This window comes from Candidatus Pelagibacter sp. PS_10_02 (genome assembly GCF_059418005.1).
Genome location: NZ_CM182076.1, coordinates 115,344 through 230,686, shown reverse-complemented (window position 1 = coordinate 230,686; position 115,343 = coordinate 115,344). Strand labels below are relative to the sequence as shown.

The following is a 115,343-nucleotide window of genomic DNA, read 5'->3' as shown; positions in this document are numbered from 1 at the left end:
TTACTAGTTTAATTAATATTGAAAATATTGACCCTATTTTAGAAAAAATAGATATTAATGATGTATGGGGTGTTGGTAGACAACTTACAAAATTTTATAATAAAAATGGAATTTATAATGCTAAGCAGCTTAAAAACAAATCTAACAGCTGGATTAAAAAATCTTCTAATGTTTTAAGTTCAAGAACTGCAATGGAACTTAAAGGTATTCCTTGTATTAATTTAGAAACAACTACTACAAAAAGAAAAAGTTGTGTTGTTTCAAGATCATTTGGGAAAAGAGTAGAAAGATTTCAAGAATTAAAAGAAGCAGTTGCAAACTATTGTTTAAATGCATCTGAAAAAATTAGATCAGAGTCGTTAGTTGCAAAAGCAATCACAGTATTTGTTAGAACTAGTCCCTTTCAAAGAAACTATGGATATTACTCAAATGCAAAGAAAGTTGATTTTCCAATTGCAACAAACAATAGTATTGAAATAGTTAAAGCTGCAGTAACAATTCTAGAAACAATTTTCAAAAATGGTTACCAGTACCAAAAAGCAGGTGTGATGCTTACGGGATTATCTAACGCCAGTGAAAAAACAAATCTATTTTCATCTGAAAAAGATGAAAAAATAAACAGTTTAATGAAATCTATTGACAACACCAATCATCGATACGGAAGATCTACCTTAAGTGTTGCAAGTGCTGGGGTTCAAAAAAAGTGGAATATGAAAAGAGAATACTCTTCTAAAATAGATACGGCTGATTTTTATTCTCTACCAATGATTAGAGCTTAATTTTTTTTATTCACTTTATCTTATCAATTTTATGAATATTTTTTAAAGAATTATTAAATTCTTCCATGTTTTCTCTTAGAGCTAAATTGGAAATTGAATAAATCATTATTAATAATAGAACTAAAGGTAATGAAGTAATAATTGATGCATTGCTTTTAATTAAAAGAATATAAAAAACGATAAATAAAGCTGAACGAATTAAAACTGTTTTTCTAAATACACTAATAATTGAAAGTGAGTGTTTTAATAAATTAAAAAAACTCATTTTAGATGGTCCAAAATATCTAGTCCCTCTAATAGAAGGAATAGTTAATAAATCTTTTTCTATTTTTTTTAATGAACCAGAAAAACTATTCCAGGTTGCTTTTTCTTTAAGCATTTTTTCAATTGTAGTCTTAGAGAGACATGTAAAATTTCCAAATTTAATAGATTGACCTGTAAATGATAATGTTAAGAATTTATGAAACTGATAACAAGATTTAAAAAATGAACTTTCAGATCTTTTAACTCTTTCACCTATTATAGGTTTACCATCTGTTTGTTCAGCAAGCTCTATAAAATTTTTAATCTCTTCTGGTCGATCTTCACCATCTCCATCCATCGGTATTACATAGTCAAATTCTTTTTTTTCATAAATATACTTTAATCCTGAGGCAATGCATCTTGCATGACCTCTGTTTTCTTTCATGTTTATAATTTCAATTGAATTAATATTTTCAGTATTTCGATAATCATCAATTATTTGTTGAGAAGATGCATCGTTAATAACAACAATTGAAATCTCAGAATTGATACCTTCTATTTCAGAATTTATATTTTCAATTAGCTTGGTTAAGCTCTCTCGATCGTTATAAATTGGAATTAAAATTACATATTTTTTCATAGCTATTTTGATCCAACACAAACATTATCAAAGCACATATAATCTTTCAATTGATCAAGCTTTTCTTTTTCAACAAAACCCTCCCATACCGGTCTTGATTTTAGATGATATGATAAATTACCTGCATTCCACTCATTTCCATAAACTACATTTATCTTAGAATTGAACTGTTGATCCCAAGCATATTGAGTTTTAATAGCAATTTCCTTCCCTGGGTAATCAGTTCTTTTGTCTTCTTTTGATATTGAGACATAAGCGTAAAGCACTGGTGACAAAAAAAATAAAAAGATAAAGCCAATCATAAATGGTTTTAACTTTTTAATATTGATTTGAGCTTGAAATAAATAGACAAATAAAGTTCCAAAAAATAAATAAAACGGTGTCATCCACATTGTTCTAATCTTAGAACCTGTAATAGCTGAGGTTAAAAACATTAACATGATGGGTAAAATGTTAATCACTAACAAAAAAAATAATTTTTTATCTTTAAAATCTATTCTAAATTTTATTTTTTTTACTAACAACCAAACTAAAATTAAAAATGGGATTAGTAATCCAATTTGTTTTATTAAAAAAATTAATGGAAAATTTATATGATTAATCAAACTAGATTGTTCCAATCCAGCTCTTGCAAGTCCATAAGTTATAGTAATAAAATCATTGTTGTTTAGCCAAATTAGATGGGGAACTAAAACAATCAAAAATACCTCTAGAGTTATAAGGTACTTAAAATCAAATTTTCTATCCTTCTTAATAAATATTAAATATATAAATAAAAGATCAATTGAGACTAAAAGATAAACAAATAAATATTTAGATAAAAAACCAAATGCTGCAAATAATCCAACTAAAAAACAATCGGTAAATTTTATTTCTTTACTAGTGTAAATTTTCCATGAAAAATAAACTGTTAAAGACCAAAATGGGAGCTGGCAAACATTTACGTTAAATTCAGGAGTGGTAAAATTATAAAAATAAATTGCTTCAATAAGTAAAACTGAAATTATACCTAATAAATCACTATTAAAAAATTCTTTAGAAAATTTAAATACATAATAAAAAGAAATAACTACAAATATTTGACTAAGCAAATAATATATCCAATCTTGAGATCCAAAAATTTGAAAAAAAACCTCTGGAAAAAAAGCACTCATTGGAGGATGTTTGTTAAAACCCCATTCTAAATTACTGCCCCATGCTAAGGCTTCAATTGTATCAAGAGGTAGATTGTTATTTGTTAACGAAGGAATTAATGTCCATAAAAATAAATGTGCTGTGAGAAAGACATAAAAGAACTTATTAATATTATTTTTATTAAGTAACATTTTATATAGATTTTATATGAATTAAGCTTGCTTGACACCTATTAATTGCTGAATATACTCCGGCCACTAAATTTATACATATGCCCAAAACTTCAAAAAAAACTGCTAAAAAAAAAGTTGCTAAATCTAAAAAATCTACTTCTATAAAAACAAAACCTGCTAAAGAAGTTAAAAAAGTTATTGTTGAAGAAAAAAAAACTAAAGCACCAGTTAAAATTTCAAAAAATTATCTCCCAAAAGAAACTGAAAAATATATGTGTGAAAAGCACTTAGTTTTTTTTAAAATAAAATTAACTGAATGGAAAAAAGAGTTAGTCAAAGCAAATAATGAAGCCCTTTATCATGGATCAATGGATGACAATAGTATTTCGGCAGATATTGTGGACCAAGCAAGCTCATACACAGATAAAGCTGTTGAAATGAAAGCGATCAACCGTCAAATAAAATTAATTTCTAAAATTGATCAAGCTCTATTGAGAATAAAAAATAGAACATATGGATTTTGTGAAGAAACAGCTGAGCCAATAGGATTAAAGAGATTAATGGCAAGACCTGTTGCTGACTTATGTATAGCTGCTCAAGAAAAACACGAAAAAGAAGAAAAAGTATACGCTGACGATTAAGGCTTTGGTATTATTGAGCCATTTTTTAATAAATCATATCCTTTTATAACAGCCTCTCTTTTTGAAATATCTAAATACCATCTTGTCAGGCTTTTATAATTATTAAGTCCAATATCATGCCATTCATGTCTTGCTATCCAGGGCCAAGTTGCAATATCAGCAATGGTATATTCATTTCCAGCTAAGTATTTTGATGAAGATAATCTTTCATCTAGCTCACCATAAATTCTTTTAGCGATTTTAAAATATCTTTCTTCTCCAAATTCACTTTTTCCAGGATTATAATGATGAAACTGATGATGTTGACCAATCATTGGTCCAATAATTCCCATCTGCGCCATCAACCATTGATTAATAATATAGCGATCTTTTAAATCATAAAACTTGTTATATTTTTCACCCAAATAAATAAGAATTGCCCCAGACTCAAATAAAGATTGTCCATTTTCATGATCAATGATTACTGGAATTTTTCCAAAAGGACTTATTTTTATGAAATCTTTTTTTAATTGCTCACCTTTAGATAAATCAATTTTAGTAACTTTAAAATCACAGCCTAACTCTTCTAACATTATTGTGATTTTTTTCCCGTTTGGAGTGTCGGCAGTAAAAAGCTCTATCACTCTTTAATACCCAGTCTACTTTTTACTATTTTGGAAGAAGTCGTAAATTCAAATCTGTATTTTTCATCCGGTTTTGCATACTTAAAACAGCCTCTAGCAGCTAATGCCCCTTCATGAAAACCTGAAAGAATTAGTTTTAGTTTTCCAGGATAGGAACAGATATCTCCAATTGCAAAAATGCCTTTTTTATTAGTTTCAAAATTTTCTGTGTTAACAGGAATAGTTTTTTTATCTAAATTTAATCCCCACTCAGCAATAGGTCCTAATTTCATAATCAATCCAAATAAACCCAAAACATAATCTGTTTTAATTTCTTTTATACTTTCATCATCATGTTTAATGTTAATACTTTCAATCTTATTATCACCTTCAACTGAGTCTAGTTGGTACTTAGTATAAATCTCTATTTTACCTTCTTCTTTCAATTGATTAACTTTATCAATACTTGCTTGCATTCCTCTAAAATCATCTCTTCGGTGAACTAATATTACCTTTGAGGTATTTGATAATTCAATTGCCCAATCTAATGCTGAATCTCCTCCACCAAAAATAGTAACAGTTTTATCTTTAAAAATTTTTTTATCTTTTACTGAATATAATATTTTTTTACCTTCGTATTTTTCTATTTCTTTTGTTGAAAATTTTCTTGGTTCAAATGAACCTACTCCAGCTGCAATAATTATGCTTGAAGTTTCAAATTGAGTTCCTTTATTTGTTTTTATTAACCATTTTTTTTCATCTTGCTTAATTTCTTCTACTCTTTCATTTAAATGAAAATTTGTTTTAAATGTTTTTATTTGCTCAAGTAAATTATTAGTTAATTCTTCCCCAGTACATTCTGGAATAGCTGGGATGTCATATATAGGTTTATCCGGATAGAGCTCAATACATTGTCCACCAATTTTATCTAAATTATCTACAACTTCACAAGTTAATCCAATTATTCCCAGTTGATGAACACAAAACAAACCAACTGGTCCAGCACCAATTATCAATGTATCTGTTTTAATCATTTAACCTTGCTTTGATGGAATGCTTACTATTAAGCCATCTAATTCATCTGAAACTATTAACTGGCAGCTTAATCTGCTATTTTTTTTTGGCTCAAATGCCATATCCAACATATCTTCTTCACCATCTTCTTTTTTAGGGAGTTTGTCAAACCACTCTTCATTTACATAAACGTGACAAGTAGCACAAGCCATACCACCTCCACAATCTGCATCAATACCTTGAATATCATTCTGTACAGCGCCTTCCATTACAGTTAGCCCATTGGACACATCTATAGTTTTGCTGTTACCATTGTTTTCTAAATAAGTAATTTTAGGCATATATTCTAAATATAATTACATAAGAAAAAAGGGCAAGTATGCAAAAACATACCTGCCCTTTTTTTTAATTATTTGACGAGTAAAACTACTTCTTAGCTCTACCAGGTTGTTGCATTGCTGCTGCCCAAATGATTAGACCAAAAGCGATCTTGTTCAAAAAGTCAGCTGCATTGTAAATCACGTTTAGCGAGTTTGCATCTACACCACCTGTTAGGTAACCAAATACATAACCTAATGGGTAAATAGCCCAACCAACTGTAACGATCATTCTCATAGCACCAAATGCAGTAACAAGAGCTTTGTTTCCACTCTTCGCTGCATTTTTACCTGCTTCACCTGAAAATACTTCATAAAGAATGTAGAACCATCCAGCCATACCGATTACAAAACCAAGTGTAGCATTAATGTATCCTGCTTCTCCTAAGTATCCACCGATTAACATTACTAAAGTACCAATCATCAATCTCCAAAATATTCCAGAGTTTGCTTTATTTACTGCTGCAAGAACAAAATAGAATTCTAACATCAATAATGGAACTGTAATTAACCAGTCAATATATCTGTATACTGTTGGTGACTCACCAGTCATGATCCACACATCTCTCATGTACATGTAATGTATGAACGCAATACCAGTTACTAGTCCTGCAACAGTTATTGAAACTCTCCAGCCAGCTGGAACTGATGCTCTTTCAATAAAAAAGAATGCCGTTGACGCTAATAACGCCATTGACACAAGCCAGAATGAAATTCCGACAAAGTCATCAGAAGCTAACAGTGCAGTTTCTGCGTTTGCTACACCTGTAACACCCATTAGGGCTACAGCTGTAAGAGCAAACAATTTTAGTTTTTTCATAAAAAACTCCCTCTTTGTTAGTTTTTAACTTTTAGTTTATATAAACTAGACACAAATATTAGTTTGTATCTATAATGAGGATTAACTATCAAAATAAGCAGGTTTTTAGAAGTTTTAAATTCGTCTATTTTGTATTGATTTTACTGACTTTTTAAATTTAAATACAATTTTTAATTTAAAAACCCAAAAATAATAACAAATAGAATCAAAAACAATGAATAATAAATTTCACCAAATATATGAAAATTCTATTAAAAAACCTGAAGAATTTTGGCAAGAAGTCTCAAAGGATATATTTTGGTTTAAAAAACCTACAAAGATTCTAAATAAATCAAATCCTCCTTTTTATAAATGGTTTGAGGATGGGGTAACAAATACTTGCTATAATGCTTTAGACCTTCATATCGATGAGGGCAGAGGTGAAAAGATAGCATTAATTTATGACAGTCCCATCACAGGAAATAAAGATCAATTTACCTATAGTGAATTAAAAAAAAGAGTTTCAAAATTTGCAGGAGCGCTTAAAAAACAAGGGGTCAATAAAGGTGACCGGGTTATCATTTATATGCCCATGATCCCAGAGGCAATTGTTGCTATGTTAGCTTGTGGAAGAATTGGTGCAATTCATTCAGTTGTATTTGGAGGATTTGCCTCAAATGAACTGGCTAGTAGAATTGATGATAGTAAAGCAAAGATATTGGTAACAGCTTCATGTGGTTTTGAACCAGGAAGAACGGTTGAGTATAAACCTTTAGTAGAGGAAGCTATAAAAATGGCTTCTCACAAAATAGAACGATTAATTCTTTTTCAAAGATCTGGTCATGAAGCAAAAATAAACGCGCCGCAAGAAATAACATGGGCAGAGGCCTTATCTAATGCTGAAGATGTAGATTGTGTAGAGATGAATTCAAATGATCTTGCTTATATTTTGTATACTTCAGGAACTACCGGTGTACCAAAAGGAATAGTCAGAGATATTGGCGGCCATATAGTAGCTTTAAAATGGACCATGAAAAATATTTATAATATTGATGTAGACGATGTTTGGTGGTCAGCAAGTGATATAGGTTGGATTGTTGGGCACTCTTATATTGTATATGCTCCATTATTCAAAGGATGTACAACAGTGCTATTTGAAGGCAAACCTGTAGGTACTCCTGATGCTGGAACTTTTTGGAAAATAATTTCTGATTATAATGTTAAATCTCTTTTTACAGCGCCAACTGCTTTTAGAGCTATTAAAAAAGAGGACCCTGAAGGAAAGTTTTTTTCCAAGTATGATTTAAGTAAATTTAAGTCTTTGTTTTTAGCTGGAGAACGAGCAGATCCTGACACAATTAAGTGGGCTGAAAATTTATTAAAAGTTCCTGTAATAGATCATTGGTGGCAGACTGAAACAAGTTGGGCAATTAGTGCAAATTGTACTGGAATAGAAATGATGAAAACGAAATATGGTTCAGCAGGTAAAGCTGTTCCAGGTTATGATGTTAGGATTATTAAACCTGACCAAACAATAGCAGCAACAAATCAGATGGGTGATATAGTTGTAAAATTACCTTTGCCCCCTGGTACTTTTCCAACATTATGGAATGCAGATAAGAGATATAAAGATAACTATATGACTAACTATGATGGCTACTATGAAACTTATGATGCGGGTCATATTGATGAGGATGGATATATTTGGATTATGTCTCGAACCGATGATGTAATTAATGTAGCTGGTCATAGATTGTCAACTGGGTCTATAGAAGAGGTTTTATCTGAGCATCAATCTGTTGCTGAGTGCGCAGTGCTTGGGATTATAGATAAATTAAAAGGGCAGTTACCCATTGGGTTAGTAGTTCTAAAAACTGGTGTTGAAAAAACCAATGAAACAATTTCAAAAGAATGCATTCAGATGGTTAGAAGTAAAATTGGCCCTGTTGCTGCATTTAAAAATGTAATTGTTGTTAAAAGATTACCAAAAACAAGATCTGGAAAAATATTAAGAGGAACAATAAGAAAAATTGCAGATGGAGAAGATTATAAAATACCAGCTACTATTGATGATCCTGCAATTTTAACTGAAATCAAAGAAGAGCTGATTAAAAATAAAATTGGCAAAAAATGATAAAAACCTATTTTTTTTTAATTATTGCAATTTTTTGTGAGGTTGGAGGAACAATGCTATTGCCTCTTTCACAAAATTTTACCAAACTTATTCCAACTACTTCTCTTGCAATTCTATATCTATCCTCATTTTATCTTTTAACATTTGTTGTTGATAAAATTCCAATTGCTATTGTGTATGCAACATGGAGTGGTCTTGGAATATTTACAATTGCTATATTGGCATATATTTTTTTTAAACAGGCTCTTTCATGGCAGGCTGTAGTCGGATTATTTTTAATTGTGTGTGGAGTTGTTTTGGTTAATAGCTTTTCTACAAAAGTTATTTAAAACTTATTGGTTTTCCCTCTGGTTTACCAAGAATTTTTCCATCTTTCATTTTAATTTTTCCAGCAATAATTGTTGAAACGGGGAATCCCTTAAACTCAGTACCATCAAATGGGGACCAGCCACACTTACTTTCAATATTTTCATTTTTAATCAAAATTTTTTTATTCATATCTACAACTGTGAAATCAGCATCAAAACCTTCTTTAATAAAACCTTTGTTTTCAATTCCAAAAATTTTAACTGGATTTTCACACACAAAGTTCATTAATTGCTCAAGTGTTAGTTTTCCATCATTTATATGATTTAACATTACTGGCATTAAGGTTTGAACACCTGGCATTCCTGATGGAGAGTTAGGATAAGTTTTATCTTTATTTACCTTTAAATGAGGAGCATGATCAGAACCAATAGTATCATTAAGATTATTTTTTACTCCATACCATAATCTATCGTAGTGAGATTTATCTCTGATTGGAGGATTCATTTGGGCGTAGGTGCCTAATTTATTATAGCAATCAGGAGCATAAATAGTTAAATGCTGCGGTGTAATCTCAAATGTAATATTTCCTTTATGTTGAGATAAAAAATCAATTTCTTCTTTTGTCGTTACATGAAGAATGTGCGCTTTTTTTTTATATCTTTCAGCAATCTTAACAATTCTTCTTGTCGAGGATATTGCACACTCAGCACTTCTCCATATAGAATGAGAATGAACGTCTCCATCTTTAATCAATTTTTTATTCATGTTTAAAATCTCTTCATCTTCTGAATGAACAGCAACTACTTTTGAACTATTTTTAAAAACTATTTCTATATCTTTTTCATGTTGAACTAATAAATTTCCTGTAGAAGATCCTGCAAAAAGTTTTATTCCACAACAGCCTTCTAGATCTTTTAAATCAGCTAATTCATTAGCATTATCAGGAGTTGCACCAAAATAAAAACCGTAGTTGCAATACATTCTATTTTTTGCAAGATCTAATTTTCTCTGAAATTCTTTCTTATTAGCGGTTGGTGGATTTGTATTGGGCATTTCAAAAACACTAGTTATACCCCCTACGATTGCTGCTCTACTTCCAGAATGTAAATCTTCAGTATCAGTTGAGCCCGGTTCTCTAAAATGAGTTTGAGTATCCATGCAACCTGGTAAAACTAATAAATCTTTAGCATCCAAAATCTCTTTCGCCTCTTTGTTTATTTTTCCAATTTCAATAATTTTTCCTTCTTTAATGGCTATATCCTGATCTTTTAGATCTTTATCTATATAGCACTTACCATTTTTAATTATTAAATCTAACATTTATGGAAAAAGTACTTATATTATAATCAGCAATCAATCAATTATGAATAAAGATAAAGTATACATTTTAGAAGATCGAGGAATTCTTTACATTAATGGCTCTGATGCAAAAGATTTTTTACAAAACATTATAACCAATGATATAAATAAAGTTAATGAAACCAATAGCTGTTTTGCTTCATTATTAACACCTCAAGGAAAATTTCTTTTTGCATTCATCATCACCAAACATAAATCAGGATATTTTTTAGATTGTGAAAATTCTCAAGCTGACAGTCTTTTAAAACAACTTAATATTTATAAATTAAGATCTAAAGTTGAAATTATGAATTTAAGTAATGAATTTGTAATTGCGATTTTTGAAAAAGAAAAGTTTTTAAATTTGGAAGGAGCAAAAGAGGTTCCTGGAAATACAATTAAATATAGAGAAGACTCCATATTATTAGATCCTAGAAATAAAAATTTAGGAGCAAGACTTATTATCAATTTAGAGAAGCTTTATCTTTCGTTAAAAAAATTAGAACTAAAAGATTCTCCAGCAGATGAATATTATAAACTAAGTCATAATTTGGGAATTCCACAAAAAGATATGAATGATTTACAAAATAAATTATTTGGTATTGAGTGTAATTTTGAGGAGTTAAATGGAATAGATTTTAAAAAAGGTTGTTATGTAGGGCAAGAAAATACTGCAAGGATAAAATTAAAAAATAAACTTTCAAAAAGACTTTTACCTATTGATTTGATTGAAGGAGAATTAAACAAAGATGATGTAATTTATAATAAAAATTATGAAATAGGAAAAGTCTTGTTGCGCAATAAATACCCTTTTGCTTTAATAAAATACTTAGATGATAATTTTAATCAAAAAAATGAGCTACAAACTAAAAATGCAAAATTTAAAATTAGGATTCCAAGTTGGCTTAACTAAGTGCGTCAGAATAAAAGAATGACAATTAAGTATCAAATTGATAGGTTTTAATATGGAATTTACAGAAGAAGTAAGAAAAGCAACAGAGCCCATTTATCAAAAAATATCAAAGGTTTTACCTGAAATTGAATGGTCGGTTCATGCTCCATATGTTCATAGAATTAATCAATTAAAAAAAGAAAAAAACGCAGTAATTCTAGCTCATAACTATCAGACACCTGAAATCTATCACGGTGTTGCAGACTTTGCAGCTGACTCTTTGGCGCTAGCAGTTGAAGCCTCGAAAACTTCAGCTGATATAATTGTAATGGCTGGAGTACACTTTATGGCAGAGACAGCAAAATTAATGAGTCCCAAAAAAAAAGTTTTATTACCAGACATGCTAGCTGGATGCTCTTTGTCATCCTCTATTACAGGTAAAGATGTAAGATTACTAAAAGAAAAGTATCCGGGCGTTCCTGTTGTATCTTATGTTAATACATCAGCAGATGTTAAAGCTGAAACTGATATATGCTGTACATCAGCTAATGCAGTTAAGATTGTAAATTCTTTAGGTGTCAAAAAAGTTATATTTTTGCCAGATGACTACCTAGCTAAGTATGTTTCATCTCAGACTGATGTTGAAATAATTGCTTGGAAAGGTATTTGCGTTGTGCATGATCAGTTTAATGAAAAAGAGATAAACGAGATAAGAAATAATAATCCTGGAATAAAAATAATTGCCCATCCAGAATGTCCTCCAGATGTTATTAGGGCTAGTGATTTTGCAGGATCAACTTCTGGAATGATAAAATATGTTGAGGATAATCAGCCTAAAAAAGTAATGATGGTTACTGAGTGTTCTATGAGTGATAATATTCAAGTAGAGAATCCTAAAGTTGAGTTTATTAAACCATGCAATTTATGTCCTCATATGAAAAGAATTACACTTCCAAAGATTTTAGCTTGTTTAGAAAATGAAACAGGTGAAATAATTATGGACAAAGAAACTATCAATAAAGCTCGCATACCTGTTGAAAGAATGACTGCTATTGGTAGATAACAAAAGTGTCTAAATTTAAACTAAGTACCTATTATATAAAAAATAAAGTCAAGCTTGCCTTAAATGAAGACCTTTATCCAGATGGAGACATTACATCAAATTTAATCAAAAATGATAAATCTATTAAAGTTAAACTAATTTCCAATCAACCAGCAATAATTGCAGGATTAGAATTTGCAAAACACACATTTAAGCTAATAGATAATAAAATAAAATTTACTATTAGGAAAAAAGAAGGTTCAATTGTAAAAAAAAATGACGTTATTGCAACAATACAAGGTAAGGCTGAAAATATTTTAATTGGTGAGAGAGTTGCATTAAATTTTTTGAGTCATATCTCTGGTATAGCAACTAAAACCAATCAATTTGTTAAATTAGTTAATAAGAACTGTAAAATTTGTTGTACCAGAAAAACAATTCCAACTTTAAGAATAATACAAAAATACGCTGTAAAGTTAGGTGGTGGAACAAACCACAGATTCAATTTAAGTGATGAGTTTTTAATTAAAGATAATCATATAGCAAGTTCTGATATTAAAACTTTAGTTTTACTGGCTATAAAGAATAAAAAAGGAAGAAAAATTACGGTTGAAGTTGATAATCTTAATCAACTTAAAAAAATAATAGGTCTAAAGTTTGATACGGTCTTATTTGATAATATGAATTTAAAAACACTAAAAACTGGTGTTAAAATCGCAAAAAAATACTATGAAACTGAAGCATCAGGAAACGTCAATTTAAAATCCATAAAAAAAATTGCAGCAACAGGTGTAGATAGAGTTTCTATTGGTAGTATCACTCATAGCGTTTCAGCTGTTGACTTTAAATTAGAGATTTAATTTTTTTTGATATTTCTGCTTGAGCAGCGGCCAATCTTGCAACTGGTACCCTATAAGGTGAGCATGAAACATAATCCAAACCTACTTTTGAGCAAAAATGAATACTTTTTGGATCTCCCCCATGTTCTCCACAAATTCCAAGTTTAATTTTTTTATTTGTTTCTCTGCCTTTTTTTACTGCAATTTCGACAAGATCACCTACGCCATCATCTATGGAAACAAAAGGGTCTATTGAAAAAATCTTATTATCAAGGTAATCATTTAAAAATTTTCCACTATCGTCTCTACTCAAACCAAAAGTTGTCTGAGTTAAATCATTAGTGCCAAAGCTAAAAAACTCCGCATGTTTTGCTATGTCATTAGCTTTTATAGCTGCTCTAGGGAGCTCAATCATAGTTCCTACCAAATAATCAATTTTAACTTTTTTATCTTTTTGAACTTCTTGTGCAACTCTTATTACTAGATCTTTCATTATTTTAATTTCAGCTTCAGTCGATACAAGAGGAATCATTATTTCAGGAAATGCTGATTTGATCTTCTTAATCTTTAAATCAGATAAAGCTTCAAAAATTGCCTTACATTGCATTTCATAAATTTCTGGAAAGGAAATTCCCAATCTACAGCCTCTATGTCCTAACATTGGATTCTGTTCATGTAACTCATTAATTCTAGACTCTATTTCCTTCAATGGTAAGCCTACTACATTTGCTACATCATTTATTTCTTTTTCTGTTCTAGGAAGAAACTCATGTAAAGGAGGATCTAGCAATCTAACTGTTACTGGCAAATCACTCATAATTTTAAATATTTCAATAAAATCATTTCTCTGATGTGGTAATAGTTTTGATAAAGCTTTATTTCTATCATCAACTGTTTTTGACAGGATCATTTCTCTTACTGATAAAATTCTTTCTTCATCAAAGAACATATGCTCTGTTCTACAAAGACCAATACCTTCGGCACCAAAGTCTCTTGCAGTTTTTGTATCAAGTGGAGTTTCTGAATTAGTTCTAACCTTCAACTTTCTGAAACTATCTGCCCAACTCATTAATTTTGAAAAATCCCCAGAAATTTCTGGTTTAACTGTTGGAACTTCTCCAAGAATAATTCTACCAGTTGAACCATCAATTGTAATTATCTGTCCTTCTTTAACTTCAATTGAAGATGTTTTAAAAGTTTTTGCTTCATAGTTGATGTCAATTTCACTTGAACCAGAAACGCATGGTCTTCCCATACCTCTTGCCACAACTGCCGCATGACTAGTCATTCCTCCTCTAGCAGTTAAAATTCCTTTTGCAGCATGCATTCCATGAATATCTTCTGGAGAAGTTTCAACTCTCACTAAGATTGTATCTTGCATCATATCATTTAATCTTTCAGCCTCTTCTGATGAAAAAACAACTTTTCCACTTGCTGCACCTGGAGATGCAGGCAATCCATTTGCTATTACATTAACTAAACTTTTTTCATCAAGTGTAGGATGTAATAAGGTATCAAGTAAAGCAGGATCTATTCTCATTACAGCCTCTTTTTTTGACAGCAATCCTTCTTTAACCATATCTACGGCAATTTTAACTGAAGATTTTGAAGTTCTTTTTCCAGATCTTGTCTGTAACATCCAAAGTTTATTATTCTCCACTGTAAACTCTACATCTTGCATGTCTTTGTAGTGTTTTTCTAAAACCTTTAATATTTTATCTAGTTGCTTAAATACTTTTGGCATAGACTCTTCCATAGATGCTTCTTTAGCTTTAGCATCCTTACGAGCTTTTTTTGTGATATATTGTGGTGTTCTTGTTCCAGCTACCACATCTTCACCCTGTGCATTAATTAAGTATTCTCCGTAAACTTCATTAGAGCCATCAGATGGGTTTCTAGTAAAGACAACTCCTGTTGCACAATCATTACCCATATTACCAAAAACCATGGATTGTACATTAACAGCTGTACCCCACTCTGCTGGTATTTGATTTAATTTTCTATAAACCTTTGCTCTATTACTCTCCCAAGATAAAAAAACTGCATTTATTGCTCCAAGCAATTGCTCAAATACATTTTGTGGAAATTCTTTTTTTGTTTGATCTTTAACAACTTTTTTAAAATCATTAATTAACCCTTCCCAATCACTAGCATCTAAATCTGTATCTAAAAGCACACCTTTTGTTAATTTATAATTTTCAATTAACTCTTCAAAATGATAGCTCTCCACCCCCATTACAACATTTCCATACATTTGGATAAATCTTCTATAACTATCTTTTGCAAATCTTGTATTTGAAGTTTTATTGGCTAGAGCTATTGCAGTTTTGTCATTTAAGCCTAAATTCAAAATTGTATCCATCATACCTGGCATTGATACTCTAGCACCAGATCTAACAGACAATAATAATGGATTTTTTAAATCACCAAATTTTTTTCCTACTTCTTTTTCAATAATTCTTAATTCTTTTTTGATACTATTAATTATTTTGGAATTTAATTTTTTTTTATCTTTATAAAATAATTCACAAACTTTAGTTGAGATTGTAAAGCCTGGTGGGACAGGTAGCCCCATTCTTCCCATTTCTGAAAGATTAGCTCCCTTACCACCTAAAAAATTTTTAGGACTCTTTATCTTTTTAGACTCTTTAGATTTAAAATTTAATATCAGTTTATTCACTATTTAGTCTCTATGTTAGAAAAATTAATATAATTGTTAAATGTTCTACATAACATTTGTAAAAGTTCCAATCTGTTTTTTTTAATATTTTTATCCTCATCATTGACTTTTACGTTATCAAAAAAATCTGAAATTACTTTTTTTGCACTCGCTAAAACTATTAGTGTTTCCTTATAATTTTCATCTTTGTTAATGCTGCTAAAATATTTCCTTAATTCATTTATCTTTTTAAATAGGTTTTTTTCATAATCATTTTTAAAAATACCAGGGTCAGTTGTATTTGATAATTCAATGTATTTATCTTTTAACTCACTACTTAATATACTTGATGCTCTTTTATAATTTATGACAATATCCTCTCCAATTTCTTTAGAAATAACGCTATTTAATGTTGATGCCTTATTATATATTTTATTCATATTATCTAAATTGTGAGAACTAACGCTCGCTTCAATAATATCTCCTCTAATTTGTTTTTCTTTCATATAATATTTAAGCCTATCCATCAAAAATTCTGTTAATTCTTTTTGATGCGACTCATTAGTTAACTCAAAACCTTGGTCTCTATGCAGGGATGTTGAGTAACTGATTAAATCTTTAATTTTAAAATCTTTATTGTTATCAATTAAAAGCTTTACGACACCCAAAGCAGATCTCCTTAGTGCATATGGATCTTTTGAGCTTGTAGGTTTTTGATTAATACCAAAAAATCCAACTAGGGTATCAATTTTATCAGTAAGAGCTAAAGCTATACTAAATGGCTTTTTGGGTGTTTTGCTATCAAGACCGGATGGCAAATAATGTTCACGAACAGCGAGAGATATTTCCTTATCAAAGCCTTGTACTTCAGAAAAATAACCACCCATTATTCCTTGAAGCTCTGGAAACTCACCAACTAAATCTGAGATTAAATCTACCTTACAGATTGATGCTGATAACTCCACTTGATCTTTGCTAATTAATAATTGGTCTGAAATCATTCCTCCTAGTTTTCTCATTCTTTGGATTTTATCAAAATAAGAGCCCAATCCTTTAAAGTAATTCATGTTTTTCAATTTGGAAACTTGTTTAACAAGATTTTGGGATTTATTCTTTTCCCAAAAAAATTGAGCATCACTTAATCTTGCATCAACAACTCTCTCATTACCCGATTTTATAAAACCCAACGTATCCTTGTTATTTGCAACAACTAAAAATTCATTTGTGATCTTTCCGTTTTTATCGAAGGTTGGAAAATATTTTTGATGATATTGCATTGTAATTATCAAGATTTCTTTAGGTATATCTAAAAATTTTTCATCAAATTTACAAACTATAATATTTGGTTGTTCAACTAAATCGGTAACCTCATCTAAAAGTTTCTTATTAGCCGCAATAGTAAAATTTTTTTTTTGAGATATTTTTTCAAATTGCTTTATAATAAATTCTTTTCTTAAAGATTGATTAATAATAATTCCTGAATGGCTAAAAAACTTTTCATAATTTTTGAAATTTTTAAAATTTTTTTTCTTATCTTCAAATTCTTTATCTACAAAGGTTGTATTGGAAGAGCTTAAATGATGGAATTTAAAGTTTAAATTTTTACCATCGAAAATACCCAATATTGATTTTAAAGGTCTCGCCCAATTTAAACTATAATTCCCCCATTTCATTGATTTCTTCCATTGAAGATTTTCAAGTATTATTGGTGTTTGCTCTTGTAATAAATTAATTGTGTTAGTCTTTTTAGAAGATTTTATATAAAAATAAAATTCACCTTTTTCTATTTTTTTTTTAAATAAGTCTTTTTTTTCTATTTTATTTGATCTTATAAAGCCCTCTAATGCTTTTTCTGGTGCACTTATAATTGGTCCTCTTATTTCTTCTTCTTTTTGTATTACTTCTTTAGATAATCCCTCAAATAAAATTACAAGGCGATTTGGTGTTGAAAAAGATGTACTTTTTTTAAATACAATTTTCTTTTCTGAAAAAAGTTTGTGAAAACTCTCTAATAGTGTTTTACGAGCATTTTGTTGTAATCCTGCGGGTATTTCTTCACTAAATAATTCTAAAAAAAATTCAGACATTAATCTATTTGGCTACTCAACCACATTTCTGCAACTGCCTTGGTAATATCTCTAATACGTCCAATATATCCTGCTCTTTGAGCAACACTTATGGCTCCTCGTGCATCTAAAATATTAAATACATGACTAGCTTTTAGGCATTGATCGTATGCAGGTAATGAAATTTTTTTTTCTACTAATGCCTTTGCTTCAAATTCATGCATATCAAACATTTTAAATAGATTATCTGTATTGGCATGTTCAAAATTATATGCTGAGAATTCTTTTTCAGCTTGCAAAAATACTTCTCCATATTTAATACCTTCATCATTCCACAAAAGATCATAAACATTTTTTTTTTGCTGAGTAAACATACATATTCTTTCTAAGCCATATGTGATTTCCACTGATACAGGTTTACATTCTATGCCGCCCATTTGTTGAAAATAAGTGAATTGTGTAATTTCCATACCATCACACCAAACTTCCCATCCTAATCCTGCTGCTCCTAACGTTGGACTTTCCCAGTCATCTTCCACAAATCTAATATCATGTTCTTTATGATTAATGCCAATTACTGACAGGCTATTTAAGTAAAGTTTTTTAATATTATCTGGTGATGGTTTAATCAAAACTTGAAATTGATAATAATGCTGCAATCTATTTGGATTATTTCCATACCTACCATCTGTAGGTCTTCTTGATGGTTGCACATAGGCAGCCTTCCAAGGTTTTGGTCCTAATGATCTTAATGTCGTTGCAGGATGAAAAGTACCAGCTCCAACTTCTATATCATATGGCTGAAGGATTAAACAACCTTGCTTGCTCCAATACTTTTGAAGATTCAGAATTATATCTTGAAATGATTTTGTTTTTTTATTTTTGATTTTTTCTTTAGAAGCCATATCTTTGCCAGATAGATCTTTCCTCCAAAATAGTTGCCAACTGGTCAACTTGATTTACAGAAGAAGAAAATTTTTTGCTAAACCATCCTTTTGGTTTTTCAAATTTTTTGATAACAACATCCTCTCCAAATTTTTCTTTCAAAATTTGACTAGCATCACCTAATTCATCAATTAAACCTAGTTCTTTTGCTTTACTGCCAGCCCAGAACTCACCCGAAAAAAGTTCAATACCATCTTTTTTTAATTTAGATCCTCTGCTTTCTTCAACAACATCTATGAAATCTTTATGCAAGTCTAGTTGAATACTTTTAAGTCTATCTATATCCTCTTTTTTTTCATCTTGGAAAGGATCCAGCGAACTTTTATTTTTCCCAGCAGTATGCACTCTTCTTTCAACACCAATTTTTTTTATAAGTTCGGTGAAACCAAATGAAGAATATATAACTCCTATGGAGCCAATGATTGAGCTTGAGTTTGCGTATATTTCATCCCCCGCACATGCTATTAGATAGCCTCCTGATGCAGCAACATCTTCAGCAAAAACTATTACTTTAATATTATTCTTTTTTGCTTGAGCTCTTATGAATTTATATATTAAATGAGATTGAACTGGTGATCCTCCAGGGGAATTTATGGTAATTGCTACAGCTTTAGCTTTTTTTAGAGAAAATGCTTTTTTTATTATCTCTTCTTGACCTGCAAAATCAATACCCTGCTTAAATTTACCAGCATTTCCAATAACTCCATTTAATCTAATATGGGCTACTATTTTTTTCTTTTTAAAAAAAGAGAACATTGTTAATCCTTACAGAATTTTTGATTTAATATAAAGCCTACTTATAGTTGAAGATTAAGGTGCGTCAATTGATAAGTAATAAATATAACTGAATTATACTAACTTAATAATTATGGGCACTGTAGTTCAACTAAGAAATCAAATAAATAATTCTTACTTTCAACTGAAAGATTCTGTTGATGAAAAATTAGTTCTTGTTGAAGAAAAAATTAAATCAAAACTCATAAGTGATGTAGATTTAGTTCAAAAAATGACTGATTACCATATATTAACTGGAGGAAAAAGACTAAGAGCCTTGTTAACTCTTGGATCCGCTAAATTGTGTGGCTACACAAAAGGTAGCAGAGATATTAATTTGGCAGCTTGTGTTGAGATGATACATGGTGCTACTCTTATGCATGATGATGTAATTGATCTTGGAAATATAAGACGAGGAAAAAAAACTCTTAACTCAATTTGGGGAAATCACTCTTCTGTATTAATTGGAGATTACCTTCTTAGCAGATGTTTTGAAATGATGGTAGAGGATGGTAATTTAGAAGTTTTAAAACTTTTATCTTCAACATCGTCTAAAATAGCTCAGGGAGAAGTTTTACAACTTCAGTATAAAGGAGAAACAGACATGCTTGAGGAAACTTATCTTAAAATAATTACAGCTAAGACTGCAGAACTTTTTTCAGCGGCCACTAAAGTTGGTGCAATTTTATCAAATAGTGAAACTAAAGAAAAAGAAGCTTTGGAGTTTTATGGAAAAAATTTAGGATTAACTTTTCAAATTGCAGATGACACTTTAGATTATAATTCTAATCTTAAAAATTTTGGTAAAAAAATTGGTAAAGATTTTTTTGAAGGTAAAATTACCCTTCCAGTGATTTTATTATTTCAAAAAGTTAATTCTTTAGAAAAAGATAAGTTACAAAATATTTTTAAACAAGAAATTAGATCTAAAGAAGATTTAAGTTTTACACTAGATCTAATTAATAAATATAAGATTATTAAAGAATGCTATAAAAAAGCAGAACATTTTATAAACCTTGCATCTAACTCATTAAGTATTTTTAAAAATAATGAAGAGAAAAAAATTTTAGAAGATCTTACTTCGTTTAGTCTTGAAAGAAGTTTTTAAGGGCTTAATAGCGTTCTATTCCACTCATCATTATCATCTTTAGTAAATTTAAGCCTCTCATGGATTCTGCTACTTCCATCTAACCAAAATTCAATACTTGAAGGTTCTAAAATCCAGCCTGACCAATAATTTGGTCGTGGAACATTATTTTTATCTTTATATTTTTTTTTATAATCTTCTATCGATTTTATTAAATCATCTCTACTATCTAATACAGAGCTTTGTTTGGAGGCCCATGCACCTATCCTACTTTCATAGCTTCTAGAATTATAATATTGGTCAGCTGTCTCATCTGTAACTTTTTTAACTATACCATTTACTCTTACTTGTCTCAAAAGACTTTTCCAATGAAAACACATTGCTGCTTTAGGGTTTTTTTTTAATTCATTACCTTTTTGACTTTCTAAGTTAGTATAAAAAACAAATCCTTGCTTATTAAAATCTTTTAATAAAACCATTCTTACTGAAGGAAAATTATTGAGATCAGATGTGGCCAATGCAAGGGCATTGGGATCGTTAGACTCTGACCTTTTTGCCTCATTCATCCAAACTTCAAATAGCTTTATTGGGTCTTTAATATCTAAAAAGCAACTATTAAGTCCTAGTGAGTTTTTTTGATTCATAATTTTAACAAAATAATCTATATAATATAGATAATGTCATTTAATACTTTTGGAAAGCAATTTCGTTTCACAACATGGGGAGAATCTCACGGTCCTGCTCTAGGGTGTGTAGTTGATGGATGTCCACCAAATATTAGTTTAAAAGAACAAGATATACAAAAAGAATTGGATAGAAGAAAACCTGGACAATCAAAATTTACCACTCAAAGAAAAGAAGATGATAAAGTTCAAATTTTATCAGGTGTATTTGAAGGAAAAACAACAGGGACTCCAATATCTTTAATTATTTATAATAAAGATATGAGATCAAAAGATTACGGAAATATTAAAGATAAATTTAGACCTGGCCATGCAGATTTTACATACTTTAAAAAATATGGAATAAGAGATTACCGTGGAGGTGGAAGATCATCAGCTAGAGAAACAGCGGCTAGAGTTGCAGCTGGAGCAATTGCGAAAAAAGTTTTGGAAAATAAATTGGGTAAGAAATTCAAAGTTATTGGTGCTGTTACGCAGCTAGGTATACTTGGATGTGATACAGCTAAATGGTCAGATAAAATTATCAATCGAAACCCTTTCTTTTGTCCTGATAAGAATATAATAAAATTGTGGGAAAAATATTTATTGAATATAAGAAAATCAGGTTCTTCTTGTGGGGCAATTATTGAGATAAGAGCAAGAGGAGTTCCTGTTGGATTAGGTGCTCCCATATATTCTAAATTAGATATGGATATTGCTTCTGCTATGATGAGTATTAATGCTGTCAAAGGAGTTAATATTGGCTCAGGTATGAATTCAGCTCAATTAAGTGGAGAACAAAATTCTGATGAAATTTCTCAAAAAGGAAAAAAATTAAAATTTAATTCAAATAATGCAGGAGGCATATTAGGTGGAATTTCAACTGGTCAAGAAATTATTGCATCTTTTGCTGTAAAACCAACTTCTTCTATTTTATCAACTAGAAAAACGATTGATAAATTTGGAAAAAATACAACTATTTCTGTTAGAGGTAGACATGATCCATGCGTTGGAATTCGAGCGGTTCCTGTTGGGGAAGCTATGATGAATTGTGTTTTATTAGATCATTACCTGATGAATAAAGCTCAGTGTGGATAGATCTATTTTAATTTTTAACTACTTTAATTGACTCTTTATCAAAAAGAACATCGTGTATCTTTTTTGAAATTTGTGAAGCATTTAAACCAGCAACATCATACATTTTTTTTGGATCATCTTGTTCTATAAAAATATCTGGTAATGTCATTGATCTAAATTTCAAACCTTTATCAAATATTCCTTTCTCTGCTAATAAATTTTTAACATGAGAACCAAAACCACCAATTGAACCTTCTTCTATAGTTATCATCAAATCATGTTCTCTAGCACATTTTAAAATAAGTTCTTGATCTAAAGGTTTTGCAAATCTTGCATCAATGATTGTGGGGTTAATGCCTTTAATTTTAAGCTTCTCTGCTGCAATTTTACACTCCTCCAACCTAGTTCCTAAACTTAAAATACAAACTTGTTTTCCATTTTGAATAACTCTTCCCTTACCTATTTCTATAGTTTCATCTATAGTTGGAAGTTCCAAACCAACTCCAGTTCCTCTGGGGTATCTAATTGCACATGGCTTGTCATTAATGTGTACTGAAGTATTGATCATTTTTATAAATTCAGACTCATTACTAGGAGCCATTACTATAAAATTTGGTAAGGTTGATAAATAAGTAATATCAAAAGAACCTGCATGTGTAGATCCATCTGCTCCCACTAAACCAGCTCTATCTATAGCAAATCTTACTGGCAAACTTTGTATTGCTACATCATGAACAACTTGATCGTACGCTCTTTGTAAAAAAGTTGAATAAATTGCAACATAGGGTTTATAATTTTCTGTTGATAAACCAGCAGCAAAGGTAACCGCATGTTGTTCTGCTATTCCAACGTCAAACATTCTCTTTGGAAATTGTTTTGCAAAAATATCCATACCTGTGCCTCCTGGCATTGCTGCTGTAATACCAACTATCTTGCTATCCTTTTCAGCATGTTTGACTAGAGTATTTGCAAACACCTTTGTATAAGCTGGAAGATTTACACCACTTTTTACTTGTTCACCTGTAACTACATTAAATTTAGAAACACCATGATAATGATCACTTGCTTTTTCAGCAAATGAATATCCTTTTCCTTTTTGCGTTTTAACATGAATCATAATTGGTCCTTGATGCTTAGAGTCTCTTGCATTTTTTAAAATTGGAACAAGTGTATCCAGATCGTGTCCATCGATTGGTCCAACATAGTAAAATCCCAGTGAATTAAATAGTGTTCCTCCTGTAACAGCTGAACGTAAAAAATCCTCAGCTTTACCTGCATTTGCACTAAATCTTTTAGAAAAGGCTGAAGTAATTAATTTAAAAGTCTCTCTTAAGCTAAAATATATTTTACCAGAAAATAATTTTGCTAAATAAGTTCTCATTGCTCCTACAGGTTTAGCGATCGACATGTCATTATCATTTAAGACTACTATCATTTTAGTTTTTGAGGCCCCAGCATTATTCATTGCCTCATAAGCCATTCCTGCACTAATTGCACCATCACCAATAACTGCAATTACATTATTTGACTTGTTAGATAGCTTGTTTGCCTCAGCTATTCCTAGTGCTGATGAAATAGATGTTGAGCTGTGAGCTGCTCCAAATGGATCGTATTCACTCTCTGATCTTTTAGTAAAACCCGATAAACCATTTCCTTGTCTTAAAGTTTTAATCTTTGACTTTCTACCAGTTAAAATTTTATGAGGGTATGTTTGGTGACCTACATCCCATATTAATTTATCATTTGGTGTATCAAATACATAATGTAAGGCTACAGTTAGTTCTACAACACCTAGTCCAGCACCCAAATGTCCACCAGTTTGAGAAACTGCGTTTATCATCTCTGCTCTTAATTCATTAGATAAATCTTGAAGTTGACTCTCAGAAAGTTTCCTTAAATCTGCTGGAAAATTAATTTCTTTTAAATATTTATAATCTTCAGTCATTTATTTCTTTTTAAAATATAATTCAGTGTCTCATTTAAATTATTTGATTTAAAATTATGTTTATCTAAATCACTAATTATCTTAAATTTAATATTTTCACTATATTTAATAGCATTTTTGTATCCAAGTAAACTGATTAAGGTTGCCTTACCTTTTTTTTTATCTTTACCTGTTTTTTTTCCAGCAACTTTGGAAGATCCTTGATAATCTATTACATCGTCTGCTATCTGAAATAAGAGACCAACATTAGAACCAATTTTATCAAAAAAATTTATTTCTTTTGCTGATCTATTTTTTATTATTGGAGCAACAGAACAGCAGAAACTAAATAATTTTCCAGTCTTTTTTACTTCCATATTTATAATCTTATTTTTTGAAACTTTTTTTTTTTCAAAATTTAAATCTAAATATTGTCCTCCTGCTATTCCTAAATGACCAGAACATTCAGATAATCTTTTAATTAAAGACAATTTACTACTTTCACTTATTTTTAAATAAGAGCTACTTAAAATTTCAAAAGCCATTGTTAAAAGTGAATTGCCTGCAAGAACTGCTGTAGCCTCACCAAATTTAATGTGTGTTGAGGGTTTACCTCTTCTTAAAGCGTCATTATCCATGCAGGGTAAATCATCATGAATTAATGAGTATGCATGTATACATTCTACTGCTGCACCAATAGCAATTAATGTCTGATATTTAATCTTAAATATAGAACCAATATCTAATAAGATTTTTGACCTAATCTTTTTTCCGCCAGGAAATAAGCCATATTTCATTGCAGGAATTAATTCAGTTTTTTTTTGTTTGGTAATAAATTTTTGTAGAAATATATTTGTATCTTTTGCTATTTCTTTAAGCTTATTTCTCATTTTTTTTTGTTAATATTTTATTAATTCTATTTTTTGTTTCTTCATTAATTTTTTTATTGTCCTTATGAAATTTTTTTTCAATAATATTATTTAATCTTAACAACTTTTGATAATCATCTATAGAATTTTCTAGATCTTTTTTTTTTCTAGATATTCAATAATTTTATTTGCTTCAATTGTTAATTCTTCTAAAGAACCAGGGGTATTATCAAGTGGTAAATTTTTATCTTTCATATAATAATAATTATTAATATATGAAATCTTATCAATCAAAAATCAAAAAAGCGAAAAATTATCTTGATAATCATTATTGCATAGGTGTCCCTACAGAAACTGTCTATGGATTAGCGGCCAACGCCTACTCTAATAATGCAGTTAAAAAGATATATAAATTGAAAAAAAGACCAAAATCTAACCCCTTAATTGTTCACTATCACAATATCAAAGACTTAAAAAAAGATTGTTTGTTAAATGATAGTTTTATCAAATTGTATAAAAAATTCTCTCCTGGGCCGATTACATATGTCTTAGATTTAAAAAAAAATTCCAAAATTTCTAAAATAGTCACTAACAAAAAATCTAATTTAGCAGTAAGATTTCCTAAACATAAAATCTTTAGAAAATTATTAAAAGAGCTTGATTACCCATTAGCTGCTCCTAGTGCAAATATTTCAACAAAAGTAAGTGCTGTGCAGAGTTCAGATATTGTAGAGGATTTTGGAAATAAAGTTAAATATATTTTAGATGGAGGTCAATGTAAAATAGGTATAGAATCAACAATAGTTGATTTAAGAGATAAACCAAAAATACTTAGATTAGGTGGTCTTGAAATTTCTAAAATAGAAAAAGTTTTGTCTAAGAAAATTAAAATAAATATTAATCCTAAAAAAAAAATTTCTCCTGGCCAATCTAAAATTCACTATTCACCTGGTATTCCACTAAAAATGAATATTAAAAAAACTAAAATTGATGAGGCATATATTTTAATAAAAAAAAGAAAAAATCATTTATCTAATTATTTTTATCTGAGTAAAAAAGGAGATTTGAATGAAGCTACTAAAAACCTTTATTCCTGTTTAAGAAAAATAAAAAACAAAGGTTATAAATCAATTGCAGTAGAAAAAATTCCTAATGTGGCTCTTGGAAAAACAATTAATGACAGATTAATTCGAGCCTCTAAATTTTGATTAAAAAAAACCAATTGAACTAATCAATTTTTTAAAATTATATAAAAATAAGATGATGGTTGATAAAATTAATTTTGAAGCTAAGCAAATGAGATTGTTGGTTTACTTTGACTAAATAGATGTAGTAAAATAACAACAATAATTGGTGCGCCTGCTAGGAGTCGAACCCAGAACCTCCTGATCCGAAGTCAGGCGCTCTATCCAGTTGAGCTACAAGCGCGTATAGTATTAATATTATATTTTATGGAAAAAAACATTAATTTAATAGTTAAAGAAGATGAAAACAACCTCAGGCTTGATGTATTTATTAATAAACGTGAAAATTTGATTAGCAGAACAAGAATTAAAAATTTAATACTGAAAGAAAAATTAAAGCTAAATAATAAGATTGTTAATAGCCCATCCAAAAAAGTACTAATTGGTGATAAAATAACCCTTCAAATTCCTGAACCAAAAGAAGCTTCATTAAAACCTTATAATTTTAAATTAGAAATCATTTATGAAGATAGTGACCTTCTTGTAATAAATAAACCAGCTGGAATTATTATGCATCCAGGAGCAGGTAATTATGATGAGACAATTGTAAATGCTCTAATGCATTATAATAAAGACTCTTTATCTACAATTGGTGATGAACTGCGCCCTGGTATCGTTCATAGAATAGATAAGGACACTTCTGGATTAATTGTTATTGCAAAAAACAATGAAACACATGAAAATTTATCGCATCAATTTAGCGAACATTCAATTACCAGAGTTTACCAACTTTTAATCTGGGGAAAACTTAGACCTTCGTCTGGAAAAATTGATACGTTTATCACTCGAAGTTCAAAAAATAGACAAATGATGGAAGTAAGTAATTCTAAAGGTAAAAGAGCAATTACAAATTATAAAACTATTGAAGTTTTTGAAAATGACAAAACACCTACATTAAGTTTTGTCGAATGTAGATTAGAAACTGGACGCACGCACCAAATAAGAGTTCACATGACTCACATGGGTAATAGCATTATGGGTGATGGTAAATATAAAAAAAAATATAAAAAACTTAAAAATATTGACACAAATTTAGAAAATTTAATTTGTAAATTAAACAGACAATTTCTACATGCTCAAACGTTAGGTTTTATTCACCCAAAAACTAATGAGGAGATGGTCTTTACCTCAATTTTGCCACAAGAACTTGAAAATATTCTAACATTGCTTAGAAATACTAGTAAATAAAGTCTTGAAATAATATCACGGTCAACTAAATAAATACTAATCATGAGCACTACTATGAATAACAACCTGCCAACACTTTCTAACGAAGGTGGTCTATCCGCTTATCTTGAGCAAATTAAAAAGTTTCCTATGCTCGAGGCTGAAGAAGAATATATGTTAGCAAAAAATTGGAAGGCAACAGGAAATATAAAATCTGCAGAAAAGTTAGTAACAAGTCATCTTAGACTTGTTGCAAAAATTGCAATGGGATACCGAGGATATGGTCTTCCAGTAAATGAAATGATTTCTGAAGGAAATGTAGGATTAATGCAAGCTGTAAAGAAATTTGAACCAGAAAAAGGTTTTAGATTGGCTACATATGCAATGTGGTGGATCAAAGCATCTATACAAGAATATATATTAAGATCTTGGAGCCTAGTAAAAATAGGAACAACAACTGCTCAAAAAAAATTATTTTTTAATCTAAAAAAAATTAAAAATCAAATTGCACCTCAATCTGAAGGTGATTTAAGACCAGAACATGTAAATGAAATAGCAAATAAACTTGATGTTAGCAAAGATGAAGTAGTTTCAATGAATAGAAGACTGTCAGGTAAAGAATTTTCTCTTAATGCTCAAGTTGGTGAGGATGGAGATGAGTGGCAGGATTGGTTGGTTGATAAAGAATTAGATCATGATTTAAAATTTGCTCATCAAGAAGAGATGGTTCAAAGACAAGCTTTGTTAAAAGACTCCATAAAAATATTAAATGAAAGAGAAAGAGAAATTTTATATTCAAGAAGATTAAATGATGAACCTACTACACTGGAAGACTTAAGTAAAAAGTATAAAATTAGTAGAGAAAGAATTAGACAAATTGAGAATAAAGCTTTTGAGAAACTTCAAAAACACATGCTGTTATCTGCTAAATCAAAAAATTTACTACCTGTTAACTAAACTTCAAAAGGATTTTCTAAAAGAATAGTGTCTTCTCGTTCAGGGCTTGTCGAAATACTTGAAACCTTAGTTCCAATAAAGTCCTCTAGCGCATAAATATATTTTTTTGCATTTTCGGGTAAAGCCTCAATATTTTTTATTCCTTGAGTAGAGCTTTTCCATCCAGGAAAAGTTTTATAAATTGGTTTTATTTTTAGTTGATCTTCAACGGCTGCAGGCAAATAATCCATTCTTTTTCCATCCAATTCGTACTCAACACACATTTTAATTTCATCTAATTCATCTAAAACATCTAATTTAGTCAGTGCAATACCATCTATTCCTGAAATTTTAATTGTTTGTCTTACTAAGACCCCATCAAACCAACCACATCTTCTTTTTCTGCTTGTAACAGTACCAAATTCTTTTCCTCTTGACCCAAGTAATTCTCCAATATCATCGGTTAACTCAGTAGGAAAAGGACCTTCACCTACTCTTGTTGTGTAAGCTTTAGTTATACCAAGAACATAATGAATAGAATTTGGTCCACAACCAGTTCCAGTCGCAGCACTAGAAGCTACAGTGTTAGAGGATGTTACAAAGGGATATGTTCCATGATCAACATCAAGTAAAATTCCTTGTGCGCCTTCAAATAATATTTTCTTTTTTTGTTTTTTGAATTCATCAATTCTAAGCCATACAGGCTGAGAAAACTTAAGTATTTCTGGTGCAATTTTTAACAAGTCCGCTTTGAGTTTATCTTTTTCAAAGATTCTCTTACCTAGGCCTTTTCTAATTGCATTGTGGTGTAAAAGTACAGTTTCTAATCTATGATCAAGATTACTCTCTGACAATAAATCCATAACTCGAATTGATCTTCTTCCAACTTTATCTTCATAAGCAGGGCCAATTCCTCTTCTTGTAGTTCCAATTTTTCCTTTTCCAGCAGCATCTTCTCTTATCTCATCCATTTCTCTGTGAAATGGTAAAATTAAATTAGCAGATTCTGAAATTATAAAATTATCTATATTAACTTCAACACCTTTAGATTTAATTTCTTTAATTTCTTCCAATAATGCCCAGGGATCAACAACAACTCCATTGCCAATAATTGAAATTTTATTTTTTCTTACAATTCCAGAAGGTAACAACCTTAACTTATACGTGACTCCATCTATAACTAAAGTATGCCCCGCATTATGTCCGCCTTGGAATCTAACTACAACATCTGCTTGGTCTGACAGCCAATCAACGATTTTTCCTTTACCTTCATCTCCCCACTGTGATCCAACAACTACAACGTTTCTCATTATCTAAATTCTTTTTCTATTGTTATCGAGCTTAAATGGTTAATCGGTCCATGGCCTTTACCAAAGTTAATCTTAGAATTAATTGAATTATTTACATACTTAGTTGCAAGCTCACAAGATTTCTTTAGTGTTTTTCCACATCCAAAAAATGAAGTAATAGCTGAAGATAAAGTGCAACCAGTTCCATGTGTATTATTAGTTGTAATTCGATTGTTTTTAAAAATCATAATCTCTTTTTTATTAACAAAAATATCTTGGACTATTTTAGAATTTAGATGCCCCCCTTTAATAAATACATTTTTAGCACCAAGGTTTAATAGCTTGCTTGCTGCATAAATCATATCTTCTTTACTTTTAATCTTTGTATTAGTTAAGATTTCTGCTTCAGGAATATTTGGAGTAATTAAACTAACCATTTTAATCAATTTATTTTTTAGTAATTTTATTGCTTCATTATCAATTAGCTTTGCACCTCCTTTGGCTACCATAACTGGATCTAAAATAATTTTATTAACTTTTATTATGTCTAAAGATTTAATAACAGACTTGATAACTTTAGAAGAGTGCAACATGCCAATCTTGATTGCATCAGGCCTAATATCTTTTGAAGTAAATTCTATTTGTTTAGATATTTCTTTTGGATTTATTGGGATTATTGATTTTACACCTGTGGTATTTTGAACTGTAACTGCTGTGATTGCTGTCATGGCATAGGATCCTAGAGCAGTGACTGTTTTAATATCAGCTTGAATGCCAGCTCCACCAGAAGAGTCCGATCCAGCAATTATCAATATTTTTGCTTTAGGTTTCAATTTATTTTATTTTTTTCCTAATAATTTCTAAACAATTCAGTAAAAGTTTTTTATTTATACCTTCTCCCATAATCCTTATTTTAGATTCTGTTCCTGACTTTCTAACTAGGATTCTTCCCTGATTTTTTATTAATTTTTCAGCTTTTTTAATAGAACTTCTTACATCGATATTATTTATTATATTTTTATCTTTTACTTCAATATTTTCTAGGATTTGTGGAGTTTTAATAAAAGTATTAAAAAAATTACTAGCCCTTTTCCCTTTTCTTAGAGAAAATAATACTTCTAAAGCAACCAACAAACCATCTCCTGTAGTTGCAAATTTACCTAAAATAATATGACCTGATTGTTCACCTCCAAGATTAAAATTATATTTTTGCATTTTTTCTTTTACATATCTGTCCCCAACATTTGCTCTTATAAATTTTATATTCTTTCCTTTAAAAAATTTTTCTAAACCATAATTAGACATTAGAGTACCAATCACACCTCCTTTTAGCATTTTTTTTTGTTTCCACCTTAGAGCTATTGCTGCAATTATTTGATCTCCATCAATGATATTACTTTTTTCATCACACAAAATAATTCTATCAGCATCACCATCTAAAGAAATACCAAGATGTGCTTTATATTTTTTTACTGCATTTTTAATTTTATTTGGATGTGTTGAACCACAATTTTTATTAATATTTAATCCATTTGGTTTTGCACCAATTGTAAACACTTTTGCTCCAAGGGATTTTAATAATTCTGGACCTGCTTTATAGCCAGCTCCATTTGCACAATCTATTACGATTCTTAAACCTATAAGGTTAAAATCCTTTGGAAAATTTTTTTTTAAAATCTTAATATATTCATCATTTGCTGTTTCCAGTCTTTTAACTCTCCCTAATTTTTGTGGTCGACTTAAATTGTTATCAATTTTTTTATCAATTAATTTTTCTATTTTTTTTTCAATTTTGTCAGATAATTTTAGACCATCTGGTCCAAATAATTTTAGACCATTGTCGGAATAAGGATTATGTGAAGCTGTTATCATAATGCCCATATTGGCCTTCATTTTTCTTGTTAGCATTGCAAGACCATTCGTTGGTAAGGGACCCAAAGTATAAACATGCATGCCTGCTGAAGCTAACCCCGATACTAAAGCAGGCTCAAGTGTATAACCTGACAACCTAGTATCTTTTGCAATAATAGCTAATTGTTTTGTTTTTTTTTGAATTTTAAAATATGTTCCTGATGCTAATCCAAACTTGAAAAACATATCACCATTAATATTCTTGCTATTAACTAATCCTCTGATGCCATCTGTGCCAAAATATTTTTTTGTCATTATTTTTGGATTATGTTTTTAAATACTTTTATACTTTGCATTAATTCCTTTACGTCATGTATTCTCAAAATTTGCACCCCTTGTGAGGCTAAATAAAGAGACGAAGCAACTGTTCCCCCAGTTCTATTTTCTGTATCATTTATGCCTGCAATTTCTTTGATAAATCTTTTTTTTGACACACCCACTAATATAGGAAAACCAAGTGTATGAAAAATAGAAATATTCCTTATTAAATTCATATTATGTTTCAAATTTTTTCCAAAACCTATACCTGGATCAATTATAATATTATTATGTTTTATACCCTTCGTTCTTAACAGTTTTATTTTTTTTTCAAAAAAATCATAGATATCTAATAGTGCATTTTTATAGACTGGTTTAATTTGCATTGTTTCTGGTGTCCCTTGACAATGATGAATAACAAATGGTGTTTTATAATCTTTTAAGATCTCAATTGTTTTTTGATCATATTCTAGCCCTGAAATATCATTTATAATTTTAACTCCAAGTTTAATTCCTTTCTTCATTATTTCTGATTTTCTGGTATCTAATGATATTGGCAATTTTTTACTTATCTTCTTAATAGTATTTTCAATTCTTTTCCATTCTCTTGCATTGCTTACAGTTTGTGACCCTGGTCTTGTTGACTCACCACCTACATCAATAATATTTGATCCAAATTTAAATAAATTCATAGCATGAACTACGCCTCTATTTTTTTTATTAAATCTTCCTCCATCAGAAAAACTATCTGGTGTTAAATTTAACACACCCATTAAATTTGGAATATTATTTAAATTAAGATTAGCAAAATTTTTACTCTTTTTAGTAATGATGGAAAGATCTTTTGTAACTTTATTTCTTAAAAATTTTGGTAAATTCTTAACATCTTTTATCTGAATTGTTTTTTTTGAATTTCTAGAAATTATCTCAATTTCATTAAATGAAATTTTATTATTTCCTCTTAATGATAAATTAATTTTTTTCTTTACAAGATTAACTGATTTTTTTCCATGAGTAAAATTACACGCTCTTGTGTAATATTTTTTCATTAATTTTTAATGAACTATTTTTGGCTTAAGACCCATTGAGCTTAAAGCAGAGTCTTTATCATCATCTTCCACTTTTAAATCTTCTTTGTTGCTTGGGTATATATTTTTATTTATTAGGTTGTCTATCTCTTCACCAGTTAATGTTTCATAAACTAAAAGTGCTTTTGCAATTTTATGCAGATCATCAACCTTGGTTGTTAATATTTCTTTTGCTTTATTGTACCCTTCATCAACTAGTTTTCTTATTTCTTTATCTATTTTTTGAGCAACAGCTTCTGATACACTTTGTGTTCTAGCTACTGATCTGCCTAAAAAGACCTCTTCTTCATTTTCACCATATTCTACGGGTCCTAATTCTTCTGTCATTCCATATTTTGTTACCATCGCTCTAGCTAATTGTGTGGCTTGGTTTATGTCTGATCCAGCTCCACCACCAGCTCCTGTTGAAATATTATCTTTTCCAAAAATTACTTCTTCAGCCACTCTTCCACCAAAACAAACAGCCATTCTAGCTTTTAAAAACTTAATTGAATACCCATGCTTGTCTCGTTCAGGTAAATTCATTACCATTCCTAAGGCTCTTCCTCTTGGTATGATTGTTGCTTTATGTATTGGATCATAGCCTTCCATATTAAAAGACACAAGTGCATGCCCACCTTCATGATAGGCTGTTAATTTTTTTTCATCCTCTGTCATAACCATTGATCTTCTTTCGGCACCCATCATTACTTTATCTTTGGCTTCTTCAAACTCATCAAGAGTTACTATTCTTTTATTTTTTCTAGCTGCTAACAAAGCTGACTCATTAACTAAATTTGCAAGATCAGCCCCTGAAAATCCTGGTGTTCCTCTTGCAATAGTTCTTAAGTTAACATCTGGAGCCATCTTTATTTTTTTAACATGTACTTTTAAAATTTTTTCTCTACCAATAATATCAGGATTTGAAACAACTACCTGTCTATCAAATCTTCCTGGTCTTAATAAGGCTGGATCTAAAACATCTGGTCTGTTAGTAGCCGCAATAATTATGACACCCTCGTTTGTGTCAAATCCATCCATTTCAACTAATAATTGGTTTAATGTTTGCTCTCTCTCGTCATTTCCACCACCAAGACCAGCTCCTCTACTTCTTCCTACAGCATCTATTTCATCAATAAAAATTATACATGGGGAATGCTTCTTACCTTGTTCAAACATGTCCCTAACTCGTGAGGCACCAACACCAACAAACATCTCTACAAAATCTGAACCTGAAATAGTAAAGAAAGGAACCCCAGCTTCTCCTGCTATAGCTCTTGCAAGTAATGTTTTTCCTGTACCTGGAGGACCAACCAACAAACACCCCCTAGGGATTTTACCTCCTAACTTACTAAATTTTTTTGGATCTTTTAAAAATTCTACAACTTCTACAACTTCTTCTTTTGCTTCTTCAACTCCAGCAACATCGTTAAAAGTTACTTTTCCTTTTAACTCATTCATCATTTTAGCTTTGGACTTACCAAAGCCCATTGCGCCACCTTTTCCACCTTGCATTTGTCTCATAAAAAAAATCCAAACAGCTATTAATAACAACATTGGAAACCAGGATAATAAAATACCAAAAAGAGATGGCATTTTATCTTCTATTGGAGCTGCAGAAATACTTACTCCTTTACTAGACAGTTTTTCAATTAAATTAGGATCATTAGGTGAATATGTTGAAAAAGAGTCTCCATTAGAAAAAACACCTTTTATATTGTTGCCCTGTATTTCAACTTTTACAACTCCACCATTTTCTACCTCAGTTAAAAATTCTGAAAATATAATTGCATTATTTGCACCCATGCTAGCCTGTGGGTTTTTAAACATATTGTAAAGTCCAATTGTTAGAAAAACAATTACAGCCCACATTGCTAAATTTTTCATGTTCATAACCTTAAGATAATAATTATTGCTAATTAAACAAGTGTCAAATTGTTACATAATTCAGACTTTATGCACGCTTTCTCTGGATATTAATATAGTTTCGTTAATCCTTTCAATAAAACAGCCACCCAATGTTAACTTGGTAAAAGATTTTTGTTTAATGGCATTAATTACTTCATCAATACTTTTTCCCCTAACAGGATAATATTTTCTTCCAATAATTTGAATAATTTTTGTTAAAGATCTAAAAATTACCTCATGTGACTGATCAAAAAAAAATTTGTTTAAAATGTAAGTTTTATCTTTATTCAATAACTTTGAATTCTTATTTAAATTTCTATCCACATAAAATTTAATTGATCTATCTGAGTCTTTAAGATTATTAATGGTTAGTTCAAGCTTTTTAATATCCAAACCTTCTTTTTCTAAAGAGTGTAATAAGTTTCGAATTCTTGTTCTTTTATATTTTTCATCTTTATTAGATGGGTCATTAACATAAAAATTAAAAATAATTTTTGTGATATAAATTAAATCTTTTTTTTCTATATCAAGAAGTGGTCTTAAAATATTAATATTTTGATCTCTGTATTTACTAATTTTATTGAATGAAATTAATCCATTTAATCCACTTCCTCTAACTATTCTGATTAAAAAGTTTTCTAAAACATCATTTAAGTGATGTCCTAACAATAAGTGTTTTATATCTTTTTTTTTACACTGATTAATTAATAATGAATATCTTTTATTCCTTGCTATAGCTTGAATATTTTTAGTTGGTTTTTTTCCATTCCATTTTAAAATCTCACAATTTATGTCAATGCTCTTTAAAAAAATTTTTATATTTGTGGCCTCTAAAGATGACTCACTTCGAAGTCTATGATCAACAATAAAGTAATATATTTTTATATTTTTTTTAATAGCATAACATTTTGCTAAATATGCTAAAGCTAGACTATCTGGGCCTCCTGATACAGCCACGGCTAGGTTTTCTTCAACCTGCAAAGATGCTGCAAACTTTTTATATATTCTAGAAATTTTTTTTTTATTTAAGTATTCAAGAATCTGACTACGTGTTTTGTTTTTCACACTCAAATTTTTTAGATTCATACTTAGCTTTTTGTAATACTGATTGATTGGCTTTAGGATATTGCTTTGCAACACCTTCAATCATCTTACATCCTTGTTCTTTTTCACCTATCTGTACCATTGATACACCAAGTTTTAATAAATTTATAGGAGCCTTCTCACCTTTTGGATATTTTTGATAACCTTCCAAATAAGCTGAGGCAGCATCTGTATAAAGCTGCCTAATTCTAAAAGTTTCAGCATACCAATATTGTGCATTACCTGCTAAAGCATTTTCTGGATTAGCTAATACAAACTCTCTAAAAGCTCGCTCAGCGGTATTATAATCTCCCACTTTTAAAAAACTTGTTGCAAACTCATATTGTTTTTCAGGTATATCATCTGGCAGTATTGTTTGTTCTGCCTGAAAAGTTTCTGTTACTATTGAAGAGGTTGTTTCAATAGATTGAATTTGTTGTGTAGTATTTTGGTCTTCATTATCTTTATAAGAAATTGAGCCCAAATCTTGTGGCTGTGAAGAGCCTGGTAAAACTTTTTCCACTGTTTCTTTTGGTCTAGATGTTAATTTTTGATTTACTTCTCCTGATGATAATGCATTTTCAACTTCTTGAAATCTTACTTGATTATCAGCTTGAACTTTAGAAAGTCTATTTGATAATTTATCAAGCTTAAAATTAATTTCTTCAAATTTGTTAGTTAATTCTTGAAACTGATTTTCAATATCTGATAGTTTTAGTAAATGTCTTGTTAGAACATCTTCCGAACTTTGATCAAAATTTTCTTGATTACTTAAACTGCTTGTATTGATTGATCCTGAATAAACTGCCTTCTCAAGTGTTTTTAAATCTTTTTGAATTAGTTCTAATACTTCATTTAAATTATGATTATCAGCCAACGTAATATTTGAAAATAAAATAAATAAAGCTAGGGCCTTGATGTGAAATATTTTTTTATAACTTAACATAAAGTCTAATTTGTAATTATAATGATGGCAAAAAAAAGACCCTATTCACTAATTAAATAGTGATAGGGTCTTTTATAAATTAATTTATTTAACTAACTTAATTAGCTTTAACAGTAACCGATCTTCTGTTTTTTGACCAAGCCAATGGATTAGATCCTGAGTCTACAGGTCTTTCTTTACCATAACTTAATACTGAAATTCTGTCAGAAGAAATTCCATAAGTCATTAAATAATCTTTTGCTGAATTAGCTCTTCTTTCGCCTAATGCTAAGTTATACTCTCTTGTACCTCTTTCATCTGCGTGACCTTCTAATACAACATTAATATCTGAGTTTTTTCTTAACCATGCAGCTTGTTTTCTTAAAGTATCTCTTGAAGCTGTTGTAAGTACTGTTTCATTTGTTGCAAAGAAAACTCTGTCAGGAACACCTGAGGCTAAATATTCTACTGAATCTGTTCCCGTATAAACATCACCTTGAAGTTGACCTGTTGTTTTTTTAGTTGCACATGCTGATAGCACTAAACTTGCTATTAAAATCAAAAATGTATTTTTTAAAATCTTGCTTAAGTTCATTATTGCTCCTTAGTCCATTTATTGTAATTCGTTATTTTTTTCATATTTAATTAGACCTTTCAAGTTAAAAATCAAGCTTAATTACAGCTAATTCGTTAATAAAGATGACCAAGATGGGTCTGAAGCATCTGTTTCTGTTTCAATCAATCTTTCGTTATAACCTGTCAAATCTATAGACCACAATTTAGCAGAAAATCCCTCTCCTTTTGCGTTTGTTTTAGTTTCTCTATAAAATATTAATACTCTTCCATTTGGGGACCATGATGGTGCCTCTTGATAAAAATTTTCAGTTAATAATCTTTCACCACTTCCATCTGTTCTCATTACTCCAATATAAAATTTTCCTTTATGCAGCTTTGTAAATGCAATTAAATCCCCTCTTGGAGACCATACTGGCGTACCGTAAAGACCGTTGCCAAAAGATATTCTTTTAACATTTTTTCCATTGCTTTCCATTATATAAATTTGTTGGTAACCGCTTCTATCAGAATTAAAAGTAATGTATTTTCCATCAGGAGAATAAGAAGGGGAGGTATCAATTGAAGGATGATTTGTAATTCTTTCAACAATTCTATTCTCTAAATCCATTGTATAAATATCTGAATTTCCATCTTGAGCAAAACTCATTATAATTTTTTTTCCATCTGGAGAAAATCTTGGTGCAAATGTCATTCCTGGGAAATCTCCAACTACCTCTTGCATTCCCGTTTCAATATCTAGTAAGTAAACTCTTGGTAAGTTTCTAAAATATGAAAGATATGTAACCATTTGATTAGTTGGGCTAAATCTTGGTGTTAAAACTAACTCATTCCCTAGAGTTAAAAATTTATTATTAAAACCATCTTGATCCATAATAGCTAATTTCTTTATTCTATTAGTTTTTGACCCCTCTTCCGCTACATAAATTATTCTTGTATCAAAATATCCTTTTTCACCTGTTAGACGCTCATAAACTTTATCTGTAATTATATGACCAACTCTTCTCCAATTACTTGGAACAGTAGTAAATGCTAATGCCATCATTTCTTTTCCAGCTAAAATATCCCACAGTCTAAATTCAACTCTTAATTTATCTTCTACAAAAGTTACTTTGCCAGTTATTAATGCTTGTGCTTTAATTAAATTCCAATCTTCAAATCTAGGTTTTAAATTTGCAATATCAGGTTTTTGAAGAAATGCATTTTTATCTAAAGGATTAAAAAGGCCTGTCTGTTTTAAATTATTTTCAACTATTAAAGATATTTCAGCTCCTAAATTTTCTTTTTTTAAAATTTTTTTAAAATTTTCTTTAGAATTATCATCGATTGAAAGTGGAGAAACAGCAACAGGAAGAGGGCTCAAGTTTCCTCTCGTAATATCAACTTCTATCAAAGCCATTGCTTTAATTGGAAATATGATCAGTAATATTAATAAATATCTATATAGCATTTTATCCTTCTAACATTTCTCTTGCATCAAAATTTAATTGTAACTCTTTCCATCTCTCATATCCAGTGCTAGGTACTCTAAGAGGCTGACATAGTTTTACTGCTCTCAATGCACTTTCTGCTAAAACTTTATAAAATCCTTGTCCTGGTTTATTCATTCTAGCATGATCAAGAATTTCGGAATCTACAATAGATCCATCTGGCTTTAATTGTAACTTAATTCTAACTAGTAAATTTTCGTTGTAAGGTAATCCTAAAGGAATACTCCAACATCCAAATATTTGTGCTTTTAGAGCATCTTCTTCACTTAGTGTTAAACCACCAAATTCTATATTCTTATCTTGATCCTGGCTTATTTCATTGCTTTTTTTGTTTGTTTCAGCACTTTCTACTTTAGATTTATCAATTAAGGCTGCAATATTATTTGGATCAAATAAATCTTTTTTTTCAAATTCTGAAACTTGTTTAATTTCTGTTTCAACTTTTTCAGGGTTTTGTTTGTCTTCTTTAATTTCTTTAACCTTTTCTAATTTTTCATCAGGTAAAGGTATTGCATCTTGTTTGTCTTTTTTAACTGCTTTTGGAGGGGCTTGTTCAGAGACAAGTTTTTTTTCTTTTTCTTTAACTTTTTCAATTATTTTTTTTGCTTTAGGTGCAAATGGAATATTTGTTTTATCTGTAATCTGAATTAGTTCAACTGAAACAATCGGTGGTAAATCAATTGGTTTTTTAGCTAAGAAAGGTAAACTCATGGCAGTAATTAATACAAGAAGTATATGAAACCCAAAAGAAATAAATATATTTCTATTCACTTTTACTACCTCTCTTTATATGGTTCAGAAATCAATGCTACTTTAGTAAAACCAGACCCAGACAACATTCCCATTATCTCCAAAACCCTACCATAATTTATTGATTTATCTCCTCTGACATAGATTCTTGTATCTGTTCTATTCTTCGATACAGCTAAAATCTTTGCTGTTATTTTATCATAATCAACTTTTGATTCTTGAATAAATATCTCACCTTTAGCATTAATAGATAGTGTTAATGGTTCAAGCTCTTCTGGTAATGTGTCTGCAGAACTTTCAGGTAAGTCGACCTGTACTCCGACTGTTAACAATGGAGCTGTAACCATAAATATAATTAACAAAACTAACATTACATCCACAAAAGGAGTAACATTTATTTCACTCATAGGCTCTTTTGATGAACGATTGAGTTTAAAAGCCATTTTAAATTATTGATAAAAATCTTTTAGAAAAATTTTCTAATTTTTGTGAATATTTTTTTGAGTCTAAATTAAATTTATTGTAAGCAACAACTGCTGGAATCGCTGCTAACAAACCTAATGCAGTTGCAAATAAAGCTTCAGCTATTCCTGGTGCTACAATTGCTAAACTAGTATTTCTTGAAATGGCAATTGATTGAAATGAATTCATTATTCCCCAAACAGTTCCAAATAAACCAATAAACGGTGCCGTTGAACCAACTGTTGCTAAAAAAGTAAAACCTTTATCAATTTTTGATATTTGTTTTTCAATACTAACCTCCAGCATTCCACTCATTCTGTCACTTAAATTAGCTTTATTTTTAGCTTTTAATAAAGTTTGCATAGCTTCCTTAAATAATAAAGCCATAGGGTTTTCTAAATTAGCTGGTAAACTATTATAAAAAGTTTCTGCAGATTTTGATCTCCAAAATTTTTCTTCAAATTCCTCTGACTCTATATTTATTTTTTTAAATAATTTAAATTTTTCGATAATAATAGCCCATGAATATATAGAGCAGGCAATAAGCGTAAGTATTACTGATTTTACAATAAAATCTGCTCTTAAAAACAAACTCCATAACGAAAAATCAGTATTTGATGCAAGTCCTACTGCTTGTGATGTAATATCAGCTTCCATTATTAAGCTTTCACACTAAAATGTGTCATGAATTTGACTTTATTAAAGTTAAATTAACCCTCTAATTTATAAGTTTCGTAATAAAAACTAGCTATTAAAATTGCATCCGCTTTGTTAGAATCTTTTTTCTTAGATAATTCTGATGAATAATAAGGAAATACTTCGATTGCCTTAGTTCTGCTGGCATCTTTTTCTGAATTAATAAGATTAAAGTACTTTTTCCATTTAGCAGGTCTAACAAAATACATCGGTAATTGCATTGCAGAACATATCCCTTTTAAAATTCCAAATGATTGACCAAAATTAAACATACTTGTAACTCCTTGACCAGGCATAGCCGAAACCTGCTCGATCACCACTTTAATATCTTCTTTTTTTAAATCTTTTATTCTTAAAGAAATTTCATGATAAATTTGAGCACCATTTACTTGTTTTTTATTTTTTTTCCCTTCAGGCATATTGGGCATTTCAACAACATCAATTATTTTTCCATCTTGAAAGAAACAAATAGAACCTGTTATACCGGGGTCAATTCCAATTATAAGCATTAATTATTTTTTAAATTAATATTTGAGTAAACATTTTGTACGTCATCATCATCTTCAAGAGTTTCTAGAAATTCAATTGCAGAGTCAATTTTATTTTTTTCAACATCAACACTTTTTAAAGGTACCCATTCGATTTCTGTAGAAATAAAATTTGCTATCGTTTTTTCAAGATTTTTTTTTACATTATAAATTTCATTCATAGGACATTGTATTTCATGAAAATTTTCATAGGAAATACATTCATCTGCACCCGACTCAATTGCTAGTTCGAAAATTTGTTCGTCTGAAATTTCTTTTTTATCTATTTTTATAATACCAAGTTGATTAAAATTATGAGAAGCAGATCCCTGTGTTCCTAAATTACCACCACTTTTTTGAAATATTGTTCTGATATTGGAGGCTGTTCTATTTTTATTATCTGTTAGAGCTTCAACAATTACTGCAATTTTATCTGGTCCAAAACCTTCATATCTTAAATTCTCAAAATTATTGTCATTACTAGCTGAGGATTTGTCTATTGCTCTTTCGATATTATCTTTTGGCATATTCGCTGATCTTGCAGCCTGGATGGCAGATCTAAGTCTGGGATTCATTGCTGGATCTTTGTCGCCTAATTTTGCAGCAACACTTATTTCTTTTGATAGTTTTGAAAATACTTTTGATCTTTGTTTGTCTGCTTTTCCTTTAGAATGTTTAATGCTTGCCCATTTTGAATGACCCGACATAATAATTAATGAGAATTTTTTAATTCTCCTCCATATATAAAGTTTTCAATTTTATTTGCTAAACCTGTTTCTATATCACAATCAACAATCACACCACATAAAGTAGCATCACCAATTGCTGGAAAGTGTTTAGTAGATTTTTTTTTTAGAAAACGATTAATTGAATTTTCTTTGTTCATTCCAATTACAGAGTCATAATCTCCACACATTCCTGCATCTGTTTGATAGGCAGTTCCTCCTTTAAGAATTCTAGCGTCATTTGTTGGTATATGGGTATGAGTACCAACAACTAATGTGGCCTTTCCATCAAAAAAATGACCGATTGCATTTTTTTCGCTAGTAATTTCACCATGGAAATCAACAACAAGAAAATCATAATCTTCTTTAAAATTATATTTTTTAATAAATTTTTCTGCCACTTGAAATACATCATCACATTTTTTCATAAATACATTCCCCATTAAATTTAGTACTCCAACCCTAATACCATTTTTTGAATTAAATATTTCAAATCCCTTTCCTGGAGAAGGTTCAAATAAATTTTTTGGCCTCAACAATCTATTTTCTTTTTCAATATGAGACATAGTTTCTTTCTGGTCCCAAACATGATTGCCTGTCGTAATGACATCCACACCACAGTTAAAAAAATCTTTACAAATTTCCTCTGTAAGTCCAACGCCTGCATCAGCAGCATTTTCACCATTAACTATAACAAAATCAATTTTATGATCTTTTATTTTTGATAGTAAATTGTTTAAGACCATTGAGCGGCCTGAGATACCCACTACATCCCCTAAAAAAAGGATTCTCATTTTATAATATCCTCATTTGTTATAATAAAATCAAGTTTTTGATCATGTTTGTTAATAGGAATTTTTTTTATTTTTTGACATGATAGAGCTAAGCCAATTTTGATAATATTTTTTTTTCTTGATAATTTTTCAATAAAACGATCATAATATCCACCACCATACCCCAATCTATTTAAATTTTTATCAAATGCGACCATAGGAATAAATAAAATATCAGGGTGAACTAATTTTTTTGCCTCTGGCTCTGGTATACCAAGATTATTAATTTTTAATGGATCAATAAAAGTCCAATTGTAAAAGTCCATTTGAAAACTTTTTTTAATTACTGGTAATGATATTTGATAATTATCTTTTTCAAATTTTTTGAGTAAATCTAAATCATCAAATTCAAAATTGATAGGAAAGTATCCACCAATTTTTTTAGCAATTATATTTTCTTTTTTAAAAAAATTAATAATTCTCTTATAATCTAACTTAATATTATCTTTATTATATGTTTCTCTAATTTTAAGAATTTTATTTCTTAATCTTTTTTTTAGCACAAGTTTATTGGACTGGATTTTCTAAATTAGCTTTTGCAACAAAATTTTCAATTTCATCAGCAGCATCTTCTATTATCTTTTCATAGTCTTGCTTATTTTTTTCAATTTCATTTTTAAATTCTTCATGATTTTGAGTCAGTTGAGCTATTTCTTCTTCTTTTTTATCTTTATATTCATAAACTAAAGATTTTAGCTCTCTAAATTTATTAGAAAGATCTTTTAACTGCTCTTTTTTTAATTCTACTTTTTTCTTGGTTTCAAAATATTCATCCATTACTTGAACAGAAGTAATTAATAAAAGTTTATTTTCACCAATATTTCCTAAATCATTTTTAAGTTTATTAAATTTTTCATTAATATGAATAAGCAATTCTTCTAGATGCTCCTCTTGTCCATCGTCACAAGACAATAAAAAATCTTTACCATTAAATTTGATATTTACATTTGCCATTTATCTATTTCTTCCAATAAAGTATCTGTTTCTTGATTTAATTCATCAATTTTTTCTGAAAATTCAGTTTCTTTTTTTTGTTCATCCAATTTTTGTTGTTTAATCTCCTCTAATTTCTGATTAAGAGCTTTATGTTCGCTCATTAGGTTTTGATATTTTTCTTCAATTTCTTTTTTTTCAATTTCTAATTGATTTTTTTGAGCATTCAAATTTTCTAGATTAGTTTTTAGTGAAGGGTTTTGTAATTTCAAATTCTTAAGTTTATTAATTGCAAAACTCAATTTTTTTTCTTTTTCAGTCTCTGTTTTCATATATATATGTTTATAATATTAAATTGAGTCTACGAAGTCTAGATAGGATAATTTTTGAACAAATTACATAAAGATTTATCAAACGCAATAAGGTTTTTGTCTATAGACGCGGTACAAAAAGCCAACTCAGGTCACCCTGGAATGCCTATGGGTATGGCCGATGTTGCTACAGTTTTATTTAGAAGTTTTTTAAGATTTAATCCCAATAACCCTAACTGGCTAAATAGAGATAGATTTGTTTTGTCTGCGGGTCATGGATCAATGTTATTGTATTCTTTACTTTATCTAACTGGATACAAAAGTGTTTCGATAAAGGATATTAAAAATTTTAGACAATTAAATTCAATTTGTGCAGGACACCCAGAATATCATCCTGGAACAGGAATTGAAACAACCACTGGTCCACTTGGGCAGGGTATTGCTAACTCTGTTGGATTTGCTGTAGCAGAAGAAATTCTTAAAAAAAAATTAGGTAAAGAAATAATTAATCATAAAACTTATGTTTTAGCAGGTGATGGTTGTTTAATGGAAGGCATAAGTCACGAAGCTATGAGTTTGGCTGGTCACTTAAAATTAAAAAATCTTATTATGCTTTTTGATAATAATTCAATTTCAATTGATGGACCAACAAGCTTGGCTGTATCTGATAATTATAAGAAAAGATTTGAAAGCTATGGTTGGGATTATATCTTAATTAATGGTCACAATGAAAAAGAAATATTTAATGCATTAAAAAAAGTTCAGAATGCAAAAAGACCTACTGTTATTTCATGTAAAACAAAAATTGGTTATGGGTCACCAAATAAATCTGGTAAATCATCTTCACATGGTAGTCCAATTGGGATAGATGAGATCAAACTTGTTAGAAAAACATTAAACTGGCAATATAACCCTTTTGAAATACCCAAAAATATTTTAAACGAATGGAAAAAAACTGGTGATAAAGGAATTAAATTAGAAAAAAATTGGAATAAATTTTATAAAAGAAAAAAATTTATAATAGATAAAATATTAAATAATAATTTTTCTAAATCATTAAAAATCGAAAAACAAATTTCATTAAAAGAAAATAAAAGCCTAGCTACAAGAAAATCTTCTGAATTAGTTTTGAATGCATTAACTAAAGAAAACAATACTTTAATTGGAGGATCTGCTGATTTAGCTGGATCTAATAATACTAAAACTAAGTACCAAAAAATTATAAATTCTAACAATTTTAATGGGGATTATATTCATTATGGTGTTAGAGAGCATGCAATGTGTGGAATAATGAATGGTATTGCACTTCATAGTAAGTTCATCCCTTATGGAGGAACATTTTTAATATTCTCAGATTATTGTAAGCCATCGATACGTCTATCAGCGCTAATGGGTCAAAGAGTTATATATGTAATGACACACGACTCTATTGGTTTGGGTGAGGATGGTCCAACCCATCAGCCAATAGAACAGTTGTCCGGCTTAAGATCTATTCCAAACCTAAATGTTTTTAGACCTGCAGATAGAATGGAAACTATAGAATGTTGGGAATTGTCTCTAAAAAATTCAAATATACCCAGTGTCTTATCATTGACTAGACAAAATCTTGATCCTATAAGAAAAAAATATTCAAACTTAAATAAATGCTCATTTGGAGCATACGAGGTTTTTAGAACAAATAAAAAGATCAGCCTCACTATACTTGCTAGTGGATCCGAAGTTAATCTTGCAATTGAAACTAGCCACAAATTAGCCAAAGACAAAATATACTCTAAAGTAATATCTGTTCCATGCCATGATATTTTTGACAAACAGTCATCTTCTTATAAGCAGAAAATACTTGGTGAAACAAAATTTAAAATATCTATTGAAGCTGCATCAACAGATTGTTGGAAGAAATATATTGGGACTGATGGTTTGACATTTGGAATAGAAACTTTTGGAAAAAGTGCACCTTATAAAGAGATTTATAAATATTTTGGATTAACAGCTGAAAATATTTCAAAAAAGACAAAAAACCTTATAAAGAATAAGAAATGACATTAAAAGTTGGAATAAATGGAATGGGCAGAATTGGTAGAATGGTAATTAGAGCAATCATTGAAAGCCAAAACAAAAATATAGAAATTAAACATATAAACAACCGATCCAATGCTGAAGCAAGCTGTACACTAATAAAATATGACTCTGTTCATGGAAAATTTAACGCAGAGTTAAAATTTGATGAAAAGCATTTAATTATTAATAAAAATAAAATTACTTTTTCTCAACACTCAAATATTGAAGATATAAATTGGAAATCATATGGAGTTGATTATGTTTTTGAATGTACTGGAAAATTTAATTCAAAAGATAAATTATTAGCTCACCTTAAAAATGGCGCTAAAAAAGTTATAGTTTCAGCCCCATGTAAAGGTGCAGATAAAACAATTGTATTTGGTGTTAACGAAAATATTTTAACAAATGATGACCAAATTATTTCGGCCGCTTCGTGTACTACTAATTGTCTGGCTCCTGTTGCAAATGTTTTAAATAATGATTTTGAAATTGAAAAAGGATTTATGACTACTATCCATGCTTTTACTAGTGATCAAAGAATTTTAGATAATTCTCATAAAGATCCAAGAAGAGCAAGATCTGCCAGTCAATCAATAGTTCCAACTTCTACAGGTGCCTCAAAAGCAATTGGTGAAATTATACCTGCTTTAAAAGGAAAACTTGAGGGTGTAGCTATGCGAGTGCCTACACCAAATGTTTCCTTAATAGAATTAGTTTTTTGTACTAAAAAAGAAATAAGTAAAGAAATCATAAATATGGCATTTACAAATGCAGTGAAGAAACAAACAAAAAAAGTTTTAGAAGCAACATCAGAAAAATTAGTATCCATTGATTTTAATCACAATTCAGCTTCTGCAATCGTAGATCTTTCCTTGACTAATGTTGTGGGTAAAAATATGGGTAAGATTTCTGCGTGGTATGATAATGAATGGGGCTTTTCAAACAGAATGTGTGATATAGCAGAATATCTTCATAAAAACTCTTAATGAAAAGTATAAAGGACCAGGCTGATCTTAATCAAAAAAATATATTACTTAGGTTGGATTTAAATGTTCCATTAGAAAATGGAGCAATTACTGATACCACCAGAATTGATAAAATATTACCAACAATTAAATATTTATTAGAAAAAAATGCAAAAATAATAATACTTTCACATGTTGGTAGACCCAAAGGTAAGGTCGTCAAAGAACTATCCCTTGAACCTATATGTGAAGATCTAAAAATCAAATTAAAAACTGATATTAAATTTATCACTAAAAATATTCTAGAAATAAATTCAACTGATCTTTTTAAAAATCAAAATGAAAAAATTGTGATACTTGAAAATCTTAGGTTTTATGGAGAAGAAGAAAAAAATGACAACACTTTTGCTAAACATTTGGCAAGTTTAGCTGATATTTATGTTAATGATGCATTTTCATGTTCTCACAGAGCGCATGCCTCTATTTTTGAAATAACAAAATTTATTACCTCATATTCAGGTCTCCAATTTGACTTAGAAATTGAAGCATTAACTAAGATTACTTCTGAAATTAAGAAGCCTATTACTTGTATAATTGGTGGCTCTAAAATTTCTTCTAAAATTAATATTATAAAAAATTTAATCCCGAAGTTTGATAATATTATAATAGTTGGAGGAATGGCCAATAATATAATTAAATACCAAGGTCATGAAATTGGAAAATCTCTTCAAGAGGATAATTGTCATCAAATCATTGAAGGAATATTTTCTTTATCAAAAAAAGAAAATTGCGAAATACTTTTTCCAGAAGATGTTGTGGTTGGAAAAAATTTAAATGGTGATCCAACAATAAAAGAATTAAAGGATATTTCTAAAGATGACTTAATTTTAGATATTGGTCCTAAATCAATAAAAACCATCAATAACTTAATAGATAAAAGCAATACTGTCCTTTGGAATGGACCTGCAGGTTATTTTGAAAACCCTAATTTTGCTAAAGGAAGTATTCAGATTGCAAAAAAAATTGTCGAAAATAATAATAATAATACAATTTATTCTGTAGCAGGTGGAGGTGATACTGTTTCACTATTAAATACTATCGATGCAATTAATTCTTTTAATTTTGTCTCAACCGCAGGTGGAGCTTTTTTAGAATTTCTTGAAGGAAAAGAACTTCCTGGTATAAAAGCTCTTAATTAATATGTCAGAACTAAACAAAATAGCACTTAAAATACTGTCAAATGGTAAGGGCATCCTTGCAGCAGACGAAAGTAATGGCACAATGACAAAAAGATTAGATTCTGTTGCGGTTCCTTCAACTCCAGAAAATAGACTATTATTTAGAGAAACACTTTTTACGTCAGAAGGAGTAAAAAAATTTATTGGTGGGGTTATTTTATATGATGAAACAATTAAACAAATTTCTAATTCTAACAAAGCTATACCAGAATTAATCTCTGCAACAGGTGCTGTACCTGGAATAAAAGTTGATACTGGAGCTAAGGTTCTAGCAAGTTCTCCAGAAGAAAAAATTACAGAAGGTCTTGATGGTTTAAGAGAAAGGTTGAAAGAATATTATAAATTAGGCGCAAGATTTACAAAATGGAGAGGTGTTTATAATATTACAAAAAAGCACCCAAGTGAATTATCTATTCATTCAAACGCACATGCTCTTGCAAGGTACTCGGCCTTGGTTCAAGAATGTGGAATGGTGCCAATAGTAGAACCGGAAGTTTTAATGGATGGTGATCATTCAGCTGAAGACTGTTTTAACAAAACTTCAAAAGTTATTAAAAAATGTTTTGAGGAGTTAATGCTTCATAATATTGACTTCAGTGGAATTATTTTAAAACCTAACATGATTTTAGCAGGAACTAGTTCTGATAAGAAGATATCAAATGAGGAAACTGCTAAACTTACTCTAAAATGTCTTAAAGAAAATGTACCAACTGAAGTGCCTGGTATTGCATTCCTATCAGGAGGTCAAACAGAGCTTGAGGCAACAGAAAATTTAAATTTAATAAATAAGTACAATGATACAAATTTTATTATGACCTATTCATATGGAAGGGCCTTACAACAAAGTGCTCTTAAATTCTGGTCAAAAGATGTTAAAAATATTGAAGGCACACAAAACGTATTTAATCATAGAGCAAACATGTGTACATTAGCAGCTCAAGGGAAATGGTCAGCTGAACTTGAGTCTCAATAAAAAAAATACAAAGTTTATATATTTAATTTCACCAAATAAAATAGAAGACGATGAATTTTATACTAATTTATCATTAGTATTAAAATCAGGAAAAGTTAGCTATTTTCAATTGAGACTAAAAAAAGAAACAATCAAAAATAAACTTATTATTGGAAAAAAAATTCGAACAATATGCAAGAAGTACAAAATAAAATTTTTAGTGAATGATGATCCCATGATTGCAAAAAAACTGAATGCAGATGGTTGTCATTTGGGCCAAAGCGACATTAGTATTGTTAAAGCGAGAAAACTATTAAAGAATAAGATTATTGGTGTTACCTGTCATAATTCAATAAAATTAGCAAAAAAAGGAATTTCGGATGGGGCTGATTATTTAGCATTTGGTGCGTTTTACTCAACTCAAACTAAAAAAGTTAAATATAGAGCTAATTTGAGAATACTGAAATCTGTAAAAAAGATAACTACCTTACCGGTTGTTGCTATTGGTGGTATAAAGTTGAATAATTACAAAAAACTCTTATTGAATAAAGCTAACTTTTTAGCTATTTCAGGCTACATTTGGCACAATAAAAAATATAAACCTTTAGAAGCTATTAAAAAATTAAAATGAAAATATACGCAAGTGAAATTAGAGTTGGGATGCTAATAGAATATAAAGATGATCTTTGGCAAGTTTTAAAAACTCAGCATGTAAAACCTGGTAAAGGTGGTGCTTTTGCACAAGTTGAAATGAAAAGTGTAAATAAAAATACAAAATTAAATGAAAGATTTAGATCAAGTGAATCTGTTGAAAAGGCTTCATTGGATGAGACAAAATTTAATTATCTTTATGAAGATGAAACAGATTATTATTTTATGGATCCTAAATCTTATGATCAAATTAATATTAAAAAAGAAACAGTAGGTGAAAAAGGTAAAATGCTAACAGAAAACTTGGAGGTTAATATAAGTTTCTATAATGAAAAACCTTTAACGGTAGAATTGCCTAATCAAGTGACATGTACTATTGAGGCAACTGATGTGGCTCTAAAAGGACAAACAGTTTCCTCTTCTTATAAGCCTGCCGTATTAGATAATGGAGTAAACATTCAAGTTCCCCCTTTTATTGAAAGTGGTGACAAAATCATAGTTGATACTCGAACTATGGAATACATAAAAAAGATATAATTTTTATGCAATCTATATCGGCTAATCTAAACGTTATGATTAAAGCTGCTGAAAAAGCATCTAGAGCATTAATCAGGGATTTTGGAGAAATAGAAAAATTACAGGTCTCAATTAAAGGCCCTACTGACTTTGTATCAAACGCTGACCTAAAAGCTGAAAAAATAATTATAGAAGAATTAAAAAAAGCAAGACCTTACTATTCTATTATCAGTGAAGAAGATGGTTCTGAAAATAACAAGGATAAGGAACATACTTGGATCATAGATCCTATTGATGGTACTACAAATTTTTTACATGGTGTACCTCACTTTGCAATATCTATAGCCTTAAAATATGGTAATGAAATTATTTCAGGTTTAATTTATGACCCAATTAAAGATGAAATGTTTTATGCTGAAAAAGACAGTGGTGCTTTCTTTAATAATCAAAGGATAAGAGTGTCCAAAAAAAAGGAGCTTAATAGCTGTTTGTTTGCAACAGGTGGTGTGGCTAAAAATGAAGTCGACTTACCTTTAAGAAAATCTGGAAGTGCCGCTCTAGATATTGCCTATGTTGCAGCAGGTCGATATGATGGTTATTTTCAAAATGATCTTAATTTATGGGATATAGCAGCAGGTATAATATTGGTGAAAGAAGCAGGTGGAATGATTAATGAAATCGACCTTTCACAAAATAAAAATATACAAATAAGAGCTTCGAGCATGGCAATTAATGACAAAATGCTTGAAAAATTAAAGAACTTTTAATTGTTTTATAGAATTCTTTTGCTATAAGTCTCGATATGAAAAAAGACATTCACCCAGACTACCACACAATTACAGTAGAAATGACTGATGGAACTCAATTTGAAACAAGATCAACTTGGGGGAAAAAAGGAGAAGTTTTAAGATTAGAAATAGATCCAAAATCACATGCTGCTTGGACAGGTGGAAAACAAAAATTAATGGATAAGGGTCGTGTTAGTAAGTTTAATAAAAAATTCCAAAACTTCAGATCAGAAAAAAAAGATTAAATGTCAAATGTACCTTTGATGCCAATGGCAACAGCTGTTTGGCTAGTAGAAAATACTACACTTACATTCAAGCAAATTGCTAAATTTTGTAATTTACATGAAGTAGAAGTACAAGGAATTGCTGATGGTGAAGTTGCAAAAGGAATTATGGCTTATAACCCAATTATATCTGGCCAGCTTACTAGAGAAGAAATTGAATTAGCCTCAAAAGATGAAAATAAAGAATTACAAATTAAAAATACTGATATCGAAATTTCAACTGAGGATAAAAAAATTAAGAAGTATATTCCTTTATCAAAAAGACAAGATAAGCCAGACTCAGCCTTATGGTTAATTAAACACCATTCTTTGTTAAAAGATTCACAAATTGCAAAGCTTGTTGGTGTTACTAAGGCTTCAGTTACTGCAATTAAAAATAAAAGTTACTGGAATTATAATAATTTAAATCCTAAAGATCCTGTTGCATTAGGGTTATTCTCTCAAAAAGATTTGGTAGAGGCTATTGAAAAAGCAGAAAGACGAATTAAAAGAGAGAAAAAAGAAAAGGAGAAGGCAAAATTAGCAAGGGAAGTCTCAAACATTGAATAATTTTAATAGACAGTAAAATTATATAATGTTAGTTAAACACACTTAAAATTTATGAAAATAGAAGTTAAAGATAATAATATTGAACAAGCTCTAAGAGTTTTAAAAAGAAAATTACAACGTGATGGTTTTTTTAAAGTGGTAAAATTAAAAAGTGTTTACGAAAAACCCTCTGAAAAGAAAAAAAGAATTCTACAAGAGAATATTAAAAGAGTTAAAAAACTTAATAAGCTTAAAAATAGAATTTAAATATACCGCGGGGTGGAGCAGTCTGGTAGCTCGTCAGGCTCATAACCTGAAGGTCGGCGGTTCAAATCCGTCCCCCGCAACCAAAATCAATTAAATTTTAAATTTAGATTTTTTGCTATCAACCAAAAAAGCTTTAACCGTTTCTTTGGTAAGTTGATCGAATGTTTTTCCAAAATTCTCTATTTTTTCAATAGTTGCTGGTGGAATAGTGATAATATGGCAACCTAACTGTTTTGCTTGTAGATAATTATAAGGCTCTCTAACACTCGCCCAAAGTATTTCAACATTTTTAAACTTTTTTGCTACAGAAATACTTTTTTTAAATTCTGGGATTGGATCTTTACCAGTATCACCTGCTCTACCAGCAAATATCGAAATTATAACTTTAGTTTTTTTATTAATTAATTTCAGAATTTTTTCTGTCTGTTTAGCGCTATATACTGCTGTAATATTAAGTTTAATATTTAAACTATTAAGCTCTTTAATTATCTTGCCCATAAAAATACCTCTAGAATTAGCCACTGGGACTTTTACATAAACATTCTTTCCCCAGGTATTGATCTGAAGAGCTTGTTGCTTCATTTGTTTATATTCATCAGCAAAGACTTCTAAAGAAACAGGCTTGTTATTACAAATTTTTAGTATTTTCTTCGAATAAGATTTGTAATCTTTCGCTCCTGCCTTCCTCATTAAGCTTGGATTAGTTGTAAATCCCTTAACTATTTTTTTCTTATTAAATTTTTTAATTTGATTTAATTCTGCAATGTCACAAAATATTTTTATTGTCATTAGTCTTAAAGATTTTTAGTTATGTCTTCAGTCATCTTTTTTGCATCAGCAAATAGCATTAAAGTATTTTCTTTATAAAATAGGTCATTATCAATTCCAGCATATCCAGGAGATAAACTTCTTTTTACAAATAATACAGACTTACATTTTTCAACATCTAATACAGGCATTCCATAAATTGGGCTTTGAGGGTCAGTTTTTGCAACTGGATTTGTTACATCATTTGCCCCAATTACAAATGCAACATCTGCGTTAGCAAAATCATTATTAATTTCTTCAAGTTCAAAAACCTCATCGTAAGGAACGTTTGCCTCAGCTAACAATACATTCATATGTCCCGGCATTCTTCCTGCTACAGGATGAATTGCATAAGTCACCTTAATATCATTTTTCTTTAAGGTATCTACCATCTCTCTTAGTGCGTGTTGTGCTTGAGCTACAGCCATTCCATAACCTGGAACAATTATAACAGATGATGCATTTTTCATTAAGAAAGCTGCATCTTCAGCATTACCACTCTTAACAGGTTTTTGTTCTTTATTTCCAGATGATGCGGATTGTTCTGTTGCACCAAATCCTCCTAAGATTACATTAAAGAAAGAACGGTTCATACCTTTGCACATTATGTAAGATAAAATTGCACCTGAAGATCCAACAAGAGCTCCTGTTATAATCAATGCAGTATTTTCTAAAGTAAAACCAATTCCTGCAGCAGCCCAACCAGAGTATGAATTTAACATAGATATTACTACTGGCATGTCTGCCCCACCAATAGGGATAATTAATAAAAATCCTATTAAAAATGAAACAGCTATTAATATCCAAAAGAAATTAGAGGACTGGGATGAGCATAACAAGTAAGTTAAAATTATTATTGAGATCAACAATAAAGCATTAAGAAAATGCTGCCCTTTAAAAGTAATTGGTGAACCTGACATTATTCCTTGAAGTTTTAAAAAAGCAATTATTGAACCTGAAAATGTTATGGCACCAACTGCAGCACCTATTGACATTTCAATTAAGCTTGCAAGTTTTATATCTCCTGGTGATCCAAGACTAAAAGCTTGTGGATTTAAAAAAGCTGAGATTGCAACAAATACTGCTGATAAACCAACTAAGCTATGAAAACCTGCAACTAATTCTGGCATTGCTGTCATTGGTATTTTGTAAGCTATGAAAGCTCCTATTAACCCACCCACTGCTAAAAAAATTAGTACATAAATCAATCCACTAGAAAAATTTCCAACTGTTAAAAAGGTAACTGTAATTGCAATAATCATACCCAAGATTCCAAAGAAATTACCTTGCCTTGAAGTTTCAGGTGATGAAAGTCCTCTTAGTGCTAATATAAACAGAACACCAGAAATTAAATAAAATATAGCTGATAAATTTGCTGACATAATTATTTATCTTTCTTTTTTTTTATACATTTGAAGCATTCTTTGCGTTACTAAAAATCCTCCAAATATATTCACCGCTGCAAGTGATATTGCTAGAAAACCTAAAATATTAGAAACAGTAAAAATACTATCAGTGCCTACACCAGCTAAACCTGCGATTATTGCGCCAACAATAATTACTGATGATATGGCGTTAGTAACTGACATTAATGGAGTATGCAAAGATGGGGTTACACTCCATACGACATAATAGCCTATAAAAATTGATAAAATGAAGATACTTAATCTAAATATAAAAGGGTCTATTTCCATAAGTTTATTTTATTAAAGTTTTTTCTATTATTTCATCTTCTAAATTAATATTAATCCTTTTATTTTCCTTATCATATAAGTTGGATACAAAATTAAATACATTTTTTGAATATAGGTTTGATGCTGAAACTGGAAGCTTATTAAGTATATTGGTTTCACCCATAATCTTTACACCATTTTTGACTACAATTTTATCAACTTCTGTAAATTCAGCGTTTCCACCCTGAACTGCTGCCAGATCATAAATAACTGAACCAGGCTGCATATTTTCAATCATTGAACCTTTAATAATTAATGGAGCTTTTTTGCCTGGGATTAAAGCTGTGCATATTACAATATCAATTTTTTTTAAAGTTTCTGCTAATAAATCCTCTTGTTTTTTTTTGAATTCTTCTGAAGCTTCTTTCGCATAACCACCTTCAGTTTCAAGGTTTTCAGAGCCTTGTACTGTTAAAAATTTTCCACCTAAACTTTCAACTTGTTCCTTTGAAGCTAATCTAACATCTGTTGCAAATACGATTGCACCCATTCTTTTTGCAGTTGCAATTGCTTGAAGACCTGCAACGCCCGCACCAACCACTAATACTTTTGCTGCTGGAATAGTACCAGCTGCTGTCATCATCATTGGAATTGCTTTTTCAAAATTTGCAAACGACTCAATCACCGCTTTATAACCGGCAAGGTTAGCTTGGGAAGAAAGTATATCCATTGATTGAGCTCTAGTTATTCTTGGTAACATTTCTAAAGAAAAAACATTAATATTTTTTTTAGATAAATTTTCTATTTTTTCTTTATTAGCATAAGGATTGAATACTCCAATAAGCGTTTGGTTTTCTTTTAAATTTGAGAAGTTTTCATCAGATAATAAGCTTAACTGAATAATAATATTAGCTTTACTTAATATTTCTGTTTCGTTAGAAGAAATTTCAACGCCTAAATCTTTATACTCACTATCTTTAAAGCCTAAGTGTTCACCATACTTAGTGGTCAAAGAAATTTCAAAACCAAGAGCTATATATTTATTTGCAATCTCAGGAGTAATTGCAATTCTTTTCTCAATATTTTGATTTTCTAAAATTGAAACAATTCTCATAAGAGAACTCTACAATAAAAATAATGCCATTAAAACTAATACAGCTATAACAGCGACAGTTCCCCACAAGACAAATTTTGTGAAATTATTCCAGGTATTTTTATGGTCTTGGTTATCCATAAAAATTACTTCTGTCTTGCTTTAAACTTTGGGTTTGTTTTATTAATTATATAAACTCTTCCTCTTCTTCTAACTAATTTAGAATTAAGATCTCTTTTTTTTAGGGATTTTAACGAGCTTTTAATTTTCATAATTTTTTTTTAGCCGGCAATGTCCTACTCTTCCGTGTCTTAAGACAAAGTACCATTGGCGCTGAAGGGCTTGACTTCCGAGTTCGGAATGGGATCGGGTATTACCCCTTCGCAATAATCACCGGCGAAAGTGTTATATCTAAAATAATTATTTTGTAAACAAGGAATTGTAATCTTTTTTTAGTCATTTTTAACAATATTCTTCACATAATCCTCAAGGTCAATTTTTCCAAACAATTTATGAACTTTATTCGATAAATTCATGCTTGTTAAAGCTGATGCATATCTTTCACCTTTTCTGGATGGTAGTAATTTAATTTTAACATTAAATAATTTTGCAACTTCAATAATTGTATAACTTTTCCTATTAGATATACTGTAGTGCTTAGACTGATTTTTTTTCCATGCATAATAACAGGCTTCAACAGTATCGTTGATATGTGTAAATCTTCGAGATTGCGATCCTGGCCTAACAACTGTTAATGGTAATTTTCTTTTAAACTGATTTTCAAATATTCCTATTACAGTAGACATTGGTCCTGTTTTTATTTGACCTGGTCCATAAACATTATAAAAATACAGTATTTCAAATTTAAAATTAAACCATTTTTTTAAGTTCTCCAATAATTCTAAATTTTTAGCTTTAGTAAATGCATATGGAGATAAATTTTTATCATTTCCTCTATTGCCAATACTTGCTGATGTTGCTGAATACACAAGTTTTATTTTATTTAAAAGGCAGAAATTAAATACCTCATGAGAACCAATATTATTAGAGTCGATGCAATCATTCATATTTAAAAAGCTTTGATAAATTCTAGAAAACTCACCAAAATGAAATATAGTTTTTATTTTATTAATTTCTTTTTTTAATATTTTTTTAACATTCTTTGTATTTCCTCTAATATATTTAACTCGGCTATCATTTATATGATTTTTTATTTTACCTGTAGAGTAATTATCTATACTAATAATTTTAAATTTTGTTCTTTTGAGCAATAAAGCAATTAGATTGGAACCAACAAATCCAGCTCCTCCTGTTACAATAATAATATTTTTCATTAAAGTTCCCTAATTTCCTTTTTATATGATATGTAGGTATCTAATATAGATTTTTTAAGGTCAATTTTGCTTTTCCATCCAAATTTTTTTGCTAAGGATATGTCCATAACCTTTCTTTTAACTCCATTAGGTTTATTTAAATTATATTTAATATTAATTTTTTTTTTTGGTAAAATAGTTTTCACAATTAATTTTGCATAGTATTCAATTGTAAAATCTTTGCCAGTTCCAATATTGATGAGTGTTGGTTTTTTCTTTTTATTCATAAAATAAACACAAGCATTAGCAATATCATCAACATGAATAACTTCTCTTTTTGCTTTACCATTGCCCCACAAAACAAGAGAATTTCTTTTACTTTTTTTAAGTTTATGAATTTTTCTAATCAACGCAGGAAAAAAATGGGAATTTAACTCATCATAATTATCATTAGGACCAAAAGTGTTAGTTGGCATTAAGCAAGTGTAGTTTGTTTTGTATTGTAAATTGTAACTTTCACATAGTTTTACTCCAGCAATTTTTGCTATGGCATAGGCATCGTTTGTTGGCTCAAGCTCACCTGTTAATAAATAGCTTTCTTTGATTGGTTGTTTACAATTTTTAGGATAAACACAGCTTGAGCCTAAAAATATTAGCTTTTTAACTCCTGAAAGATAAGCACCATTTATAATGTTAGATTGGATTGCTAGATTTTCATATAAATAATCTGCTTTATATTTTTTATTAGAATATATTCCACCAACTTTTGCTGCTGCTAAAAAAATAAAAGCTGGTTTATTTTTTTTTAAAAATTTAAGAACTTTTGATTGATTAATAAGATTTAATCTTTTTTTACTAGCTACTAGAATATTATTATATCCTTTTTTTTTCAACTCTCTTACAATTGCACTTCCAACTAGGCCATTATGTCCAGCTACATAAATTTTAGAATTTAAATTTATCACTTTAATAAATTACTTAACTCTTCACTCACCATTTCTTTCACAAGTTTGATGGTATTGTATTTAGGTTTCCAATTTAATTCTTTTCTGGCTTTACTTGAGTCACCAAGTAAGGTGTCTACTTCTAATGGTCTAAAATATTCTTTATCGCACTCTATAAAACAATTTTCTTTTTCATCATAACATTTTTGATGAATTCCCTTACCTCTCCATGAGTATTTTATATTGAGCTCTTTAAGTGATAAATTTATAAAATCCTTTACTGAATGTTGTTTTCCTGTTGATATTACATAATCATCGGGTGTTTTTTTTTGTAACATTTTCCACATTGCTTCAACATAGTCTTTTGCATGACCCCAATCTCGTTTAGCATCCAAATTACCTAAAAATAATTTTTTTTGTTTTTTTAATTTTATTCTACATAGAGCCATAATTATTTTTTTTGTAACAAAAGTTTCGCCCCTAACTGGGCTTTCATGATTAAATAATATCCCATTGCAAGCAAAAATATTAAAGGCTTCTCTATAATTAACAGTTATCCAGTGTGCATAAACTTTTGCAACACCATAGGGACTTCTTGGGTAAAAAGGTGTTTTTTCTGTTTGAGGTATTTGAATAACTTTTCCAAACATTTCTGAAGTACCCGCTTGATAAAATTTAGTTTTTTTTTCAAAACCGTGAAACTTAATTGCTTCTAAAATTCTTAAAGCACCAAGTCCATCAGCATTGGCTGTATATTCAGGAACTTCAAACGACACTGCAACGTGTGATTGTGCAGCAAGATTATAAATTTCATCAGGTTTAATATTTTTAATTATTGATGATACAGAAATAGCATCAGTGATATCACCATAATGTAAAATAAATTTTCTTTTTCTCTCATGGGGATCTTGGTAAAGATGATCTATTCTACCGGTGTTGAATGAAGACGATCTTCTTTTAACACCATGAACTATATAATTTTTTTTAAGTAAAAATTCAGCAAGATAAGAGCCATCTTGGCCTGTAATTCCAAATATTAAAGCTATCTTTTTTTTCATTTTTTATTAAAAAAAATTTTGCTTATTCTTAAGCATTCGTTTTTAAGCTCTAAAACATTATTTTTAATTTTAATTTTTTTCATAAGTTTATTATTATTTAATGTAAAACTATCATTATTAAAACTATTTTTTGGATTAATAACTTTTATTTTTTTTGTATTATAAAAATTTAACCAAGCAATCAATTGGTTTATATAGATTTTCTTACCTAAGGATATATTAAATATTCCAAAAGAATCTTTTTTAATCAATTCATAAACAATTTGATTAAATTTACTAATAGAAATGAAATCTTTGAATATCTTCTTATTATTATAAATAAAACCTTTTTTTGCCATTTCAAAAAAAATATCACTAAAAGTATTATGAAGTTTTCTCTTATGTTTATTTGGGAAATTAATAATATTACAAACTCTTAAAGTTAAAACTCTTGATCTAAGAATTTTTTTTACAGAAACTTCTGATATAAGTTTATTTTTTGAATAATTACAATTTGGTTCTTTTTTATCTAATTCTTTAATATTAAATTTAGTTTTATAAATTTTTCTAGTACTTAGCATAACCAATTTAGTCTTTAAATTTATAATTTTTTCAGCAATTATAAGATCATTGTCATTTTTATTAGCATATTTATTTTTTACAAATTTATGGTTAGATGTACAATTAATGATAATATCAAAATTATTTATATTCTTATTTTTAAGAAAACTTCTGAAACCAATCCTGTAAATATTTATTTTCTTACTTTTAAAATAGTTGAATAAGTTTTTGCCAATAAGTCCATTTTTACCAATAATCAATATTTTTTTTTTCATTTTATAAAAAAATAAATAAAATTTGTTAATAAATAGTCTAAGTTTTTTGCATGATTTATTCTATTTTTATCAAAAAAATATTGAACATAATCATGAGCTTGTTTACGTCTTCTCCACCATGCAAATGACAAAAATTTAAAATTTGATGAAATCATACCTTGAGATTGTCTATAGTAAGTTAGATTTTTATCTAAAATATTAAAATCTTTTTTAATATATCTTAAATACAAACCAATCCTAAAATCCATCCAAATATCAGGAAATAAATTAAAATTTATTTTTCTAAACATTTTAATAAAGTCATCTCTTTTTATTACAATGCAACTTTGAGGTGGGATATACGGCCAATAATTGGGGAAAAAAAATTTTTTATTTTTAATAAATTTTAATTCATTTTTATATTTGTAAATAGGCAAATCAAACAATGAGGATATTTGTTTATTTTTTATAAAAAAATTGGTTATGAATTTTATTTTATTTTTTTTAAAAAAATCATCACTATCTAATAAAAATAAAATTTCACCCTTACTTTTTTTAAAAGCTCTATAGTATGCATTCATTTGATTATAAGAACCATATTTTCCTCTTTTTCTATTTCTTATAATCTTTATGTTTTTATATTTACTAATTTTTTTAACAGAATTATCTGATGATGCATCATCATGAATTATTATTTCTATATTTTGGTAGATTTGTTTTTTTATAGAGTCAATACATTCAGTTAAATACCTCTCATTATTATAATTAGCAATTAATACGGATACTGCAATATCTTTCAATTTATAGACTCTTCTCTTTTATAAATATATTCAAATGTTTTTCTAAAAGGCATTCTAGATTTATATATTTTATTAAAATTGTTTTTAATTAATAACTTGTTGATATTTTCAAAAGTATAACCTTTTTTTATCATGTTATCATAATGATGTTCAAACATAATAATATCAACTAATTTAATTTTATTTTCTAAGCCTAATAATATTTCAAATTCATATCCTTCCGTATCTATTTTAATAAAATCTATTTTTTTTATATTATTTTTTTCAATATAATCTTTTAACTTTAATACTTTTATTTTTATTTTTTGGAAAGTTTTTTTATTATTTAAAAAATTAATTAATCTAAATTTTCTTTTATAATATTTAGACTCTTTATTTATATCTTTAATTGTTGATGATGAACTTTCATTAAACTGGTTAAATTCAATAATCTTATTTTCTGCACCAAGAGCTATATTTTCTAAAACTATCTCGGTATTATTATATTCTTGTTTATTTTCATCTATTTTTTTTTTTAAAAATTCAAAATTAATTGGACTTGCTTCAAAAGAAATAATCTTTTTTATAATAAAATTTTTTGAGAAGAGTTTAATTGACTCTCCTTTGTGTGCACCAATATCTACAAGAATTTTAAAATCATTATACTTATTTTTTTTTAAAAATTTAATCCACTTTTTTTGATAAGAGTAATCAAATAAACTAAGTCCCCATAGGATTATTTTTTGAATCATTGATTTATAAATATAATCTTACCCATTACTTTTTTTATTTTAACATTTTTATTACAATTAAAATTTTTATTTTTTTTACAGTTATTATATTGTTCTATTAATTGATCCATTATTTTTTGTATTCTGAAATGATTTTCATCAATAGGATAGTAAGTTTGCATGATTGGTTTGTAGCTATATAGCTCAACTTCATTAGCTATTCTATTTATATTCCTCAATAAAAAAATAACTATAGTTAAAGAAACTAATACAATACAAATTTTTGAATATTTTTTTAGGTCAATTTGAGAGGATCCAAGTTTTACTGATATTGGAATAAATATTAATAAAGCTATAATATGGTAACCACCATACCTAAGGGATGGATGATTATAAAACCATTCAATGCCTAAGATCAAAATTGACAAATAAACTAAATACACATGAGGGTCTACAATGATTATTGTTTTTTTAAAAAAGCTTTTTCTAAAGAAAAAGAGGAATATGCAAATTAACAATAATATACCTAATATAAAGTCACTTACTTTATTAAAAAAGTAAATATCAACCCAATTACTTATCCAATTAAAATTTTTTATATATTCCTCAGGATTGTCTATCCTAAAATTTGGACCCGCACCTCCCTTCGACCACAACTCATACCATTCATTCATTTGTTCAACTTGTGTCAATGGTATGCCCCAATTGATCCCATTAAGACACGTTAAACTTAATGGATAAACTAAACAGCCCGTATTAATAAAATATGTAAATAAAACAAATAAAAATAAAAATAAAAATAATACAAAATATTTATTAATTATTAAAAAATACCAGGTTTGAGAATAATTTTTATTTTTTTTTAAGATATAAAAAAATAATGGAATAAAAAAAATTATGTATAAAATATAAAAACTTTTAATAGAAATAATCAATGCACCAAGGAAATATATATAAAATAAATTAAAAGTTTTAACAGTCTTTAAATTAATAAAATTTAACAATTCAATTATGAATAAGAATATCAATATCATTGCAGCCCGGTCGGTTCCATATTCAGATATCCTATAAAAAAATATATTTATAAAAACAAATGAAAGTAAGCTTAAAAATTGAATTAAATTTAATCGCTCAACTTTAGCAAATGTAAATTTAAAATAATTATGGATTTTCTTTAGAAGAACAATGTTTGCAAATCCTAAGACAAATAAAGAAGTAAAGTTAAATAAATAAAATTTCGCATAAGGCAAATAAAATAAAGAGTTTATATAAAATATAGATGATGGTGTTCTAAAGCCATGATTAAATTGGCCAATTCCTAAATGTAAACTTTGTTGTGTTAGATAATATGCATAAGGAAAGTGATAATATGGAAAATCGTCATGATTTTTAAATTGAAGTACAGCACAAAATAATAAAATAAAAACTATAAAAGAAAAAATAATTTCACTTTTATACAAAGAATATTTTTGTTTTACCAAATAAATAAATAAAATTAATCCAATAAAGAGTATTGTAAGATTATGAATTTCAGTGTGAGCAATAAAAAGATTGCTAAAATACGAATATACAATTAATATATAAATTCCAAATAAACCTGCATATCCAAAGTTAATAAAATTAAATTTAATTTTTAGTAATTTTAGAGAATATAGGCCATAGCCAACTATAGACGTAAGAATTAGAAAGTAATATGTAATAAATATGAAAAAATTATACATTATGTAAATATTGTTATTAACTTATATTTTATTGATATATTAATTTTGTTTATAAAATTTAAATTAACCATTGTCTAAATAATTAACATAAATGGATGAACTAACCTTGATAATACCTGCAAAAAATGAAGCAGAAAGTCTTCCAATTGTCTTAGATGAATTAAAAAAATATAATTATAAAATAGAAATTATTTTACACGTCACTGACTTAGACACAATTCAAGCAATCAAAGAATATGATGTAAATATAATTTATCAAGAAAACTCAGGATACGGTGATGCTTTAATTCAAGGAATCAAGCAGTGCAAGACAAAATACTTTTGTATTTTTAATGCTGATGGATCTTTTAATCCTTCAGAAATAAACCAAATGTTCAAAACTTTACAATCTAAAAAATTAGATTTTATATTTGCATCTAGATATCAAGCTAACTCAGGAAGTGAAGACGATACAATAATAACACTAGTTGGTAATTACATATTTACATATATTGGTAAAATATTTTTTAAACTCACTATTAGCGACATTTTATACACCTTTATAGTTGGTAAAACTGAACAAGCAAATATGCTAGATTTAACTCAAAAAAACTTCTCTTTTTGTGTTGAACTACCAATAAAAGCAAAAAAAATGAAAATGCAATTAGGGAGTATAAACTCTTATGAACGAAAAAGAATTGCGGGCAAGAAAAAGGTTAATGCTTTTATAGATGGATTCTTAATATTAAAACACATGATAAAATTATTTTTTACTAAGCTTTAAAATTTTTTAGTTTTTTATGCAGTAACTTTTTATACAAAAATAGATAAACAATTATATTAACTGTTATTATTAATATTTGTGTTTTTGTGTGACTATAAAACTGAGTAGCAATTACAATGCACATTAAATTATAAATATTGATTATCATGCCAGTCATTGTGTTTAAATAAATACTTTTAATATTAAAATTTTTTTTTAAATATAAAAAAATAATTTGATGTAAGTGGTTGGTATCTGGGTCGAGTGGTGATCTTGATAATTTTTTTTTTCTTAAGATTGAAAATAAATTTTCAAAAGCTGGATACCAAAGCAAACAAACGACAAAATATGGAGAAATATTATTATTGATTTGATAAGTATTTATCAAACATAAGGCAAATAATAAGCCTAAAAAATATGACCCTCCATCACCCAAATAAAGTTTATTAAAAAAATTTAATATGAGTAGTGCTATCAATACAGGTATTAAATTATAAAAATCCACAATTTGACTTATTTCAACGCCGTTTAAGTCAAGATAGTGAAGACTTAAAGAAATAATTAAACAATATCCAACAAGCGATGTGTTTACTCCATCTATAAAATTACAACCATTAATTATAATTAAAATACAAAATATTGAAAAAAATATTCTAAATGTATTATTTGTCAGTAATTGATCTAAAAAAATTATTTTAGTCTGAGGAACTGTAATAGAAGAAAAATACACAACACCTAAAACTATTAAAGTTTGAATAATAAATCTCAATTTTGGTGAATTAATTTTTTTTATATCTGATAAAAAGCCAACACAAAATATAAAAAAAACATAAGTAAAGTTTAATAGATTGAGATAATAATATGATGTAAAAATTAAAATTAAACCACCAGAAAGTGGTATGTTTTTTGAGTCAATAAATTTTTGGTGATTATCACCTTTAAAATTTAAAAATAAACTTTTTTTAATAAGTATAAGGTTTAAGATTAAAGTTAAAAATATAACTGAAATAAATAAGATTATATTCATTTGTTTCTTAATTCTTTTAAACCATAGTTGAATGAAAGTAACAGCAAATAGATAAAGGATTTTGCTAGGCTAAAATTCATATATTTTCTATAAACTAAATAACCATCATAAAGCTTTTGTATTTTAGATGCTGAAAGAGAGTCATTTAACTTTCTCCATTTTGTTAAGTTGTTTTTTAGAGCAAAAATTTTTTTATTATTTAATGTAATTTTAAGCCAAAGAACATAGTCCTCTTTAGTATTAATATTAGCAAATTTTATTTTATTTGTGATTAATTCTTTTTTGATTATTACCGTTGATAAGCCAATATCACATGAATTTAATAGTAACTTATGATTCATATCCTTAGCTCTTCGACTTCCAATTATCTTATTATCAGAATTAATGATATGATAAGAGGTATGCGAAATGTCTACTAAATTTTTTTTCATAAAAAAAATTTGTTTTTTAAGCTTATTTCTTGTCCACAAATCATCCGCATCTAAAAAAGCTATTAAACTACCTTGACTCAATTTAATTCCTTTGTTCCGGGATTTCCCAGCTCCTAAATTTTTTTTATTAATATAAAGTTTAATTCTTTTATCTTTTTTTATAAGATTTTTAAGGAAATTTAGATCTTCTTTATTTTCATCATCATGGACAATAATCAATTCAAAATTCTTGTAAGTTTGTTGTATTACTGAATTGACAGCTAGTTCAATATATTTCTTTTTTTTGTAATACGGCATGATAACACTAACTAAATCCATATATTTAAGTTTATTACAATTTTATCTATAGTAAATAAAAATGAAAAAAAGATTGATTATATTTATGCCTTCTGTGGAAGGTGGGGGGGTAGAAAAAAATTTTTTTATTATCTCAAACTATCTGGCAAATAAGTTAAATAAAGTACTTTTAATTACAGCTGAAAATAATCTTTCAAAAAAAATTAATAATATTGAAGTAGTTTATCCTAAATCGAACTTCTGGAGGAACAAAGGTAGATTTAGAAAATATATTATTTGCGTTTTTTTGCTAATTAAAATTTTACTTAAAAATCGTAATATTTTTGTATTCACATTTCAAGCTAATTTATATGCAATATTAGTATGCAAACTATTTAGAATAAAAGTTATCTCTAGATCTAACTCCTCACCAAGTGGATGGTCAAAAAATTTTATAAAAAACTATATTTATAAAGTTGGTTTAAATTTAGCTGATACAATAATTGTAAATAGCATTGAATTTAAGAATGAGATGAAAAGAAAATTCTCTGTAAATCCTATTCATATTTATAATCCACTCAATAAGACTGAAATAATAAAGCTATCTGAAAAAAGAGTTAAAAACCTATATCCAAAAAAAGTTTTAAAAATAATAAGTGTGGGTAGATTGGTTGACCAAAAAGACCATCTAACATTGTTAAAAGCCATTAATTTAATAAAAAAATTATGTAAGTTTAAACTCATCTTAATTGGAAGAGGGAATAACAGTAACAAAATTAATAACTATATTGCAAAGAACAACTTATCTAAATTTGTGAAAATTTTTTATACAACGAACCCTTTTCCATATATAAAGCAAGCAGATATTTTTCTTTTATCTTCACAATATGAAGGCCTTCCAAACGTATTGTTAGAAAGTATTGCTCTTAAAAAATTTGTAATTTCAAGTAAATGTCCAACTGGCCCAAACGAAATATTGCTTAATGGTAAAGGTGGACTACTGTTTAAGGTTGAAAGTTATAAAGAGCTAGCGAAAAAAATTATTTTTTATCTAAATAATAAGAAACTATGTACAAATATGATTAATATTTCATTTAAAAAGTTGGATAGATTTGATTATAATAAAAATCTCTTGAAGTACTATTCTGTCATTAAAAAATATATCTATTAAAAAAATTTTGAATTAGATAGGAACCATTTAACAGTGTTTTTTACAGCATCCTTGTATCGTGTGAACTTATAATACTTAACGTGTTTTAAGATTTTATTATTACTTCCATAGGTTTTTAAAACATCGGCACTGTGCAAAGGTTTTTGAATTATCTTAGTCTTAATATTAAAACTATTTATTATATCTAAAACTTTAGTAATTTTGATAGGTCTTGATGAGCAAATATTGAAAATTTCGAAGTTTGATTTTAATAGTTTTGAATTTATATTTAGAACTAAATTTACAGCATCATTTATGTATGTAAAATCTCTATAATGATTACCATAATTAAAAAGTTCAAATGGCTTATTAAATTTAGATGCTAGCAAATATTTTAATATCATCATATCTGGTCTGCCCCATTCGCCATATATTGAAAAAAACCGAAGTCCGATGATTTTAGTCTTCATGGATCTACTAAATGTCTCTGCAATTTTTTCATTTGTTAGTTTTGACAAAGAATAAATATTTGACGGGTATAGTTTTGATTTCTCATTCTTAGGGTATGGTTTAGAATCTCCATAGACGGATGATGAAGATGCAAAAAAAAACTCAGGAACATTATATTCTTTAATAAGGTGTAAAAGATTATTAAATCCAATAATATTAGAATTACAATAACTTTGTGGATTAATATATGAATATCGCACACCTGCTTGTGCGGCAAGATTATATACTTTTTCAAATTTATATCTCTCAAAAAGGGATTTTAGTTTTTTTTGATTAATTAAATCAACTTTAAAAAAGCTAAAATCATTTTTTTTTCTTAACACATTGAGTCTACTTTTTTTAAGTTTTATTGAATAATAAGAATTTAAATTATCTATGCCTATAATTCTCTTATTTTTATCTTTAAGTAATTCTTTACACAATGAAAATCCAATAAATCCTGCCACACCTGTGATAAGTATATTTTTTTTCATTGATCTAAATATTTGCTAAATAAATTCTTATGATAGTTTGATTTATATCTTTTTGATCTAGACTTTGCATAAATGATCTGGGTATTCAATTTATTTTTACTAGTTTTTTTAAATTTTTCTATGCTGTTAAATAAAGACTCAGAACTATTAGATTTAAATAAATAGCCACCCCTCTCCCCATCAAGGAATTCCTTGGGTCCACTAGGACAATCTGATGAAATGATAGATTTTTTTAGATGGGCAGCTTCAATCATTACAAATCCTGGGTCCTCCCATAATGATGAGATCAATACTGCTTTTGATTCTTTGATAAATTGAAAAATATTTTTTTGATAGCTTAGAATTTTAATTTGAGAATTAAGTTTTAATCTATTAATTTTATTTTGAATAACTTCTTTTAACTCACCTTCTCCAATAAATAAAAATTTGTCTTTAAGTTTATATTTATTGACTGTATCTATTATTAAATCGTGATTTTTTTGTTTGGTAAATCTGCCAATTGTTAAAAAATATGTATATTTACTATAAACATTTTTAATTTTATATTTTTTAAGTTCTGCCATTTCTTGATCATTAATTACAGGGTCTGGTAAAAAAAAAACTTTTGAACTGTGAAAAATTTTTTTACTATCTATAATTTTTCTAGTTTCTATTGTTGGGCAAAAAACCTTGTTGATTTTTTTATCTAACATTTTCCATAAAATTAATCTTAAAAAATAAAGTTTTGGTTTGCCTGAAATTCTTAATATTAATTTAGTTTGAATATTATTAAAAAGAAACAATATAAAAGGGACAAAAGTTAATAGGTGTACAACTAAATAATTTGGATTTTTTAAAGCAAGTAATTTTTTAAGTTTAAAATATGTAAAAAAAAATGTTGCTATATATATGAATCTTGATTTAAAAAACCCATAAGCATTCGTTTTGAATTTAATTAAATTTTGTAATTTTATAATTTTTATTTTATTTTTCTTAAATTTTTTTTTAAAATAATTCCACTCACCATAACAATCTATTATTGAAATAATTTTGTTATTTTTTTTATGATTTTGAAGGGATATAGCTGAGTTAATAACACTTTTTATAGTTGCAACTTTTCCAAGATATGGAGACCAATAAAATATACTAATTTCTTTTTTCATTTATTTTTTAAATAGAAGTTTATTTAAATTTTTGTTAATTTTTTTTTCACTATTTTTAAAATGCAATAATGTCATTTCTAAAATCTCATCACATTTGTTCGGGTTTGAAAGGTACGCATCTAATGATTCTATTAATTTATCAATATTGTTAAAAATAATTTTATTATTCATTTCACCCCAAATTATATCTGCGTCCTGTTGTTTTGTTTGTATAATTAATCCACCATTTTCAATAATCTGAATAGATCTTGGATGTAGAGACATGCTTCCAAAAACTGAACCCGTATCAATACATATATTTCCATTGTAAATACTTTGTACTTTTGCATTATCATAAATAGGTTTATGAAAATGAAATTTACTTTTTTTTGAATTCTCTCCAAAAAGATATAGAAAATTTTTGAAATTTTTGTGTATCTTTGAAATAATTTGCTTACGTTGATATGTTTTTATTATTTTATAATTTTCGAAGTTTATTAAACTATTTTTATTAGAATATATTTTTGACCAAAATTTACTTTTATCAACTAGACTGAAATCTTGAATTAATCTATTTTTATTTTCTTTCAAAAAATTAATATTAACAAAATTTTTGTCTCTTGGATAAAAATGAACTTTACCCATAAATATAATTTTTGGTAAACTATTTATTTTATAATTTTTTTTGATTATTGGATAGATTTGAAAAATTTTTTTTTCTTTTCCAATAATTGAGTTATTCATATTAACAAAATTATTCTTATAATTATTGTATTTATTTAATATCTTTAGACTAGTGCCTGTTAACCAAAAATTAATTGAATTATTTCGGTTTTTTAAAAATGGGCTTCCATCAATTGATATAAATTTACCAATTCCTAGATAATATAAGCAGCTACCAATTATGGATTTAAATTTGCCACCAAGTGATATAATCAATACATCACCATACTTACGTGATTTGGCAAAGTTTCCTAAAGCAGAAAAACGATAATTATTTCTAAAAACTAAAAAAACTATTTTCATAAAAAATTTTAATCACTATCATAATAATTAATTATTTTTTCAACTCTTTTATCCCATGTATATTTAGATGATGTCTTTAGTGCATTTTTACTCAATGAAGAAGTAAAAGAATTTTTTTTTGAAAATTTTTGTATAGAAAAAAACCAATCTTGCAAATTATTGCTTTTAATTAAAAGGCAATTATACTTGTGTTTTAAAATATGTTTATACACATGTAAATTTGAAGCAAATATAATTTTTCCAGATGCTAAATAATCAAACATTTTTAGTGGAGACATATAATTTGAAACTTCTAAATTCTTTGAGTTGACTGACACATTTTTTAAATAAGGCATTAATAAGAATTTGGATGACTTTAAAATTTTAGGTATTGCATTATATTTTTTGAAATTGTGAAGTCGTATATTTGGAATTTTTTTTATTTCTTTTATATCAAAATGCTTTGAGTCAATTGAATTTAAGTCTCCAAATATATGGAAAAAATTTTTTTTAAAAAATAAAGCTAATTTAATAATAATCTCCAAACCTTTTCCTTTAAACAAACTTCCAACATAACTATATTCATATTTTATCTTCAAATTTCCCAGTTTAAAATCACTGATATCAACACAATCATCAAGAATAATTCCTCTAGTAATATTCATTTCCTTTTTAATATTTTTATGAAGAAAAATATATTTTAAATTTTTACACATGCCAAAAAAATTTGCTAAATTGAAAATAACTTTAGTTAGGCCAGTTGGAGGGTGGTGCAATTCAACAATATTTTTTATTTTCATTGCGGAAAGCAACAAACTCGACAAAACACTTCTCGATATGATAATTGATTCCTTGTCGATATTTTTTAAAATGAAGAAAGCATAAAATATTCTTGAAAAAAAATTATGTTGTCTATTTTTTTTATAATAACTTATTTCAAAATTTGTCTTCAAAAGGTAATTTTTCCTCAAAATTTTTTGATTAATTTTATTGGAGTTTACAAAAAGTTTTGTTTTATATTTTTTTGAAAAAGCGTCACAAATTTTTAAAACGTGATGTGCATACCCAGATTTGCTGGGTAAATTAATTTCTGAAATATAATTAATTTTAATCATTTAATCTTAATAGAACTGCAATGAATTCCACAGTAGTAGTTTTTGAAATCTTTAGATGTATAATAAAATACTTTATTAAGAAAAATGAATATAGGCGATAAAATTATCTTTAATATATTTAATTTGAAGTATTTAAAAAGTATTTCTAAAATTACATTAAACTGTCCTGCTCCAATAAGAGTAATTTTGGATTTAAATCCATTTTTTTCCAAAAACTTTTTTAAATATGTGTGTGTAAATCTATAATAATCATTAGGGTCATCATGATATTTATACATAAATGGAACAAATATTTCTAATTTTCCACCTTTATTTAAACTTTTGGATATGGATTTTAACAATATTTCTTTTTCAAAGATATGCTCAAACACATTAAAAATTATAATATTTTTTAGTTTATATTTTTTTAAATTAAAATTTTTTTCTAAATTTATTTTTATTGTACTATTGTTAGACTTATAAAAATCAAAGCTTTTAACCAAATTTAAGTTCTTGAAAATAAATTTATTATAGTCATTTTTACCTCCAGACCCAAGATCTCCAGTTAAATTATTTATTCGTAACCTTTTTTTTAAGAAAAGATTATGAGTTGCTCTCATATACGATTTTCCAGTCATTATTTGTTTATATAAAAAAAATTGATCAGAAAAATTTAATTCTATATTAAAAAAATCAACATTTTTTTTTTTATACCAATTAAATGTATTATTAAAATATTTTTTCATTTTAATTTCTTTTAAATATTTAAATTTTTATTTTACTTTATTTAAAATATTTCATTAATTTTAGTTCATTAAATTTTTCAATGTTTTTAAAGAAGTTAATTAGTTTTGATATTTTAAGCATTTCTTTTAAATAAGTTTAAATAGATTTTTCTCATAAAGTTAAGTGGGCTATATTTCCTTGTTGGTATTTTTTTTGACATTACCAATTTTTTGGTGCTTAATTTTGTTATTCTTGCAACTCCTGTCCCAACAAATGAAAAATCTAAGTCGAAACTTTCATGGTTCACATTATGAATCTGAAGAAGTTTATCAAAAGTTTCTGAATTGTTAACTTCTATAGAAAAATTGTTTTTTTCTCTTTTTTTTGTATAAGGCAACCATGAGGTATCATCTATAAAAAAATAGCCACCCTCTTTTAATTTTTCATAATAGTAAAATAAAATTTTTTCGACATGATTGGCTTTGTGAATTGTGTCTAAATAAATAATATCAAATATTTCACCTTTAATAATTTTTTCAATTTCATTAAAATTATCATCTCTTGAATTAATAAAATGCCAATTTTTTGATTTGAATTTTTTAGCATTATTATTTATATCTACGGAGATTAGTTTCCCATTTTTTTTTTCACACAATTCAATAAAAAGTTCTGTCGACATCCCTCTTTCACTTACACCAAATTCCAATATTTTAGGGCTATCTAAATTCATAGATATAGCTATAACAAAATCTTTGAATTTTCTTTTATGTCTATTATCTTTCATAAAATTTAGAAAAAATCTTTCATTTAAACAGTTCAAAATATATTTTTATATCAGCACCAAAACTTGTTTTGAAATAACCTCTATTAGGAGAGTTTGCACCAACAAAATCAATTTTTTTTTGATTTTGGTTTATACAATATTTAATGTGCTCGATTATATTAAGTGTTGCAGCTCCTTGATTTTCTTTGTTTTTTTTATAGCCTCCAGCATAATAGTATGATGTTGATTTATCATGTAAAAAAAAACTTCCAGCAACTGGCTCATTATTTTTATCTTTTGTTAACATTAGTGTGCCAAAATTATTATTGATCGATTTTTCGATAACATTTTTTATTATAAAAGTTTCTAAATCATTTCTTTTTCGCGATTGCAAGTAAGTTTGATTGTTCAAATAATCAAAAGCTTCTATATCTGAAGATAAGCTTGAAATACAGTTTACTTTTTCAGCCTTTCGTATTTCTTGTCTTCTTGATTGGTTAATATTATCGAATATTTCATTATATGTTTTTTTTTCTATATCTAAAATTGCTGTGTAATATGGTGATGCCTTAAATTTTTTTGCTATGTTTTCTTCATGATAATTAAACCATAAAAAACTTCTTATATCCTTAAAATTGTAATGACTTCTTATTTGAACTTTTTTTTCATATTTATCTAATTCTTCTAAAAATTTAGAGCACTTACTAACTAAATCGTGTGGTGATTGTATTTTTGCATCTAATAAAAGTGGACTATAAAAAGTAGGTATGTTTATTAAGTCTTGTTCATAAATAATAGCACCAATAATTGGATTACTTTTATCTACTAAAACATAATTTGAAAATTTTTTATCAATCAACTCAAGATATTCATAATTTGAAAATATATTGTTTTGTGGGGAGTTTGCTAATAATTTATTCCAAATCTTTATATCGACATTTTTTTCTAAATTCATTAAAATCGGTGAAGCCTAATAATTTTCTTTAATTCATTTATAGATAAAAAAAATTTATTAGTATTAGATGAATATTTAAAATTCTTTTGAACCGGTTTAGCAGAAAATTTCTTTAAGTACTTTTTTTTTTGTTTTGTACTTAAACTTGAAGGTAATATTAAATACTTATCATTTGCTTCAATAGTATTTAAACTATCGTGTACAGAAATCATTTCCTCATGAAGTTTTTCTCCAGGTCTTAATCCTATTAACTTTATTTTTGCCTTTGAATTAAATGATTTTACTAAATCAATTATTTTATAAGATGGAATTTTAGGGACTACTATTTCGGCCCCAATAGAATTTTTAAGTGTCCAATATACTAACTCAATTGACCTGTTTAAAGATAAACTAAATCTTGTCATTTCGTTTGATGTAACTGGATAAAAATTATCTTTTTTAATAGAGCTAAAAAGTGGGATAACTGACCCTCTTGAATTTTCCACATTACCATATCTGACAACAGAAAACTTACAATTTGTAATATAATTATTTGCAGATATAAAAAGTTTATCACTACAAAGTTTTGTTGCTCCATAAAGGTTAATGGGCGAACAAGCTTTGTCAGTTGATAAAGCTATAATTTTTTCAATTTTATTTTGAGAGCATATTTCAATTAAATTTTTGGCACCACCAACATTAGTTTCAATATATTCTGTTGGGTTATATTCTGCTGTATCCACTTGCTTTAAAGCTGCAGCATGTATAATAAAATCAACAGATTGAGTGGCAATTAATAGCCTTTTATAATCTCTTACATCGCCTATAAAGAATCTTAATTTGCTATAATTTTTTAACTCTTTTTTCATTTCACTTTGTTTCAGTTCATCTCTACTAAAAACAATTATTTTTTTGAATTCATTTTTCTTAAGTAAAAATTTAACCATTGATTTTCCAAATGATCCTGTGCCCCCAGTGATTAGAATAGATTTATTTAGAAAATTTTTCATTGATAATAATTTAAATTACAGAACAAACATTTAAACTTATATAATTTAAAATCAATATATAATTTTATTATTTAAATAATACTTTTAATTATACTAAATTTAACTATCTTATATTTTTTTAAAAATGATTTGCCCGTAGACAAAGATAATTTTTAATGACTCTTTATAATCTTCAAAGAATTTCATTATAGCCTCATGAGTTTGGTTTCTTAGAAAATCATCGAAGATTAATAGTCCATCTTTTTTAAGAAAAATAAAAGCATTTAAGGCATCTTTAATCACAGAATCATAATCATGAGCACCATCAACATAAATTAAATCAAAATTATCTTTATACTCAACTTTTAGAAAAAACGAATTTGACATCATTTTAAATTTTTTTACTCTATCGTAATATTTTGCTACATTTTGATCAAATCTTTTTTCGACCTCATAAAAATTACAGTTTTTATCACTCGTACCCTCTATAAAATCTTCAGACCAGGTATCAACACAAAAAATATTAGAATTTTTAAACTTATTTAGAAAAAAACATGTGCTGGCTCCCTCAAAAGAACCTATCTCTAAAACATTCATTTTTTTTTGTGATAAGTTAAATTTTTTCTCAAGTAACAACCAGTAAATTGCATTATTTGTATACCAATTCTTCGTTATATTTATACTTTCTTCATTATTATAATTGCTATTTAAAAAAAATTTATTTGTTATCTTTAATAATTCTGTTTTCAAATAAAAATAGATTAAAATTATTTGATTACCTAGTAGATTTTTATTTATAGACTTAATAAATTTATGATGTCTTTTAAAAAAGTTAAATATTCTTATCATCAATTTTTGCTTAGTAAAAAAATGTTTTTGTCTAAAGATTTTATTCTATAATTATTTTTATTATAAATTTGATTTAGATAATAAATAATTTCATTTTTTTTAATAAAATTTAATTTTGTTTCTTTGTACTTTTTACTAAGTAAATATTTTGGATGAATAAAAAAATGTAATATAAATATCATTATTTTAAATTCTTTTAACTTAGAAAAAAGTTTAAAAAAGAGCTTGCCTAATAATTTTTGTTTAATATCTTTTTTTATAATATTGCTTTGAATTAAGTGCTCCTTTTTAATTCTTTTTATTAAATAATCTACAAAGTAAGCTTTGTTATTAATATTGTGAATACTCTCTTTAAGAGTGGTTGCACTTTTATTTAATTTTAGTTTTTTGTAATTATTGATTAAATTAATGAATTTTTCAAAATCTTTCACTTGTTCGCCAATGTTCATTTTAAGTTCATGACTTTTTTGTTTTTTAAATAATATAATCTTTTTTTTTAGTTTTTGAGCTTCAAAAGCAGTAGTACATCCAGCATGAATATACAAATCTGAGGCAATGATCCATGGTGTTATACACTCCTTTTTTGTAACTATTATATTTTCGTATCCTGCGAATCTATTTTTAACTTTTTCTAAGTCTTGACCTGGATGTGGTCTAAATATAATTTTGATATTTTTTTCTTTTTTTGCTAATTTTTTTAGCATTTCTATTGCAAAAAAATAATTTTTATTAAAGTTTTCACTTTTTTTTAAAAGTTTAGAAAAACCTTTCTTATTACCTGGAAGAAAAGATTGTGCATATCTATTATAAGTTTTAATATCCATTAAATGATCCTCAGAGAATGATGATGAAAAAAATATAAAATCTCCATATTTTTTTTTTATTTTTTTTATGTCTTTATCAAATATTTTTATATTTTTTTTTTTTAAAAGATCAAATTTAGGGTGCCCAGAAATAGTTAAAGTATTTTTATTTTTATTTTTTGAAATAAAATCATAGTCTTTTTTTCCCCAAAGAAAAAAATGGTCAATTAATGAAAAAATTTTTTTAGGATATCTCAGTTTCTTCTGAAAATTTGACATTGAATATATTGGCCCTTCTTCTTCCAATTGGTATATTTTATTTTTATTTTTTTTTATTGTATTCAAAAAGTTTACAAGAAGCGTTCCAGAGCCTTTATCTAAGTAAATACAATTGAAGAAACTTAGCTTCCATTGAATATCTTTTTGAGACCCTAAGATCACGTCATGATTAGTTTTTGTTAAAATATTTTTCGCAAGATAAATCCTATTTTGAAATTCTCTTACTTTAACCTCTATAGGTATAACTACTGTCATTTTGCTTTATATTTAATAATATTCTTCATCAAAATTTATTTTTTTTAAGTATTTGATTTACTTCTTATAGTAACTTTAAAACAAATTTATTTTTTTTAATTATATTAGTTTTTTTTTATTTTTTTTAAAATTAATAGATGTCTCGCCAGATATTATTTTTTTTTGGACTAATTCCTCGTATGTACCTTGCTCTATAAGTTTGCCTTCTTGCAAATAAAATATTGTATCGCATCCCTTAACTGTATTTAATCGGTGCGCTATTAAGATAATAGTAATTTCGTTAGTTAAATTATATATAGATTCCATGACAGCTTTTTCAGTATAATTATCAAGAGCGTTAGTCGCTTCATCAAATATCAAGACTTTCGGGTCATGATAAATAGCTCTTGCAATCCCTATTCTTTGACGCTGCCCTCCCGACAATCTCACACCACGTTCTCCAATAGTAGTTTTATATTCTAAGGGAAGTTCTGTTGTTATAAACTCATGTAAATCTGCAATTTTAGCGGCACGATATACAGATTCATGATTAATATCTTTGACATCAACCCCAAAAGCTATATTGGCAGTTATGGTGTCGTCAGATAAGTATATATTCTGTGGAACATAGCCAATTATACTTTGCCAAGCCCTACTATTATATTTATCAATTACTTGACCATCTACCTCTAAAGTTCCTTCTTGAGGTGATATTAAACCAAGAATAATATCAATCATTGTAGTCTTACCACTACCCGTAGGACCCACTAACGCAGTAAAGCTACGAGCTGGAATAACTAGATTTATATCTTTCAAAGCTTTCCTTTTTGTATTTGGATAATTATAATTTAAATGTTTTAAGGTTATATTTTTCTTAAATTCCAACACATTTTTTTTTTGATTTTGAACAGCTGTCTGCAAACTTTTTATATCATTATATAAAAGATCAAGTGCAGGTTTAGATATAATTAATTGATTTATAGATATATAAATTTTTTGTAATGCTGGCATAAGTCGATACCCTGCAAATGCAAATAGTGAAATTATAGGTAAAATTTCTATAAAATTTTTATTCATTGACATAAAATACAGTATTAAAATAATCATTCCTCCAAAAATGAAGGCTTCAAGAAAATAACGTGGGAGTTGACTTATTATTCCTCCCAAAGCAGACAATTTAACCATAGTCATGGAAGGGTCAGAAAATTGTTTTACATATGATTTTTCTAGTCCAAATATTTTTATTTCTTTTACAGCATTAAAAGCCTCATAAATTGCACTATAGCGCCATTTGTTGGCCTCAAGAAGCTCATCACCAATATATTTTGTAAGTTTATTTGTAAGTTTGTATATAAGTGAATAAAATCCAACTAAAACACATCCTACAATTATTGATATTTTTAAATCTACAATGATTAATAATGTTGTTATCAAAATTACAACCATAACCTGAGAAAATAAGTTAATTAATGGGTTTAATCCGCCATTTACAACTCTATTAACCTCCGTAAGAATATTCTTACCAAGGGTAGCGCTATGGCGATTTAAAAACCAACTATAAGGCTGTCTCAAGTAACCTTCTATCATACGTCTAGCAATAGATTGTTCACACTTTGCTAAAAAGTTGAGTTGCAAATAAAATGTTAAAAATTTAAAAGAAATTGAAGTTAATAGTAAAAAAAAGACAAAAATTCCTGATAGAAAAAGAAAATCCTTTGGGGTTTCAACTCCTAAAATTTTTGAGAATTCGTATAATTCTTTTAAGGTTAAATTACTTTCAACAATATCAGGATTAGTTAGTAAAAACATAAATGGCATAATAGAAGCTACACCTGACATTTCCAATAAAGCCATAATCATTGTTATGCCTATTAAAAAATAAGATTTTTTCTTTTCTCTATTTGAAAGAAGATACGTTACTTTTGAAATCATTATAAAAATTTATTATCAGAATGCATTTAAAACCTATCAAAAAAAAATTTTTGGAATAAAGCATATTCATCATAATCTTTTTTATTGATTTTAAATAAGTATTTATAGTTCCATAAAATTGTCTGTTTTAATTTTTTGAATTTACCCAATCTAATTTTAAAAGAAGTGTCTTTTATATTGAGCTCTTCTCGAAATTTTAATGCATATATTGTGTACTTTTTTAAAATATCTTCCCTGTGTTCATTGCTTAATTTTTTTCCAGAATGTTGACATCTAATTTTTTTTAAAGAATTATAAAAATTTGATAAGTTTTTACTCCAATCTTTACTTATAATACCTTGGAAGATATGCTGATGAGTTGGTTTTCGATTATAACTATTATTTTTAATCGAAAGATTTTTTTCATGAAAAAATCTATGAATGGCTGTTATTGGAACATACGTTATTCTTGACGATATAATATGTGCTAATATCCAATGCCAATCTGCTGAAAGGTGATTGAATGTAATTTTTCTATGATTATTATTGATCAAATATTTCGCAACACTTTTTTTTTGAAACGTAAACAAAGTATGAAACATTTTATATTTTGAGAAATATGTATTTAAGCGATCGTAGGGTAATTTATCAGTTAGAGAATACGCTTTATTAATTCCAAATTTTTTCATAAAAAAATTTTCAATTCTAAAATAAGGAATTTTTTTCAAAAATTTAATAAAGAAATTCTTAGGAAGTTCACTATGCCATACTAGATTACCAATACATGCATCAAAATTTTTTGAATTATCTAAATAATTTTCAAATTTATTTATTGCTCTTATGCTTGGAATATCATCATCACAAGACATCATAAAATATTTTGTTCTAATATTCTTTAATCCTTTTGCAAAACTATCATTCATACTGTTGCTTATCGAATCATCTTTTTTTTTAGGAATTGAATAATGTTGAATATTAAATTGATAATTTCTTTTTTTTATTGTTTTAAAATTTTTCAGAAAATAGTTTTTTTGACTTGACTCGCATATAATTAAGTTACCTTTGAATTTTTGAGCACTTAAAATTTCACAAAACTTTTTAAGTATATTGCTTCTATTATGAGTAATAATAATTATAGATGTATTGCTTGACATTTAATATTTAGACTTTTGGACACTATCATTTTACTTTTTATTTACAAGACTTTGAAAATGTTGAAATGTTATAAAGTTATCGTAGAGCTTAGATATAGGAAAACTAATTTTTTTTTTGAATGATTTAGAATTTCTTTTTTTACAAAACCATGTATTTACAAGATCTTCATATAAAATTGTGTAATCATGTTTATTTAAATAACTTTTAATTTTAAATTTATCATCTCTAAAATTTTTTTTATATTTTCTATCTAAATCATAAGGAGGCGATGTTTCTACGATAATTATTTTAGGTTTGTAAATATTTAAATCCAATCCTTTCAAAGCATTAAATTCACTTCCCTCTACATCAACATTTAAAAAGTTAAATTGCTTAGGGCATTTATTTTTTTTTAAAATTTCTGTTAAAGTAGTTGTAATTTTATTAACAAGGTTTGTTTGATGATCTGAATTATTTAAGCCTCTTTTTGACAAATCAATAAACTTTTCATTTGATGATGATCTGCTTGATATTTTATGATAGTTAAATTCAACTGTTTTTTTTGAGGAGTCGATTAATGCTAGTATATTCTTATCTTTAGCTCTAAAAGTTTTTAAATCTTTTACAACTTTTTCTTGTGCATCAATATTTATTCCTCGAGATCCTTCTAGATAAAATAACATCGTATTGGAATTTATAATCGGAGAATTTGCGCCTACGTCAACATAAAAAGAATTATCAGAAGGAAACAATCTCTTCAAAATTAAATCCTCGAAGTTTTGTGAAAAAGAAATATTCAATTTTTTAAGTTTAAGTTGTTTAAATAAATTTTTATTAAAATTTATATTAGATTTTCTATTCTTTTTAAGAAAATTTATTATTAATCTATTCATTTATGGATATATTTTTTGATTTCATGATTGTTTAGCACAATTTTTTTAATAATAAAAAGTAATAATTAAAGATACGAATTGAGTCTAAGTAAATTTCTAATTATTTTTTTAAAAAGGTTTTCTTTTTTCACATATGGATATTTCCAATCTGAGTTTATAAAATCAATCCTCAAAATAAATCTATTTAAATCTTTTGATGAATAACTGCCTCCAAAATGAGGCTGATTAGTATCAAAAAATATAATATCACCTGCCTTTCCAATCATCGGAAGGTAAGAATCTTTTTCTAAGTCTGTGATATGATTATTATTAATTGAGGGTGTGTTCGGCTTAAGATTAAGTCTTTTTTTTTCATAAGTTTCAGGATCAACATTGCTAATATGAATAGAGCCATTATTTTGATCTACATCATTTAAATAAATCATAAACTTTAAGCATCTATTGAAATCTATGTGTGGAATATAAGGCAACTTTTTATCATCATAAATTTTTTTTGAATTTTTTTCTATTCTTAATTTTCTTAAAAAAAATTTTTTTTCGTCTAAATCAAAATGATCTTGAAAAATACTTACTAAATTTTTGAAATATAAATTTAACTCGTTATAATTCCAGCTACTTACTTCATTTTGGTTCACTGTAGAATAAAGTGAATTACAATGTTGTTTTAATTCTTCTAGGTCGACGTTTGTATCTTTTAGGTTATAAATTTTCATTTTTTCAACAAAAAATTAGCATAATCAAGGTTTTTTTTTGTGTCAATATCAACAAATTTTTTATTACTAAATTTAATACCATAAACTTTTCCTGAAAAAAAGTTTCCATACTTCATAATAGAACTTTTTTTTCCGATATAAAAGCCACCTGATGGTCTAAAACTTTGAGGAATTTGCAAAGAGTTAGTCTTATTTTTTTTTAAATTATTAAATACAGGTTTTATTAAATTCTTATCATTTTGAAATTTAACTGCTATTTCTATCGGGTCTTCATATTTTATAACACTAACTGAAAAATCAATATTTTTTTTTTTTATTATATTAAATCCTTTTGTTAAATCTATTTTAGATACAAAAGGACATGTTGGTAGGTGATATGAATAAACATCAAAATTTGGATATTTTTTCATTATTGACTTAACTACATCCAAAGCTGTAGATTTGTCAGAGGCCAATTCTTTTGGCCTTTTTTCTATAATTATTTTTTTATTTTTTTTCTTTATAAATTTGTCAATTTGAGGATAATCTGTTGATATTATAATTTTTGAAATCACTTTAATATGAACTAATTTTTCAAGAATGTGATTTATCAAAGGTTTATCACCTAACCTTGATATGTTTTTATTCTTTAATCTTTTTGATCCAGATCTTGCCGGAATTATAGAAACTATTTTCATTACTTTAACATTGAATACTTAAGAACACTAAATTTTTTGAAATTTTTTTTGAAATATTTTTTTTTAACTTGCTTATATTTATTGGGAGCTATTCCCTCCTCTATCATATTTCGAATAAAACAAATATTTTCTCTACTCAATTTATCACCTTTCTTTACATCTTTAGAAAGGACAATGCTTTTTTTTTGAAAAATTCTATATTTAGTGTCCGATTTTGTTATTTCAAACCCATTATAAGTATCAAAAGCAGACTGGCCTTTCTTCATAAACGATACATAATTTTTAAATTCTTTTGGCTCTAATGATGAAAAATAATCAAAGTGTTTATCTTTTCTATTAATAATTATATGTTTCTCCAGAACTTTTGCGCCTGCTCCAATTGCTATTAAATCAATAAATTTAGCCTCATCTAAATTTCCAGCAGTATGATTAGCATAACCTACAAAATTTTTGAATTTTTTTTTAATAATTGAAACTTTATTAATTCTTTCGTTTAATAACTTCGTGGGAAAATTCTGAACACCATGCATTATTATGAAGTTATGTTTGTTTCTTTTTTTAAGATAATTTATTGAAAATTCTATTTCTTCTAACTTTGAGCTTCCAGTGCCAAGGGTAAATGGAATTTTAGTTTTTACTAAAGTGTCTAGAAAATCTATATTTAAAAGATCAGATGAATTTACTTTTATACAATCTACTTTTGATTTAATTGAAAAAATTAAAGCATCTAAATCATAGCAGAATGAAAATACTTTAAGTTTTTTTCTTTTGGCATAAGAAAAAAGGCTTAACCACTGTTTTTTATTAAAGTAAACTTGTCTTAATTCTTTGTTTTCATTAGTACCTGGTATACATGTTAAATCAGGCTCATAAACTTCAAACTGAATAGCATCAGCATTTGATCTAGCAGCTGCATCTATAATTTTTTTTGCATAATTAAATTTTCCTCCGTGAGCACATGCCATTTCAGCTATGATAAAAATTTTATTACCTATTATTTTATCCCCAATTTTAAATTTTCTTATCATATTAGTCCTATGTTCTTTAAATTCTTTTTAATCTTATCATAACTTTTTTTTTCTACAGGCTTCATAGGTTTTCTTTCATATATCTTCATCAAACCCATAATGTTCAATGCAGCTTTCATGGAGATATGCCAGCCTTCATCTAATTCGCTTTCCCAATAATCCTCATATTTTTTAATATATTGGATAGATCTTTCAAAATTCCTATTATTAATTAATTCATTGTAAAAATTCTCCTCTATTTTTGGATCAAAACTTCCAACAGATGATAGGTATGCATTTAGACCAAAAAGATGATTTGAAATATACCCCTGCATTGATGGACCAGCTGTGATAATATCTATTTTATTGGAATAACTTGAAATTATCTCATACCTTAATCTTGGATCTCCAAATTCTTCCTTGATACCTGAAAAATTTTTCAATCTTAGTAATTTATTAAAAAGATTTTTTGATATACTTACAAAGTCACCTTTCCCTTTAACTTCATTTCTCAAATTTGCACAATGAATAAAAAATTTTAACTTACCACAATATCTATCTATTGTTTTAAAAAATTCATAAATTGCATTATCTCCATAATATCTCTCTGATATATATATTATAATTGCATTTGCTTTAATTTTTTTTGCATGTTCAATAAATTCTAAATTTTTTTTAAGATCTCCATAAACATGATTTGATACTATTTTGATAGACATACTATTAGTATTTTTACATAAAATTTCGTTGAGGGTTTTTAATTCTTGGTCATCTAATAAATTAACCCTACTAGTGCCTGCCGTGATTATAAAATTCTTCGCACCTCTTTTTTCTAAGTACTTGATATAATTTATAGTTTCATTTATATCCAGATCCTCGTTTTTATTGAATGAAGGACATATAGGGTAAACAGGTCCTCTAATGTTTATCTTTTTTGAAGATTTCATATTTTTATTTAAATTTATATGGGGTCGGAGCAATTGAGTTTTTAAAATTATCCTCTTTTTTATTATAGGATTTTAATTGGTCTATAATATTAACACCAACATTTTCACTCCACTTTTCAATTAATTTTTTTGAAATTTTTCCAAATTTGCCATCTCCAATAATAACACTGTTTAAGCTTTTTACTGGCAATAAACAAAATGGCGTAGCTGTCATAAATGCTTCATCTGCATCGTAAACATGAAAAGGCTCAATGTCAGCCTCTAAACATTCTAATTTTAATTGTTCACATAGTTCGAAAATATAATTTCTAGATATGCCAATTAGACCATCAACTCCTTTGGGGGTTAAAATTTTATTGTTTTTAATTATAAAAAAATTGCATCCTGTTCCTTCTGCTACTCTTCCATTCTCATCTAAAAGTAATGCCCAATTATTTTCACCTTTTATTTTTGAAGCTTCTATGTTAGCTAATTGATAAAAAACTCTACTTCTATTTTTTATTTTTGGATCAAGATATCTCGCTGGTATTGCTTTTTGATTTGTAATTACTGCATTTATTCCATCATCATAATATTTTGACATACCAGAAACAGTCCAACTCAATGGAAAATCGGCAACAATAACAGTAGGTTCCAATTTGTTGTTGAAAACCTTTGAATATACACCCAATGGGCCCCTGCTAATGTTTATCATCAATCTATGTTCATCATCATTATCAAACAAAGGTTCATTTTTTTTTACAGTCTCAAAACATATTTCCTTTAATTCTTCTTTGCTGATTTTAAGTGGAATATGGTATGTTTTTACTCCATGAAATAGTCTATCTATATGCTCGCCAAGTTTAAATTGAATTTTGTTAAATGACCTTGTCATTTCAAAAACCATATCTCCAAACATTAATGCCGAGTCATAAATTGAAACTCTCGCATCTTTTTCATCTACAAAGTTCCCATTAAAATATACAAGTCTATTAGAAATTTTTTTTGTCAGTTAAGCCTTCTTTTTTAAATATTGTAAATTTTTTTTAACACGAGACTTGTATTTTTTAGTATTCAATTTATCAATCAAAACATTTTTCGATTTAAAACTTAAAGCAACTCCACTTCTATTATTATTTGATAAATTAGCATTACTGCCGTGTATAACTTCTGGATGATGAATGACACAATCGCCTTTTTTGAGATTAATATATTTTTTTTTAATCTTAATTTGATTTAATTTCTTTGTACAAATCATCTGGGATGATCCTTTTTGTTTTGAAATTATATGAGGCAATAGGCCCTTATTATGCGAAGTCGGATAATAAAAAACACCGCCGTTTGACTTATTAGATTTATCACAAGCTATCCACATATTAATCGCCTTAGATGGATCTACTATATTCCAATAAAAATTGTCCTGATGAACAGGAGAAGCCAAACCTGTTTTTTTAGGTTTTAAAAAAAATTCAATATTTCTTACTTTTATGGATTTTGAAACCAAGATGGATTTTACTAAATTTTGTATTTTTTTCGAGGTTGCTAATTTTTTCAAATAACTATTTACTCTTAATTTGTTAATATTGTGAAGAGTATTTACCTTTCCATCGCTTGTAAAATGTAAATGTTTATATTTTTTTTTTCTGTTTATTAATAATTTGGTTACAGTTTTAATATCATTATTTATAGAATTAATTTTTTTTATTGGAAGAAATCCTTTAATCTTTACAAATCCATTTTTTTTAAAATTTTTATTTAATTTAATGATGTCAAGGTTATTTAACATCAGAATATATTAGACATTTATTTATTAATTTACCAGTATTTAAATTTTTCAAGTAATTTTTTTTCTTTTATATCTAATACTTTTTTACCATCACCAAACATGTTGGGATATTTTTGAAGGGTGCTCGAAAGAGTTTTAATACCAGCTTCTTCTAATGAAGATGATTGATCAGTGCCCCACATAGATCTATCCAAAGTAATATGCCTCTCAATATATTGCGCTCCCAAAAACCAAGCCAAAATTGATGGTGAAACAGAACTTTCGTGTCCACTATATCCTATTTCTAAATTTTTAAATTTTGATTTATACGTTTTTATCAAATTTAAATTTAATTCATTCTCTGGACAAGGATAAGTTGAAACACAATGAAGTAAAACAACAGGGCACGATTCTTTTTTAAAAATTTTAAGTGCAATTTGTATATCTTTTAGTGTGGCCATGCCGGTAGAGATAAATGTTTTCTTTCTTTCTTTGGCTACAACTTTTATTAAGTCTAAATTTGTTAACATCGCAGATGCAATTTTATTAAACTTACATTTAAATTGTTTCATTTTTTTTTGACTCGGAATATCCCATGCAGAAAAAAACCAAATTATTTTCTTCTTTTTGCAATAAGAGTTAATCTTTTTAAAGTCAGATATATTAAATTCAATTTTTTTTTTATAATTTAGATAAGTAATATTACCCCAAGGAGTTTCCCTTAATTTATTTTTTAAATATTCAGGAGTAGATATATCAGGCTCTCTTTTTTGAAATTTTACTGAATCAAAATTGTATTTTTTTGCTAAATCGATAAGTTTATAAGCTAATTGTAATGACCCATTATGATTAATACCAATCTCAGCAATTAAAAAAGGTTTTTTTCTCTGATTTTTCATTCAACATTGATACTTTATTATTTACAAATCACAATAAATATTTTTTATACCAACAATCTTATTTTTTATTAAAAAATTTTTTTATTATATTTATCACATAATAAATTTCTTTTTTAGTTAAATGAAAATAATTAGGTAGACTTATTGCGGTCTCATAATAATCTTGTGAATTTTTGAGATTAAATGAATATTTTCTTTGGTTTAATTTAAAAAAAGGATGCATATATAATGGTGTATAATGTTTATTTACTCTAATATTTTTGTCCCTAAGAAGTCTAAATATTTTATTGTGATAGATTTTAGGAAATTTGGCTATCAATAGATGATATGAGGAAAAGCTTTTATTTGTCTTTTGAAATTTTATTGGAAAATCAATTAGTTCTTTTATGTAAATTTTTGCAATTTGATTTCTTCGTTTAACAAACTTTTTAAATTTCTTTAACTGACTAATACCTAGTGCAGCATGAATATCGCTCATTCTATAGTTAAAACCAAGATTTTGTTGTTCGTAATACCAGGGGCCTTCCTTTTTATTTCTAAATTCTTTTTTACTACGTATTAAACCGTGTTCCCTTAAACTATAAATTTTTTTTGCAATCTTAATGTTGTTAGTTGTTACAACTCCACCCTCACCTGTGGTAAAAGTTTTCACTGGATGAAAACTGAAAATAGTCATCTCCGAATATTTGCAGTTTCCAACGTATTTATTATCATATTTTGATCCAAAAGCGTGTGATGCATCCTCAATAATTTTAAATTTATATTTTTTAGATAAATTATAAATTTTTTTCATGTTGCAAGGCACTCCACCCAAATGTACTACAATTAAAACTTTTGGTAATTTTTTTGAAAATTTCGCAATTTTTAATTTTTTTTCTAAGTGTTCAACAGAAATATTAAAATCATCATTATCTATATCAACTAAATCTATTTTTGATTTACAATGAAGAGCTGCGTTTATCGATGAAACAAATGTTATTCCTGTTGTCCAAACAATATCTTTGTGTGTCAAACCCAAAGCAATACAACCAAGATGAAGTCCAGCACTCGCGTTACTTACACAAATAGAAAATTTAGACTTACAAAATTTGCTTATCTTTTCCTCAAAAATTTTTACAGTAGGACCTGTTGTTAAAAAATCAGATTTTAAAACCTTAATTACGCTTTTTATATCATCTTTATCTACAAAATGTCTACTGTAAGGAATTATTTTTTTTTTCATTTATTTTTTTACTAAAAAATTAATTTATTAAATAAAGAATATTCTCATCAGTAAATTTTGTTGTATTAATTTTGTAATTGTATTTTTTTGCAAATGTCATCAAAGCCTTAGTCTCTCCCCCTTCATAAAACTCATCACATATAATTACAGCTCCTTTAGAAAGTTTACCTCTTATTAGCTCTAAGCACGAAAGTGCTGTATCAAAATCATTACAATCTACATAAACCAACGAAACAGATTTTATATGTCTTAGATTTTTTTCTAAGGTTTCTGGCAGCAGTCCTTGGTACATCATCAAAATATCAAACAAATTATTTTTTATGATAAGTTTTTTAAGCTCGTTTATGTCATATTTATAAAGATCTTTATTAAAACCTTTATTTTTATCCAATACCTCTTTTGGATATCCATTAAATGTATCAAAACAATGTAGTCTTTTTTTCATTGTAGGGTGATATTTTAATAAATTTGCTAATATAGTAGATTTCCTCAACGAACCAGATCCTAATTCAATAAAATCACCATGAACATGTTTTGCTAAATCATAAAAAAAATTTAGTCTTATTACTAAGTTAATTTGTTTAGTAGTTAAGTTATCTATTGATTCTTCTTTTAAAATTTTAGAAATTTTTGCTACAAAAAAGTATATAATATTTATTATCAATTTTTTCATAGAATTTTTTTGTTCATTAATTTTTTATTTCTACAAATATTTTTAAAGATTAAGTCTTTTTTTATAGTTTTTCATGGCATAATTAAAATTGCCTCTTTGCCCAGTTGTGTCACTGTCTTTCTCATCAAATTTTGTAATTGCGTGAAATCCTAATTTTAAGATATCCTTTTTTGATAAAGTTTTAAGTAATTTTTTACTCATATTACGCGTAAAATCATACGTTTGTCTTAAATACCATCTCGCAAAACCAAAAATAAACATCCATCTCGTGCTATCTGTTTTATTGCTACCTGCTGAATGCCACAGTCTTCCATCATAAATTAATAAGTCACCTGCTTTCAGTTCAATATATTTTTTTTTGTGTTTATTAATATTTTGGACATATGTATTTTTTTTGTGTGACCCTGGTACAACAATTGTACAACCATTTTTTTTATTTGACTCTTCTAGTGCTAAAATAAATTGAAGGTAGCATACCTCATTACTAGTTGATGGTGGATTTCTATCATCTCTATGAAATTTCAAAACTTTTTTCCCACTCGACCTGATTATTGAGTGATTTAGACAATAATTTGGTAGATTTTTTAAACTGTTGTAAAAAGGATCATTTAATAATCTCATGCAAAGATATTCTATCATTTTGTGATTAATTATTTCCAAAAAATTAATAGAGTGAGAGTGAGGGCTTATAATTAGTTTGCTGTCAACCGCCAATCTAGCTTTTACAAGATTATCTTTTTTTTGATTTAAATCCTTTGCTTCAACGAGTAATTTGTGAATTTTATTTTTTGGAAATGCATTTTTAATTACTACATAACCTTTTTTTTTTATTTGATTTAAATAAGCAACATTCATTCTGTTAAACTTTATATTTATAAATAAAAAATACAATAAGAAATTTTAACTCTCTTTTTCAATTCTTGTAAATTTCTTTAACCGCTAAATAGATATTTTTCTTAATTTTCCATCTTAAAATTTTTTTAGCTAATCTGTTATCACCAAGAGACATATTTAGTGATTTTTTTGGTAACGGAAATTTATAATTTAACCCTGATAATTTCATTAAAAGTTTAATTATATCGTTAATTTTTGTTTTTTTTCCACTAGACAAAATCAGATTATCTATATTTTTATTTTTTTTTATAAGCAAATATATTGCGTTACAAATATCTTCAGCATGGGAAAAATCTCCAGAAATATTTTGACTGTATATTTCGTTTAAAGAACCAAAATCTTTATTTTTGATATATTTTATTATTCTTGGTATTAAAAATTTTGAATTTCTAAATTTTGAGTCATGATTAAAAAGTATTAAATTAATAAACTTGAAATGATTGTTTTTTTTAATATTCTTTAGATATTTTAAAACACCATATCTAAACTTTGTATAGTCGTTATAATCATATAGATTACTTTTTTCATTTAATTTCTTTTTTTTACTTTTTTTAATTATTTGAGCTGAATTAGCGAATAAAAAACTTATTTTTCTTTTTGTAAATAATGATGCATCAATCAAATTTTTTGTTTCCAAAAAATTTCTATTATAAAAAAAATTTTTTTTACTTCTTTCATCAAATGAAGGATTGGTAGACCCAAAATGAATTATAACATCTGGCTTTATATCAATTAGTAATTTTAAAACTTGCTTTTTATTAGATAAATTCGATTGAAGATATTTGACTTTTTCAACAAAGTTAGAATATTTTTTTTTCTTTATTAATCCAAAAACTTTATATCCTTTTTTAATTAATACATCAGATAAAATTAATCCATCTTGGCCTTTAGCTCCTGTAATTAAAAAATTTTTTTTCATTTGTTTTTTTATTAAAGATGTCTGCTATTTATTAATCTTAGTAAAATTAGATGATTTCGATATCTGGGAGTGGAAAAATTAGTTTACCATTTTTATCAAGAAATTTTTTTTCTTTATTAATTATGAAATTTTTAAAATGCCAAGGTAAAACCAAAAAATAATCTGGACTTAGAGATCTGGCATCATTTTCAGAAATTATCTTTATTTTACTTCCTGGCGTATATTTATTAAACTTATATTTATTAACCTCAGCAATAAAGGGGATCAAAGTTTCGTCTATGTTACAGTATTGTAAAATGACGTTACCTTTAGTTGAGGCACCGTATCCTAACACTTTTTTTTTCATATCCTTTAAATTAAGAAGGAGATTCCTTAAGACAAGTTTATGTTTTTTTACATTCTCAAAAAAATTAAGAAAAGTTTTTGGGTGATTATAACTGTATACCTCCTCTTTTTTAAGCAACCAATCAACTAATTTTGATATCTCTTGATGTTTTTTTGATTTTTTTTTAGCAACTGTTATTGCAAAACTTCCTCCATTTATATCATTAAAATCTAAGTCGATAATCTTAAATCCAGCTTTATCAAAAATATTTTTAATAGATGTTAACGAATAATATTCCAGATGTTCATGACAAATTGTGTCATAAGAGTTATGCTTAAGCATCATGGGCATATAACTTTGTTCAAGATGCCAAATACCATCATCATGCAAAATATCAAAAACTTCTAATGAAAAGTCTAATGGACTCTCAAGATCATAAAACATGCTAATTGAAGTTATTAATTTAGCATCCTTTGTTAAAAATTTTTTAATAAATTTTTTTTTGAAGAAATTATCAACTTGAATTATGTCTTTTCGATAGAAATTTTTTAATTTTTTAATTGTAGGATCAACACCAATGAGTTTATATTTTTTTTCAAAAAAACCAAGAAAACTTCCATCATTACTTCCTATATCAATTATAATGTCTCCATTTTTTAGATCTGCAATTTTTTGTAGTTTTTTAGATTTATTTTGCAAGTGATCTAACATTGCTTTATTTAAAGACGACAAATATCCATAATTTTCACCATACATAGTATTTGCATCAAACGAGTTTTCTAATTGTAGCAATTTACAACTATCACAAAAAAGCATCGACAGTGAACCGCTTGGTATATTTTGTTTTTTTTTGTATAAAAAGACCCCTGTGAGTTTTTGATTACCAAGATTAAAAATCTTTTTTAATTTAGAACTTTTACATGAACGACATTTTTGAATTTTCATACTTAAATCAACCAATACAAAATATATACTATATTAAAAAATTAATTTTTCAAATTGATTAAAAAAATTTCGAATTCTTGGTTATTATATACACTCGGTATACCCTCTAAAAAACTTACATTTTTAGATTTTTCTAATCTTTCTTCCTTCTTAGCACTTGTTGCAAAACAAAGATTTACTGTTGGAATTTTATTTTTAAAACTCATTAGTCCTGCAGAAGTATTCAGAGAAATAACTAAACTTGCATTAATTGCAAGTGAAATACTATTTTCGCTTACAATTTTAAAATTATAAAATTTAAGTAACATTAAAATTTTTCTTATTTCAGAAATATTTTCTGAAGGATGTGGTTTAATTATTAAAGTTTTTTTCTTATAATGTTTATTTAAAAGCTGAGTGATAGCTTTATAATGTTCTACTTTATCAAAATATTTAAACCAACTTAAATTAGACTTATAACTAAATAACAGTATATAATCTCTTAATTTTTGAGTGTTACTATCTGCTAATTTTAGATAATTCTTATCACAATAAACTTCTCCTATTACAAATACCTTTTTATAACCGTTTAATATTAACATTTCTTTACATTTTTCTGTGGATACCAAATTTATTAATTTTTTATTAAATTCCACATTTTCTTTGAATCTTAAAAAATGATTATTTTTAATAAGGGTCCCTGTAGAATGCCTAAAAATAAAAAATTCTTTTCTAAAAAAAATATTAAGTTTAGAAAAGAAAGTTTTATAATTATTTTTTATACCGTCTCCTAAAAATATTTCATCTGATTTAAAGAAAATATAAATGGAACCAATTAATTTGTATATTCTATTCTTAAGAAATAATATTTTAACGTTATTTTGATTTTTTATAATTTTGAATATCTTATTTTTGCAATAATAATCAAATAATTCCTTTCTGTAAAAAACCACAAATATTTTTTTTTTTGCTTTGTTTAGTTCATTAATTATTGGAAATATTGTTTCACTTTCCTGAGGGACGTGAGTTACCAAAAATGAAAGGGTGTTTTTTTTCTTTATAAATTTTAAATTCATCAAGATTGATCTATAATAAATCCAATTTTAAATATTGTCATAACATTTAATATTGTATTTTTTGAAAAATTCCAAAAAAGATTTGTTTGAGTATTTTGATTTAAGAAATTTAGCCTCAAAACCAGCAAACTTGTAATTAACAATTCCCATCGTATCTATCCCAAAAACTTTTCTTATATTCAAATCGTTATAAAAATCTATATTTTTTATCAGTTTTATTCTTTGATCCTTAAATATTTTCTTCTTCCAGTGATTAATATTTTCTCTTGGATGTATTTTAATAAAAATTTTATTATGTCGAGTGAAATTTGTACAGACCATCTTTATTATTTTCTCTTCAATCCTTATCCCTTTATTACTCGATAGGTACAAAAGGTTAATATCTTTTCTTACTAATTTTGAAAATTTTTTTTTTAAAAAATTTTGATAAGGCATTCTCAAATCAAAAAAATTTATTTTTGAATTTACATGCCTTGTCAAATATTTCATTTTATCAATTGTTAGCTTATTTATACATAGAATATTTTTAGGAAAATTATTAAGCCCTACAAACCTTTTTTTTAAGTTAATATTTGAATCTATATAAAAATTATAAGTTATTTTGTTTTTATAAAAAAAATTCGCTAAATTAATTTCTAGTTTCTTTTCGCTTGTACCCAAAATTATCTCAAATTTTTTTGATAATCTTTTAATTTTATCCAACAATTTTGATTTCTTTAATAAAGATTTTTTTTCTATTTCTGGTTTTTTAAAGTGTTTGAAATTTAAAAATTTAATCTTCTTTTTTTTGATCTTTAAAAAAAAAACTAAGTTTTTTAAAGATGCTGTCTGATATCCAATTATTAAATAATTATTCTTACTAAAAATCATTTTAGTATTTTTTTTTAAATATCTGATGAAAATGGTATGAAATTAGATTTATATCTTTTATTTTAAGATCATAATTAGAGATACCGAAACCAATAAAATACTTGTCATTTAAACTTTCAGCATTAGGACAAATACCTTTTTTATATGAGATTTTTCTACTTCCCCAGTTCCAAGGATAATTTCCTTTACCGTATGCAATTTTTTTTTGAAACATTGGTAATAAGTGAAGGTTCCAATAACCTGCTCTAAACCCAGGTATTTTCTTTTTTTTTAAGTATCTTAAAATTTTATTTCTACTTAATTTAAATCTTTTATTCAAAATAATTGGGTAAGTATAATAAACATTCGAAAAATCTGATTTATTTTCTGGTAATATTAATTGAGGAATGTCTCTTAATTTACTTGTTAAATAATTTGCAATTTTTACTCTTTTTTCAACTATTGTTTTTAATTTTTTTAATTGTTCCATAGCTATCGCTGCTTCAATCTCTCCAAGTCTAAAATTATAACCAATCATATTATTTAGTTTAAAATTTTTTCTATCTCTTAAAACAGCTTCTGCATGATTACGTATCATCATCATTTTTTCTGCCAATACTTTGTTATTTGTAAATATTATTCCCCCTTCACCTGTATGAATATGTTTATGATAGTTTAAACTTATTCCACCTATATCTGCAATGGTTCCAGCAAACTTTTTATTATCATATTTAGCATGGGGAGATTGTGCACTATCTGAAATGATTTTAACTTTCTTTTTACCAATTATTTTTTTTAAATCTACAATGTTTGCAGGTCTTCCACTAATATCAACCGCCAAAATTGCTTTTGTTCTTTTTGATATATTTTTTTTAACTGAATCAACATCTATGTTAAGTGTTATTGGATCAATATCTGCAAAGACTGGAATTGCATTCCAATGTAAAATTGATGCTGCGCATGCTGACATGGTCCATGTAGGTAAAATTATTTCATCACCTGGCTCGATATCTAGCGCGCCAATTGCGCAGGTCAATCCCGATGTCCACGAATTTACTGAAATAGCATATTTTACCTTAAAGTAATTAGCATATTTCCTCTCCATTTTTTGAATTAGCTCACCTCCATAAAATTTATTTCCCCACTCACCAATAAAGTTGGATAAACTACCACTTTTAATTACTTTTATGGCTGCTTGAACTTCTTTGGAATTGTATGTGTTAAATTTTTTAAACATTTTTATAATTAATTATATCGTTAATCATTTCCTCTGTTCTATAATTTTTATCTAAAAAACAAAGATTGTGCTTTTTTTTTTTAAAATAATTTTCTAAATTTTTAATTACATGTAATTGATAACAATCAAATATTTTTGATATTCTTTTTTTATCATACAAATTTTTTTTTTTAAATTTAAATATAATTTTGTCTTTGTTACTCAAAAAAGAAATTTTATCATTAGAGCAAACCATTTGATTTTTTTTTTTGTATACCTAAACTTAATATGACATTCTTTACATCTTAAATCAAAGTCAACAAGATAATCATTCTTATTTTTTTTTAAATTTTGAGTTTTTATAATTTTCACAGCTTTACCATATACAGATAAAAGATACGTTAAATAATGAGATGCATTATTGTAAATTCCTTTTGAATACTTTACTAATATTTCTGTTTCTTTTGATTTTTTTAAATTTTCCTTCAATTTTAAAAATATAGGATTTGATTGTCTTTGATAATTTAAAAATGTATTAATCTTTTTCGACTTCAAAATTTTAAACACTTTTCTAAATTCTTTTATCTTATTAGAAATAGGCTTCTCAATAATTAAATTTGGTTTTTTCGAGTATCTCAATATTTGATTAACACACTTATAATGTTCTTTTGTTGGAGTACTTATAACAAATAAATCAATTTTTTCACTCTTCAATGAAGATATATTATCAAAAATTTTTACAGAAGAATATTTTTTTTTAAAATTCTCTCTTATTTTTTTTTTTATCAATTCCTATTTTTAATTTAAAAAAATCTGATTTGTAAAAAGATTTTGATAAGGAAAGAAATTTTTTTTTTTTATTTTTATCGTAATTAAAACCAATGTTACCAAGTCCAATTATTGCAACATTCATAAAATTGTTAGTATTTCTTTTTTTTGAACTTTTTTTTTAACTCTTTAAAGTCTGAAATATTATCTATATCTATAAACCTATTTTGCGGAATTTTAATCATTGATGATTTTAATAAAAAAGGGTGTTTTTTTTTTAACCAAGACGAATTTTTTCCAAATACAAAATGCGCACTGTCTAAATAAACTTTGGGTAAATCCTGAGATCTACACGTTACTTTATTTTTAATTAAAGGAAAAATCTGCTTATTTTTATTCAAAACACCTCTTAAAAATCTATTATCAACCTCTGTCATCGAAATAACAAAATCAAAATTTTGTTTACTTTTAATTTTTTTAAATCCTTTAATTAAGTCGTAATGTGAAATAAATGGAGCAGTTGCGTACAGTAAACAGTAATACTTGTAAAAAGATAATTTATTAAAACTTTTAATGGTATTTTTCATTACATCTTTTACACTAGTATAATCATCTGATAATTTCTGAGATCTAAAAAAAGGTGTTTCAGCACCATATTTTCTGGCTATTTTTGCAATAATTTGTGAATCGGTGGAAACAATTATTTTATCAAAAATTTTTGATCTTTTTGCTGCCTCAATAGTCCAAGCAATAATAGGCTTTCCACCAACTAACTTGATATTTTTATTTTTAATCCTTTTACTTTTTGATCTTGCAGGAATAACACCAATCAGCATAAAATTTTTTTAAAATTAAACTAAACCTATTTAAATATTTATAAGCTAAAACTCTTTAAATGTATAATTAATTTGTGTTATCAAATATTTATACTATTTTTAGTTTTTTTAAAAAATTTTTTTTTATAGGCACGTTTTTTTTAATATTGATCGGACAAATTTTTCCAATTAACTTAGAATAATATTTTGGCAAAACACCAAATCCAGGTCTAATAATTTTTATATTTTTATCACTTATGACGTCTCCTTTTTTTATTTCTCTATAAGTATAAATAGACCTGCTATATTTTTTATACACATTTTCTACTCTTGGAGTCGTTTTTTTTACTTTTCCAATTGAAAGCCAAGCATTTTGTACTTCATTAAGTAATAATTTGGTAGCCTCAGGATCAATAGAGAAATTTGAGTCTAAACTTTTGCTTTGATTTTTAAGACAAAAATGTTTTTCAATTATATTTGCACCAAAAGCAACTGAGGTAATTGCTGCACCGATTCCATTGGTATGGTCAGAAAATCCTACTATACATTTATGTTTTTTTTTTAAATAGGGTATAGTTTTTAAATTCATATTTCTATTGTTTGCGGGGTATTCTGTAACACAATGAAGAATTGCAAATTTATTTTTTGCATACTTCTCTAAAAATAATACAAGCTCATCTATTTCTGTTGTCGATAATGTACCAGTGGAAACAATTATTGGCTTTTTTGTCTTACAAATATTTCTAATAAGTGGAAAGTGATGACTTTCTAGAGAGGCCACTTTATAGGCAACTACATCCAAATTCTCTAAAAAATTAAGTGAAAAATTATCAAATACACTGCTAAAACATATCAGACCTTTTTTTTTTGCATAATTAAAAACTTCTTTATGCCACTCAAACGGAAATTGAGCCTCTTTATAAAGACTATAAAGCGATCTATTATTCCAATTATCATTTTTAAATTTTTTTTTTATTAAAAATTCTTTTGAATTAGAATTAAGGGTCATATCCTCTAGATTAAAAGTTTGAAATTTAATAGCTTCAGCCCCAATTTCTTTTGCTTTATCTATAAGTGTAAATATTTTTTTTTTTGAATTCTGATGATTTGCAGATATTTCTAATATAACTAAAGGGGGTTTTTTATCAGAGACAATTCTATTGCCAATCTTAAAATTCATTATTTTTGAGTTTTAATTTTTTTTAATTGTCTAGCAAGTTTCACTAAGGTCTGGTCTTTCGATATGATCTTAGACAAAATAGATAATGTTTTATTGGGATTAGACTCGTAAGACAATCTTAGTAAGTCCATCCAATTTTTATTATTTTTAGACCTTATGCTTTCTATTTTGTTAAATATTTTTAAATCTTTTTTTTTCATTTTTTGACTTCATTAAACCAATATCATACAAAAAAATAATTTGTATATGTAATTAATCTGCTCCACCATCAATTTTGATATTTGATCCATTGATAAAATTTGACTTAATTAAAAATTTAATTGCATGAGCTATTTCCTCAATTGTTCCTAGTTTTTTATTTGCTAACTTATTTATTATCTTGATTTTTTCTTTTTTATCTAATTTTTTATACATACCAGCTTCAAATGCACCTAATTCAAAAATATTTGATGTAATATTATATTGAGCATACTCTTTGCTAATCACTTTTGATAAACCATAAAGTCCAGTTTTTGAAGCAGAATAACCTGCAGTTCCTATGTCTCCTCTTTTCGCACCTGTTGAAGAAAAAAAAATAATTCTTCCCCATTTACAAAAAATCATTTTTTTTATCAAATATTTACATAACAAAAAGTTTGATCCGAGATTGGTATCAATCATTTTTTTCCAACTATTTATTGTTTGATTAATCAATAGATTATCAAATTTAACCGCTGCAGCTGAAATTAAGACTAATTTATCTTTACTTTTAATATATTTGTCTAGTTTAAGTATTTCTTTTTCTTTTGAAATATCACATTTTAAAAATGTAACATTTTTAATTTTAATTTTAGGTTTATTTTTATTATATATTCCTATTACCTTATCTATTTTTGAAACTTGTTTAGCTAACGGTAACCCTATGCCTCCTGATACTCCTGTCAAAATAATCATAATAAATTTATTTCAGTCAATATAACTTAAGTAATATTTTTTTTTTAGATATATTCCAATCTTTTTTAAATAATGATGTTAAGATTAAATCATGAAACTTATTATTTACCCTAATATGCTCTTTATAAACTCCATTAATTGTAAAACCTAAATATTTGTGAATCTTAAGTATACTTTTGTTATAAGATAATGTTTCACCCCAAATTTTTCTAATTTTCTTATTTTTGAAAATTAAATCAATAAATTCATATTCTACTAGTACTGCTAAGTATCTAAAAGCATTATTTGCTATATAAAATCCCCATGTACACGTTTGGTTGATTAAGTCTATCTCTTTTATAGATGCTACTCCTATTGGTGTGCGTTTGTAACAAATAATGTAACTTTTTTGAGTTTTGCTTTGTAATAAATTTTTGTACCAACTTAAATGCTCTTTATAAGAAATTTTATTTTGGTTGAGCATCATTGATCTGATAAATAGATCATTTCTCCACATGAATATTTTTTTTAAATCTTTTGATAAGATTTTTTTAAATTTTATTTTTTTTTGAGAAAACAATCTTTATACGTCCATTTTATTTTAAATTATTCCATTTAATGATGCATGATCCCCAAGATAAACCAACACCAAATCCTGAAAGAACAATTAAGTCATTATTATTAATTTTTTTTTCTGTATTTGCCTGCTTCAAACTAAAAGGAATTGTTGAAGATACAGTATTTCCTAAAAATCTTAAATTATTATATACTTTTTCATTAGGTAAATTTAATGAGTTTTTTAAACTATTTAAAATAACTTTACTTCCTTGATGAAAGAAAAAAGTCTTAATTTTTTCTTTTTTAATTTTTGAAATTTTTAAAAGTTTTTTAATATTTTGAGGTATGTTTGCAATAGTAAACATAAAAATTTTAGATCCGTTCATAAATAGTTTTGCCTTGTTTGCATCTTGAAATCCATCTCTAGAAGCACCTCTCTCAACTATTAAATCTTTATATCCACTTCCATCTGTTCCCATTAAAAAATTACCAAAATATTTTTTTTTTGATTTAGAGACTAGGGTCGCTGAGGCTCCATCACTAAAAATTGTTTTGTTCGTTCTATCAGAACTTTCTATATATTTTGTGTAAGTGTCAGCACATACAATTAAAATATTTTTACCCATGTTATTTTGCACTAATGAACTTGCAACAAATAAGGCATAAACAAATCCCGAACATCCTAAATTTATATCAAATGCTTTTACATTATTATTAAGTCCAAGTTTATATTGTAATATACAGGCTGTAGTTGGAAGAAAATATTCTGGTGATTGTGTCACATAAATTAACGTGTCTATCGATTTTTTATTAATTTTTTTTAAAACCTTTTTTGATGCTTCAAAAGCTAGATCCAAAGCTGTTTGATTTTTTTTAGTGTACCAAATTTTCTCAATACCAGTTTTAGCTATTATTTTTTTAATATCCCAAGAGGGATTTTTTTTTTCAAAGAGGAGATTTTAAAACTGTTTTTTGGTAGTGCGATCTCTATAGCTTTTATAGATAAATTATATATCAATTTATTTAAGTAGTTTTTTTTTATCCATAATTTGGATAATTTTTTTTACAGAATAAGCCTCTGATAGTTCTTGAATTTTTTGAGCTTTACCTGATAATTTTTTATCAAGAGCTATCAAAATATTAAGATGGCTCATCGAGTCCCACTCTTCAAAGTTGTTAGAGTCAGCTTTTTCATTAATCTTTTTTTCTGGAACACTTAAAGATTTAGCAATAATTTTAAAAATTTCTTTTTTTGAAATAAATTTACTCATTTTTAATTATAAGCTATATAAACCTTAGTTGTCCATATAACTAAACCAAATTTTTTTTTAAAATTTATATAACCTTTTTTCTTAAGTCTTTCTAGTATTAAAACTTTTGATATCATTTCTTTAGGTAGCAACCACTCTTTATAGCCAATTTTTTTAACATATTTAAAATTTTTTTTTACAGTTTCTAAAACTTTATTTTCATTAGCAAAAGATAAAATGGGGAAGCAAATTACTCCTTTTTTGCTTAAAAAATTTTTTGACTCTTTTATTATCTGTATGGTAAGTTTTGTTCCATCTTTCCCAGATTTACAACTTACATCTTTAAACCATGGAGATATTTTGGCTACATCTTCTGAAATTCCAGAAACATCATTAAGAATAAAGTCAAATTTATAGTTTTTCCACGGTTTAAATAAACTTCCAGTTCTTACAATGACATCTTTTTTATTAATTTTGGCATTTGATTTTATTATTTGTGTTGCAGTTCTTCCAATGTCAGAAGCAAATAAATTAAACTTATCTTTAAATAAACTTAGTAATTTTATTCCCACATATCCTGATCCTGCTCCTAAGTCTAATACATCACCTTTAATTTTTAACTTTTTTTTTATAGACTCAACTAATAAGTCGCTAGTGCCAGTTGGTACAAACGTATTTTTTTTATAATTAATAATAGGATTTTTGCTGGTTGCCATATTTATTGGTTATACACTTGTTATTCAGAATATATGTTTAGCTCACTGCTGGGTATAATTTCAAGTTAATATTTATTGTCTAGTATTTTTATTTTTATCTAACTCTTTATAATTATAATTTTGATCTACCAAAATTTTTTCATTTATTAATTTCGTTTTAATAAAATTAACAAAAAAAAACCCCAGTTTTAACAACTGGGGTTATAAAATAAAAATATCAGTTATCTTTAAAATCATTTAAAAATTTTTTTCAGTGCATAAATCAAGCCAATTGAGCTATTAGTACTGGTCAGCTACACGCATTACTGCGCTTCCACATCCAGCCTATCAACGTGGTGGTCTACCACGGCTCTATAGGAAGAACTAGTTTTGAGGTGAGTTTCCCGCTTAGATGCTTTCAGCAGTTATCTCTTCCATACTTAGCTACCCTGCACTGCGGCTGGCGCCACAACAGGTCCACCAGTGGTATGTTCAACCCGGTCCTCTCGTACTAGGGTCAACTCCTCTCAATTCTTCTACACGCATAGCAGATAGGGACCGAACTGTCTCACGACGTTCTGAACCCAGCTCACGTACCACTTTAATTGGCGAACAGCCAAACCCTTGGGACCTGCTCCAGCCCCAGGATGTGATGAGCCGACATCGAGGTGCCAAACACTGCCGTCGATATGAGCTCTTGGGCAGTATCAGCCTGTTATCCCCGGCGTACCTTTTATCCGTTGAGCGATGGCCCTTCCACTCAGAACCACCGGATCACTATGACCGACTTTCGTCTCTGCTCGACTTGTCAGTCTCACAGTCAGGCAGGCTTATGCCATTGCACTCTACGAACGATTTCTGACCGTTCTGAGCCTACCTTCGCACGCCTCCGTTACTATTTGGGAGGCGACCGCCCCAGTCAAACTACCCACCATACAATGTCTCGCTGCCGGATGACGGCTAGCGGTTAGATGTCAAGAAAAACAAAAGAGGTATTTCACTGGTGACTCCACAAAAGCTGACGCTTTTGCTTCAAAGTCTCCCTCCTATGCTAAATATGTTTTTCCTAACACCAATGTAAAGTTGCAGTAAAGGTGCACGGGGTCTTTCCGTCTAACTACGCGAACTCCGCATCTTCACGGAGAATTCAATTTCACTGAGTTGATGTTGGAGACAGCGGAGAAATCGTTACGCCATTCATGCAGGTCGGAACTTACCCGACAAGGAATTTCGCTACCTTAGGACCGTTATAGTTACGGCCGCCGTTTACTGGGGCTTCAGAAGTTAGCTTGCACCAACCGCATTAACCTTCCAGCACCGGGCAGGCGTCAGACCCTATACATCCACTTACGTGTTAGCAGAGCCCTGTGTTTTTGATAAACAGTCGCTTCTCCCTGGCTTGTGCCACCCTTCTATAGTTGCCTACAAAAGGGTCTTCCTTATCCCGAAGTTACGGAAGCATTTTGCCGAGTTCCTTCAACATCATTCTCTCAAGCGCCTAAATATACTCTATTAATCTACCTGTGTCGGTTTCGGGTACGGTCTTCATGATGGAGCTATTTCTTGGGACTTCTTCGCGGCAAGTTCAATCCATTAAGAACTCACAACTTACGAAATCCGTCACTACCATCAGGTCAAGGAATATTAACCTTGTTTCCATCGACTACGGCTTTCGCCCTCGCCTTAGGTGCCGACTAACTCTACGCGGATTAACCTTGCATAGAAACCCTTAGATTTTCGGCGACGAAGTTTTTCACTTCGTTTATCGTTACTTATGTCAGCATTCGCACTTCTGATACCTCCAGGATCCCTCACGGGTATCCCTTCGCAGGCTTACAGAACGTTCCGCTACCCCTTACAAAGTTCGAAAACTTTGCAAAGCCACAGATTCGGTACATGATTTTAGCCCCGTTACATCTTCGGCGCAGAAACTCTATTAGACCGGTGAGCTGTTACGCTATCTTTAAAGGATGGCTGCTTCTAAGCCAACCTCCCGGCTGTTAAGGAATTTCCACATCCTTTCACACTTAATCATGATTTTGGGACCTTATCTGGTGGTCTGGGCTCTTTCCCTCTCGACCATGGACCTTAGCACCCACAGTCTGTCTGCCGAAGAACAATGTCTAGCATTCGGAGTTTTATTAGGTTTGGTAAGAATCTCTTCCCCCTAGCCCATTTAGTGCTCTACCTCTAAACATCTATTTATTCGACGCACTACCTAAATAGTTTTCGCGGAAAACCAGCTATCTACGAATTTGGTTGGCCTTTCACCCCTTACCACAAGTCATCCAAAGACTTTTCAACGTCAACTGGTTCGGTCCTCCGGTTGGTGTTACCCAACTTTCAACCTGCTCATGGTAAGCTCATTCGTTTTCGGGTCTAATTCATTAAACTAATCGCCCTATTAAGACTTGCTTTCGCTGCGCCTACACCTAGATGGCTTAAGCTTGCTTAATAAATTAAGTCACTGACCCATTATACAAAAGGTACGCCCTCACCCTAAAAAGGGCTCGGACTGATTGTAGGCATGCAGTTTCAGGTTCTATTTCACTCCCCTAATAGGGGTTCTTTTCACCTTTCCCTCACGGTACTAGTTCACTATCGGTCACTGAAGAGTATTTAGGCTTAGAGGGTGGTCCCCCTATATTCGAGCAGGATTTCTCGTGTCCCGCTTTACTCAAGAATTTTGTTAGACATTACTCATACGGGACTATCACCCTCTATGGTTAGCATTTCCAAACTATTCAAATTTTTCTAACAAAACTACTGGCCTACTCCGCGTTCGCTCGCCACTACTAACGGAATCTCAATTGATTTCTTTTCCTCTGGTTACTTAGATGTTTCAGTTCTCCAGGTTGTCTCTTTAAACCTATGTATTCAGTTTAAAGTACCACATAAAGTGGTGGGTTTCCCCATTCGGAAATTTTCGGATCAAAGCTTACATACAGCTCCCCGAAACTTATCGCAGTATATCACGTCCTTCATCGGCTTTCAGTGCCAAGGCATCCACTACACGCCCTTAAACGCTTGATTTATGCACAGAAAAAAATTCTTTTAACAGAAAATTTATCTATGTTGTGATCAAATTTTTATTTTGAACATTAAATAATAACTTTTAATGTTCGGATATAGATATTGATATAAATTATTTTTATTTACAGTTTTAATAACTAAATGTTTCCTGGTGGAGGATAGCGGGATCGAACCGCTGACCTCCTGAATGCAAATCAGGCGCTCTCCCAGCTGAGCTAATCCCCCAGTTAAGTATGGTGGGCCGAGAAAGACTCGAACTTTCGACCCCACCCTTATCAAGGGTGTGCTCTAACCAACTGAGCTACCGGCCCTACAAGAAGGAAACATTACTTTAAGAAGAGAAATGAGGACGGTCAACATTACCGATGTATATTATTTAGAGTGAAATTTTACTTTCACTCATCCTTAGAAAGGAGGTAATCCAGCCGCAGGTTCCCCTACGGCTACCTTGTTACGACTTCACCCCAGTCGCTGACTATACCGTGGTCAAGGGTTTGAAACCTTGCCTTAAGGTAGAACCAACTCCCATGGTGTGACGGGCGGTGTGTACAAGACCCGGGAACGCATTCACCGTGGCACGCTGATCCACGATTACTAGTAATTCCAGCTTCATGCACTCGAGTTGCAGAGTGCAATCCGAACTGAGGCATCTTTTCGGGATTTGCTTAACGTTGCCGTTTTGCTTCCTGTTGTAGATGCCATTGTAGCACGTGTGTAGCCCAACACGTAAGGGCCATGAGGACTTGACGTCATCCCCACCTTCCTCCAGCTTATCACTGGCAGTTCTTTCAGAGTGCCCAACTTAATGATGGCAACTAAAAGTGAGGGTTGCGCTCGTTGCGGGACTTAACCCAACATCTCACGACACGAGCTGACGACAGCCATGCAGCACCTGTGTTTCGTCCGGCCGAACCGAAAACTCTAATCTCTTAGAGTCGCGACGAACATGTCAAGTGTTGGTAAGGTTCTGCGCGTATCTTCGAATTAAACCACATGCTCCACTACTTGTGCGGGTCCCCGTCAATTCATTTGAGTTTTAACCTTGCGGTCGTACTCCCCAGGCGGTGTGTTTATCGGTTTCCCTGCGACACTGAAAATAAATTTCCAACGTCTAACACACATCGTTTACAGCATGGACTACGAGGGTATCTAATCCTCTTCGCTACCCATGCTTTCGTTCCTCAGTGTCAGTAATGATCCAGAAAGCTGCCTTCGCAATTGGTATTCTTTCTAATATCTACGAATTTCACCTCTACACTAGAAATTCTGCTTTCCTCTATCATACTCTAGCTGAAAAGTTTTAATGGCAGTTCCAGAGTTAAGCTCTGGGATTTCACCACTAACTTTTTCAACCACCTACGAACTCTTTAAGCCCAGTAATTCCGAACTACGCTAGGTCCCTTCGTATTACCGCGGCTGCTGGCACGAAGTTAGCCGGACCTTCTTATTCGGGTACAGTCATTTTCTTCCCCGACGAAAGAGCTTTACAACCCAAGGGCCTTCTTCACTCACGCGGCATCGCTGCATCAGAGTTTCCTCCATTGTGCAAGATTCCCCACTGCTGCCTCCCGTAGGAGTTTGGGCCGTGTCTCAGTCCCAATGTGGCTGATCATCCTCTCAAATCAGCTATTGATCATAGTCTTGGTAGGCCATTACCCTACCAACAAACTAATCAAGTGCGGGCTCATCCAATGGTGCATAAAGCTTTCTCCGTAAAGACTTATCCGGTATTAGCACAAGTTTCCTCGTGTTATTCCAGGCCAAAGGGTAGATACCCACATGTTACTCACCCGTCTGCCACTAAGTATTGCTACTTCGTTCGACTTGCATGTGTTAGGCGTGCCGCCAGCGTACGTTCTGAGCCATGATCAAACTCTCAAGTTAAAAAACGGCGCACACTAGCTTCATATATAAATTGTAAGAATACAATCCATACGATTTTGAAGTGTGTACGACAAATTTTGGTAACCTTAACCGTCCACACTTCTCTTCTTAAATTTTTACTTTTTAAATAGCTAATTGGTTCTAAAACGCCCAATAATCCTCACTAATCTATTGAATAAACAATAATTTTACTGAGAAAGTGTGCTGCTTATAAGCTAAAATAAAAGTAAATCAAGCTTTTAGCATTTAAATAAATCAATAAATACATCAGTAAATACGAGGTTTTTTTTGATTTTTTGGTATTACTAAATTAATAATTGAAAATTCCAAATGATATTTAGTCCAAATAAATTAATTAAATTAATAAAAAAAAATACTGAGATTTTCTTACTCTTTTTATTACTAATTTTTACAATTTTTAGCACCACAATTTATAATAATAATAAATTAGAAACTAATGAGAATTATAAAGAGTTAATAAATAATATTTATTTTCAAAAAAGCTTAAAGCAAATTTTTAATAATCTTAAACCTAGATATAAAAGTATTGATCATAAAATATCTAGTGGTGAAACATTTGATAAAATATTAAATAACTATTCTATTCCAAGTGAAGAAATTTTAAGTATCAAAAGAAATTTAAATTCAGATTTTAACTTAAGCAATCTAAAAACTAATCTTGATATAAAGTTTACAATTGATCAATCAGATAATAAAAAAATTACATCTTTTTTATTCCCTGTATCTAGAACTGAAAAAATTTTGTTAACTAGAAATTTAGATACAGATAAGTTTGAAAAAAAAAAAATTATTACAAACTTAAATAAAAAAATTATCTTTAAAGAAGGAAAAATTTTACAAAGTTTATATAAAACTGCCATTGATCTAAATATTCAGCCCAACATAATAATTGAGTTTGCAAGGATCTATGGTTTTCAAGTTGATTTTCAAAGAGACATTAGAAAAAATGATATTTTTCAAATTATGTATGAAGTATTTGAAGATGATAATGGAAAAGTGTTCGAAACTGGAAATATTATTTTTTCAGATTTAAAACTAAGTGGCGTAAATAATACTTTGTATTATTTTGATAAAAAAGGAAATGAAGGACACTATGATCAAAATGGAAAGAGTGTTGAAAAAGCTTTAATGAAAACACCTATTAATGGTGCAAGACTTTCCTCTGCATTTGGAATGAGAAAACATCCAATAGATGGTTATAATAAAATGCATAGAGGAACAGATTTTGCTGCACCAATGGGCACACCTATTATGGCGTCAGGAAGTGGTGTTGTTACTAGAGCAAGATGGTGTGGTGGTGGTGGAAACTGTGTAAAAATAAAACATAACTCAACATATGAAACTATTTATGCTCATATGAAAAACTTTGCACGAGGGATTAAAGAAGGTGTCAGAGTTAAGCAAGGTCAAATAATTGGCTATGTTGGCTCAACAGGAAAATCTACTGGACCTCATTTGCATTATGAAGTTTTAGTAAATGGAAAGCAAATCAATTCACAAAAACTAAAGCTACCTTCTGGAAAAACTCTTAAAGATAAAAATAGAGAGTTGTTTGAGGTTGCTCGAATTAAATTAGATGTTTTAAAGTCAGAGCTTATTATTGGCTTGAATTAAACTGCTGCAGATTTTTTTTCTACGGTTTTTTTCTCAATTGTTTTTGAAGACTTTTTTAATTCTACTTCTTGAGTTTCTTTTTTGACAATGGGTGCTTCTATTTTAGCTTCTTTTACAATCTGATCTGCTGGTGTAATAGGTTTTACCACCTCTGCTGGAGATGAATTTACTCTAGCCATTCTAAGACTTTCTTGTTCATTTTGAACTCTTGTAAAGTGATCAGCATGTTGAAAATAATTTTCAGATAAAATCTTATCCTCATTAGCTAAAGCTTCTCTTGCTAAATCATTATATTTTTCAATTAGTTTAACAGCATTATGATTGTTTCTACCTGGAACTTTTCTTTGAAAATTATCATTATTAGAAAATTTTGATCCTTCATTATTATTTCTAAACGAGGGTCTTCTGTTATTATTATTCCTAAATGAAGGTCTTCTGTTGTTATTTGTATTATTACTTCTAAATGTTACCATATTTATACTTTTAATTTATATTTTAGTGCTGATTATGCAGCGATCATTATTGCTATAGTCTCTTACAGCTTTATTTATATAAAAACCCTCTTGTTTTAATATTTCTTTAACTTTATTTTTTTGATTAAAACCTATCTCTAAAATAAATTTACCATTTTTCTTTATCAGACAGTTTGCTTTGTTAATAACTTTTCTGATTTTTGAAAAACCATCAAATCCACCACTCAAAGCTAATTTTGGTTCAAAATTAACAATATCTTTTTCCAAATATTTTAAACTTACTAATTCAATATATGGAGGATTTGAAACAATTAGATCATATTTGCCTGCAGTGAAATTGTCAACACTAGAGTGAAAAAATTTAACCCTATTTACTAAATTTAGCTTTTTTGCATTGAATTTACTCACATTTATGCTTTTTTTAGAAATATCTATTCCTGTTCCATAGAAATATTTTCTCTCTTTCAATATTGATAACAAGATACATCCTGATCCTGTTCCTATGTCTAAAACTTGAAGATGAGTATTTTTTGAATATATTTTTAATACCTCTTCAACTATTAATTCTGTATCTGGTCTTGGAATTAAAACATCCTTATTAACAAAAAATTCATTATTCCAAAATTCTTTTTTATTTATCAAATAAGCTATGGGTTCTCCTTTTTTTCTTTTTTCAATAAGATTCTTAAAATCACTTAATTGCCCATCATTTAAAATTTGTTTCGGATTTAGGATGATATATTTTTTATCTTTATTAATTGAGTTAGATAATAAAATTTCACAATCTAGCTGTGGATTTGACACACCACTTTGCTTTAAAGTATTGGTTCCCTCAATTAGAATATTTTCTATATTCATTTCTATGTAAGATTGCTTAGTTTTTCTTCCTGTGCTTGGAGAGTTAAAGTTTCAATCATTTCATCAAAAGCTTCTCCTTCTAAAAATTCTTCAAGTTTATGTAGTGTTAAATTGATACGATGATCAGTAACCCTTCCTTGAGGAAAATTATAAGTTCTAATTCTCTCTGATCTGTCTCCAGTACCTATTTTACTTTTTCTATCCTGCGATCTTTCTTGATCTATTCTTGATCTTTCTAAATCATAAAGTCTCGATCTTAAAATTTTCATTCCTTTAGCTTTATTTTTATGTTGAGATTTTTCATCCTGTTGAGAAACTGATAAACCTGTTGGAATATGGGTTATTCTTACTGCACTATCAGTTGTATTAACAGATTGTCCCCCTGGTCCTCCGGCTCTAAAGACATCAATTCTCAAGTCAGAATCATTGATTTTTACATCAACTTCTTCAGCTTCTGGTAAGACGGCTACTGTTGCAGCAGAAGTATGAACTCTTCCTTGTGTTTCTGTATCTGGCACTCTTTGAACACGATGTACTCCACTCTCATACTTTAGAGTTGAGTATATATTCTTTCCTCTAATGGAGGCAATAACTTCTTTAAGACCTCCCGCTTCACTCTGGGACATACTTATTAATTCTAATTCCCATTTTTTTTTATTACTAACTTTTTCATACATCTTAAAAAGATCTGAAGCAAATAAACTAGCCTCAAGACCACCCGTACCAGCTCTAATTTCTATAATAGCGTTTTTTTTATCAGCTTCGTCTTTTGGTAATAAAAATAATTTTAATTTTTTTTCAATTGTTTCATTTTCTGACTTAAGATCTTTTAGCTCTTTTTCTGCCATTCCTATAAATTCGTTATCACTACTTGGATCTTCTAGAATTTTTTCTAAATCTTTTCTTTCTACTTCATATGAAAAATATTTTTTAGCATCATCTATTACATCATTTAAATCAGAGTACTCTTTAGATTTTTCAGCAAATAGTTTTTTATCAACTTCACCAGTTGACAATTCTTTTTCCAAAGCAGAATGTTTAGAGATTAAATCTTCAATTGTTTTTAGAGGTATCATTATAATTTTTTATCAAGTTCAGCAGCTTTTTTTTCAACTTCTTTAACAACTCTTGATATTATGTCTTCCGATAAAACTTTTTCACTTTGAATGCCAGATAAATAAAGCATATTGTTTCCCTTGCCACCACCAGTTATTCCTATATCAGTCATCGCAGCCTCACCCGGTCCATTAACCACACATCCAATAATTGATAAAGTTAGAGGAGTTTTTATATGTGAAAGTTTTTCTTCTAGGATTTTGACTGTATCGATTACTTGAAATGCTTGTCTTGCACAAGATGGACAAGAAATAATCTTTACCCCCCTATTTCTCAAATTTAATGATTTAAGTATTTCATTACCTATTTTAATTTCTTTAACTGGGTCATCGGAAAGAGATATCCTTATAGTATCACCTATACCATCTAATAAAAGTGAACCTAGGCCTATAGATGATTTAATACTTCCCGAAACAAAACCACCTGCTTCGGTAATTCCTAGATGCAAAGGATAATCCGTAACTTTTGAGAGTTGTCGGTATGCCGCCATAGATAAAAAGACATCTGAAGACTTAACACTAATTTTAAAATTAAAAAAATCTTGATCTTCTAATATTTTTATATTTCTTTGAGCACTTTCAACTAAAGCTTCTGGACATGGTTCTTTATATTTATCTAGAATATCTTTTTCAAGAGATCCAGCATTGACACCAATTCGAATGGAACAACCATTATTTTTGGCAGCACTTAAAACATCATGAATTTTTAATTTGTCTCCAATATTTCCTGGATTAATTCTTAAACATTTTGCTCCATTTTCAGCTGCTTCTATTGCTCTTTTATAATGAAAGTGAATGTCGGCTATAATGGGTACAGAAACATATTTGGTAATTTCTTTAAGTGCTATTGAAGATTCTTGATCTGGGCAAGAAACTCTTACAAGATCAGCTCCCTCTTCATGAATATCATTTATTTGTTTTATAGTATCCTGAATATCTGTTGTCAAAGTATTGGTCATTGATTGAACAGATATAGGATTGTCTCCACCAACCTTAACTCCACCTACATTGATGACTTTAGTTTTTTTTCGATGGATATCTCTAAATGGTCTAAGGCTCATTAATTAATCTAATTTAAATTCTTTATGAAGTGCTGCTACAGCTTTTTTTATTTGTTTATTAGAAATTAAAACTGATATTTTAATTTCAGATGTTGAAATGACCATAATATTAATTTTTTTAGAAGCTAATGCTTGAAACATTCGATAAGTAATTCCAGGAGTAGTAATCATGCCCACACCAACAATGGAAACCTTAGAAACATTATTGTCATATGAGAATTTTCTAAAAGAAATTCTTTTATTTTTTTTAATTATTTTTTCAGTCTTTTTCAAATCCTCAGATTTAATGGTAAATGTTAGATCGGTTTCTTTTCCATTTAATGATATATTTTGAACAACCATATCAACATTAATTTGATTTAGTGATAATGGTTTAAAAACAGCTGCAGCTACACCTGGTTTATCTTTAACACCTACTATTGTAACCTTTGCATCATTTTTTGTAGATGTAATTCCTGTAATTATTTGATTGCTAAATATTTTTTTAGCTCCTGTAATTAATGTTCCTCTTTTTTTTTCAAAAGATGATTTTACTGAAAAATTTATATTATTTAATTTAGCATCTTGTACTGAAGTTGGCTGCATAACCTTTGCCCCAAGTGATGCCATCTCTAACATCTCATCGTATGAAATTTTAGAGATCTTTTTTGCTTTTGAATGATTTCTTGGATCTGTTGTATAGACACCATCTACATCAGTATAAATATCACATGCATCTGCATTGAAGAATTTTGCAAGCATTATGGCTGAAGCATCTGTTCCACCTCTGCCAAGTGTTGTTATTCTTCTATCTAAATTAATTCCCTGAAAACCAGTTATGATAGGAATACCACCTGTTTTCATAAAAGTTAGTATTTTAGTTTTATTGATTTTACTTATTCGTGAAGCGCTATAAGGACCTTCAGTAATTATTGGAAGTTGCCAAGACATCCATGATCTTGCTTTCAAACCTAAATGTTTAAGTCTGCCAGCAATTAATGCACATGCAGCTTGCTCACCTGATGAAAGTAAAACATCATACTCTGCAGAGTCAAAATTATTGCTTAATTCTTCTGTTTTTCTAATAAGATCATTAGTGGTTCCACTCATTGCAGAAGAAACCACAATAACATTAAGTTTTTTTCTTTTATATGAAGCAATTATTTTTGCTACTTTTTTAATTCTATCTATATTTCCAACAGACGTTCCGCCAAACTTTAATACTACAATTTTCATTGATAATTTTGTTTAATTTTTGTTTGATAAAATACATCTTAATTGTTATGTCCACAAGTCATCTATTATGAATTCAATAAATAAAAAAGAAATAGAAAAATTTTCAAGAATTGCAGAAGAATGGTGGAATCCTGATGGAAAATTTAAACCTTTGCACAATTTTAATCCTATAAGAATTAGATATATAAAAGAAAATATTATTAAAGATTTCAAAATTAAAGACTTAGATAAACCTTTAAAAAATATTAAACTGTTAGACATTGGTTGTGGGGGTGGCTTGTTATCTGAGCCAATGCGAAGATTGGGTGCGGATGTAACTGCGATAGATGCTTCGAAACAAAATATAGAAGTCGCTAAATTTCATGCAAAAAAAAATAAACTTAAAATTGATTATAGAGTTAGTTCGCCTGAAAAATTAAAAACTACAAATAAATTTGATGTAATTTTAAATATGGAAATAGTTGAACATGTTAATGATATAGATTTTTTTATTAAAGAGAGTTCTAAATTATTAAAAAAAAACGGTATAATGTTTGTTGCTACATTAAATAAAACATTAAAATCATATATTTTTGCAATTATTGGTGCTGAATATGTTTTAAAATGGCTTCCAATAGGGACACATGATTGGGAAAAATTTGTAAAGCCTGAGGATTTAACAGAGATTTCAAAAAGAAATAAACTATTGTTAAAAAAATTAGATGGTATGCAATTTAATATATTAAATAGTAGCTGGAAGGTCAGTGATGATACTTCAGTTAATTATATTACAAAATTTATTAAAACTTAATTAGTATTTTCTTTTATCCAGGGAATTACCTCGGCCTCTATTCCCTCTTCTCTCAATTCTTTTATATCTTCCTTTGTAGCAGTGCCATAAATTCCTTTAGAAAATTTTTTATCTTTATAGTGGATAGATCTAGCCTCATAAGCAAAGTTTTTACCAACATATTGAAAATTTTTTTTTATAAAATCTTGATATTTATTTATTGTTTTTTTGATATCTTTATATTTTTGGCTTGATGTATCAATACCAATATCTTTTTTGGACATTAGTACATTCGGTGACATCAAAGTCTTTTCAACATTTAGTGAGTTGCAAATATGACAATTGAGAAATTTTTTCTTTTTGATTTTTTCATACTCTTTAGAGGTTGAAAACCAACTATCAAAAGTTATTTCACAATCTTTACATATAAGCTTATATTTGATCATGCTATATAGATAATAACATAACTATTTAATTCAATATTAAATTAACTTCTATAATCGGCATTAATTTCTATATATTTTTTTGTTAAATCCATAGTGTAAGCTGTGAAATATTTTGATCCTGAATTTAGGCTTATCAAGATTTCTATTGATGAGCTCTTCATGTATGTTGCAACTTGACTTTCATTATAATTACTAAAAATTTTTCCATTTTCTACAACTTTTATATCACCAAAATTAATTGATAATTTATTTGTATCAAAATTTATTCCTGATTTGCCAATTGCCATTATTATTCTTCCCCAGTTTGGGTCTTCTCCAGCAATGGCTGTTTTGACTAAATTAGAATTTGCAATGGAAAAAGCTACAGATTTTGCATCACTCTGAGTTTTTGATTTTAAAACACTTATTGATATAAATTTAGTAGCACCCTCTCCATCTGCAACTATTCTTTTGGATAAATTTAATAATACTGAGTGTAAAGCTTTATCAAAATTATAAAGTTTTTTATCTGTAATATTCTTAATTATTGGATTTTTTACTTTACCAGTTGAAAATATTGAAACCATATCATTTGTGCTGGTATCACCATCACATGTAATTGCATTAAATGTTGTGTCAATATTTTTTTTTAACAATTTGCTTAAGACATCATTTGAAAGATCTGCATCTGTAAAAATATAGCCTAGTGTTGTAGCCATATTTGGAAAAATCATTCCTGAACCTTTTGCAATTCCATATATCTTTATTTTTTTATCACCAATTTTACACTCTTCCATTGCAAGCTTTGGTTTTAAATCTGTTGTCATTATTCCTAAAGCTGCTTTTATCCAAATTGATTTATTCTGAGTGTATCTAATTTTTTTTATTAATTCTGAAATATTGCTTTTTATTTTTTTTGTAGGATATTTTTCACCTATTGTACCAGTACAACCAAAAAGTATCTCATTTGCCAATACTTTTTTGGGGAAATCTTCGTCTTCATTTTGTTTTTTTGAGAGCTGTATTGAAAGTTCTTCTGCTATTTCTTTTAGAGCCTTATAGCCTTCAGATCCTGTGAATGCATTGGCATTTCTAGTGTTTACCAAAAGTGATTTTATTTTTTTACATTTTATATTTAAGTTCCATTTTATGTTTTCTGATATTATTTTAGATTGTGTGAAAACAGATGCATAATTTGCTCCATCTCTAAAATAAAACATAACCAGATCATCTCTTGGTTTGTTGTATAAATTTGCAGAAATTGTTGAAATTGAAACTCCATCTATATGGTCTAAATCTTGAAAGTCTTGCATTTTTGACCTTGAAGCTAATGAGTTTACAAAGTTTTTTAAATTTAATGGCATATATTTAAAATATTTATTTAATACTTATATTAAAAGCTGTAATTAATTATATATCAAAAAATAAGATGCTTAATCCTTTAAATTTTATCTCAAAATTCATTAAATCAAGCAATCAAAAAGAGCTTGATAGAGTTGCAAAGATTGTTGAAAAAGTTAATTCTTTTGAAGACAATATTAAAGATATTCCTGATGAAGATTTTCCTAAAAAAACAATAGAACTTAAAAAACGATTAAGTAATGGAGAAGATATAAATGGTCTTTTACCTGAAGCTTTTGCACTTGTACGTGAGGCATCTAAAAGGATGAGAAATGAAAGACATTATGATGTTCAAATAATAGGGGGTATTATTCTTCATGAAGGCAAGATAGCTGAGATGAGAACTGGAGAGGGAAAAACATTAACTATAAGTTTGGCAGCTTATCTAAATGCTCTACACGGTAAAGGTGTACACATTGTTACTGTAAATGATTATTTGGCAAAAAGAGATTCGCAAGAAATGGGGGAAATCTATCATTTTCTTGGGCTAACATCTGGATACATTAATAATGACCAAGATGAATATGAAAGAAAAAAGAATTATAGTTTTGACATAACCTATGCAACTAATAGTGAGCTTGGCTTTGATTACTTGAGAGA

At 28.0% G+C, this 115,343-nt stretch carries 120 protein-coding genes, 4 tRNA genes and 3 rRNA genes (2 of these 127 cut by a window edge); 28 read left to right on the top strand and 99 right to left on the bottom strand.

Annotated elements, in window-relative coordinates; translation table 11 throughout:
• Positions 1–779 carry the 3' portion of a Y-family DNA polymerase gene (locus tag AC5SL1_RS01240; protein ID WP_494599990.1) on the top strand. It extends 499 nt beyond the left edge of the window, so the window shows 779 of its 1,278 coding nt (coding positions 500–1,278); the start codon falls outside the window, past its left edge; the stop codon is at positions 777–779.
• A gap of 10 nt (positions 780–789) precedes the next feature.
• On the opposite strand, the gene AC5SL1_RS01235 is transcribed toward AC5SL1_RS01240, so the two are convergent.
• Positions 790–1,662 carry a glycosyltransferase gene (locus AC5SL1_RS01235; RefSeq protein WP_494599989.1) on the bottom strand — a complete coding sequence of 291 codons (873 nt, stop codon included), beginning with the start codon at positions 1,660–1,662 and terminating at the stop codon, positions 790–792.
• A 2-nt stretch (positions 1,663–1,664) separates the two neighbouring features.
• Positions 1,665–2,987, bottom strand: a complete 1,323-nt coding sequence (locus AC5SL1_RS01230) for a glycosyltransferase family 39 protein (protein ID WP_494599988.1) — start codon at positions 2,985–2,987, stop codon at positions 1,665–1,667.
• Between the two features lie 80 nt (positions 2,988–3,067).
• Between AC5SL1_RS01230 and AC5SL1_RS01225 the strand changes: the two genes are divergently transcribed.
• Positions 3,068–3,610: a TraR/DksA C4-type zinc finger protein gene (locus AC5SL1_RS01225; RefSeq protein WP_494599987.1), complete on the top strand. Its 543-nt coding sequence runs from the start codon at positions 3,068–3,070 to the stop codon at positions 3,608–3,610.
• On the opposite strand, the gene AC5SL1_RS01220 is transcribed toward AC5SL1_RS01225, so the two are convergent.
• From AC5SL1_RS01220 to AC5SL1_RS01205, 4 genes are all read right to left on the bottom strand, one after another.
• Positions 3,607–4,233, bottom strand: coding sequence for a glutathione S-transferase family protein (locus tag AC5SL1_RS01220; protein ID WP_494573379.1), 627 nt, complete (start codon positions 4,231–4,233; stop codon positions 3,607–3,609). The two genes, AC5SL1_RS01225 and AC5SL1_RS01220, sit on opposite strands and share 4 nt — an antisense overlap.
• Entirely contained in the window at positions 4,230–5,246 is a 1,017-nt protein-coding gene (locus AC5SL1_RS01215; RefSeq protein ID WP_494599986.1) for an NAD(P)/FAD-dependent oxidoreductase, read from the bottom strand. The genes AC5SL1_RS01220 and AC5SL1_RS01215 overlap by 4 nt, the downstream gene beginning before the upstream one ends.
• Positions 5,247–5,567, bottom strand: a complete 321-nt coding sequence (locus tag AC5SL1_RS01210; protein WP_494599985.1) for a 2Fe-2S iron-sulfur cluster-binding protein — start codon at positions 5,565–5,567, stop codon at positions 5,247–5,249. It abuts the gene before it with no gap.
• An 85-nt stretch (positions 5,568–5,652) separates the two neighbouring features.
• Positions 5,653–6,423, bottom strand: coding sequence for a bacteriorhodopsin-like (locus AC5SL1_RS01205; protein WP_494599984.1), 771 nt, complete (start codon positions 6,421–6,423; stop codon positions 5,653–5,655).
• 214 nt (positions 6,424–6,637) lie between these two features.
• Between AC5SL1_RS01205 and AC5SL1_RS01200 the strand changes: the two genes are divergently transcribed.
• Both AC5SL1_RS01200 and AC5SL1_RS01195 read left to right on the top strand, forming a co-directional pair.
• Entirely contained in the window at positions 6,638–8,536 is a 1,899-nt protein-coding gene (locus tag AC5SL1_RS01200) for a propionyl-CoA synthetase (protein WP_494599983.1), read from the top strand.
• Entirely contained in the window at positions 8,533–8,865 is a 333-nt protein-coding gene (locus tag AC5SL1_RS01195; RefSeq protein ID WP_494599982.1) for a DMT family transporter, read from the top strand. The genes AC5SL1_RS01200 and AC5SL1_RS01195 overlap by 4 nt, the downstream gene beginning before the upstream one ends.
• Here the strand turns inward: AC5SL1_RS01195 and AC5SL1_RS01190 are convergent.
• Entirely contained in the window at positions 8,858–10,165 is a 1,308-nt protein-coding gene (locus tag AC5SL1_RS01190; RefSeq protein WP_494599981.1) for a dihydroorotase, read from the bottom strand. The genes AC5SL1_RS01195 and AC5SL1_RS01190 overlap by 8 nt on opposite strands.
• 43 nt (positions 10,166–10,208) lie before the next feature.
• On the opposite strand from AC5SL1_RS01190, the gene ygfZ reads away from it, so the two are divergent.
• Genes ygfZ through nadC form a run of 3 tightly spaced genes read left to right on the top strand, consistent with a single transcriptional unit; the run spans position 10,209 to position 12,977 of the window.
• Positions 10,209–11,096, top strand: a complete 888-nt coding sequence (ygfZ, locus tag AC5SL1_RS01185; RefSeq protein WP_494599980.1) for a CAF17-like 4Fe-4S cluster assembly/insertion protein YgfZ — start codon at positions 10,209–10,211, stop codon at positions 11,094–11,096.
• 52 nt (positions 11,097–11,148) lie between these two features.
• Positions 11,149–12,138, top strand: coding sequence for a quinolinate synthase NadA (gene nadA / locus AC5SL1_RS01180; protein WP_494599979.1), 990 nt, complete (start codon positions 11,149–11,151; stop codon positions 12,136–12,138).
• Positions 12,139–12,143: 5 nt separating this feature from the next.
• Positions 12,144–12,977, top strand: a complete 834-nt coding sequence (gene nadC / locus AC5SL1_RS01175) for a carboxylating nicotinate-nucleotide diphosphorylase (RefSeq protein ID WP_494599978.1) — start codon at positions 12,144–12,146, stop codon at positions 12,975–12,977.
• Here nadC and ppdK read toward each other — a convergent pair.
• Genes ppdK through AC5SL1_RS01155 form a run of 4 tightly spaced genes read right to left on the bottom strand, consistent with a single transcriptional unit; the run spans position 12,961 to position 19,382 of the window.
• Positions 12,961–15,636, bottom strand: coding sequence for a pyruvate, phosphate dikinase (gene ppdK / locus AC5SL1_RS01170; RefSeq protein WP_494599977.1), 2,676 nt, complete (start codon positions 15,634–15,636; stop codon positions 12,961–12,963). The genes nadC and ppdK overlap by 17 nt on opposite strands.
• Positions 15,636–17,702 (bottom strand): glycine--tRNA ligase subunit beta, encoded by a 2,067-nt coding sequence (gene glyS, locus AC5SL1_RS01165; protein WP_494599976.1) that lies wholly within the window; start codon positions 17,700–17,702, stop codon positions 15,636–15,638. The genes ppdK and glyS overlap by 1 nt, the downstream gene beginning before the upstream one ends.
• Entirely contained in the window at positions 17,702–18,586 is an 885-nt protein-coding gene (locus tag AC5SL1_RS01160; protein ID WP_494573367.1) for a glycine--tRNA ligase subunit alpha, read from the bottom strand. The genes glyS and AC5SL1_RS01160 overlap by 1 nt, the downstream gene beginning before the upstream one ends.
• The gene (locus AC5SL1_RS01155) at positions 18,576–19,382 is read right to left on the bottom strand and encodes a S49 family peptidase (protein ID WP_494580202.1); all 807 of its coding nucleotides are present in this window, start codon (positions 19,380–19,382) and stop codon (positions 18,576–18,578) included. Before AC5SL1_RS01155 ends, AC5SL1_RS01160 begins: the two co-directional genes overlap by 11 nt.
• Before the next feature lie 112 nt (positions 19,383–19,494).
• Here AC5SL1_RS01155 and AC5SL1_RS01150 point away from each other — a divergent pair, with 112 nt between their 5' ends.
• The gene (locus AC5SL1_RS01150; protein WP_494599975.1) at positions 19,495–20,508 is read left to right on the top strand and encodes a polyprenyl synthetase family protein; all 1,014 of its coding nucleotides are present in this window, start codon (positions 19,495–19,497) and stop codon (positions 20,506–20,508) included.
• Here AC5SL1_RS01150 and pdxH read toward each other — a convergent pair.
• The gene (pdxH, locus tag AC5SL1_RS01145; protein WP_494599974.1) at positions 20,505–21,131 is read right to left on the bottom strand and encodes a pyridoxamine 5'-phosphate oxidase; all 627 of its coding nucleotides are present in this window, start codon (positions 21,129–21,131) and stop codon (positions 20,505–20,507) included. The genes AC5SL1_RS01150 and pdxH overlap by 4 nt on opposite strands.
• Before the next feature lie 33 nt (positions 21,132–21,164).
• Here pdxH and aroC point away from each other — a divergent pair, with 33 nt between their 5' ends.
• Positions 21,165–22,247 carry a chorismate synthase gene (gene aroC / locus AC5SL1_RS01140; RefSeq protein WP_494599973.1) on the top strand — a complete coding sequence of 361 codons (1,083 nt, stop codon included), beginning with the start codon at positions 21,165–21,167 and terminating at the stop codon, positions 22,245–22,247.
• A 7-nt stretch (positions 22,248–22,254) separates the two neighbouring features.
• Here aroC and dxs read toward each other — a convergent pair whose 3' ends face one another.
• Positions 22,255–24,171 carry a 1-deoxy-D-xylulose-5-phosphate synthase gene (gene dxs, locus AC5SL1_RS01135; protein ID WP_494599972.1) on the bottom strand — a complete coding sequence of 639 codons (1,917 nt, stop codon included), beginning with the start codon at positions 24,169–24,171 and terminating at the stop codon, positions 22,255–22,257.
• On the bottom strand, positions 24,168–25,040 hold the full coding sequence (locus tag AC5SL1_RS01130; RefSeq protein WP_494599970.1) for a polyprenyl synthetase family protein: 873 nt from the start codon (positions 25,038–25,040) through the stop codon (positions 24,168–24,170). Before AC5SL1_RS01130 ends, dxs begins: the two co-directional genes overlap by 4 nt.
• A gap of 254 nt (positions 25,041–25,294) precedes the next feature.
• Here AC5SL1_RS01130 and AC5SL1_RS01125 point away from each other — a divergent pair, with 254 nt between their 5' ends.
• Complete coding sequence (locus AC5SL1_RS01125) at positions 25,295–26,227, top strand: L-threonylcarbamoyladenylate synthase (protein ID WP_494599968.1); 933 nt, start codon at positions 25,295–25,297, stop codon at positions 26,225–26,227.
• Between the two features lie 143 nt (positions 26,228–26,370).
• Here AC5SL1_RS01125 and AC5SL1_RS01120 read toward each other — a convergent pair.
• Positions 26,371–26,447, bottom strand: a tRNA-Arg gene (locus AC5SL1_RS01120).
• Between the two features lie 23 nt (positions 26,448–26,470).
• Here AC5SL1_RS01120 and AC5SL1_RS01115 point away from each other — a divergent pair.
• A complete protein-coding gene (locus AC5SL1_RS01115) occupies positions 26,471–27,451 on the top strand; it encodes an RluA family pseudouridine synthase (RefSeq protein WP_494586748.1) in 981 nt (326 codons plus the stop codon).
• A gap of 54 nt (positions 27,452–27,505) precedes the next feature.
• Positions 27,506–28,387, top strand: a complete 882-nt coding sequence (rpoH, locus tag AC5SL1_RS01110; RefSeq protein WP_494599966.1) for an RNA polymerase sigma factor RpoH — start codon at positions 27,506–27,508, stop codon at positions 28,385–28,387.
• On the opposite strand, the gene AC5SL1_RS01105 is transcribed toward rpoH, so the two are convergent.
• The 18 genes from AC5SL1_RS01105 to AC5SL1_RS01020 all read right to left on the bottom strand — a co-directional run bounded on the left by AC5SL1_RS01105 (position 28,384) and on the right by AC5SL1_RS01020 (position 44,128).
• Complete coding sequence (locus AC5SL1_RS01105) at positions 28,384–29,676, bottom strand: adenylosuccinate synthase (RefSeq protein WP_494599964.1); 1,293 nt, start codon at positions 29,674–29,676, stop codon at positions 28,384–28,386. The two genes, rpoH and AC5SL1_RS01105, sit on opposite strands and share 4 nt — an antisense overlap.
• The gene (gene thiD / locus AC5SL1_RS01100; RefSeq protein ID WP_494599962.1) at positions 29,676–30,488 is read right to left on the bottom strand and encodes a bifunctional hydroxymethylpyrimidine kinase/phosphomethylpyrimidine kinase; all 813 of its coding nucleotides are present in this window, start codon (positions 30,486–30,488) and stop codon (positions 29,676–29,678) included. Before thiD ends, AC5SL1_RS01105 begins: the two co-directional genes overlap by 1 nt.
• 1 nt (position 30,489) lies before the next feature.
• Positions 30,490–31,821 (bottom strand): phosphoglucosamine mutase, encoded by a 1,332-nt coding sequence (glmM, locus tag AC5SL1_RS01095; RefSeq protein WP_494599960.1) that lies wholly within the window; start codon positions 31,819–31,821, stop codon positions 30,490–30,492.
• Positions 31,821–32,873, bottom strand: coding sequence for a dihydropteroate synthase (folP, locus tag AC5SL1_RS01090; protein WP_494599958.1), 1,053 nt, complete (start codon positions 32,871–32,873; stop codon positions 31,821–31,823). The genes glmM and folP overlap by 1 nt, the downstream gene beginning before the upstream one ends.
• A gap of 6 nt (positions 32,874–32,879) precedes the next feature.
• On the bottom strand, positions 32,880–34,778 hold the full coding sequence (gene ftsH, locus AC5SL1_RS01085; protein ID WP_494580180.1) for an ATP-dependent zinc metalloprotease FtsH: 1,899 nt from the start codon (positions 34,776–34,778) through the stop codon (positions 32,880–32,882).
• Between the two features lie 60 nt (positions 34,779–34,838).
• Entirely contained in the window at positions 34,839–35,885 is a 1,047-nt protein-coding gene (gene tilS / locus AC5SL1_RS01080) for a tRNA lysidine(34) synthetase TilS (RefSeq protein WP_494599956.1), read from the bottom strand.
• Positions 35,845–36,828: a tol-pal system protein YbgF gene (gene ybgF / locus AC5SL1_RS01075; protein ID WP_494586741.1), complete on the bottom strand. Its 984-nt coding sequence runs from the start codon at positions 36,826–36,828 to the stop codon at positions 35,845–35,847. The genes tilS and ybgF overlap by 41 nt, the downstream gene beginning before the upstream one ends.
• Positions 36,829–36,925: 97 nt before the next feature.
• Complete coding sequence (pal, locus tag AC5SL1_RS01070) at positions 36,926–37,402, bottom strand: peptidoglycan-associated lipoprotein Pal (protein ID WP_271516389.1); 477 nt, start codon at positions 37,400–37,402, stop codon at positions 36,926–36,928.
• A gap of 87 nt (positions 37,403–37,489) precedes the next feature.
• Positions 37,490–38,830: a Tol-Pal system beta propeller repeat protein TolB gene (gene tolB, locus AC5SL1_RS01065; protein ID WP_494599954.1), complete on the bottom strand. Its 1,341-nt coding sequence runs from the start codon at positions 38,828–38,830 to the stop codon at positions 37,490–37,492.
• A 1-nt stretch (position 38,831) separates the two neighbouring features.
• Positions 38,832–39,641: a cell envelope integrity protein TolA gene (gene tolA, locus AC5SL1_RS01060; protein WP_271516384.1), complete on the bottom strand. Its 810-nt coding sequence runs from the start codon at positions 39,639–39,641 to the stop codon at positions 38,832–38,834.
• A gap of 5 nt (positions 39,642–39,646) precedes the next feature.
• Positions 39,647–40,063 carry a protein TolR gene (gene tolR / locus AC5SL1_RS01055; protein WP_494573348.1) on the bottom strand — a complete coding sequence of 139 codons (417 nt, stop codon included), beginning with the start codon at positions 40,061–40,063 and terminating at the stop codon, positions 39,647–39,649.
• Between the two features lies 1 nt (position 40,064).
• Entirely contained in the window at positions 40,065–40,739 is a 675-nt protein-coding gene (tolQ, locus tag AC5SL1_RS01050; protein ID WP_494573347.1) for a protein TolQ, read from the bottom strand.
• Between the two features lie 53 nt (positions 40,740–40,792).
• Positions 40,793–41,287 (bottom strand): RuvC family protein, encoded by a 495-nt coding sequence (locus tag AC5SL1_RS01045; protein ID WP_271516377.1) that lies wholly within the window; start codon positions 41,285–41,287, stop codon positions 40,793–40,795.
• Complete coding sequence (locus AC5SL1_RS01040) at positions 41,287–42,012, bottom strand: YebC/PmpR family DNA-binding transcriptional regulator (RefSeq protein ID WP_494599952.1); 726 nt, start codon at positions 42,010–42,012, stop codon at positions 41,287–41,289. The genes AC5SL1_RS01045 and AC5SL1_RS01040 overlap by 1 nt, the downstream gene beginning before the upstream one ends.
• A 5-nt stretch (positions 42,013–42,017) precedes the next feature.
• Positions 42,018–42,824 carry a TIGR00282 family metallophosphoesterase gene (locus AC5SL1_RS01035; RefSeq protein ID WP_494599950.1) on the bottom strand — a complete coding sequence of 269 codons (807 nt, stop codon included), beginning with the start codon at positions 42,822–42,824 and terminating at the stop codon, positions 42,018–42,020.
• A complete protein-coding gene (locus tag AC5SL1_RS01030) occupies positions 42,821–43,366 on the bottom strand; it encodes a 5-formyltetrahydrofolate cyclo-ligase (protein WP_271516368.1) in 546 nt (181 codons plus the stop codon). The genes AC5SL1_RS01035 and AC5SL1_RS01030 overlap by 4 nt, the downstream gene beginning before the upstream one ends.
• Positions 43,367–43,370: 4 nt before the next feature.
• The gene (locus AC5SL1_RS01025; protein ID WP_494573344.1) at positions 43,371–43,817 is read right to left on the bottom strand and encodes a cell division protein ZapA; all 447 of its coding nucleotides are present in this window, start codon (positions 43,815–43,817) and stop codon (positions 43,371–43,373) included.
• Positions 43,805–44,128 carry a 5-formyltetrahydrofolate cyclo-ligase gene (locus tag AC5SL1_RS01020; RefSeq protein WP_271516365.1) on the bottom strand — a complete coding sequence of 108 codons (324 nt, stop codon included), beginning with the start codon at positions 44,126–44,128 and terminating at the stop codon, positions 43,805–43,807. The genes AC5SL1_RS01025 and AC5SL1_RS01020 overlap by 13 nt, the downstream gene beginning before the upstream one ends.
• Positions 44,129–44,182: 54 nt before the next feature.
• Here AC5SL1_RS01020 and tkt point away from each other — a divergent pair, with 54 nt between their 5' ends.
• The 11 genes from tkt to AC5SL1_RS00965 all read left to right on the top strand — a co-directional run bounded on the left by tkt (position 44,183) and on the right by AC5SL1_RS00965 (position 52,437).
• Positions 44,183–46,147 carry a transketolase gene (gene tkt, locus AC5SL1_RS01015; protein ID WP_494599948.1) on the top strand — a complete coding sequence of 655 codons (1,965 nt, stop codon included), beginning with the start codon at positions 44,183–44,185 and terminating at the stop codon, positions 46,145–46,147.
• Positions 46,144–47,151: a type I glyceraldehyde-3-phosphate dehydrogenase gene (gene gap, locus AC5SL1_RS01010; protein ID WP_494599946.1), complete on the top strand. Its 1,008-nt coding sequence runs from the start codon at positions 46,144–46,146 to the stop codon at positions 47,149–47,151. The genes tkt and gap overlap by 4 nt, the downstream gene beginning before the upstream one ends.
• Positions 47,151–48,329: a phosphoglycerate kinase gene (locus AC5SL1_RS01005; RefSeq protein ID WP_494599944.1), complete on the top strand. Its 1,179-nt coding sequence runs from the start codon at positions 47,151–47,153 to the stop codon at positions 48,327–48,329. The genes gap and AC5SL1_RS01005 overlap by 1 nt, the downstream gene beginning before the upstream one ends.
• A gap of 1 nt (position 48,330) precedes the next feature.
• Positions 48,331–49,341 carry a class I fructose-bisphosphate aldolase gene (locus AC5SL1_RS01000; protein WP_494599942.1) on the top strand — a complete coding sequence of 337 codons (1,011 nt, stop codon included), beginning with the start codon at positions 48,331–48,333 and terminating at the stop codon, positions 49,339–49,341.
• Positions 49,328–49,951, top strand: coding sequence for a thiamine phosphate synthase (gene thiE, locus AC5SL1_RS00995; RefSeq protein ID WP_494599940.1), 624 nt, complete (start codon positions 49,328–49,330; stop codon positions 49,949–49,951). Before AC5SL1_RS01000 ends, thiE begins: the two co-directional genes overlap by 14 nt.
• Entirely contained in the window at positions 49,948–50,508 is a 561-nt protein-coding gene (gene efp / locus AC5SL1_RS00990; RefSeq protein WP_494599937.1) for an elongation factor P, read from the top strand. The genes thiE and efp overlap by 4 nt, the downstream gene beginning before the upstream one ends.
• Before the next feature lie 5 nt (positions 50,509–50,513).
• Positions 50,514–51,254, top strand: coding sequence for an inositol monophosphatase family protein (locus AC5SL1_RS00985; RefSeq protein WP_494586730.1), 741 nt, complete (start codon positions 50,514–50,516; stop codon positions 51,252–51,254).
• Positions 51,255–51,289: 35 nt separating this feature from the next.
• Positions 51,290–51,520 carry a 50S ribosomal protein L31 gene (gene rpmE, locus AC5SL1_RS00980; protein WP_494599935.1) on the top strand — a complete coding sequence of 77 codons (231 nt, stop codon included), beginning with the start codon at positions 51,290–51,292 and terminating at the stop codon, positions 51,518–51,520.
• A complete protein-coding gene (locus AC5SL1_RS00975) occupies positions 51,521–52,108 on the top strand; it encodes a cell cycle transcriptional regulator TrcR (RefSeq protein WP_494573335.1) in 588 nt (195 codons plus the stop codon).
• Positions 52,109–52,159: 51 nt separating this feature from the next.
• Positions 52,160–52,354, top strand: coding sequence for a 30S ribosomal protein S21 (gene rpsU, locus AC5SL1_RS00970; RefSeq protein ID WP_006997326.1), 195 nt, complete (start codon positions 52,160–52,162; stop codon positions 52,352–52,354).
• Between the two features lie 6 nt (positions 52,355–52,360).
• A tRNA-Met gene (locus tag AC5SL1_RS00965) sits at positions 52,361–52,437 on the top strand.
• 7 nt (positions 52,438–52,444) lie between these two features.
• On the opposite strand, the gene AC5SL1_RS00960 is transcribed toward AC5SL1_RS00965, so the two are convergent.
• From AC5SL1_RS00960 to AC5SL1_RS00895, 14 genes are all read right to left on the bottom strand, one after another.
• The gene (locus AC5SL1_RS00960; RefSeq protein ID WP_494599933.1) at positions 52,445–53,143 is read right to left on the bottom strand and encodes a transaldolase family protein; all 699 of its coding nucleotides are present in this window, start codon (positions 53,141–53,143) and stop codon (positions 52,445–52,447) included.
• Positions 53,144–53,148: 5 nt separating this feature from the next.
• Positions 53,149–54,543 (bottom strand): NAD(P)(+) transhydrogenase (Re/Si-specific) subunit beta, encoded by a 1,395-nt coding sequence (locus AC5SL1_RS00955; protein ID WP_494599931.1) that lies wholly within the window; start codon positions 54,541–54,543, stop codon positions 53,149–53,151.
• Positions 54,544–54,549: 6 nt separating this feature from the next.
• Positions 54,550–54,855, bottom strand: a complete 306-nt coding sequence (locus AC5SL1_RS00950; protein WP_494599929.1) for a proton-translocating transhydrogenase family protein — start codon at positions 54,853–54,855, stop codon at positions 54,550–54,552.
• A gap of 4 nt (positions 54,856–54,859) precedes the next feature.
• Positions 54,860–55,948, bottom strand: coding sequence for a Re/Si-specific NAD(P)(+) transhydrogenase subunit alpha (locus AC5SL1_RS00945; protein WP_494599927.1), 1,089 nt, complete (start codon positions 55,946–55,948; stop codon positions 54,860–54,862).
• 9 nt (positions 55,949–55,957) lie between these two features.
• Positions 55,958–56,068, bottom strand: a complete 111-nt coding sequence (locus AC5SL1_RS00940; protein WP_494599925.1) for an aa3-type cytochrome c oxidase subunit IV — start codon at positions 56,066–56,068, stop codon at positions 55,958–55,960.
• Positions 56,069–56,073: 5 nt separating this feature from the next.
• Positions 56,074–56,199, bottom strand: a complete 126-nt coding sequence (ykgO, locus tag AC5SL1_RS00935; protein WP_006997331.1) for a type B 50S ribosomal protein L36 — start codon at positions 56,197–56,199, stop codon at positions 56,074–56,076.
• An 11-nt stretch (positions 56,200–56,210) separates the two neighbouring features.
• Positions 56,211–56,325, bottom strand: a 5S ribosomal RNA gene (rrf, locus tag AC5SL1_RS00930).
• Between the two features lie 54 nt (positions 56,326–56,379).
• Positions 56,380–57,261: an NAD-dependent epimerase/dehydratase family protein gene (locus AC5SL1_RS00925; RefSeq protein ID WP_494599923.1), complete on the bottom strand. Its 882-nt coding sequence runs from the start codon at positions 57,259–57,261 to the stop codon at positions 56,380–56,382.
• A complete protein-coding gene (locus tag AC5SL1_RS00920) occupies positions 57,261–58,205 on the bottom strand; it encodes a GDP-L-fucose synthase family protein (protein ID WP_494599921.1) in 945 nt (314 codons plus the stop codon). Before AC5SL1_RS00920 ends, AC5SL1_RS00925 begins: the two co-directional genes overlap by 1 nt.
• The gene (gmd, locus tag AC5SL1_RS00915) at positions 58,202–59,242 is read right to left on the bottom strand and encodes a GDP-mannose 4,6-dehydratase (RefSeq protein ID WP_494599919.1); all 1,041 of its coding nucleotides are present in this window, start codon (positions 59,240–59,242) and stop codon (positions 58,202–58,204) included. Before gmd ends, AC5SL1_RS00920 begins: the two co-directional genes overlap by 4 nt.
• Positions 59,239–60,057, bottom strand: coding sequence for a Rossmann-fold NAD(P)-binding domain-containing protein (locus AC5SL1_RS00910; RefSeq protein WP_494599917.1), 819 nt, complete (start codon positions 60,055–60,057; stop codon positions 59,239–59,241). The genes gmd and AC5SL1_RS00910 overlap by 4 nt, the downstream gene beginning before the upstream one ends.
• Positions 60,054–60,836, bottom strand: coding sequence for a glycosyltransferase family 2 protein (locus tag AC5SL1_RS00905; RefSeq protein ID WP_494599915.1), 783 nt, complete (start codon positions 60,834–60,836; stop codon positions 60,054–60,056). The genes AC5SL1_RS00910 and AC5SL1_RS00905 overlap by 4 nt, the downstream gene beginning before the upstream one ends.
• Positions 60,833–61,567: an FkbM family methyltransferase gene (locus AC5SL1_RS00900; RefSeq protein ID WP_494599913.1), complete on the bottom strand. Its 735-nt coding sequence runs from the start codon at positions 61,565–61,567 to the stop codon at positions 60,833–60,835. The genes AC5SL1_RS00905 and AC5SL1_RS00900 overlap by 4 nt, the downstream gene beginning before the upstream one ends.
• A complete protein-coding gene (locus AC5SL1_RS00895) occupies positions 61,564–63,267 on the bottom strand; it encodes a DUF8201 family protein (protein WP_494599911.1) in 1,704 nt (567 codons plus the stop codon). The genes AC5SL1_RS00900 and AC5SL1_RS00895 overlap by 4 nt, the downstream gene beginning before the upstream one ends.
• Before the next feature lie 91 nt (positions 63,268–63,358).
• Between AC5SL1_RS00895 and AC5SL1_RS00890 the strand changes: the two genes are divergently transcribed.
• Complete coding sequence (locus AC5SL1_RS00890; RefSeq protein ID WP_494599909.1) at positions 63,359–64,030, top strand: glycosyltransferase family 2 protein; 672 nt, start codon at positions 63,359–63,361, stop codon at positions 64,028–64,030.
• Here AC5SL1_RS00890 and AC5SL1_RS00885 read toward each other — a convergent pair.
• Entirely contained in the window at positions 64,020–65,036 is a 1,017-nt protein-coding gene (locus tag AC5SL1_RS00885) for an MraY family glycosyltransferase (RefSeq protein WP_494599907.1), read from the bottom strand. The genes AC5SL1_RS00890 and AC5SL1_RS00885 overlap by 11 nt on opposite strands.
• A complete protein-coding gene (locus AC5SL1_RS00880; protein ID WP_494599905.1) occupies positions 65,033–65,785 on the bottom strand; it encodes a glycosyltransferase family 2 protein in 753 nt (250 codons plus the stop codon). The genes AC5SL1_RS00885 and AC5SL1_RS00880 overlap by 4 nt, the downstream gene beginning before the upstream one ends.
• A 40-nt stretch (positions 65,786–65,825) precedes the next feature.
• On the opposite strand from AC5SL1_RS00880, the gene AC5SL1_RS00875 reads away from it, so the two are divergent.
• Entirely contained in the window at positions 65,826–66,914 is a 1,089-nt protein-coding gene (locus AC5SL1_RS00875; RefSeq protein ID WP_494599903.1) for a glycosyltransferase, read from the top strand.
• On the opposite strand, the gene AC5SL1_RS00870 is transcribed toward AC5SL1_RS00875, so the two are convergent.
• The 43 genes from AC5SL1_RS00870 to AC5SL1_RS00660 form a co-directional block, all read right to left on the bottom strand.
• Positions 66,911–67,876 (bottom strand): NAD-dependent epimerase/dehydratase family protein, encoded by a 966-nt coding sequence (locus tag AC5SL1_RS00870; protein WP_494599901.1) that lies wholly within the window; start codon positions 67,874–67,876, stop codon positions 66,911–66,913. The two genes, AC5SL1_RS00875 and AC5SL1_RS00870, sit on opposite strands and share 4 nt — an antisense overlap.
• A complete protein-coding gene (locus AC5SL1_RS00865; protein ID WP_494599899.1) occupies positions 67,873–69,018 on the bottom strand; it encodes a glycosyltransferase in 1,146 nt (381 codons plus the stop codon). The genes AC5SL1_RS00870 and AC5SL1_RS00865 overlap by 4 nt, the downstream gene beginning before the upstream one ends.
• The gene (locus AC5SL1_RS00860; RefSeq protein ID WP_494599897.1) at positions 69,019–70,023 is read right to left on the bottom strand and encodes a hypothetical protein; all 1,005 of its coding nucleotides are present in this window, start codon (positions 70,021–70,023) and stop codon (positions 69,019–69,021) included.
• 8 nt (positions 70,024–70,031) lie between these two features.
• Positions 70,032–71,117, bottom strand: coding sequence for a glycosyltransferase (locus tag AC5SL1_RS00855; RefSeq protein WP_494599895.1), 1,086 nt, complete (start codon positions 71,115–71,117; stop codon positions 70,032–70,034).
• Positions 71,114–71,842 (bottom strand): hypothetical protein, encoded by a 729-nt coding sequence (locus tag AC5SL1_RS00850; protein WP_494599893.1) that lies wholly within the window; start codon positions 71,840–71,842, stop codon positions 71,114–71,116. Before AC5SL1_RS00850 ends, AC5SL1_RS00855 begins: the two co-directional genes overlap by 4 nt.
• 113 nt (positions 71,843–71,955) lie before the next feature.
• Complete coding sequence (locus AC5SL1_RS00845; RefSeq protein ID WP_494599891.1) at positions 71,956–72,606, bottom strand: class I SAM-dependent methyltransferase; 651 nt, start codon at positions 72,604–72,606, stop codon at positions 71,956–71,958.
• Positions 72,607–72,625: 19 nt separating this feature from the next.
• The gene (locus tag AC5SL1_RS00840; RefSeq protein ID WP_494599889.1) at positions 72,626–73,540 is read right to left on the bottom strand and encodes a GNAT family N-acetyltransferase; all 915 of its coding nucleotides are present in this window, start codon (positions 73,538–73,540) and stop codon (positions 72,626–72,628) included.
• Complete coding sequence (gene pseB / locus AC5SL1_RS00835; protein WP_494599887.1) at positions 73,540–74,529, bottom strand: UDP-N-acetylglucosamine 4,6-dehydratase (inverting); 990 nt, start codon at positions 74,527–74,529, stop codon at positions 73,540–73,542. The genes AC5SL1_RS00840 and pseB overlap by 1 nt, the downstream gene beginning before the upstream one ends.
• A gap of 108 nt (positions 74,530–74,637) precedes the next feature.
• Positions 74,638–75,357 carry a class I SAM-dependent methyltransferase gene (locus tag AC5SL1_RS00830; protein ID WP_494599885.1) on the bottom strand — a complete coding sequence of 240 codons (720 nt, stop codon included), beginning with the start codon at positions 75,355–75,357 and terminating at the stop codon, positions 74,638–74,640.
• Positions 75,357–76,694, bottom strand: coding sequence for a surface carbohydrate biosynthesis protein (locus AC5SL1_RS00825; RefSeq protein WP_494599883.1), 1,338 nt, complete (start codon positions 76,692–76,694; stop codon positions 75,357–75,359). The genes AC5SL1_RS00830 and AC5SL1_RS00825 overlap by 1 nt, the downstream gene beginning before the upstream one ends.
• Positions 76,695–76,793: 99 nt before the next feature.
• Positions 76,794–78,605 (bottom strand): ABC transporter ATP-binding protein, encoded by a 1,812-nt coding sequence (locus AC5SL1_RS00820; RefSeq protein ID WP_494599881.1) that lies wholly within the window; start codon positions 78,603–78,605, stop codon positions 76,794–76,796.
• A 26-nt stretch (positions 78,606–78,631) separates the two neighbouring features.
• Positions 78,632–79,738 (bottom strand): TIGR00180 family glycosyltransferase, encoded by a 1,107-nt coding sequence (locus tag AC5SL1_RS00815; protein WP_494599879.1) that lies wholly within the window; start codon positions 79,736–79,738, stop codon positions 78,632–78,634.
• A 30-nt stretch (positions 79,739–79,768) separates the two neighbouring features.
• Positions 79,769–80,611 (bottom strand): FkbM family methyltransferase, encoded by an 843-nt coding sequence (locus tag AC5SL1_RS00810; RefSeq protein WP_494599877.1) that lies wholly within the window; start codon positions 80,609–80,611, stop codon positions 79,769–79,771.
• A 65-nt stretch (positions 80,612–80,676) separates the two neighbouring features.
• The gene (locus AC5SL1_RS00805; RefSeq protein ID WP_494599875.1) at positions 80,677–81,324 is read right to left on the bottom strand and encodes a hypothetical protein; all 648 of its coding nucleotides are present in this window, start codon (positions 81,322–81,324) and stop codon (positions 80,677–80,679) included.
• Positions 81,321–82,001, bottom strand: coding sequence for a cytidylyltransferase domain-containing protein (locus tag AC5SL1_RS00800; protein WP_494599873.1), 681 nt, complete (start codon positions 81,999–82,001; stop codon positions 81,321–81,323). Before AC5SL1_RS00800 ends, AC5SL1_RS00805 begins: the two co-directional genes overlap by 4 nt.
• A complete protein-coding gene (locus AC5SL1_RS00795) occupies positions 82,001–83,029 on the bottom strand; it encodes an N-acetylneuraminate synthase family protein (RefSeq protein WP_494599871.1) in 1,029 nt (342 codons plus the stop codon). Before AC5SL1_RS00795 ends, AC5SL1_RS00800 begins: the two co-directional genes overlap by 1 nt.
• Complete coding sequence (locus AC5SL1_RS00790; RefSeq protein WP_494599869.1) at positions 83,026–83,955, bottom strand: dihydrodipicolinate synthase family protein; 930 nt, start codon at positions 83,953–83,955, stop codon at positions 83,026–83,028. Before AC5SL1_RS00790 ends, AC5SL1_RS00795 begins: the two co-directional genes overlap by 4 nt.
• 4 nt (positions 83,956–83,959) lie before the next feature.
• A complete protein-coding gene (locus AC5SL1_RS00785) occupies positions 83,960–84,829 on the bottom strand; it encodes an aminotransferase class IV (protein WP_494599867.1) in 870 nt (289 codons plus the stop codon).
• A 117-nt stretch (positions 84,830–84,946) separates the two neighbouring features.
• Entirely contained in the window at positions 84,947–85,720 is a 774-nt protein-coding gene (locus AC5SL1_RS00780) for a phytanoyl-CoA dioxygenase family protein (RefSeq protein ID WP_494599865.1), read from the bottom strand.
• A 29-nt stretch (positions 85,721–85,749) separates the two neighbouring features.
• Positions 85,750–86,598, bottom strand: a complete 849-nt coding sequence (locus tag AC5SL1_RS00775; RefSeq protein ID WP_494599863.1) for an N-acetylneuraminate synthase family protein — start codon at positions 86,596–86,598, stop codon at positions 85,750–85,752.
• 58 nt (positions 86,599–86,656) lie between these two features.
• Positions 86,657–87,820: a UDP-4-amino-4,6-dideoxy-N-acetyl-beta-L-altrosamine transaminase gene (pseC, locus tag AC5SL1_RS00770; protein ID WP_494599861.1), complete on the bottom strand. Its 1,164-nt coding sequence runs from the start codon at positions 87,818–87,820 to the stop codon at positions 86,657–86,659.
• Between the two features lie 19 nt (positions 87,821–87,839).
• Positions 87,840–88,493, bottom strand: coding sequence for a TylF/MycF/NovP-related O-methyltransferase (locus AC5SL1_RS00765; RefSeq protein WP_494599859.1), 654 nt, complete (start codon positions 88,491–88,493; stop codon positions 87,840–87,842).
• 42 nt (positions 88,494–88,535) lie between these two features.
• Positions 88,536–89,348: a phytanoyl-CoA dioxygenase family protein gene (locus AC5SL1_RS00760; protein ID WP_494599857.1), complete on the bottom strand. Its 813-nt coding sequence runs from the start codon at positions 89,346–89,348 to the stop codon at positions 88,536–88,538.
• 58 nt (positions 89,349–89,406) lie between these two features.
• On the bottom strand, positions 89,407–90,306 hold the full coding sequence (locus AC5SL1_RS00755) for a GDP-mannose 4,6-dehydratase (RefSeq protein WP_494599855.1): 900 nt from the start codon (positions 90,304–90,306) through the stop codon (positions 89,407–89,409).
• A gap of 46 nt (positions 90,307–90,352) precedes the next feature.
• Positions 90,353–91,576, bottom strand: a complete 1,224-nt coding sequence (locus tag AC5SL1_RS00750; RefSeq protein WP_494599853.1) for a class I SAM-dependent methyltransferase — start codon at positions 91,574–91,576, stop codon at positions 90,353–90,355.
• A gap of 41 nt (positions 91,577–91,617) precedes the next feature.
• A complete protein-coding gene (locus AC5SL1_RS00745; RefSeq protein WP_494599851.1) occupies positions 91,618–92,631 on the bottom strand; it encodes a hypothetical protein in 1,014 nt (337 codons plus the stop codon).
• A 27-nt stretch (positions 92,632–92,658) separates the two neighbouring features.
• Positions 92,659–93,501, bottom strand: a complete 843-nt coding sequence (locus AC5SL1_RS00740) for a hypothetical protein (protein ID WP_494599849.1) — start codon at positions 93,499–93,501, stop codon at positions 92,659–92,661.
• Position 93,502: 1 nt separating this feature from the next.
• Complete coding sequence (locus AC5SL1_RS00735; RefSeq protein WP_494599847.1) at positions 93,503–94,717, bottom strand: DegT/DnrJ/EryC1/StrS aminotransferase family protein; 1,215 nt, start codon at positions 94,715–94,717, stop codon at positions 93,503–93,505.
• Positions 94,710–94,922 carry a hypothetical protein gene (locus AC5SL1_RS00730; protein ID WP_494599845.1) on the bottom strand — a complete coding sequence of 71 codons (213 nt, stop codon included), beginning with the start codon at positions 94,920–94,922 and terminating at the stop codon, positions 94,710–94,712. The genes AC5SL1_RS00735 and AC5SL1_RS00730 overlap by 8 nt, the downstream gene beginning before the upstream one ends.
• Entirely contained in the window at positions 94,919–95,485 is a 567-nt protein-coding gene (locus AC5SL1_RS00725) for a Gfo/Idh/MocA family oxidoreductase (protein ID WP_494599843.1), read from the bottom strand. Before AC5SL1_RS00725 ends, AC5SL1_RS00730 begins: the two co-directional genes overlap by 4 nt.
• Positions 95,454–95,609 carry a hypothetical protein gene (locus AC5SL1_RS00720; protein WP_494599841.1) on the bottom strand — a complete coding sequence of 52 codons (156 nt, stop codon included), beginning with the start codon at positions 95,607–95,609 and terminating at the stop codon, positions 95,454–95,456. The genes AC5SL1_RS00725 and AC5SL1_RS00720 overlap by 32 nt, the downstream gene beginning before the upstream one ends.
• A 7-nt stretch (positions 95,610–95,616) precedes the next feature.
• Positions 95,617–96,300, bottom strand: a complete 684-nt coding sequence (gene pseF / locus AC5SL1_RS00715; protein ID WP_494599839.1) for a pseudaminic acid cytidylyltransferase — start codon at positions 96,298–96,300, stop codon at positions 95,617–95,619.
• Between the two features lie 88 nt (positions 96,301–96,388).
• Complete coding sequence (gene pseI / locus AC5SL1_RS00710) at positions 96,389–97,459, bottom strand: pseudaminic acid synthase (protein ID WP_494599837.1); 1,071 nt, start codon at positions 97,457–97,459, stop codon at positions 96,389–96,391.
• Positions 97,459–97,659: a hypothetical protein gene (locus AC5SL1_RS00705; RefSeq protein ID WP_494599835.1), complete on the bottom strand. Its 201-nt coding sequence runs from the start codon at positions 97,657–97,659 to the stop codon at positions 97,459–97,461. Before AC5SL1_RS00705 ends, pseI begins: the two co-directional genes overlap by 1 nt.
• Positions 97,660–97,711: 52 nt before the next feature.
• Positions 97,712–98,392 (bottom strand): SDR family oxidoreductase, encoded by a 681-nt coding sequence (locus tag AC5SL1_RS00700; protein WP_494599833.1) that lies wholly within the window; start codon positions 98,390–98,392, stop codon positions 97,712–97,714.
• 16 nt (positions 98,393–98,408) lie between these two features.
• Entirely contained in the window at positions 98,409–98,951 is a 543-nt protein-coding gene (gene pseH / locus AC5SL1_RS00695; RefSeq protein ID WP_494599831.1) for a UDP-4-amino-4,6-dideoxy-N-acetyl-beta-L-altrosamine N-acetyltransferase, read from the bottom strand.
• Between the two features lie 16 nt (positions 98,952–98,967).
• Positions 98,968–99,786, bottom strand: a complete 819-nt coding sequence (locus AC5SL1_RS00690) for a ketoacyl-ACP synthase III (protein WP_494599829.1) — start codon at positions 99,784–99,786, stop codon at positions 98,968–98,970.
• A 162-nt stretch (positions 99,787–99,948) separates the two neighbouring features.
• Positions 99,949–100,200 (bottom strand): hypothetical protein, encoded by a 252-nt coding sequence (locus AC5SL1_RS00685; protein WP_494599827.1) that lies wholly within the window; start codon positions 100,198–100,200, stop codon positions 99,949–99,951.
• A 2-nt stretch (positions 100,201–100,202) separates the two neighbouring features.
• Positions 100,203–100,895, bottom strand: a complete 693-nt coding sequence (locus tag AC5SL1_RS00680) for a methyltransferase (protein WP_494599825.1) — start codon at positions 100,893–100,895, stop codon at positions 100,203–100,205.
• Positions 100,896–101,153: 258 nt separating this feature from the next.
• A 23S ribosomal RNA gene (locus AC5SL1_RS00675) occupies positions 101,154–103,907 on the bottom strand.
• Positions 103,908–104,056: 149 nt separating this feature from the next.
• Positions 104,057–104,132, bottom strand: a tRNA-Ala gene (locus tag AC5SL1_RS00670).
• 9 nt (positions 104,133–104,141) lie between these two features.
• A tRNA-Ile gene (locus AC5SL1_RS00665) sits at positions 104,142–104,218 on the bottom strand.
• 98 nt (positions 104,219–104,316) lie between these two features.
• Positions 104,317–105,791, bottom strand: a 16S ribosomal RNA gene (locus AC5SL1_RS00660).
• Together the 16S and 23S rRNA genes with 2 tRNA genes alongside form the textbook arrangement of a ribosomal RNA operon.
• Before the next feature lie 330 nt (positions 105,792–106,121).
• On the opposite strand from AC5SL1_RS00660, the gene AC5SL1_RS00655 reads away from it, so the two are divergent.
• Positions 106,122–107,426 carry a M23 family metallopeptidase gene (locus AC5SL1_RS00655; RefSeq protein WP_494599823.1) on the top strand — a complete coding sequence of 435 codons (1,305 nt, stop codon included), beginning with the start codon at positions 106,122–106,124 and terminating at the stop codon, positions 107,424–107,426.
• Here the strand turns inward: AC5SL1_RS00655 and AC5SL1_RS00650 are convergent.
• The 5 genes from AC5SL1_RS00650 to AC5SL1_RS00630 are packed head-to-tail and all read right to left on the bottom strand — an operon-like array spanning position 107,423 to position 112,148.
• Positions 107,423–107,899 carry a DUF4167 domain-containing protein gene (locus AC5SL1_RS00650; protein ID WP_494599821.1) on the bottom strand — a complete coding sequence of 159 codons (477 nt, stop codon included), beginning with the start codon at positions 107,897–107,899 and terminating at the stop codon, positions 107,423–107,425. The two genes, AC5SL1_RS00655 and AC5SL1_RS00650, sit on opposite strands and share 4 nt — an antisense overlap.
• A gap of 15 nt (positions 107,900–107,914) precedes the next feature.
• The gene (gene prmC, locus AC5SL1_RS00645; protein ID WP_494599819.1) at positions 107,915–108,757 is read right to left on the bottom strand and encodes a peptide chain release factor N(5)-glutamine methyltransferase; all 843 of its coding nucleotides are present in this window, start codon (positions 108,755–108,757) and stop codon (positions 107,915–107,917) included.
• Between the two features lie 2 nt (positions 108,758–108,759).
• A complete protein-coding gene (prfA, locus tag AC5SL1_RS00640) occupies positions 108,760–109,833 on the bottom strand; it encodes a peptide chain release factor 1 (RefSeq protein ID WP_494599817.1) in 1,074 nt (357 codons plus the stop codon).
• Positions 109,833–110,933: a flavodoxin-dependent (E)-4-hydroxy-3-methylbut-2-enyl-diphosphate synthase gene (ispG, locus tag AC5SL1_RS00635; RefSeq protein ID WP_494599815.1), complete on the bottom strand. Its 1,101-nt coding sequence runs from the start codon at positions 110,931–110,933 to the stop codon at positions 109,833–109,835. The genes prfA and ispG overlap by 1 nt, the downstream gene beginning before the upstream one ends.
• A 3-nt stretch (positions 110,934–110,936) precedes the next feature.
• A complete protein-coding gene (locus AC5SL1_RS00630; protein WP_494599813.1) occupies positions 110,937–112,148 on the bottom strand; it encodes an aspartate kinase in 1,212 nt (403 codons plus the stop codon).
• Between the two features lie 67 nt (positions 112,149–112,215).
• On the opposite strand from AC5SL1_RS00630, the gene ubiG reads away from it, so the two are divergent.
• Positions 112,216–112,938 (top strand): bifunctional 2-polyprenyl-6-hydroxyphenol methylase/3-demethylubiquinol 3-O-methyltransferase UbiG, encoded by a 723-nt coding sequence (gene ubiG, locus AC5SL1_RS00625; RefSeq protein ID WP_494599811.1) that lies wholly within the window; start codon positions 112,216–112,218, stop codon positions 112,936–112,938.
• Here the strand turns inward: ubiG and AC5SL1_RS00620 are convergent.
• Both AC5SL1_RS00620 and argJ read right to left on the bottom strand, forming a co-directional pair.
• Positions 112,935–113,363: a DUF1178 family protein gene (locus tag AC5SL1_RS00620; RefSeq protein ID WP_494599809.1), complete on the bottom strand. Its 429-nt coding sequence runs from the start codon at positions 113,361–113,363 to the stop codon at positions 112,935–112,937. The genes ubiG and AC5SL1_RS00620 overlap by 4 nt on opposite strands.
• A 41-nt stretch (positions 113,364–113,404) precedes the next feature.
• Positions 113,405–114,706, bottom strand: coding sequence for a bifunctional glutamate N-acetyltransferase/amino-acid acetyltransferase ArgJ (gene argJ / locus AC5SL1_RS00615; protein ID WP_494599807.1), 1,302 nt, complete (start codon positions 114,704–114,706; stop codon positions 113,405–113,407).
• Positions 114,707–114,771: 65 nt separating this feature from the next.
• Here argJ and secA point away from each other — a divergent pair, with 65 nt between their 5' ends.
• Positions 114,772–115,343, top strand: partial view of a preprotein translocase subunit SecA gene (gene secA / locus AC5SL1_RS00610; protein ID WP_494599805.1) — the 5' portion only. It continues 1,993 nt past the right edge of the window; 572 of the gene's 2,565 nt are visible here — the first part of the coding sequence; it begins with the start codon at positions 114,772–114,774; its stop codon lies beyond the right edge, outside the window.

Bases quoted from the DNA above. Each gene is read 5' to 3' on its own strand.
- AC5SL1_RS01150 (WP_494599975.1), top strand. From the start codon at position 19,495: ATGGGCACTGTAGTTCAACTAAGAAATCAAATAAATAATTCTTACTTT.
- pal (WP_271516389.1), bottom strand. From the start codon at position 37,402: ATGAACTTAAGCAAGATTTTAAAAAATACATTTTTGATTTTAATAGCA.
- AC5SL1_RS00720 (WP_494599841.1), bottom strand. From the start codon at position 95,609: ATGAATGTTGCAATAATTGGACTTGGTAACATTGGTTTTAATTACGAT.
- AC5SL1_RS00790 (WP_494599869.1), bottom strand. From the start codon at position 83,955: ATGAAATCTTCAAAAAAGATAAACATTAGAGGACCTGTTTACCCTATA.
- AC5SL1_RS00940 (WP_494599925.1), bottom strand. From the start codon at position 56,068: ATGGATAACCAAGACCATAAAAATACCTGGAATAATTTCACAAAATTT.
- AC5SL1_RS01025 (WP_494573344.1), bottom strand. From the start codon at position 43,817: ATGGCAAATGTAAATATCAAATTTAATGGTAAAGATTTTTTATTGTCT.
- AC5SL1_RS00760 (WP_494599857.1), bottom strand. From the start codon at position 89,348: ATGAATGTTGCTTATTTAAATCAAATAAAAAAAAAAGGTTATGTAGTA.
- AC5SL1_RS00890 (WP_494599909.1), top strand. From the start codon at position 63,359: ATGGATGAACTAACCTTGATAATACCTGCAAAAAATGAAGCAGAAAGT.
- AC5SL1_RS01115 (WP_494586748.1), top strand. From the start codon at position 26,471: ATGGAAAAAAACATTAATTTAATAGTTAAAGAAGATGAAAACAACCTC.
- nadA (WP_494599979.1), top strand. From the start codon at position 11,149: ATGGAATTTACAGAAGAAGTAAGAAAAGCAACAGAGCCCATTTATCAA.
- AC5SL1_RS00685 (WP_494599827.1), bottom strand. From the start codon at position 100,200: ATGAGTAAATTTATTTCAAAAAAAGAAATTTTTAAAATTATTGCTAAA.
- AC5SL1_RS01235 (WP_494599989.1), bottom strand. From the start codon at position 1,662: ATGAAAAAATATGTAATTTTAATTCCAATTTATAACGATCGAGAGAGC.
- AC5SL1_RS00845 (WP_494599891.1), bottom strand. From the start codon at position 72,606: ATGAAAGATAATAGACATAAAAGAAAATTCAAAGATTTTGTTATAGCT.
- AC5SL1_RS01125 (WP_494599968.1), top strand. From the start codon at position 25,295: ATGAAATCTTATCAATCAAAAATCAAAAAAGCGAAAAATTATCTTGAT.
- AC5SL1_RS01045 (WP_271516377.1), bottom strand. From the start codon at position 41,287: ATGCTTATAATTGGAATTGACCCCGGTATAACAGGTTCTATTTGTTTC.
- AC5SL1_RS01195 (WP_494599982.1), top strand. From the start codon at position 8,533: ATGATAAAAACCTATTTTTTTTTAATTATTGCAATTTTTTGTGAGGTT.
- AC5SL1_RS00855 (WP_494599895.1), bottom strand. From the start codon at position 71,117: ATGATTAAAATTAATTATATTTCAGAAATTAATTTACCCAGCAAATCT.
- pseI (WP_494599837.1), bottom strand. From the start codon at position 97,459: ATGAATTTTAAGATTGGCAATAGAATTGTCTCTGATAAAAAACCCCCT.
- rpoH (WP_494599966.1), top strand. From the start codon at position 27,506: ATGAATAACAACCTGCCAACACTTTCTAACGAAGGTGGTCTATCCGCT.
- tolQ (WP_494573347.1), bottom strand. From the start codon at position 40,739: ATGGAAGCTGATATTACATCACAAGCAGTAGGACTTGCATCAAATACT.
- AC5SL1_RS00650 (WP_494599821.1), bottom strand. From the start codon at position 107,899: ATGGTAACATTTAGAAGTAATAATACAAATAACAACAGAAGACCTTCA.
- AC5SL1_RS00875 (WP_494599903.1), top strand. From the start codon at position 65,826: ATGAAAAAAAGATTGATTATATTTATGCCTTCTGTGGAAGGTGGGGGG.
- ispG (WP_494599815.1), bottom strand. From the start codon at position 110,933: ATGAGCCTTAGACCATTTAGAGATATCCATCGAAAAAAAACTAAAGTC.
- AC5SL1_RS00750 (WP_494599853.1), bottom strand. From the start codon at position 91,576: ATGAAAATTCAAAAATGTCGTTCATGTAAAAGTTCTAAATTAAAAAAG.
- AC5SL1_RS00620 (WP_494599809.1), bottom strand. From the start codon at position 113,363: ATGATCAAATATAAGCTTATATGTAAAGATTGTGAAATAACTTTTGAT.
- AC5SL1_RS00630 (WP_494599813.1), bottom strand. From the start codon at position 112,148: ATGAAAATTGTAGTATTAAAGTTTGGCGGAACGTCTGTTGGAAATATA.
- AC5SL1_RS01035 (WP_494599950.1), bottom strand. From the start codon at position 42,824: ATGAGAATCCTTTTTTTAGGGGATGTAGTGGGTATCTCAGGCCGCTCA.
- prfA (WP_494599817.1), bottom strand. From the start codon at position 109,833: ATGATACCTCTAAAAACAATTGAAGATTTAATCTCTAAACATTCTGCT.
- AC5SL1_RS00740 (WP_494599849.1), bottom strand. From the start codon at position 93,501: ATGATTTTTAGTAAGAATAATTATTTAATAATTGGATATCAGACAGCA.
- AC5SL1_RS01020 (WP_271516365.1), bottom strand. From the start codon at position 44,128: ATGAAAACAGAGACTGAAAAAGAAAAAAAATTGAGTTTTGCAATTAAT.
- AC5SL1_RS01155 (WP_494580202.1), bottom strand. From the start codon at position 19,382: ATGTTCTCTTTTTTTAAAAAGAAAAAAATAGTAGCCCATATTAGATTA.
- AC5SL1_RS00700 (WP_494599833.1), bottom strand. From the start codon at position 98,392: ATGATTATTTTGACAGGAGTATCAGGAGGCATAGGGTTACCGTTAGCT.
- AC5SL1_RS01205 (WP_494599984.1), bottom strand. From the start codon at position 6,423: ATGAAAAAACTAAAATTGTTTGCTCTTACAGCTGTAGCCCTAATGGGT.
- AC5SL1_RS00945 (WP_494599927.1), bottom strand. From the start codon at position 55,948: ATGAGAATTGTTTCAATTTTAGAAAATCAAAATATTGAGAAAAGAATT.
- AC5SL1_RS01210 (WP_494599985.1), bottom strand. From the start codon at position 5,567: ATGCCTAAAATTACTTATTTAGAAAACAATGGTAACAGCAAAACTATA.
- AC5SL1_RS00885 (WP_494599907.1), bottom strand. From the start codon at position 65,036: ATGAATATAATCTTATTTATTTCAGTTATATTTTTAACTTTAATCTTA.
- tolB (WP_494599954.1), bottom strand. From the start codon at position 38,830: ATGCTATATAGATATTTATTAATATTACTGATCATATTTCCAATTAAA.
- AC5SL1_RS00860 (WP_494599897.1), bottom strand. From the start codon at position 70,023: ATGAAAATAGTTTTTTTAGTTTTTAGAAATAATTATCGTTTTTCTGCT.
- dxs (WP_494599972.1), bottom strand. From the start codon at position 24,171: ATGACTGAAGATTATAAATATTTAAAAGAAATTAATTTTCCAGCAGAT.
- folP (WP_494599958.1), bottom strand. From the start codon at position 32,873: ATGAAAAAATATTACACAAGAGCGTGTAATTTTACTCATGGAAAAAAA.
- ubiG (WP_494599811.1), top strand. From the start codon at position 112,216: ATGAATTCAATAAATAAAAAAGAAATAGAAAAATTTTCAAGAATTGCA.
- AC5SL1_RS00830 (WP_494599885.1), bottom strand. From the start codon at position 75,357: ATGATAAGAATATTTAACTTTTTTAAAAGACATCATAAATTTATTAAG.
- pseC (WP_494599861.1), bottom strand. From the start codon at position 87,820: ATGAAAAAAAAAATAATTCCTTACAGTAGACATTTTGTAGATAAAGAT.
- tolR (WP_494573348.1), bottom strand. From the start codon at position 40,063: ATGGCTTTTAAACTCAATCGTTCATCAAAAGAGCCTATGAGTGAAATA.
- ykgO (WP_006997331.1), bottom strand. From the start codon at position 56,199: ATGAAAATTAAAAGCTCGTTAAAATCCCTAAAAAAAAGAGATCTTAAT.
- rpsU (WP_006997326.1), top strand. From the start codon at position 52,160: ATGAAAATAGAAGTTAAAGATAATAATATTGAACAAGCTCTAAGAGTT.
- glmM (WP_494599960.1), bottom strand. From the start codon at position 31,821: ATGACAAAAAAATATTTTGGCACAGATGGCATCAGAGGATTAGTTAAT.
- AC5SL1_RS00925 (WP_494599923.1), bottom strand. From the start codon at position 57,261: ATGAAAAATATTATTATTGTAACAGGAGGAGCTGGATTTGTTGGTTCC.
- AC5SL1_RS00810 (WP_494599877.1), bottom strand. From the start codon at position 80,611: ATGAATAGATTAATAATAAATTTTCTTAAAAAGAATAGAAAATCTAAT.
- AC5SL1_RS00820 (WP_494599881.1), bottom strand. From the start codon at position 78,605: ATGATTTCAAAAGTAACGTATCTTCTTTCAAATAGAGAAAAGAAAAAA.
- AC5SL1_RS00765 (WP_494599859.1), bottom strand. From the start codon at position 88,493: ATGAAAAAATTGATAATAAATATTATATACTTTTTTGTAGCAAAAATT.
- AC5SL1_RS00910 (WP_494599917.1), bottom strand. From the start codon at position 60,057: ATGAAAAAAAAAATATTGATTATTGGTAAAAATGGACTTATTGGCAAA.
- AC5SL1_RS00705 (WP_494599835.1), bottom strand. From the start codon at position 97,659: ATGAAAAAAAAAGATTTAAAAATATTTAACAAAATAGAAAGCATAAGG.
- AC5SL1_RS00840 (WP_494599889.1), bottom strand. From the start codon at position 73,540: ATGAATTTAGAAAAAAATGTCGATATAAAGATTTGGAATAAATTATTA.
- AC5SL1_RS00680 (WP_494599825.1), bottom strand. From the start codon at position 100,895: ATGGCAACCAGCAAAAATCCTATTATTAATTATAAAAAAAATACGTTT.
- AC5SL1_RS00775 (WP_494599863.1), bottom strand. From the start codon at position 86,598: ATGAAAAATCAGAGAAAAAAACCTTTTTTAATTGCTGAGATTGGTATT.
- pseF (WP_494599839.1), bottom strand. From the start codon at position 96,300: ATGCTGATTGGTGTTATTCCTGCAAGATCAAAAAGTAAAAGGATTAAA.
- AC5SL1_RS00825 (WP_494599883.1), bottom strand. From the start codon at position 76,694: ATGACAGTAGTTATACCTATAGAGGTTAAAGTAAGAGAATTTCAAAAT.
- AC5SL1_RS00975 (WP_494573335.1), top strand. From the start codon at position 51,521: ATGTCAAATGTACCTTTGATGCCAATGGCAACAGCTGTTTGGCTAGTA.
- AC5SL1_RS00895 (WP_494599911.1), bottom strand. From the start codon at position 63,267: ATGTATAATTTTTTCATATTTATTACATATTACTTTCTAATTCTTACG.
- ybgF (WP_494586741.1), bottom strand. From the start codon at position 36,828: ATGTTAAGTTATAAAAAAATATTTCACATCAAGGCCCTAGCTTTATTT.
- pseB (WP_494599887.1), bottom strand. From the start codon at position 74,529: ATGAAAAATTTTCTAAATAAATCTATTCTAATCACTGGGGGCACAGGA.
- pdxH (WP_494599974.1), bottom strand. From the start codon at position 21,131: ATGAATCAAAAAAACTCACTAGGACTTAATAGTTGCTTTTTAGATATT.
- argJ (WP_494599807.1), bottom strand. From the start codon at position 114,706: ATGCCATTAAATTTAAAAAACTTTGTAAACTCATTAGCTTCAAGGTCA.
- ygfZ (WP_494599980.1), top strand. From the start codon at position 10,209: ATGAATAAAGATAAAGTATACATTTTAGAAGATCGAGGAATTCTTTAC.
- AC5SL1_RS00780 (WP_494599865.1), bottom strand. From the start codon at position 85,720: ATGTTAAATAACCTTGACATCATTAAATTAAATAAAAATTTTAAAAAA.
- AC5SL1_RS00950 (WP_494599929.1), bottom strand. From the start codon at position 54,855: ATGGAAATAGACCCTTTTATATTTAGATTAAGTATCTTCATTTTATCA.
- AC5SL1_RS00815 (WP_494599879.1), bottom strand. From the start codon at position 79,738: ATGTCAAGCAATACATCTATAATTATTATTACTCATAATAGAAGCAAT.
- gap (WP_494599946.1), top strand. From the start codon at position 46,144: ATGACATTAAAAGTTGGAATAAATGGAATGGGCAGAATTGGTAGAATG.
- AC5SL1_RS01215 (WP_494599986.1), bottom strand. From the start codon at position 5,246: ATGATTAAAACAGATACATTGATAATTGGTGCTGGACCAGTTGGTTTG.
- AC5SL1_RS00960 (WP_494599933.1), bottom strand. From the start codon at position 53,143: ATGACAATAAAAATATTTTGTGACATTGCAGAATTAAATCAAATTAAA.
- AC5SL1_RS00955 (WP_494599931.1), bottom strand. From the start codon at position 54,543: ATGTCAGCAAATTTATCAGCTATATTTTATTTAATTTCTGGTGTTCTG.
- AC5SL1_RS00870 (WP_494599901.1), bottom strand. From the start codon at position 67,876: ATGAAAAAAAATATACTTATCACAGGTGTGGCAGGATTTATTGGATTT.
- AC5SL1_RS00900 (WP_494599913.1), bottom strand. From the start codon at position 61,567: ATGATTCAAAAAATAATCCTATGGGGACTTAGTTTATTTGATTACTCT.
- AC5SL1_RS01225 (WP_494599987.1), top strand. From the start codon at position 3,068: ATGCCCAAAACTTCAAAAAAAACTGCTAAAAAAAAAGTTGCTAAATCT.
- AC5SL1_RS00755 (WP_494599855.1), bottom strand. From the start codon at position 90,306: ATGAAAAAAAATTTTTTAATTACAGGAGCTAAAGGCCAAGATGGATTA.
- prmC (WP_494599819.1), bottom strand. From the start codon at position 108,757: ATGAATATAGAAAATATTCTAATTGAGGGAACCAATACTTTAAAGCAA.
- AC5SL1_RS00985 (WP_494586730.1), top strand. From the start codon at position 50,514: ATGCAATCTATATCGGCTAATCTAAACGTTATGATTAAAGCTGCTGAA.
- aroC (WP_494599973.1), top strand. From the start codon at position 21,165: ATGTCATTTAATACTTTTGGAAAGCAATTTCGTTTCACAACATGGGGA.
- gmd (WP_494599919.1), bottom strand. From the start codon at position 59,242: ATGAAAAAAAAGATAGCTTTAATATTTGGAATTACAGGCCAAGATGGC.
- AC5SL1_RS00745 (WP_494599851.1), bottom strand. From the start codon at position 92,631: ATGAATTTAAAATTTATAAAGAAAAAAAACACCCTTTCATTTTTGGTA.
- AC5SL1_RS00880 (WP_494599905.1), bottom strand. From the start codon at position 65,785: ATGGATTTAGTTAGTGTTATCATGCCGTATTACAAAAAAAAGAAATAT.
- AC5SL1_RS00655 (WP_494599823.1), top strand. From the start codon at position 106,122: ATGATATTTAGTCCAAATAAATTAATTAAATTAATAAAAAAAAATACT.
- efp (WP_494599937.1), top strand. From the start codon at position 49,948: ATGAAAATATACGCAAGTGAAATTAGAGTTGGGATGCTAATAGAATAT.
- ftsH (WP_494580180.1), bottom strand. From the start codon at position 34,778: ATGAAAAATTTAGCAATGTGGGCTGTAATTGTTTTTCTAACAATTGGA.
- AC5SL1_RS01005 (WP_494599944.1), top strand. From the start codon at position 47,151: ATGAAAAGTATAAAGGACCAGGCTGATCTTAATCAAAAAAATATATTA.
- tilS (WP_494599956.1), bottom strand. From the start codon at position 35,885: ATGAATCTAAAAAATTTGAGTGTGAAAAACAAAACACGTAGTCAGATT.
- AC5SL1_RS00795 (WP_494599871.1), bottom strand. From the start codon at position 83,029: ATGATAAGAAAATTTAAAATTGGGGATAAAATAATAGGTAATAAAATT.
- AC5SL1_RS00735 (WP_494599847.1), bottom strand. From the start codon at position 94,717: ATGTTTAAAAAATTTAACACATACAATTCCAAAGAAGTTCAAGCAGCC.
- AC5SL1_RS01105 (WP_494599964.1), bottom strand. From the start codon at position 29,676: ATGAGAAACGTTGTAGTTGTTGGATCACAGTGGGGAGATGAAGGTAAA.
- AC5SL1_RS01230 (WP_494599988.1), bottom strand. From the start codon at position 2,987: ATGTTACTTAATAAAAATAATATTAATAAGTTCTTTTATGTCTTTCTC.
- AC5SL1_RS00850 (WP_494599893.1), bottom strand. From the start codon at position 71,842: ATGAAAAAATATTTTAATAATACATTTAATTGGTATAAAAAAAAAAAT.
- AC5SL1_RS01160 (WP_494573367.1), bottom strand. From the start codon at position 18,586: ATGGCTTCTAAAGAAAAAATCAAAAATAAAAAAACAAAATCATTTCAA.
- AC5SL1_RS01130 (WP_494599970.1), bottom strand. From the start codon at position 25,040: ATGAGAAATAAGCTTAAAGAAATAGCAAAAGATACAAATATATTTCTA.
- AC5SL1_RS00865 (WP_494599899.1), bottom strand. From the start codon at position 69,018: ATGAAAAAAGAAATTAGTATATTTTATTGGTCTCCATATCTTGGAAAA.
- rpmE (WP_494599935.1), top strand. From the start codon at position 51,290: ATGAAAAAAGACATTCACCCAGACTACCACACAATTACAGTAGAAATG.
- AC5SL1_RS00800 (WP_494599873.1), bottom strand. From the start codon at position 82,001: ATGAAAATAGTTTCTATAATTCCGGCAAGATCTGGATCAAAAAGATTA.
- AC5SL1_RS01190 (WP_494599981.1), bottom strand. From the start codon at position 10,165: ATGTTAGATTTAATAATTAAAAATGGTAAGTGCTATATAGATAAAGAT.
- AC5SL1_RS00785 (WP_494599867.1), bottom strand. From the start codon at position 84,829: ATGACAAGGTCATTTAACAAAATTCAATTTAAACTTGGCGAGCATATA.
- glyS (WP_494599976.1), bottom strand. From the start codon at position 17,702: ATGTCTGAATTTTTTTTAGAATTATTTAGTGAAGAAATACCCGCAGGA.
- AC5SL1_RS01040 (WP_494599952.1), bottom strand. From the start codon at position 42,012: ATGTCGGGTCATTCAAAATGGGCAAGCATTAAACATTCTAAAGGAAAA.
- AC5SL1_RS01200 (WP_494599983.1), top strand. From the start codon at position 6,638: ATGAATAATAAATTTCACCAAATATATGAAAATTCTATTAAAAAACCT.
- AC5SL1_RS01000 (WP_494599942.1), top strand. From the start codon at position 48,331: ATGTCAGAACTAAACAAAATAGCACTTAAAATACTGTCAAATGGTAAG.
- AC5SL1_RS00805 (WP_494599875.1), bottom strand. From the start codon at position 81,324: ATGAAAATTTATAACCTAAAAGATACAAACGTCGACCTAGAAGAATTA.